At 73.1% G+C, this 111,435-nt stretch carries 111 protein-coding genes, 2 pseudogenes and 1 riboswitch (1 of these 114 only partly in view); of the genes and pseudogenes, 48 read left to right on the top strand and 65 right to left on the bottom strand.

All coding sequences use genetic code 11. The annotated features are described in order from the left end of the window. Positions 1-117: 117 nt before the first annotated feature. From araA to AB0B76_RS07810, 7 genes are all read right to left on the bottom strand, one after another. The gene (araA, locus tag AB0B76_RS07840) at positions 118-1,602 is read right to left on the bottom strand and encodes an L-arabinose isomerase (protein WP_360371113.1); all 1,485 of its coding nucleotides are present in this window, start codon (positions 1,600-1,602) and stop codon (positions 118-120) included. After that, the gene (locus tag AB0B76_RS07835) at positions 1,599-2,258 is read right to left on the bottom strand and encodes an L-ribulose-5-phosphate 4-epimerase (protein ID WP_360371110.1); all 660 of its coding nucleotides are present in this window, start codon (positions 2,256-2,258) and stop codon (positions 1,599-1,601) included. The genes araA and AB0B76_RS07835 overlap by 4 nt, the downstream gene beginning before the upstream one ends. Beyond that, positions 2,255-3,868 carry a ribulokinase gene (araB, locus tag AB0B76_RS07830; protein WP_360371107.1) on the bottom strand — a complete coding sequence of 538 codons (1,614 nt, stop codon included), beginning with the start codon at positions 3,866-3,868 and terminating at the stop codon, positions 2,255-2,257. Before araB ends, AB0B76_RS07835 begins: the two co-directional genes overlap by 4 nt. Further along, the gene (yjfF, locus tag AB0B76_RS07825) at positions 3,865-4,800 is read right to left on the bottom strand and encodes a galactofuranose ABC transporter, permease protein YjfF (protein ID WP_360371657.1); all 936 of its coding nucleotides are present in this window, start codon (positions 4,798-4,800) and stop codon (positions 3,865-3,867) included. The genes araB and yjfF overlap by 4 nt, the downstream gene beginning before the upstream one ends. Before the next feature lie 68 nt (positions 4,801-4,868). Beyond that, on the bottom strand, positions 4,869-5,894 hold the full coding sequence (locus AB0B76_RS07820) for an ABC transporter permease (protein WP_360371104.1): 1,026 nt from the start codon (positions 5,892-5,894) through the stop codon (positions 4,869-4,871). After that, complete coding sequence (locus AB0B76_RS07815; RefSeq protein ID WP_360371101.1) at positions 5,891-7,393, bottom strand: sugar ABC transporter ATP-binding protein; 1,503 nt, start codon at positions 7,391-7,393, stop codon at positions 5,891-5,893. Before AB0B76_RS07815 ends, AB0B76_RS07820 begins: the two co-directional genes overlap by 4 nt. 16 nt (positions 7,394-7,409) lie before the next feature. Next, positions 7,410-8,405 (bottom strand): ABC transporter substrate-binding protein, encoded by a 996-nt coding sequence (locus AB0B76_RS07810; RefSeq protein ID WP_360371098.1) that lies wholly within the window; start codon positions 8,403-8,405, stop codon positions 7,410-7,412. 198 nt (positions 8,406-8,603) lie between these two features. Between AB0B76_RS07810 and AB0B76_RS07805 the strand changes: the two genes are divergently transcribed. Next, positions 8,604-9,698: a LacI family DNA-binding transcriptional regulator gene (locus tag AB0B76_RS07805; protein WP_360371095.1), complete on the top strand. Its 1,095-nt coding sequence runs from the start codon at positions 8,604-8,606 to the stop codon at positions 9,696-9,698. A gap of 183 nt (positions 9,699-9,881) precedes the next feature. Then, positions 9,882-10,013, top strand: coding sequence for a hypothetical protein (locus tag AB0B76_RS07800; RefSeq protein ID WP_360371092.1), 132 nt, complete (start codon positions 9,882-9,884; stop codon positions 10,011-10,013). A 980-nt stretch (positions 10,014-10,993) separates the two neighbouring features. Here the strand turns inward: AB0B76_RS07800 and AB0B76_RS07795 are convergent. After that, positions 10,994-11,995 carry a LacI family DNA-binding transcriptional regulator gene (locus AB0B76_RS07795; RefSeq protein WP_360371654.1) on the bottom strand — a complete coding sequence of 334 codons (1,002 nt, stop codon included), beginning with the start codon at positions 11,993-11,995 and terminating at the stop codon, positions 10,994-10,996. Between the two features lie 337 nt (positions 11,996-12,332). On the opposite strand from AB0B76_RS07795, the gene AB0B76_RS07790 reads away from it, so the two are divergent. Continuing rightward, entirely contained in the window at positions 12,333-13,616 is a 1,284-nt protein-coding gene (locus tag AB0B76_RS07790) for a hypothetical protein (protein WP_360371089.1), read from the top strand. Positions 13,617-13,637: 21 nt separating this feature from the next. Here AB0B76_RS07790 and AB0B76_RS07785 read toward each other — a convergent pair whose 3' ends face one another. The 10 genes from AB0B76_RS07785 to AB0B76_RS07740 form a co-directional block, all read right to left on the bottom strand. Next, the gene (locus tag AB0B76_RS07785) at positions 13,638-14,228 is read right to left on the bottom strand and encodes a hypothetical protein (protein WP_360371086.1); all 591 of its coding nucleotides are present in this window, start codon (positions 14,226-14,228) and stop codon (positions 13,638-13,640) included. 8 nt (positions 14,229-14,236) lie between these two features. Beyond that, a complete protein-coding gene (locus AB0B76_RS07780) occupies positions 14,237-15,142 on the bottom strand; it encodes a formylglycine-generating enzyme family protein (protein WP_360371084.1) in 906 nt (301 codons plus the stop codon). 2 nt (positions 15,143-15,144) lie between these two features. Beyond that, a complete protein-coding gene (locus tag AB0B76_RS07775; RefSeq protein ID WP_360371080.1) occupies positions 15,145-16,551 on the bottom strand; it encodes a sulfatase in 1,407 nt (468 codons plus the stop codon). Further along, on the bottom strand, positions 16,535-18,025 hold the full coding sequence (locus AB0B76_RS07770; protein WP_360371077.1) for a sulfatase-like hydrolase/transferase: 1,491 nt from the start codon (positions 18,023-18,025) through the stop codon (positions 16,535-16,537). Before AB0B76_RS07770 ends, AB0B76_RS07775 begins: the two co-directional genes overlap by 17 nt. Then, a complete protein-coding gene (locus AB0B76_RS07765) occupies positions 18,022-19,008 on the bottom strand; it encodes an aliphatic sulfonate ABC transporter substrate-binding protein (RefSeq protein WP_360371075.1) in 987 nt (328 codons plus the stop codon). The genes AB0B76_RS07770 and AB0B76_RS07765 overlap by 4 nt, the downstream gene beginning before the upstream one ends. Further along, positions 19,005-19,778, bottom strand: a complete 774-nt coding sequence (locus AB0B76_RS07760) for an ABC transporter ATP-binding protein (RefSeq protein ID WP_360371072.1) — start codon at positions 19,776-19,778, stop codon at positions 19,005-19,007. Before AB0B76_RS07760 ends, AB0B76_RS07765 begins: the two co-directional genes overlap by 4 nt. Then, entirely contained in the window at positions 19,775-20,491 is a 717-nt protein-coding gene (locus tag AB0B76_RS07755) for an ABC transporter permease (RefSeq protein ID WP_360371069.1), read from the bottom strand. Before AB0B76_RS07755 ends, AB0B76_RS07760 begins: the two co-directional genes overlap by 4 nt. A 205-nt stretch (positions 20,492-20,696) precedes the next feature. Next, a complete protein-coding gene (locus tag AB0B76_RS07750) occupies positions 20,697-21,836 on the bottom strand; it encodes an ROK family transcriptional regulator (protein WP_360371066.1) in 1,140 nt (379 codons plus the stop codon). Between the two features lie 125 nt (positions 21,837-21,961). After that, positions 21,962-23,128, bottom strand: coding sequence for an LCP family protein (locus AB0B76_RS07745; RefSeq protein ID WP_360371063.1), 1,167 nt, complete (start codon positions 23,126-23,128; stop codon positions 21,962-21,964). 119 nt (positions 23,129-23,247) lie between these two features. After that, a complete protein-coding gene (locus tag AB0B76_RS07740; RefSeq protein ID WP_360371060.1) occupies positions 23,248-24,291 on the bottom strand; it encodes an ArsR family transcriptional regulator in 1,044 nt (347 codons plus the stop codon). 88 nt (positions 24,292-24,379) lie between these two features. Here AB0B76_RS07740 and AB0B76_RS07735 point away from each other — a divergent pair, with 88 nt between their 5' ends. Together AB0B76_RS07735 and AB0B76_RS07730 are read left to right on the top strand one after the other, a co-directional pair. Continuing rightward, on the top strand, positions 24,380-25,849 hold the full coding sequence (locus AB0B76_RS07735) for an MFS transporter (RefSeq protein ID WP_360371057.1): 1,470 nt from the start codon (positions 24,380-24,382) through the stop codon (positions 25,847-25,849). Between the two features lie 513 nt (positions 25,850-26,362). Further along, positions 26,363-27,052 carry a DUF3662 and FHA domain-containing protein gene (locus tag AB0B76_RS07730; protein ID WP_360371054.1) on the top strand — a complete coding sequence of 230 codons (690 nt, stop codon included), beginning with the start codon at positions 26,363-26,365 and terminating at the stop codon, positions 27,050-27,052. Between the two features lie 113 nt (positions 27,053-27,165). On the opposite strand, the gene AB0B76_RS07725 is transcribed toward AB0B76_RS07730, so the two are convergent. Beyond that, positions 27,166-28,455, bottom strand: coding sequence for a M20/M25/M40 family metallo-hydrolase (locus AB0B76_RS07725; RefSeq protein ID WP_360371051.1), 1,290 nt, complete (start codon positions 28,453-28,455; stop codon positions 27,166-27,168). A 111-nt stretch (positions 28,456-28,566) separates the two neighbouring features. On the opposite strand from AB0B76_RS07725, the gene AB0B76_RS07720 reads away from it, so the two are divergent. Continuing rightward, a complete protein-coding gene (locus AB0B76_RS07720; protein ID WP_360371048.1) occupies positions 28,567-29,673 on the top strand; it encodes a hypothetical protein in 1,107 nt (368 codons plus the stop codon). 76 nt (positions 29,674-29,749) lie between these two features. On the opposite strand, the gene AB0B76_RS07715 is transcribed toward AB0B76_RS07720, so the two are convergent. After that, positions 29,750-30,568: an EcsC family protein gene (locus AB0B76_RS07715; protein WP_360371045.1), complete on the bottom strand. Its 819-nt coding sequence runs from the start codon at positions 30,566-30,568 to the stop codon at positions 29,750-29,752. A 94-nt stretch (positions 30,569-30,662) separates the two neighbouring features. Between AB0B76_RS07715 and AB0B76_RS07710 the strand changes: the two genes are divergently transcribed. From AB0B76_RS07710 to AB0B76_RS07700, 3 genes are all read left to right on the top strand, one after another. After that, positions 30,663-31,469 (top strand): SAM-dependent methyltransferase, encoded by an 807-nt coding sequence (locus AB0B76_RS07710; RefSeq protein WP_360371042.1) that lies wholly within the window; start codon positions 30,663-30,665, stop codon positions 31,467-31,469. A 61-nt stretch (positions 31,470-31,530) separates the two neighbouring features. Continuing rightward, the gene (locus AB0B76_RS07705; RefSeq protein ID WP_360371039.1) at positions 31,531-31,971 is read left to right on the top strand and encodes a MarR family winged helix-turn-helix transcriptional regulator; all 441 of its coding nucleotides are present in this window, start codon (positions 31,531-31,533) and stop codon (positions 31,969-31,971) included. A 94-nt stretch (positions 31,972-32,065) separates the two neighbouring features. Next, positions 32,066-33,508: an MATE family efflux transporter gene (locus AB0B76_RS07700; RefSeq protein WP_360371036.1), complete on the top strand. Its 1,443-nt coding sequence runs from the start codon at positions 32,066-32,068 to the stop codon at positions 33,506-33,508. Positions 33,509-33,528: 20 nt separating this feature from the next. Here AB0B76_RS07700 and AB0B76_RS07695 read toward each other — a convergent pair whose 3' ends face one another. After that, positions 33,529-35,061: a PQQ-binding-like beta-propeller repeat protein gene (locus AB0B76_RS07695; RefSeq protein ID WP_360371033.1), complete on the bottom strand. Its 1,533-nt coding sequence runs from the start codon at positions 35,059-35,061 to the stop codon at positions 33,529-33,531. 44 nt (positions 35,062-35,105) lie between these two features. On the opposite strand from AB0B76_RS07695, the gene AB0B76_RS07690 reads away from it, so the two are divergent. Beyond that, positions 35,106-35,867: an NAD(P)H-binding protein gene (locus AB0B76_RS07690; RefSeq protein WP_360371031.1), complete on the top strand. Its 762-nt coding sequence runs from the start codon at positions 35,106-35,108 to the stop codon at positions 35,865-35,867. On the opposite strand, the gene AB0B76_RS07685 is transcribed toward AB0B76_RS07690, so the two are convergent. Further along, positions 35,848-36,612, bottom strand: coding sequence for a class I SAM-dependent methyltransferase (locus AB0B76_RS07685; protein ID WP_360371028.1), 765 nt, complete (start codon positions 36,610-36,612; stop codon positions 35,848-35,850). The two genes, AB0B76_RS07690 and AB0B76_RS07685, sit on opposite strands and share 20 nt — an antisense overlap. Then, positions 36,609-37,136, bottom strand: a complete 528-nt coding sequence (locus AB0B76_RS07680; protein WP_360371025.1) for an N-acetyltransferase — start codon at positions 37,134-37,136, stop codon at positions 36,609-36,611. The genes AB0B76_RS07685 and AB0B76_RS07680 overlap by 4 nt, the downstream gene beginning before the upstream one ends. A 105-nt stretch (positions 37,137-37,241) precedes the next feature. Between AB0B76_RS07680 and AB0B76_RS07675 the strand changes: the two genes are divergently transcribed. Further along, entirely contained in the window at positions 37,242-38,279 is a 1,038-nt protein-coding gene (locus AB0B76_RS07675) for a serine hydrolase domain-containing protein (protein ID WP_360371023.1), read from the top strand. A 28-nt stretch (positions 38,280-38,307) separates the two neighbouring features. Here the strand turns inward: AB0B76_RS07675 and AB0B76_RS07670 are convergent, their stop codons facing one another. Then, on the bottom strand, positions 38,308-39,165 hold the full coding sequence (locus AB0B76_RS07670) for a hypothetical protein (protein ID WP_360371020.1): 858 nt from the start codon (positions 39,163-39,165) through the stop codon (positions 38,308-38,310). Between the two features lie 65 nt (positions 39,166-39,230). Between AB0B76_RS07670 and AB0B76_RS07665 the strand changes: the two genes are divergently transcribed. Further along, complete coding sequence (locus AB0B76_RS07665; RefSeq protein WP_360371017.1) at positions 39,231-40,172, top strand: WYL domain-containing protein; 942 nt, start codon at positions 39,231-39,233, stop codon at positions 40,170-40,172. On the opposite strand, the gene AB0B76_RS07660 is transcribed toward AB0B76_RS07665, so the two are convergent. Together AB0B76_RS07660 and AB0B76_RS07655 are read right to left on the bottom strand one after the other, a co-directional pair. Next, positions 40,145-41,062 carry a biopolymer transporter Tol gene (locus AB0B76_RS07660; protein WP_360371014.1) on the bottom strand — a complete coding sequence of 306 codons (918 nt, stop codon included), beginning with the start codon at positions 41,060-41,062 and terminating at the stop codon, positions 40,145-40,147. The genes AB0B76_RS07665 and AB0B76_RS07660 overlap by 28 nt on opposite strands. Then, positions 41,059-41,952, bottom strand: a complete 894-nt coding sequence (locus AB0B76_RS07655; RefSeq protein ID WP_360371011.1) for a Gfo/Idh/MocA family oxidoreductase — start codon at positions 41,950-41,952, stop codon at positions 41,059-41,061. The genes AB0B76_RS07660 and AB0B76_RS07655 overlap by 4 nt, the downstream gene beginning before the upstream one ends. A gap of 84 nt (positions 41,953-42,036) precedes the next feature. On the opposite strand from AB0B76_RS07655, the gene AB0B76_RS07650 reads away from it, so the two are divergent. Next, positions 42,037-42,219, top strand: coding sequence for a hypothetical protein (locus AB0B76_RS07650; RefSeq protein WP_360371008.1), 183 nt, complete (start codon positions 42,037-42,039; stop codon positions 42,217-42,219). On the opposite strand, the gene AB0B76_RS07645 is transcribed toward AB0B76_RS07650, so the two are convergent. After that, a complete protein-coding gene (locus AB0B76_RS07645; RefSeq protein ID WP_360371006.1) occupies positions 42,216-42,578 on the bottom strand; it encodes a cytoplasmic protein in 363 nt (120 codons plus the stop codon). The genes AB0B76_RS07650 and AB0B76_RS07645 overlap by 4 nt on opposite strands. Positions 42,579-42,601: 23 nt before the next feature. Here AB0B76_RS07645 and AB0B76_RS07640 point away from each other — a divergent pair, with 23 nt between their 5' ends. Next, entirely contained in the window at positions 42,602-43,207 is a 606-nt protein-coding gene (locus tag AB0B76_RS07640; protein WP_360371003.1) for a TetR/AcrR family transcriptional regulator, read from the top strand. Between the two features lie 15 nt (positions 43,208-43,222). Here AB0B76_RS07640 and AB0B76_RS07635 read toward each other — a convergent pair whose 3' ends face one another. The 4 genes from AB0B76_RS07635 to AB0B76_RS07620 form a co-directional block, all read right to left on the bottom strand. Continuing rightward, a complete protein-coding gene (locus AB0B76_RS07635) occupies positions 43,223-44,206 on the bottom strand; it encodes a Gfo/Idh/MocA family oxidoreductase (RefSeq protein WP_360371000.1) in 984 nt (327 codons plus the stop codon). Continuing rightward, complete coding sequence (locus AB0B76_RS07630; RefSeq protein WP_360370997.1) at positions 44,203-44,571, bottom strand: VOC family protein; 369 nt, start codon at positions 44,569-44,571, stop codon at positions 44,203-44,205. The genes AB0B76_RS07635 and AB0B76_RS07630 overlap by 4 nt, the downstream gene beginning before the upstream one ends. Beyond that, positions 44,568-44,768, bottom strand: a complete 201-nt coding sequence (locus AB0B76_RS07625) for a hypothetical protein (RefSeq protein WP_360370994.1) — start codon at positions 44,766-44,768, stop codon at positions 44,568-44,570. The genes AB0B76_RS07630 and AB0B76_RS07625 overlap by 4 nt, the downstream gene beginning before the upstream one ends. A 207-nt stretch (positions 44,769-44,975) precedes the next feature. After that, positions 44,976-45,554, bottom strand: coding sequence for an adenylate kinase (locus AB0B76_RS07620; RefSeq protein WP_360370991.1), 579 nt, complete (start codon positions 45,552-45,554; stop codon positions 44,976-44,978). A 138-nt stretch (positions 45,555-45,692) separates the two neighbouring features. Between AB0B76_RS07620 and AB0B76_RS07615 the strand changes: the two genes are divergently transcribed. The 3 genes from AB0B76_RS07615 to AB0B76_RS07605 all read left to right on the top strand — a co-directional run bounded on the left by AB0B76_RS07615 (position 45,693) and on the right by AB0B76_RS07605 (position 50,390). Next, positions 45,693-46,268, top strand: coding sequence for a peroxidase-related enzyme (locus tag AB0B76_RS07615; protein WP_360370988.1), 576 nt, complete (start codon positions 45,693-45,695; stop codon positions 46,266-46,268). Positions 46,269-46,272: 4 nt separating this feature from the next. Then, complete coding sequence (locus tag AB0B76_RS07610; RefSeq protein WP_360370985.1) at positions 46,273-48,876, top strand: AAA family ATPase; 2,604 nt, start codon at positions 46,273-46,275, stop codon at positions 48,874-48,876. A gap of 176 nt (positions 48,877-49,052) precedes the next feature. Next, positions 49,053-50,390 carry a carbohydrate-binding protein gene (locus tag AB0B76_RS07605; RefSeq protein ID WP_360370982.1) on the top strand — a complete coding sequence of 446 codons (1,338 nt, stop codon included), beginning with the start codon at positions 49,053-49,055 and terminating at the stop codon, positions 50,388-50,390. A 127-nt stretch (positions 50,391-50,517) separates the two neighbouring features. On the opposite strand, the gene AB0B76_RS07600 is transcribed toward AB0B76_RS07605, so the two are convergent. Genes AB0B76_RS07600 through aceA form a run of 3 tightly spaced genes read right to left on the bottom strand, consistent with a single transcriptional unit; the run spans position 50,518 to position 54,318 of the window. Further along, positions 50,518-51,447 carry an NAD(P)H-binding protein gene (locus AB0B76_RS07600; protein ID WP_360370979.1) on the bottom strand — a complete coding sequence of 310 codons (930 nt, stop codon included), beginning with the start codon at positions 51,445-51,447 and terminating at the stop codon, positions 50,518-50,520. A gap of 19 nt (positions 51,448-51,466) precedes the next feature. Next, a complete protein-coding gene (gene aceB / locus AB0B76_RS07595; protein ID WP_360370976.1) occupies positions 51,467-53,053 on the bottom strand; it encodes a malate synthase A in 1,587 nt (528 codons plus the stop codon). Beyond that, a complete protein-coding gene (aceA, locus tag AB0B76_RS07590) occupies positions 53,050-54,318 on the bottom strand; it encodes an isocitrate lyase (RefSeq protein ID WP_360370973.1) in 1,269 nt (422 codons plus the stop codon). Before aceA ends, aceB begins: the two co-directional genes overlap by 4 nt. 153 nt (positions 54,319-54,471) lie before the next feature. On the opposite strand from aceA, the gene AB0B76_RS07585 reads away from it, so the two are divergent. The 6 genes from AB0B76_RS07585 (at position 54,472) to AB0B76_RS07560 (ending at position 61,873) form a co-directional block, all read left to right on the top strand. Beyond that, a complete protein-coding gene (locus AB0B76_RS07585; protein ID WP_360370970.1) occupies positions 54,472-55,854 on the top strand; it encodes a short-chain fatty acyl-CoA regulator family protein in 1,383 nt (460 codons plus the stop codon). Between the two features lie 154 nt (positions 55,855-56,008). Beyond that, positions 56,009-56,692, top strand: a complete 684-nt coding sequence (locus tag AB0B76_RS07580; RefSeq protein ID WP_360370967.1) for a hypothetical protein — start codon at positions 56,009-56,011, stop codon at positions 56,690-56,692. Continuing rightward, the gene (locus AB0B76_RS07575) at positions 56,677-57,135 is read left to right on the top strand and encodes a hypothetical protein (RefSeq protein WP_360370964.1); all 459 of its coding nucleotides are present in this window, start codon (positions 56,677-56,679) and stop codon (positions 57,133-57,135) included. The genes AB0B76_RS07580 and AB0B76_RS07575 overlap by 16 nt, the downstream gene beginning before the upstream one ends. Then, positions 57,122-57,928 carry a hypothetical protein gene (locus AB0B76_RS07570; RefSeq protein WP_360370961.1) on the top strand — a complete coding sequence of 269 codons (807 nt, stop codon included), beginning with the start codon at positions 57,122-57,124 and terminating at the stop codon, positions 57,926-57,928. The genes AB0B76_RS07575 and AB0B76_RS07570 overlap by 14 nt, the downstream gene beginning before the upstream one ends. 9 nt (positions 57,929-57,937) lie before the next feature. Continuing rightward, entirely contained in the window at positions 57,938-58,633 is a 696-nt protein-coding gene (locus AB0B76_RS07565; RefSeq protein ID WP_360370958.1) for a hypothetical protein, read from the top strand. Positions 58,634-58,669: 36 nt separating this feature from the next. Beyond that, positions 58,670-61,873: a S8 family serine peptidase gene (locus AB0B76_RS07560; RefSeq protein WP_360370955.1), complete on the top strand. Its 3,204-nt coding sequence runs from the start codon at positions 58,670-58,672 to the stop codon at positions 61,871-61,873. A 6-nt stretch (positions 61,874-61,879) separates the two neighbouring features. Here AB0B76_RS07560 and AB0B76_RS07555 read toward each other — a convergent pair whose 3' ends face one another. Continuing rightward, a complete protein-coding gene (locus AB0B76_RS07555; protein ID WP_360370953.1) occupies positions 61,880-62,584 on the bottom strand; it encodes a hypothetical protein in 705 nt (234 codons plus the stop codon). Between the two features lie 123 nt (positions 62,585-62,707). Here AB0B76_RS07555 and AB0B76_RS07550 point away from each other — a divergent pair, with 123 nt between their 5' ends. Together AB0B76_RS07550 and AB0B76_RS07545 are read left to right on the top strand one after the other, a co-directional pair. After that, complete coding sequence (locus tag AB0B76_RS07550) at positions 62,708-63,127, top strand: MarR family transcriptional regulator (RefSeq protein ID WP_360370950.1); 420 nt, start codon at positions 62,708-62,710, stop codon at positions 63,125-63,127. Then, positions 63,124-63,513 (top strand): hypothetical protein, encoded by a 390-nt coding sequence (locus AB0B76_RS07545; RefSeq protein WP_360370947.1) that lies wholly within the window; start codon positions 63,124-63,126, stop codon positions 63,511-63,513. Before AB0B76_RS07550 ends, AB0B76_RS07545 begins: the two co-directional genes overlap by 4 nt. A 92-nt stretch (positions 63,514-63,605) precedes the next feature. Here AB0B76_RS07545 and AB0B76_RS07540 read toward each other — a convergent pair whose 3' ends face one another. Genes AB0B76_RS07540 through AB0B76_RS07525 form a run of 4 tightly spaced genes read right to left on the bottom strand, consistent with a single transcriptional unit; the run spans position 63,606 to position 67,109 of the window. Next, the gene (locus AB0B76_RS07540) at positions 63,606-65,009 is read right to left on the bottom strand and encodes a M36 family metallopeptidase (RefSeq protein WP_360370944.1); all 1,404 of its coding nucleotides are present in this window, start codon (positions 65,007-65,009) and stop codon (positions 63,606-63,608) included. Positions 65,010-65,068: 59 nt separating this feature from the next. Then, the gene (locus AB0B76_RS07535) at positions 65,069-65,356 is read right to left on the bottom strand and encodes a CATRA system-associated protein (protein WP_360370942.1); all 288 of its coding nucleotides are present in this window, start codon (positions 65,354-65,356) and stop codon (positions 65,069-65,071) included. Next, on the bottom strand, positions 65,346-66,452 hold the full coding sequence (locus tag AB0B76_RS07530) for a HAMP domain-containing sensor histidine kinase (protein ID WP_360370939.1): 1,107 nt from the start codon (positions 66,450-66,452) through the stop codon (positions 65,346-65,348). Before AB0B76_RS07530 ends, AB0B76_RS07535 begins: the two co-directional genes overlap by 11 nt. Positions 66,453-66,455: 3 nt before the next feature. Then, a complete protein-coding gene (locus AB0B76_RS07525) occupies positions 66,456-67,109 on the bottom strand; it encodes a response regulator transcription factor (RefSeq protein WP_360370936.1) in 654 nt (217 codons plus the stop codon). Positions 67,110-67,196: 87 nt separating this feature from the next. On the opposite strand from AB0B76_RS07525, the gene AB0B76_RS07520 reads away from it, so the two are divergent. Continuing rightward, on the top strand, positions 67,197-68,030 hold the full coding sequence (locus AB0B76_RS07520) for an ABC transporter ATP-binding protein (RefSeq protein WP_360370933.1): 834 nt from the start codon (positions 67,197-67,199) through the stop codon (positions 68,028-68,030). After that, a complete protein-coding gene (locus AB0B76_RS07515) occupies positions 68,027-69,019 on the top strand; it encodes a transmembrane transport protein (RefSeq protein ID WP_360370930.1) in 993 nt (330 codons plus the stop codon). The genes AB0B76_RS07520 and AB0B76_RS07515 overlap by 4 nt, the downstream gene beginning before the upstream one ends. A gap of 716 nt (positions 69,020-69,735) precedes the next feature. On the opposite strand, the gene AB0B76_RS07510 is transcribed toward AB0B76_RS07515, so the two are convergent. Together AB0B76_RS07510 and AB0B76_RS07505 are read right to left on the bottom strand one after the other, a co-directional pair. Further along, complete coding sequence (locus AB0B76_RS07510) at positions 69,736-70,452, bottom strand: response regulator transcription factor (protein WP_360370928.1); 717 nt, start codon at positions 70,450-70,452, stop codon at positions 69,736-69,738. 526 nt (positions 70,453-70,978) lie between these two features. Then, positions 70,979-72,181 (bottom strand): ATP-binding protein, encoded by a 1,203-nt coding sequence (locus AB0B76_RS07505; RefSeq protein WP_360370925.1) that lies wholly within the window; start codon positions 72,179-72,181, stop codon positions 70,979-70,981. A gap of 134 nt (positions 72,182-72,315) precedes the next feature. Between AB0B76_RS07505 and AB0B76_RS07500 the strand changes: the two genes are divergently transcribed. Further along, positions 72,316-72,972, top strand: coding sequence for a DUF4386 domain-containing protein (locus AB0B76_RS07500; protein WP_360370922.1), 657 nt, complete (start codon positions 72,316-72,318; stop codon positions 72,970-72,972). Between the two features lie 309 nt (positions 72,973-73,281). Here AB0B76_RS07500 and AB0B76_RS07495 read toward each other — a convergent pair whose 3' ends face one another. The 5 genes from AB0B76_RS07495 to AB0B76_RS07475 all read right to left on the bottom strand — a co-directional run bounded on the left by AB0B76_RS07495 (position 73,282) and on the right by AB0B76_RS07475 (position 77,035). After that, positions 73,282-73,899 (bottom strand): YdeI/OmpD-associated family protein, encoded by a 618-nt coding sequence (locus AB0B76_RS07495; protein WP_360370919.1) that lies wholly within the window; start codon positions 73,897-73,899, stop codon positions 73,282-73,284. 505 nt (positions 73,900-74,404) lie between these two features. Continuing rightward, positions 74,405-74,815 carry a VOC family protein gene (locus tag AB0B76_RS07490; protein ID WP_360370916.1) on the bottom strand — a complete coding sequence of 137 codons (411 nt, stop codon included), beginning with the start codon at positions 74,813-74,815 and terminating at the stop codon, positions 74,405-74,407. A 19-nt stretch (positions 74,816-74,834) separates the two neighbouring features. Further along, the gene (locus tag AB0B76_RS07485; RefSeq protein ID WP_360371651.1) at positions 74,835-75,392 is read right to left on the bottom strand and encodes an EAL domain-containing protein; all 558 of its coding nucleotides are present in this window, start codon (positions 75,390-75,392) and stop codon (positions 74,835-74,837) included. 22 nt (positions 75,393-75,414) lie between these two features. Continuing rightward, complete coding sequence (locus AB0B76_RS07480; RefSeq protein WP_360370913.1) at positions 75,415-75,522, bottom strand: EAL domain-containing protein; 108 nt, start codon at positions 75,520-75,522, stop codon at positions 75,415-75,417. A gap of 118 nt (positions 75,523-75,640) precedes the next feature. Further along, positions 75,641-77,035, bottom strand: coding sequence for a cation:dicarboxylase symporter family transporter (locus AB0B76_RS07475; protein ID WP_360370910.1), 1,395 nt, complete (start codon positions 77,033-77,035; stop codon positions 75,641-75,643). Positions 77,036-77,089: 54 nt separating this feature from the next. On the opposite strand from AB0B76_RS07475, the gene AB0B76_RS07470 reads away from it, so the two are divergent. Genes AB0B76_RS07470 through AB0B76_RS07460 form a run of 3 tightly spaced genes read left to right on the top strand, consistent with a single transcriptional unit; the run spans position 77,090 to position 79,684 of the window. Continuing rightward, complete coding sequence (locus AB0B76_RS07470) at positions 77,090-78,673, top strand: sensor histidine kinase (RefSeq protein ID WP_360370907.1); 1,584 nt, start codon at positions 77,090-77,092, stop codon at positions 78,671-78,673. Next, positions 78,670-79,347, top strand: coding sequence for a response regulator (locus AB0B76_RS07465; protein ID WP_360370904.1), 678 nt, complete (start codon positions 78,670-78,672; stop codon positions 79,345-79,347). The genes AB0B76_RS07470 and AB0B76_RS07465 overlap by 4 nt, the downstream gene beginning before the upstream one ends. Before the next feature lie 10 nt (positions 79,348-79,357). Next, on the top strand, positions 79,358-79,684 hold the full coding sequence (locus tag AB0B76_RS07460) for a TraR/DksA C4-type zinc finger protein (RefSeq protein ID WP_360370901.1): 327 nt from the start codon (positions 79,358-79,360) through the stop codon (positions 79,682-79,684). A gap of 58 nt (positions 79,685-79,742) precedes the next feature. On the opposite strand, the gene AB0B76_RS07455 is transcribed toward AB0B76_RS07460, so the two are convergent. From AB0B76_RS07455 to AB0B76_RS07435, 5 genes are all read right to left on the bottom strand, one after another. After that, positions 79,743-80,123, bottom strand: coding sequence for a hypothetical protein (locus AB0B76_RS07455; RefSeq protein ID WP_360370898.1), 381 nt, complete (start codon positions 80,121-80,123; stop codon positions 79,743-79,745). 110 nt (positions 80,124-80,233) lie between these two features. Next, positions 80,234-81,226, bottom strand: coding sequence for a transporter substrate-binding domain-containing protein (locus AB0B76_RS07450; RefSeq protein ID WP_360370895.1), 993 nt, complete (start codon positions 81,224-81,226; stop codon positions 80,234-80,236). 14 nt (positions 81,227-81,240) lie between these two features. Beyond that, entirely contained in the window at positions 81,241-82,005 is a 765-nt protein-coding gene (locus AB0B76_RS07445; RefSeq protein ID WP_360370892.1) for an amino acid ABC transporter ATP-binding protein, read from the bottom strand. Beyond that, positions 82,005-82,955: an amino acid ABC transporter permease gene (locus AB0B76_RS07440; RefSeq protein WP_360370889.1), complete on the bottom strand. Its 951-nt coding sequence runs from the start codon at positions 82,953-82,955 to the stop codon at positions 82,005-82,007. The genes AB0B76_RS07445 and AB0B76_RS07440 overlap by 1 nt, the downstream gene beginning before the upstream one ends. Before the next feature lie 111 nt (positions 82,956-83,066). After that, positions 83,067-84,260, bottom strand: coding sequence for a hypothetical protein (locus AB0B76_RS07435; protein WP_360370886.1), 1,194 nt, complete (start codon positions 84,258-84,260; stop codon positions 83,067-83,069). Positions 84,261-84,562: 302 nt separating this feature from the next. On the opposite strand from AB0B76_RS07435, the pseudogene AB0B76_RS07430 reads away from it, so the two are divergent. The 4 genes and pseudogenes from AB0B76_RS07430 to AB0B76_RS07415 form a co-directional block, all read left to right on the top strand. After that, positions 84,563-84,682 (top strand): annotated as a pseudogene (locus AB0B76_RS07430) (TauD/TfdA family dioxygenase); the annotation flags it as partial. Between the two features lie 45 nt (positions 84,683-84,727). After that, entirely contained in the window at positions 84,728-85,663 is a 936-nt protein-coding gene (locus AB0B76_RS07425; protein WP_360371648.1) for a sulfotransferase, read from the top strand. Positions 85,664-85,680: 17 nt separating this feature from the next. Beyond that, entirely contained in the window at positions 85,681-86,556 is an 876-nt protein-coding gene (locus tag AB0B76_RS07420; RefSeq protein WP_360371645.1) for a hypothetical protein, read from the top strand. A 99-nt stretch (positions 86,557-86,655) separates the two neighbouring features. Further along, positions 86,656-87,255 (top strand): DUF3455 domain-containing protein, encoded by a 600-nt coding sequence (locus AB0B76_RS07415; RefSeq protein WP_360370884.1) that lies wholly within the window; start codon positions 86,656-86,658, stop codon positions 87,253-87,255. Between the two features lie 57 nt (positions 87,256-87,312). Here AB0B76_RS07415 and AB0B76_RS07410 read toward each other — a convergent pair whose 3' ends face one another. From AB0B76_RS07410 to AB0B76_RS07380, 7 genes are read right to left on the bottom strand one after another with little or no spacing between them, the layout of a single operon-like run. Then, entirely contained in the window at positions 87,313-87,756 is a 444-nt protein-coding gene (locus tag AB0B76_RS07410) for a PaaI family thioesterase (protein WP_360370881.1), read from the bottom strand. Between the two features lie 13 nt (positions 87,757-87,769). After that, a complete protein-coding gene (locus AB0B76_RS07405) occupies positions 87,770-89,236 on the bottom strand; it encodes a tetratricopeptide repeat protein (protein WP_360370879.1) in 1,467 nt (488 codons plus the stop codon). A gap of 33 nt (positions 89,237-89,269) precedes the next feature. Further along, positions 89,270-90,364 carry an LLM class flavin-dependent oxidoreductase gene (locus AB0B76_RS07400; protein ID WP_360370876.1) on the bottom strand — a complete coding sequence of 365 codons (1,095 nt, stop codon included), beginning with the start codon at positions 90,362-90,364 and terminating at the stop codon, positions 89,270-89,272. Next, positions 90,361-91,386: an LLM class flavin-dependent oxidoreductase gene (locus AB0B76_RS07395; RefSeq protein ID WP_360370874.1), complete on the bottom strand. Its 1,026-nt coding sequence runs from the start codon at positions 91,384-91,386 to the stop codon at positions 90,361-90,363. The genes AB0B76_RS07400 and AB0B76_RS07395 overlap by 4 nt, the downstream gene beginning before the upstream one ends. Beyond that, positions 91,383-92,708: an NtaA/DmoA family FMN-dependent monooxygenase gene (locus AB0B76_RS07390; protein ID WP_360370871.1), complete on the bottom strand. Its 1,326-nt coding sequence runs from the start codon at positions 92,706-92,708 to the stop codon at positions 91,383-91,385. Before AB0B76_RS07390 ends, AB0B76_RS07395 begins: the two co-directional genes overlap by 4 nt. Continuing rightward, complete coding sequence (locus AB0B76_RS07385; protein ID WP_360370868.1) at positions 92,705-93,805, bottom strand: LLM class flavin-dependent oxidoreductase; 1,101 nt, start codon at positions 93,803-93,805, stop codon at positions 92,705-92,707. Before AB0B76_RS07385 ends, AB0B76_RS07390 begins: the two co-directional genes overlap by 4 nt. Beyond that, positions 93,802-94,572, bottom strand: coding sequence for a glutathione S-transferase C-terminal domain-containing protein (locus AB0B76_RS07380; RefSeq protein WP_360370865.1), 771 nt, complete (start codon positions 94,570-94,572; stop codon positions 93,802-93,804). The genes AB0B76_RS07385 and AB0B76_RS07380 overlap by 4 nt, the downstream gene beginning before the upstream one ends. 200 nt (positions 94,573-94,772) lie before the next feature. On the opposite strand from AB0B76_RS07380, the gene AB0B76_RS07375 reads away from it, so the two are divergent. The 8 genes from AB0B76_RS07375 (at position 94,773) to AB0B76_RS07340 (ending at position 103,185) form a co-directional block, all read left to right on the top strand. Next, positions 94,773-96,395, top strand: coding sequence for an ABC transporter substrate-binding protein (locus tag AB0B76_RS07375; protein ID WP_360370862.1), 1,623 nt, complete (start codon positions 94,773-94,775; stop codon positions 96,393-96,395). A 9-nt stretch (positions 96,396-96,404) separates the two neighbouring features. Then, on the top strand, positions 96,405-97,325 hold the full coding sequence (locus AB0B76_RS07370; protein ID WP_360370859.1) for an ABC transporter permease: 921 nt from the start codon (positions 96,405-96,407) through the stop codon (positions 97,323-97,325). A 2-nt stretch (positions 97,326-97,327) separates the two neighbouring features. Then, a complete protein-coding gene (locus AB0B76_RS07365) occupies positions 97,328-98,164 on the top strand; it encodes an ABC transporter permease (RefSeq protein WP_360370856.1) in 837 nt (278 codons plus the stop codon). Continuing rightward, a complete protein-coding gene (locus AB0B76_RS07360) occupies positions 98,164-99,759 on the top strand; it encodes an ABC transporter ATP-binding protein (protein WP_360370853.1) in 1,596 nt (531 codons plus the stop codon). The genes AB0B76_RS07365 and AB0B76_RS07360 overlap by 1 nt, the downstream gene beginning before the upstream one ends. Before the next feature lie 2 nt (positions 99,760-99,761). Next, complete coding sequence (locus AB0B76_RS07355) at positions 99,762-100,454, top strand: GNAT family N-acetyltransferase (protein ID WP_360370850.1); 693 nt, start codon at positions 99,762-99,764, stop codon at positions 100,452-100,454. Beyond that, a complete protein-coding gene (locus AB0B76_RS07350) occupies positions 100,454-101,281 on the top strand; it encodes an LLM class flavin-dependent oxidoreductase (RefSeq protein ID WP_360370847.1) in 828 nt (275 codons plus the stop codon). The genes AB0B76_RS07355 and AB0B76_RS07350 overlap by 1 nt, the downstream gene beginning before the upstream one ends. An 85-nt stretch (positions 101,282-101,366) precedes the next feature. Next, entirely contained in the window at positions 101,367-102,638 is a 1,272-nt protein-coding gene (locus AB0B76_RS07345) for an LLM class flavin-dependent oxidoreductase (RefSeq protein WP_360370844.1), read from the top strand. 58 nt (positions 102,639-102,696) lie between these two features. Continuing rightward, on the top strand, positions 102,697-103,185 hold the full coding sequence (locus AB0B76_RS07340; protein WP_360370841.1) for a flavin reductase family protein: 489 nt from the start codon (positions 102,697-102,699) through the stop codon (positions 103,183-103,185). 87 nt (positions 103,186-103,272) lie between these two features. Here the strand turns inward: AB0B76_RS07340 and AB0B76_RS07335 are convergent. Further along, positions 103,273-103,704, bottom strand: a pseudogene (locus tag AB0B76_RS07335) (catalase-related domain-containing protein); the annotation flags it as partial. 176 nt (positions 103,705-103,880) lie between these two features. Then, a riboswitch (cobalamin riboswitch) is annotated at positions 103,881-103,945 on the top strand. A 58-nt stretch (positions 103,946-104,003) separates the two neighbouring features. On the opposite strand from AB0B76_RS07335, the gene AB0B76_RS07330 reads away from it, so the two are divergent. Together AB0B76_RS07330 and AB0B76_RS07325 are read left to right on the top strand one after the other, a co-directional pair. Continuing rightward, positions 104,004-104,222, top strand: a complete 219-nt coding sequence (locus AB0B76_RS07330) for a CbtB-domain containing protein (protein WP_360370838.1) — start codon at positions 104,004-104,006, stop codon at positions 104,220-104,222. A 10-nt stretch (positions 104,223-104,232) separates the two neighbouring features. Then, positions 104,233-105,099 carry a CbtA family protein gene (locus AB0B76_RS07325; RefSeq protein ID WP_360370835.1) on the top strand — a complete coding sequence of 289 codons (867 nt, stop codon included), beginning with the start codon at positions 104,233-104,235 and terminating at the stop codon, positions 105,097-105,099. Positions 105,100-105,268: 169 nt separating this feature from the next. On the opposite strand, the gene AB0B76_RS07320 is transcribed toward AB0B76_RS07325, so the two are convergent. The 4 genes from AB0B76_RS07320 to AB0B76_RS07305 form a co-directional block, all read right to left on the bottom strand. Beyond that, positions 105,269-105,520, bottom strand: a complete 252-nt coding sequence (locus AB0B76_RS07320; RefSeq protein WP_360371642.1) for an LLM class flavin-dependent oxidoreductase — start codon at positions 105,518-105,520, stop codon at positions 105,269-105,271. Positions 105,521-105,655: 135 nt separating this feature from the next. Beyond that, positions 105,656-106,195, bottom strand: coding sequence for a hypothetical protein (locus tag AB0B76_RS07315; RefSeq protein WP_360370832.1), 540 nt, complete (start codon positions 106,193-106,195; stop codon positions 105,656-105,658). Positions 106,196-106,204: 9 nt separating this feature from the next. Continuing rightward, positions 106,205-106,831 (bottom strand): NAD(P)-binding domain-containing protein, encoded by a 627-nt coding sequence (locus AB0B76_RS07310; RefSeq protein WP_360370829.1) that lies wholly within the window; start codon positions 106,829-106,831, stop codon positions 106,205-106,207. 2 nt (positions 106,832-106,833) lie between these two features. Continuing rightward, positions 106,834-107,865, bottom strand: a complete 1,032-nt coding sequence (locus AB0B76_RS07305; RefSeq protein WP_360370826.1) for an LLM class flavin-dependent oxidoreductase — start codon at positions 107,863-107,865, stop codon at positions 106,834-106,836. 82 nt (positions 107,866-107,947) lie between these two features. Here AB0B76_RS07305 and AB0B76_RS07300 point away from each other — a divergent pair, with 82 nt between their 5' ends. After that, positions 107,948-108,403, top strand: a complete 456-nt coding sequence (locus AB0B76_RS07300; RefSeq protein WP_360370823.1) for a MarR family transcriptional regulator — start codon at positions 107,948-107,950, stop codon at positions 108,401-108,403. Continuing rightward, the gene (locus tag AB0B76_RS07295; RefSeq protein WP_360370820.1) at positions 108,403-109,590 is read left to right on the top strand and encodes a M48 family metallopeptidase; all 1,188 of its coding nucleotides are present in this window, start codon (positions 108,403-108,405) and stop codon (positions 109,588-109,590) included. The genes AB0B76_RS07300 and AB0B76_RS07295 overlap by 1 nt, the downstream gene beginning before the upstream one ends. Here the strand turns inward: AB0B76_RS07295 and AB0B76_RS07290 are convergent. Further along, positions 109,581-110,123, bottom strand: coding sequence for a dihydrofolate reductase family protein (locus AB0B76_RS07290; RefSeq protein WP_360370817.1), 543 nt, complete (start codon positions 110,121-110,123; stop codon positions 109,581-109,583). The two genes, AB0B76_RS07295 and AB0B76_RS07290, sit on opposite strands and share 10 nt — an antisense overlap. 81 nt (positions 110,124-110,204) lie before the next feature. On the opposite strand from AB0B76_RS07290, the gene AB0B76_RS07285 reads away from it, so the two are divergent. After that, complete coding sequence (locus AB0B76_RS07285; RefSeq protein WP_360370814.1) at positions 110,205-111,155, top strand: RNA polymerase subunit sigma-70; 951 nt, start codon at positions 110,205-110,207, stop codon at positions 111,153-111,155. Here the strand turns inward: AB0B76_RS07285 and AB0B76_RS07280 are convergent. Next, positions 111,150-111,435 carry the final stretch of an EAL domain-containing protein gene (locus AB0B76_RS07280; protein WP_360370811.1) on the bottom strand. Its footprint extends 368 nt past the window's final position, so the window shows 286 of its 654 coding nt (coding positions 369-654); the start codon falls outside the window, past its right edge; its stop codon occupies positions 111,150-111,152. The two genes, AB0B76_RS07285 and AB0B76_RS07280, sit on opposite strands and share 6 nt — an antisense overlap.

Below are 111,435 nucleotides of genomic sequence, written 5' to 3'. Positions count from 1 at the left end.
ACGCCGCCGGCCCGCTACCGCGCTTCGCGCGAGACGGGCAGGCACGACCGTGTACGCAGAAAGCAAAGCGGCCGGCGTCCGATAACGGGACGCCGGCCGCGCAACGAGCAGCAGGGCTCAGAAGCCGCGCGCCAGCCGGTAGTAGGCCGCGTTCCAGCGGACCTCCTTGGCGAACTGCCGCGCCGTGGTGTCCTGGTCGATGACCAGCAGCTCCGTGCCCACCATCTCCGCGAGGTCGTGCAGCTCCTCCACCCCGACCGCCTGCGACAGCACCGTGTGGTGCGGGCCCCCGGCGGTCAGCCAGGACTCGGCCGAGGTCGCGAGGTCCGGGGCCGGCTTCCACACCGCGCGGGCCACCGGCAGCTTCGGCAGCGGGGCCGACGGCGGGACGACCTCGATCTCGTTCGCCACGAGGCGGAACCGCTCCCCCAGGTCGGCCAGGCCGAGCACGACCGCCGGGCCGGGCGCGGCGTCGAAGACCAGGCGGACCGGGTCCTCGCGGCCGCCGATGCCGAGCGGGTGGATCTCGCACGACGGGGTGCCGGCCGCGATCGACGGGCAGACCTCGAGCATGTGGGCGCCGAGGATGACCTCCTGGCCGGGCGTGAGGTCGTACGTGTAGTCCTCCATGAACGACGTCCCGCCCCCCGGGGCCATCGCCTTGAGGGTGCGCACGAGCACGGAGGTCTTCCAGTCGCCCTCGCCGCCGAAGCCGTAGCCGTCGGCCATGAGCCGCTGCACGGCCAGGCCCGGCAGCTGCCGCAGGCCGCCGAGGTCCTCGAAGTTCGTCGTGAACGCCTTGTACCCGCCGGCCTCGAGGAACGAGCGCAGGCCCAGCTCGATGCGGGCGGCGTACCGCAGCGCGTCGGCCCGCTCCCCCAGCAGGGCCGAAGCCACGCGGTAGGTGTCGGCGTACTCCTTCACGAGCCGGTCGACGTCGGCGTCCAGCGACGCGTCGACGGCCTCCACGAGGTCGTTGACGCCGTAGGTGTTCACCGAGACACCGAAGCGCAGCTGGGCCTCGACCTTGTCGCCCTCGGTCACGGCCACGTCGCGCATGTTGTCGCCGAAGCGGACGAGCTTGAGCGAGCGCATCTCGGCGTAGCCGGCCGCGGCCCGGGCCCAGGCGCCGATGCGCTGGGCCACGCGCGGGTCGGACACGTGCCCGGCCACCGTCTTGCGGGGGACGCCGAGGCGGGACTGGATGTACCCGAACTCGCGGTCGCCGTGCGCGGCCTGGTTGAGGTTCATGAAGTCCATGTCGATGTCGGACCACGGCAGCTCGACGTTGGCCTGCGTGTGCAGGTGCAGCAGCGGGGTGCGCAGCGCGTCGAGGCCGGCGATCCACATCTTGGCCGGGGAGAACGTGTGCATCCAGGCGACGACGCCGACCACGTTCGGGTCGGCGCCGGCCTCGAGGCACACCCGCAGGATGTCGCCGGCCGAGGTGAGCACCGGCTTCCACACCACGCGCGGGCCCACGGCCGGCGACTCGTCGAGGGTCGCGGCGATCTGGCGCGACTGCGACGCCACCTGCTCCAGGGTCTCCGGTCCGTAGAGCCCCTGGCTACCGGTGAGGAACCAAATTTCGTGCGTCGTCATCGTGCGCCCTTCTGGCCGTAAACGTTCTGGTATCGGTCGAACAGGGAGTCGACGGCCTCGGCGGGCAGCCGCTCCACGGGACCGAGCTGACGGGCGAGGTGCATGGTGCGGGCCACGTCCTCGCACATGACGGCCGCCTTGACGGCGGCCTTGGCGGTCTTGCCGATGGTGAACGGCCCGTGCTGGCGCATCAGGACCGCGGGCGAGCGGTGCCCCCGGAGGGTCTCGACGATGCCCCGGCCGATCGCGTCGGAGCCGATGAGCGCGAACGGCCCGATCGGGATGTCCCCGCCGAACTCGTCGCCCATCGCCGTGATCGAGCACGGGATCGGCTCGCCGCGGGCGGCCCAGGCGGTCGCGTACGGGCTGTGCGTGTGCACGACCCCGCCGACCTCGGGCATGTGGGCGTAGACGTACCCGTGCGCCTCCGTGTCCGACGACGGCGCGTGGCGCCCGTCGACGAGCTTGCCCGAAAAGTCGGCGACGACCATGTCGTCCGGGGTCAGCTCGTCGTAGGAGACGCCGGAGGGCTTGATGACGAGCAGCTCCTCGCCCGGCACCCGGGCCGAGACGTTCCCCGCGGTCCACGTCACCAGGCCCCAGCGGGTGAGCTCGGCGTGCAGGGCGCACACCTCATCACGAAGACGCCGGATCACCGGGCGACCTCTTCCCGCAGCGTCCGCAGCCGGTGCAGCACGTCGTTGGTACCCCTTCCAAAGTAGTCGTGCAGAGTCACGTACTCGGCGTAGAGCCGGTCGTAGACGTCCGCCGCCGCGGAGTCCGGAACATAGACCGCGCGCGAGACCTTGCCCATCGCCTCGGCCGCGGCCCGGATGTCGGGGTAGACGCCCGCGGCGACCGCGGCGTGCATCGCCGAACCGAGCGCGGGGCCCTGCTCCGAGCCGATGATCGAGATCGGCCGGCGCAGGACGTCGGCGTAGATCTGCATCAGGAAACGGTTGCGCAGCAGGCCGCCCGCGGCGATGAACTCGACGACCGGAACGCCCGAGGACTCGAGCGTCTCGACGATGGTCCGGGTGCCGAAGGCGGTCGCCTCGACGAGGGCGCGGTACACGTCCTCCGGCCGGGTGTGCAGCGTCTGGCCCACGATGACGCCGGACAGGCCGTGGTCGACGAGGACCGACCGGTTGCCGTTGTGCCAGTCCAGCGCGACGAGGCCGTGCTCGCCGGGCTTCTGGGCCGCGGCGCGCTCGGTGAGCTCGTCGTGGGACAGGCCGCCCGAGAGCAGCGTCTCGACGTACCAGCCGAAAATGTCGCCGACGCCGGACTGGCCGGCCTCGAAGCCCCACAGGCCCGGGATGATGCCGTCCTGCACGACGCCGCACATGCCCGGCACCTCGCGCAGCTCGGCGCCGCTCATCACGTGGCAGGTCGAGGTGCCCATGATGGCCACGAGCTGCCCCGGCTCGACCGCCTTGGCGGCCGGCGCGGTCACGTGCGCGTCGACGTTGCCCACCGCGACGGCGATCCCGGCCGGCAGCCCGGTCCAGGCCGCCGCCTGCTCGGTGAGCCCGCCGGCCCGCCCGCCGAGCGGGGCGAGCGGTCCGTCCACCTTGGACACCCAGTCGCCGAAGCCCGGGTCGAGCGCCTCCAGGAACGCCTTCGACGGGTAGGAGCCGTCCTGGTAGACGCCCTTGTACCCGGCCAGGCCGACCATACGCGTCTCCACGCCGGCCAGCTGCCAGACGATCCAGTCGGCCGCCTCGATGAAGCGCTCGGCCCGTGCGTAGACGTCCGGCGCCTCCTCCAGCACCTGCAACGCCTTGGCCAGCTGCCACTCCGAGGAGAGCTTCCCGCCGTACCGCGAAATCCAGGGCTCCTGCCGGGAATGGGCGAGCTCGTTGATCCGGTCGGCCTGACCCTGTGCGGCGTGGTGCTTCCACAGCTTCGGATAGGCGTGCCGGTCCGCCGGCAGCACCTCGCACAGCGGGGTGCCGTCGGCGAGCACGGGCAGGAACGTGCACGCGGTGAAGTCGGTCGCGATGCCGACGACGTCGCCCGGGTCGATGCCGGCCGCGGCCACCGCCTGCGGTACCGCGGTGCGCAGCACGTCGATCCAGTCCGACGGTATCTGCAGTGCCCAATGTGGAGGGAGGGGGTCCCCGGTCGCCGGTAGGGTGCGCTCGACGGCGCCGTGCCGGTACTCGTGGACGGCCGTGGCGACCTCGGCCCCGTCATCCGTCCGGACGACGAGGGCGCGCCCGGACAGGGTGCCGAAGTCGACGCCGACTACGTACTGGGTCATCTGCTACTCCGTGCGGTCTGTTTCCTGGTCACCGTCCGCTGCAGCACGATGAAGACGAACAGCAGCGCACCGATGAAAATCTTGGTCCACCACGAGCTGAGGGTGCCCTGGAACGTGATGATGCTCTGGATGAGCCCGAGGACGCCGATGCCCAGGACGGTGCCGAGCACGTAGCCGGACCCGCCGGTGAGCACCGTGCCCCCGATGACGACGGCCGCGATCGCGTCGAGTTCCATGCCCAGCGCGTTGAGGCCGTAGCCCGATGGCGTGTAGAACGTCAGCAGTACGCCGCCGAGCGCGGAGCACAACCCGCTGATGGTGTAGACGCCGATCCGGGTACGCCCGACGGGAAGACCCATCAGCAGCGCCGACTGCTGGTTGCCGCCCAGGGCGTACACGTTACGGCCGAAGCGCGTGTACGCCAGGACGTAGGCGGCCACCACGACGACCAGCAAGGCGATGACGACGCTCCAGGAGACGTGGAAGCCGCCGAAGCGCACCTTGTCGGAGGCGATCTCGTTCCAGAACTCGTTCGTGATCGGGATCGAGTCCGTGCTGATGACGTAGCAGGTCCCGCGGGCCAGGAACATGCCGGCGAGGGTCGCGATGAACGGCTGGATGTCGAAGAAGTGGATGATCGCGCCCATGCCGAGGCCGATGAGGCCGCCGACCGCGAGCACCACGACGAACACGACGCCCGGGTTGACGCCCTTCTCCAGCAGCGACGCGGCGATCATCGTGGTGAGCGCGACGACCGCGCCGACGGACAGGTCGATGCCGCCGGTGAGGATCACGAACGTCATGCCGACCGCGACCACGAGCAGGAACGCGTTGTCGATGAAGACGTTCAGCACGATCTGCGTGTCGTCGAAGCCTTCGTAGCGCACGACGCCCGCGCCGTACATGACGCACAGCAGGATGCCGGTCGCCATCGCGGGCTTGCGCAGCCACGCGGCCACGACCTGCTGCCAGTCGCGGCCCTTCACACTGTCCACTGTGCTCATGCCCCGACCTGCACCTTCTCGTCGGTCCGCACCGTCAGCGGGGCGGGGCGCCGGCGCTGGAACTTGGCGCGGAACTTCGGCGACTGCGCCAGGCACAGGACGATGACGACGATCGCCTTGAACAGCAGCGTCACCTCTGGCGGTACACCCACCGTATAGATGGTGATGTCGAGGGTCTTGATGATGACCGCGCCGAGCACGGTGCCCGCGATCGAGAACCGGCCGCCGGACAGCGAGGTGCCGCCGATGACCACGGCGAGGATCGCGTCGAGCTCGATGAGCAGGCCGGCGTTGTTGCCGTCGGCGCTGGAGACGTTCGAGCTGATCATCAGCCCGGCGACGGCGGCGCAGACCGCGGCGAAGACGTACACACTGAGGATCAGCCACCGCGACTTGATGCCCGCCAGCCGGGACGCCTCGGCGTTGCCGCCGACCGCCTCCAGCAGCATGCCGAGCGCCGAGCGGCGCACGAACACGGCGGCCAGCGCGATGACCGCGGCGGCGATGAGCACGCACACCGGCAGGGACAGCCAGTAGCCGGCCCCGATCATCTTGTACGGCCCGCTGTTGACCGTGATGATCTGCCCGTCGGTGATGAGCTGGGCGAGGCCGCGCCCGGCGACCATGAGGATCAGCGTGGCGATGATCGGTTGAATACCGATCGTGGCCACGAGGAACCCGTTCCACGCCCCGAGCACCAGCGCGAGGACGATGGCGACGGCGACCGCCCCGAGTACCCCCGCGACGCTGCCCTGGTCGCCGAGGTCGCTGATGCGCAGGCACGCGATGGCGCCCGCGATGGCGACGACGGCGCCGACGGACAGGTCGATGCCGCCGGTGGCGATGACGAGCGTCATGCCGAGCGCGACCAGCGCGAGCGGCGCGGAGTTGCGCAGGATGTCGATGAGGCTGCCGTAGAGGTGCCCGCCGCGCAGCTCGACCTTGAAGAACGTGTGCGAGAAGAAGACGTTCGTCACGAGCAGGATGACGAGCACGGCGATCGGCCAGATGAAGCGCTTCATGCGGTACCGCCTCCCTCGGCGATTGCGGCCATGAGCCGGTCCGTGTCGACGTCGTCGGTGTTCGCCAGCTCGGCCACGATCCGCCGGTCGCGCAGGATCGCGATCTTGTGGCTGAGCCGGAGCACCTCCTCGAGCTCGGCGGAGATGAACAGCACCGCCATGCCCCCGTCGGAGAGCTCGGTGACCAGCCGCTGGATCTCGGCCTTGGCCCCGACGTCGATGCCCCGGGTGGGCTCGTCGAGGATCAGCAGCCGCGGCTCGGTGATGAGCCAGCGCGCCAGCAGCACCTTCTGCTGGTTGCCGCCGCTGAGGTTCCGCACGGGCAGGTCGGGGTTGGCCGGGCGGATGTCGAGGGCCTTGACGTACTTGTCGACGAGCTCGTCCTTGCGCTGCCGGGACAGCGGCCGGGACCAGCCCCGCGCCGCCTGCATGGCCAGGACGATGTTCTCGCGCACCGACAGCTCCTCGACGAGGCCCTCGGTGCGGCGGTTCTCGGAGCAGAACGCGATGTCGTGCTCCATCGCGGTGCGCGGACCGTGCATGGCGACCGGTTTGCCGTCGATGCTGAGCGAGCCGCTGTCGGCCTTGTCAGCGCCGAAGAACAAGCGGGCGGCTTCGGTACGTCCTGAGCCGAGCAGTCCCGCCAGCCCGACGACCTCACCCTTGTGGATCGTCAGGCTGAACGGTGCGATCGAGCCGCTCCGGCCGAGCCCCTCGGCCTCGACCACCGCCTCGGCGTTGTCGAGGCGCCGCTTGGGCTGGTCCTCGAGGCGCTCGAGGATGGCCAGCTCCTTGCCGATCATGAGGCTGACCAGCTCCAGCTGCGGCAGGTCGGCGACGACGTGCTCACCGACCAGCCGGCCGTTGCGCAGGATCGTCATCCGGTCGCAGATCTCGTAGACCTGGTCGAGGAAGTGCGAGACGAACAGGATCGCCATGCCCTCGTCCTTGAGCTGCCGCATGATGCGGAACAGCTGCTTGACCTCGCCGGCGTCGAGACTGGAGGTCGGCTCGTCCAGGACGAGGACCTTGGCCTCGACGTCGATGGCGCGGGCGATGGCGACCATCTGCTGCACCGCGATCGAGTACTGCGACAGCGGCGCCGAGACGTCGATGTCGAGCTCGAGGCGGTGCAGCAGCTCGGCCGCCCGCTTGCGCATGGTGCCCCAGCGGATGTGGCCGAAGGTGCGGGGTTCCCGGCCGATGAAGACGTTCTCGGCGACCGAGAGGTTCGGGCAGAGGTTGACCTCCTGGTAGACCGTGCTGATGCCGGCCTGGGTGGCCTGCAGCGGCCCGGTAAAGCTCACCGGGGTGCCGTCGAGGACGATCTCGCCCGCGTCGTTGCTGTAGACCCCCGTGAGCACCTTGATCAGGGTGGACTTCCCGGCGCCGTTCTCGCCCATGAGGGCGTGGACCTCGCCTGGCAACAGGCGGAAGTCCACGTCCTGCAGGGCCATGACACCCGGGAACTGCTTGGTGATGCCGGTCATGGTCAGCATGGTTCAGTCAGACTCTTTAGTACTTGCGGTCCGGGAGGGCGGCCTTGGCCTGCTCGGGCGTGAACTCGCTCTCCACGGTCAGGATGCGGGGCTCGACCGACTGGCCCGCGACGACCTTCTTGGCGAGGTCCATGAGCTGAGGGCCAAGCAGCGGGCTGCACTCGACGATGTGGTTGATCTTGCCGGCGGCCAGGGCGGTCATGCCGTCCTTGACCGCGTCGACCGAGATGATCTTGATGTCGGTGCCGGGCTTCTTGCCGGCCGCCTCGATCGCCTCGATGGCGCCCAGGGCCATGTCGTCGTTGTGCGCGTACAGCACGTCGATCTTCGGGTTGGCCTTCAGGAAGGCCTCCATGACCTCTTTGCCCTTGGCCCGCGTGAAGTCACCGGTCTGCGACGCGATGATCTTCAGGTTGGGGCTGCCCTTGATCGCGTCGGCGAAGCCCGACTTGCGGTCGTTGGCCGGGGCCGAGCCCGTCGTGCCCTGCAGCTCGACGATGTTCACCGGGTCGGTCTTGCCCTTGTACTCGTTGACCAGCCAGTCGCCGGCCTTCTTGCCCTCGACGACGAAGTCGGAGCCGAGGAACGTCTTGTACAGCGTGGTGTCCTTGGAGTCCACCGCGCGGTCGGTCAGGATGACCGGGATCTTCGCGTCCTTGGCCTCCTTGAGCACCGTGTCCCAGCCGGACTCGACGACCGGCGAGAACGCGATGACGTCGACCTTCTGCGCAATGTAGTTGCGGATGGCCTTGATCTGGTTCTCCTGCTTCTGCTGCGCGTCGGAGAACTTCAGGTCGATGCCCGCGGCGGCCGCGGCATCCTGGATCGACTTGGTGTTCGCCGTGCGCCAGCCACTCTCGGCGCCGACCTGCGCGAAGCCCAGGACGATCTTCTTGTCACCCTTGGGAGCGGTGCCGCTACCGGCATCATCGCTCTTCTCCCCGCCGCACGCGCCGAGCGCGCCGAGCAGGAGTACGCCGCCGACTACGGCAGCGGACCATCTCTTCAGCACTGCGTCTGTCCCTTCGGAGATAGCGTTAACGTTCACATCTACAGGCAGATGGCCACACGCCAGGGGTGTTCGGCGGTGACCCGGTGCCGCGTGTGGCCTGAATGCATTGGCCATCGCGGTTGTATTTCGAGAGTGTTAGCGTTCTCATCCCGGGCGTCAAGTAGCGGCGACCGAGATGTTGCCGGAAGGAGACACTCCGTGGCTGCAGCTGTCATCGGGCCGGACCGCGGCCGGCCTGGTCGCGTCGCGCACAGCGGCACCGGTCCCGACCTGGACGCCGTCGACCCGCCGCTGCGCAAGGTGGGCATGCGCGACGTGGCCCGGCTGGCCGGCGTCTCGCACCAGACGGTGTCGCGGGTCCTCAACGACCTGCCGAACGTCAGCGCGGCGACGCGGGAACGGGTGCTCGACGCCGTGCGGGTGCTCAACTACCGCCGCAACCTGGCCGCGCGCACGCTTGTCACGTCCCGCTCGCGCACCATCGGCCTGATCGGCTTCGAGACCACCCTGGCCGGCCCGGCGTCGATGATCTACGGCATCGAGAAGGCGGCGCGCGAGGCCGGCTACTACGTCAGCATCGCGACGGTACGCTCGCTGGAGCGCCACGCCGTGCTGGACGCGGTCGAGCAGCTGTGCGCGCAGGCCGTCGAGGGCATCATCGCGATCGCGCCGAAGAACTCGGTGGCCGACGCGCTGACCCAGGTACCGCTGGGCACGCCGGCGGTCGGCGTGGGCGGCGCCGACGACGGGTACGTGCCGATGCTGCGCGTGGACAACGTGCGCGGCGCCTGCATGGCGACGAGCCACCTCCTCGACCTCGGCCACGAGACCGTCCACCACGTGCCGGGCCCGGCCGACTGGCCCGAGGCGCGCGACCGCATCGACGGTTGGCGCCAGACCCTGCACGCGGCGGGCGCGCCGGTGCCGCCGATCGAGCCGGGCGACTGGAGCGCGCGGTCGGGGTACCTGCGCGGCCAGCACCTGGCCGCCGACACGCGCGTGACGGCGGTCTTCTGCGGCAACGACCACATCGCCCTGGGCGTGCTGCGCGCGTTCCACGAGGCGGGCCGCGCGGTGCCGGCGCGGGTGAGCGTGGTGGGCTTCGACGACACCCCGGAGTCGGGCTTCTTCCTGCCGCCGCTGACGACCATCCACCAGGACTTCGCCGAGCTGGGCCGGCGCAGCGTGGAACTGCTTGTCGCACAGCTGACGGGCGCGCAATCACCGGACCCGGGTCCCGTACACCTGTCGCCGCACCTGGTCGTCCGCGCTTCGGCCAACGCCGCCCCGTGATTCGTAGGGCCCCGGCCCGGTCTGGCTGCTGGAACGCCTCCGCCCCTGGTTAACACCGCTTCGGCACCGACATCGCCGCGGCAGTTTTCGTGACAAACCCGTTCCGCGCCTTCGCCGCCGAGTGGCCCTGACTGCCGACGCCGTTCCGCGCGCGGCGCTGACCGCCCACGCCGTTCCGCGCGCGTGACCCTGATCGCGCGCGCCGTTTCGCGCGGCGTGACCCTGATCGCGCGCGCCGTTCCGCGCGGCGTGACCTTGATCGCGCGCCGTTTCGCGCGGCGTGACCTTGATCGCGCGCCGTTTCGCGCGGCGTGACCCTGATCGCGCGCGCCGTTCCGCGCGGCGTGACCCTGATCGCGCGCCGTTTCGCGCGGCGGGGCTCTGACCGCGCGCGCCGTTCACGCGGCGGGCCCCTGGCCGTCCACGCCGTTCAACGCGTGGCTCTGACTGTCCCAGGCCGATCAACGCGGCGGGGCCGTGACCGCCGCGGGGGTTCGCCGCACCGCGACCGTCCAGTCCGTTCGCCACAGCGTGAGCGTCGCCGGCGGTCGGCGCCGCGTGAGCGTCGCGGGCGGTCGGCGCGTCACGGCGATGCTCGTCCTGGCGCTTTCGTCGTGGCCGGGCCTATCATCCCGCGCGTCCGCCCATCGGAGACGCAACCGTCCAGCCGCCCACGCCCCGCCCGGCACCGGGTGGCGCAGGCGCAGGCGCAGGCGCGATCGCCGAGGCGGAGGCGCGGCTGGCTGTCCGGCGCGTGCGCCGCAGAGTGGCCGTGGCCCCTGGCCACGATCTTCCCAGCACATTCGCGACGGCGTGCCGCGACCGTGACCGGCCCGCGCGCGTTCGCTGCGGCGTGGTTGCAGCCCCTATCGACCGTCGGACGCGTTCGACGCGGCGTGGCTTGAGCCCCGATCGACCATCGGACGCGTTCGACGCGGCGTGGCTTCAGGCCCGGCCGACCATCGGACGCGTTCGACGCCGCGTGGCTTGAGGCCCGGCCGACCGTCGCGCGCGTTCGTCGTGGCGTGGCCGTTGACCGTGCCGCGTGTGAGTCGACGTGCAAGTTTCACGTCGACTCAGGCCGGGACTCGCGCGTCGTTCGCGCTCGTCGATACGTCGTGGCTGTCGGCGCCGGCTTGGTGATGTGGCGGCCGTCCCGGGAAAGTTACGACCCCGGGGCCGGTGGCGTTCCGCTCTATTCACCGTACACCCCGCAACCTAACCGATCATGCCCCCCGACACGAGCGGCAAAGGCCCCGATGCGCGCAGTGACCAAGAGCCAAGACAGCGTCATTCTACGCGCGCGGCGCTGCTGTGCTTGCGCGCACGATCATGGTCGGGGCTACCCGCGGGTCCGGGGACGGGCGGTCCGGGCCCTCCGGCAGGTCGGCCTCGATCACGCGCAAGAGGGCCGCGATGCATCGCCGGCCCACCTCGTCGAAGTCCTGGCGGATCGTGGTCAGCGGCGGTGACAGGAACTCGGCCTCGGGGATGTCGTCGAAGCCGACGATGCTCACGTCGTCGGGCACGCGTATGCCGCGTTCGTGGAACGCGCGCATCAAGCCCAGGGCCATCTGGTCGTTGCCCGCGAAGACCGCTGTCACGTCGTCGCGCGTTGCCAGTTCCAGGCCTGCCTTGTAGCCGGACCGCGCGCTCCAGTCGCCCGTCATGAGCGTCGGCGCGGGCAGGCCCGCCTCCTCCAGCGTGATGCGCCAGCCCTCGATGCGGCCGTGGGTCTCGAGCCAGTCGCGCGGGCCCGAGAGGTGCCAGACCTTCTCGTGGCCGAGCTCGATGAGGTGGCGTACCGCCATGCGCGCGCCCGTCACCTGGTCGACCGAGATCGCCGGGACCTCGCCGCCCACGGCGGACTCGACGGCCACCGCGGCCATGCCCAGTGGCATGTTGTGCAGGGCCGCGGCCGCGGCGGTCTGGGGTGCGATGACCACGACGCCGGCTACGGACTGGTCGGCCAGGGCGTTGAGCGCCGAGACCATGCCCGCGTGGTCCACGCGCTCGAGGGTCACGATGCTCACGCCGTAGCCGGCGGCCCGCGCGGCGCGTTCGATGCCCAGCAGGGTCGAGGCCGGGCCGTAGAGGATGGTGTCGAACGAGACGACGCCGACGACCCGGGACCGGCGGCCGGCGAGGCCGCGGGCCATGGCGTTGGGGCGGTAGTTCAGCTGCCGGACGGCCTCGAGGACCCGCTCGCGGGTGGCGGGGCTGACGCTGGGGTGGTCGTTGAGGACGCGCGACACCGTCTGATGTGAAACGCCCGCGAGCCGCGCTACGTCGTTCATCACGGCGGCCCGGTTATGGCTGGTTGCGCGCATGTCCCTCCCCCGATGTTGATGTTAGCGCTGCCACGATATGCCCGTGTGGCACCAATGGCGTGGTGCCGGTCACTGGTTTGCCCGTTCGGCTGATCCACTGTGCCGCCTTCCCACACCACCCAACGAAATGCCCCGCAAAACGACAGGATTACCCGGCAAAGCCGGGCGCTCCGAAATGTTTTCGTCGATGTAATGTTCATCAACCAAGAGCACCGAACACTGACCTGCGTACATAGAAGGTTGACAATCGCGGTAGGCCCTGCCAGCGTCCCGAAAAGGTTTTCGTGACTAGGAAGGAGAAGCCATGCGACTACGCAGCCTCGCCGTCGTCGCCGGGGCCCTCGCGGTGCTGGTCGGGACTCCCGTCGTCGCGCACGCGGCGCCCGGGCAGGGCGACAACCTCGCCCGGTCGGCGACCGCCACCGCGTCGTACACCTCCCCCTGGGAGAGCGTCGCCGCGGTCAACGACGGCATCGACCCGGGCTCGTCCAACGACACCGTGAACCGCCGCTGGGGCACCTGGCCCAACACCGGCGAGCAGTGGGTGCTGCTCACCTGGGGCAGCGCCCAGACCCTGCGCTCCGCCGACGTGTACTTCTTCGACGACAACGGCGGCGTGCGCGTCCCGGCGTCGTGGCGGCTGCAGTACTGGACCGGCTCCGCCTACGCCGACGTCGCCGGCGCGAGCGGCTACCCGGTCGCGGCGAACAAGTACAACGCCGTGAACTTCAACCAGGTCAGCACCAGCCGGCTGCGGGTGGTGCTGCAGAGCGGGGCGGCCTCGGTCGGCCTGCTCGAGGTGCGCGCCTACGCCTCGGCGATCGGCACCACCGACCCCGGCAACCCGTCGGGCTGGAACCCGCCGGCGAACCTGGTCCAGCCGCTGAGCGAGGTGTGGACGCACGAGGAGACGACCTACAACGACCTCTACGGCTTCCGCAACTACGCCTGGGACCAGATCTTCGCCAACCGCGGCAGCATCAACTACTGCGTGCGGTGGGACTCCAGCGCCTCCGTGAGCGCCGCGCTGCGCGACCGGATCCAGGCGACGCTGCAGCGGCAGTTCAAGAAGTGGATCGACGTCATGGCGGGCCACAACGGCTGGCCGTACCAGCAGGTGCCGGTCAAGGTCGTCGGCTGGGCGGTGCGCGACCGCGCGCAGCTGCAGTGGACGGACAGCTCGGTCGACGTGTACGTCAACAACATCCGCGAGAACGCGCCCCAGTGCGGCGAGCCGTGCGGGCGCTTCTTCAACCAGAGCGGCAACTACCCGAACTGCCCGGGCGGGGCGTCGCACCACTACGACATGTCGCTGTGGCTCACGTCGGGCTTCGGCGGCGGCGCGGGCGGCGACTGGGGCCAGCGCATCGGCAGCGAGTACTACGTCGGCGCCCTCGACGCCGACAACGTCCACATCCTGCTCCACGAGATGGGGCACAGCTTCGGCCTCGACGACTTCTACGACTGGACGCCGACGGGCCAGTGCTGCTTCCTCATGAACGCGGGCTCGGCCACGCAGATCACCGACTTCGACGCGTGGATGCTGCGTGACTGGTGGCGGCACCTGAAGAACCGCTGGGGCTACTGACCCCGGAAGGGGGCGCGGCCGTCAGTGCGCCGTGCCCCCGTCGGCCGCCAGCAGCGTTGCCAGCTCCCGCAGCACCGAACGCCACTGTGCTTCCGGCTGCTTGGGCAGCACGTCGTCCCACATCACCAGGCAGGATCCCCGCAGCTGAGTCAGCCCCGAAGGCCGCGCCACGAACCACCAGTGCAGGTGCCGGGCCCCGTCACCGACCTTCGAGATGTGCACCCGGGCGATCCCGCCCAGGGCGAGGATGGCCCGCTCGATGCGCTGCTGCAGCGGTACGAGCTCGGCCGCGAGGTCCGCGGGCAGCTCGGTGAAGTCGACGTGGGCCCGCGGCCAGAGCAGCACGACGACCGGGATCGCGCTCGGCTCGCCGGCGTGGCGCAGCACCCACCGTTCGTCCGACCAGATCGCGTGACCGAGCGGGTCGCGGCAGACGTTGCAGTCGTCCGGGCCCGACTCCCCGGACCGCGCCGGCTCGGGTACGACCGGCGGCTCCAGGGTCTTGACCCTCAGGTCGCCCTCGAAGGGGAAGATCTCCCAGCCGGGGATGCCGCCTTCGAACGGCACGGGCGGTTCGCCGATGGGCAGGTGGGCGAGGAAGCGATCGGTCATGCCGAGGATCATGCCACCGTGCGGAACCCGGCGTTGCCCATGGACGAGTCTGGGGTGTTCGAGGAGCGGGCGGCGTTGCGGTACCGGTTGCAGTACGACTCGTGGCACAGGTACGACCCGCCGCGCAGCACCCGGGCCGAGCCGGACGCCGGGCCGGCCGGGTTCTCCAGCGGCGACCGGGCGTAGTAGCCGGCGTCGAACCAGTCGGCGCACCACTCCCACACGTTGCCGACCGGCTGCCACAGCCCGTACGCGTTCGGCTCGTAGCTGCGCACCGGCGCCGTCGCCCGGAAGCCGTCCTCGAACGTGTTGTGCACCGGGAACGTCCCCTGCCAGATGTTGCAGCGCACCCCGTCCAGCTCGTCGCCCCAGGGGTAGCGCAGGCCGGCGAGGCCGCCGCGCGCGGCGCACTCCCACTCGGCCTCGGTCGGCAGCCGTCGCCCGGCCCACGCGCAGTAGGCCTGCGCGTCGTGCCACGACACGTGCACCGCGGGGTGGTCCGGTGCAGCGGTGGAGCCGGGGCCGGACGGGTGCGCCCAGTCGGCCCCGCGCACGCCGAGCCACCACGGCGTCTGCGGCGGGCGGCCCAGGACGTCGTCGGGCGAGCCGGTGAAGAACAGATGGAACACGGCCGAGTACCCGAACGCCTCCGCCTCCGTGCGGTACCCGGTCGCCGCCACGAACCGCGCGAAGTCGGCCACGGTCACCGGGGTGGCGTCGATGCTGAAGGCTTCGAGGTGTACCGCGTGGACCGGCGTCTCCCCGTCGGGCCGCGCGCCGTCGCCGTGGGCGTCGCCCATCGCGAACGTCTGGGCCGGGATGAGCGCCTGTTCCAGGAGGTGCACCCCGCCGCCGGGCACAGCGGACGGTACCGGCTCGCGCGCCGGGCCGGGCGGCTGGCAGCAGGCGGACATCGTCACACCCCCGCCGGCCGGGGCTGCGAGGGGTGCGGCGCGTCGCCGAGCCGGGCCTGCTCGCGCCACATGGCCGCGGTCAGCTCGGCGCGCACGGCCCGGTAGGCGGGGTCGTGGTAGACGTTGTTCGTCTCCGAAGGGTCGGCGGCGAGGTCGTACAGCTCCCACTCCGGCGGATAGGTGAACGCCCCGGTGCCGGGCAGCCCGAGCCCGTCGTTGTAGAAGTAGATGAGCTTGTGCGTCGCGGTGCGGTACCCGTAGTGCGCCGGCGCCTTGTGGAACACGTCGTCGTGCTCCCAGTACCGGTAGTACATGCCGCTGCTGGGCGGCGGCCCCGGCGCGCCGAGCAGGTCCGGCCAGAAGCTGCGGCCCTGCATCCGCGGGTGGTGCCCGACCCCGGCCGCGTCCAGGATCGTCTGGGCCCAGTCCACATTTGTCACGATCTCGCCGAACACCCGGCCGGCCGCGAGCCTGCGCGGGTACGACAGCACCAGCGGCATCCGCAGGGACTCCTCGTACATGAACCGCTTGTCGAACCAGCCGTGCTCGCCCAGGAAGAATCCCTGGTCGGAGGCGTACATGAGCAGCGTGTCGGCGAACCGGCCGCGGGCGCGCAGCCAGTCGACGACCCGGCCGACGTTCGCGTCGACGGACGCGACGCAGGCGAGGTAGTCGGCCATGAACCGCTGGTACTTCCACAGCGCCTCGTCCTCGTAGGACAGTCCCGGCGGCGGGTCGGCCTTGAGGTCCTCGCGGCTGAGGTGCTCGGCGATGCGCATCGCGGCGCGGCGGGCCGAGGAGGAGCGGGTCGCGTAGTCGTCGAAGAACGTCGCCGGTACCGCCACCGGGTCCGCGGCGACCGCGCCGGGCGGCTCCCAGGGCCGGTGCGGGGCCTTGTGGTAGATGAGGACGCAGACCGGCGCGTCGTCCACCGTGGACATCCAGTCCAGGGCGAGGTCGGTGACGATGTCGGTGGCGTAGCCGGGCACCGTGCGCAGGCCGTTGCGGGACAGCAGGCGCGGGTTGTGGTACTCGCCCTGCTCGATGAACACGTCCCAGTAGTCGAAGTGCTGGGGGTCGTGGCCCGGCCCGTCGCCCATGTGCCACTTGCCGACCATGGCGGTGCGGTACCCGGCCGCCTTGAGCTGCGACACGAACGTCGGCTGGCTCGCGTCGATCGGGGTCACCAGGGTGGTGACGCCGTTGACGTGGCTGTAGGTGCCGGTCAGGATCGACGCCCGGCTCGGCGAGCACAGCGCGTTGGTGGCGAAGCAGTGCTCGAAGCGCCAGCCGAGCCGGGCGATCTCGTCGATGCGCGGGGTGGCGTTGACGACCGAGCCGTACGCGCCGATCGCGTGGGCGGCGTGGTCGTCGGTCAGGATCATGACGATGTCAGGCGTTGCCGGCATAGCTCGACTCGTCCAGGCCGCTCAGCGTCGGGTCGTGGTCCAGCTCGCCGACGTCGTACATCGAGGCCATCCAGTGGTGGAAGTTGTCGCCCCGGTCGCGCAGGAGCGTGTACAGCCGCCGCAGCAGGGCCGAGCGCACCGGGTCGAGCTCGGGCAGCGTGTACAGGTTGAGCAGCTCGTCCGGGTCGAGCTCCAGGTCGTAGAGCTCGTTTGTCGAGTCCGGGTTCACGACCAGCTTGTAGCGGTCGGTGCGCAGCATCCGCTGCGGGTACGGGAAGTGGTGGCCGTGGAACTCGGCGACGACGTCCGGCGGCCACTCCGGCGTCTCGCCCTGCACGAGGGGCACCAGCGAGCGGGAGTCGACGGGCTCGCCGGCCGGGATGCCGGCCAGTTCCATGATTGTCGCGGTGCAGTCGGTGAGGCTGACGAACTCGCGGCGCACCTGGCCGGCCGGGGCGCCCGGCACCCGGATGAGCCCGGGGGTGTGGTAGATGTCCTCGTACATCGCCGGGCCCTTGTCGTGCAGCCGGTGGGCGCCGGTGAACTCGCCGTGGTCGCAGGTGAAGAAGACCGACGTGTCGTCGGCGAGCCCGAGCTCGGCCAGCGCCGCGAGGACCCGGCCGAGCTGCTCGTCGATGAGCGTCACGTAGCCCTGGTAGACGGCGATGAGCTTGCGCGTCACCTCGATCGGCATGGTGTCGAACGTCCAGTGGGCGCTGTAGTTGCGCTGCACCGGCGGCTTGCCCTGGAACGTCTCGGCGACCGAGCGCGGCAGCTGCACTGTGGACGGGTCGACGAGGTCGAAGTACGCGTCGGGGACGATGTAGGGCAGGTGCGGCCCGAAGAAGTGCAGCGCCAGGAAGAACGGAGCACTTTTCACGGAGTACCGCCGCAGCATTTCGATTGTTCTGGTGGCCAGGTAGTGCTCGAAGGTGGCCTCGACGGGCTGGTGCAGGCGGGCCGCGAGCAGGTTCCCGGGCTGGCCGTTGGGCAGGGTGCCGCGGATGCGGTCGCTTATCGCGTACGGCGGCAGGCCCCGCTCGGCCAGGTAGCCGAGGTAGTCCGGGTGGTCGACGGGGTTGTGCCAGCCCGGCAGGTGCACGCCGTCCAGGCCGTAGTCGGCCGGGGTCTTCTCGGTGCCGGCGTGCCATTTGCCGACCAGACCGCAGTTGTACCCGTGCGAGCGCAGCGCCTGCGGGAACGTCCACGTGCCGTCGGGCAGGTCCTCGCTGTAGCCGACGTTGCGCTCCTGGTTCGCCAGGAGCTTGTGGCGGAACGGGGCCTGCCCGGTCAGCAGGCTGGCCCGGGCCGGGGTGCAGATGGCGGTCGGGGTGTACCACCGGTCGAAGCGGGTCCCGGTGCGGGCGAGCTCGTCCAGCACCGGGGTCCGCGCGAGCGGGTTGCCGTAGGCGCCGAGCGTGTCCACCCGGTGCTGGTCGGTCATGAGGAACAGGATGTTGCGGGGGGAACTCACTTGGCGGCCGTCCACTGCTCGCCCAGGTAGTAGGTCTTCGGGTCGGCCTTCTCCTTGAGCTTGCCGGCGCTGACGAAGAAGTCGCCCATGGCCGTGAGCCACTTGCCGACGGTGCCGTCGGCGGTCTGCTGGTCAAGCTCCTGGCTGGTCATCGCCTTGTTGAGGTCGGCGTCGGCCTTCACCGCGTCGGCGGGCTGCTTGGTGAGCTCGGCGACGGCGGCGATGACCTCGTCGCGGTGGGCGGCGCGGTAGTCGGTGGCCTCGCGCAGCACCTGGACGACCTTCTTCACGACGGCGGGCCGGTCGGCGACGGCCTTGTTCCCGGCCACGTACGCGTTGGGGAACTGCACCTTGTCCTTGAACGTGTCGTCGTCGGCGATCTCGACGAGGTTCGGCACGGACTTCTTGATGGTGGCGATCGCCGGGTACCAGAAGCCGGCGCCGTCGATCTGCTTCGACGAGAACGCCGAGGCGAGGGTGGCGGCGTCCATCGGTACACGCTGAATGTCCTTGTTCGTCAGCCCCGCGGCCTGCAGGGCCAGGGTGAGGATCATGTCGCCGGAGGTGCCCTCGGGCACGCCGACCTTCTTGCCGCGCAGCTGCTCGATCGAGGCGATCCCGGGCTGGGCGATGACCCGGTCGGCGCCGCCCAGGGTGTTTATCGCGATGATCTTCGCCTGGCCCGAGGCCGGTAGCCAGAAGGCGCCGGGGCCGATGTAGCCGAAGTCGAGGTCGCCGGTCTGCATGGCCTGGATCTGCACCGGGCCGGTGGTGAAGACCTTCAGCGTCGCCTCGAGCCCGTGCTTCTGCCAGAGCTTGAGCTTGTTGGCGATGGCGGGCAGGCTGCTGCCGTTGTAGTCGCCGATGTACCCGAAGGTGACCTTGTCGTTTTTGGTTTCGTTCTTGGGATCGTCACCACAGCCGGCGAGGACGGCGGCGGCCGAGCCGGCGAGCAGGCCCAGGAGTGCGCGGCGAGACGTCATGACGGAGTTCCTTCCTGATGGTGGACCGCGCTCCACACGCGGTTGCGCAGGGCCGCGAACTCCGGGCCGAGCCGGACATCCTCGGTGCGCGGGTACGGCAGGCCGACGTCGACGATCTCGACGATGCGGCCCGGGTTGGCGGCCATGACCACGACCCGGCCGGCGAGGAACACGGCCTCGTCGACGTCGTGGGTGACGAACATGACGGTGCGCTGGTCCCGGCTCCACGTCTGCAGCAGCTGCTCCTGCAGGCGGACCCGGGTGAGGGAGTCCAGGGCGCCGAACGGCTCGTCCATGAGCAGGATCTGCGGGTCGACGGCGTAGGCGCGGGCGATGGCGCAGCGCTGCTTCATGCCGCCGGACAGCGTCTTGGGCAGCGCGTCGGCGAACCGGGTCAGGCCGACGAGGTCGATGAAGTGCTCGGCCCGGGCTCGCCGCTGGGCCCGCGGCACGCCGGCGGTGCGCAGCCCGAACTCGACGTTCTTGCGCACGGTGAGCCAGGGGAACAGCGCGAACTGCTGGAAGATGACCCCGCGGTCGGGGCCGGGGCCCGTGACCGGTTCGCCGCCGACCCGGGCCTCGCCGCCGCTCGGCTGCTCCAGCCCGGCGACGATGTTGAGCAGCGTGCTCTTGCCGCAGCCGGACGGCCCGACGATCGCCACGAACTCGCTCCTCGCGATCTCGAGCGTGATCTCGTCGAGGGCCACGAACTGCCGCCCGTCGAGCGGGAAGACCTTCGCGACCGCGCGGATCGAAATGTCGGTGCTCATCGGCGCTCCTGCCAGGACGTGGCCCGCCGCTCCACGAGCAGCAGCACCCGGTCCATGAGCAGGCCGAGGACGCCGATGCAGATGAGCGCGGCGAAGATGGTGGGCCGGTCGACGTAGATCTGGGCGTTCTGCATGCGGTACCCGAGGCCCTCCTGCGCGGCGACCAGCTCCGCGGCGACGAGGGTGCCCCACGCCGAGCCGAGCCCGACGCGCATGCCGACGAGGATGTACGGCATCGACGCCGGCACGACCACCCGCGCGAAGATGGTCCGGGTCGGCGCGCCGAGCACCCGCGCCGCGTTGATCAGCGTCCGGTCGACGTCGACGACACCCTGGAAGGTGGCGATGACGCAGGACAGGAACGCGGCCACGTAGATGACGAAGATCTTCGGCTCCTCGCCGATGCCGAGCAGCACCACCACGAGCGGGATGAGCGCCAGCGGCGGTACCGTGCGGAAGAACTGCACCCACGGCTCGAACACGGCCCGGGCGACGGCGTACCAGCCCATGAGGAAGCCGACCGGGACGGCCACGGCGCAGCCGAGCGCGAAGCCGATGAGCACGCGGCGGAGGCTGGCGAGGATGTCGGCCTCGAGGGTGCCGTCGGCGAAGAGCTCGCCCATGCGCCGGGCCACCTCGACCGGGGTCGGGACGTTCTCGGCGGTGGCCGACCAGAGCCACCACACGCCGAGGCCCGCCACGGCCGAGGCCACGTTCAGCGCGAGCAGCGTGGGTTTCCGCTTGTTCGGCGCGGCTTCTCGCCCTTTGGACGCGGGCTCGCGCTCTTCGGGCTTGGGTTCTTGCTCTATCGGCGCGGGTTCTCGGTTTTTCGGCGCGGGTTCTCGGTTTTTCGGCGCGGGTTCTCGGTTTTTCGGCGCGCTCATGTAGCTCCTTGCCGGGGCGGGGTGGTGGAAGGCCTCAGCGGACGGGCTCGGGGTAGCCGTCCAGCAGCGGGGACTGGCGGAACAGCGCGGCGATGGCGCCGAGCGCGCCGTCGTCGTCGCCGAGGCGGGCGGCCCGGACCGCGGGGCGGGCGCCGCCGACCGGACACAGCTCACCGGCGAGGATCTCCTCGACGCGGCGGACGAACGCGGGCGCGCGGCGCGGCAGGCGCCCGCCGATGACGACCTGGGCCGGGTCGAGCACGAGGGCGGCGGTGGCCACGACCCGCCCGACGGCCGCCGCGGCCTCGTCGAGCACGGCGTGGGCGACGGGCTCGCCGCGGCCGAGGGCCGCCTCGAACTCGTCGATGGTGCGCACGGGCACGCCCCGGCTCGTGCAGCTGCGCAGCACCGCCGGGATCGACGCGACCGTCTCCAGGCAGCCCCGCTTGCCGCAGCGGCAGGGTTCGCCGCCGGGCCGGGCGGTGACGTGCCCGAACTCGCCGGCCACCCCGCCCGCGCCGGCGACGAGCCGCCCGCCGACGACGAGGCCGCCGCCGATGCCGTCGGAGAGGCGGATGTAGAGCACGTCGTGCACGTCCGGCCCGTCGGTCATCGCCTCGGCCAGCCCGGCGAAGCGCGTGTTGTTGTCCACCACGACCGGCGCGGCGAACCGCTCGCCGAAGGGCGCCGCGAGCTCGGGCGCGGCGGGCCGCGGGCCGGCCACCCCGACGCCGACGCCCTGCAGCGCCCGGAAGCTCACGCCGGTACGGGCGGCGACGCGGTCGATGAGCGCGAACGCGGCGGCGAGGCGCTCGTCCCACGTCGACTCGGCCGGGTAGGCGGCGTGCCCGGCCGCGATGATGTCGTGGGCGGCGTCGGCGATGCGGACCCGGGTGTGGCCGAGGTCGACGCCGAGGAACTGCCCGGAGCTGGGGTCGAGGGTGAGCAGCTCGGCGGGGCGGCCGCTGCCGGCGCGCTTGGCCGCGTCGGTGTCGACGACGACCACGGCGCCGCGGGACAGCAGGTCGCCGGTGATCTCCGACAGCGTGGTGCGGGACAGCCCGACCTTTGTCGCGATCTGCCCGCGGCTCAGGGCGCCGTGCTCACGCAGCACGCGCAGGACGCGCGCCTCATGCGTGCGCCTGACCAGCGCGTGGACTCCCTGAACGGACACGCCGACACGGTAGGCTCACGCGAATTTTTCCGTCAACACTCCGACAGAATTATTCCCTTCTAATGTGATCGGTTATACATGATTTGGGGCCAAAAAAGGGCCCCGCCCGAAGGCGGGGCTCTTCCCTAGTTGCCCTGGGACGGCGCCGTTGCGGGGGTGGCCGCGTCGTTGGCGACCATCTCCGGGTGGCCGGCGACGAACTGGGCCACGTTGTCGCTGCTGTACGCCTTGAGCAGGTCCATCGCCGACTGGTCCAGGACCTCGAACGACTGGCCGTTGATGATCTCGGTCTTGAACTGCCCGTTGTTGGTGCGCAGGGTCATCATGCTGTCGGGGTTGACGCCCTTGAGCGTGAAGATCCAGTCGGCCAGGGAGACGTTGTTGTTGTAGAACGACACCGCCTTGCCGACCGAGCCCAGCACCTCGTTGACCTTGATCGGGTTGGCGAGCACGCCGGCGCTCATCGCCTTCTTCGCCATGGCCTTGATGAACTGCTGCTGATGGCGCTGGCGGCCGTAGTCGCCGTCGTTGTTGGCGAGCTTGTCGCGCTGGCGCACGTAGTCCAGGGCCTCCCACGCCGCGAAGTCACGGCAGCCGACCTCGTACACCATCGGGCGCATGCCGGGCTTGAGGCTGGTCGGGATGCCGTCGGCGTTGAAGTTGTACGGCACGCCCTCGGCCCCGGTCTTGGTGTTCCAGCCGGTGTGGATCGAGGTGGTCTTCTCGTCGACGCACATGTAGACGCCGTCGAGCGCCTTCACCAGCCCGGAGAAGCCGTCGAAGTTGACGATCGCGGCGCCGTTGAACTTGAGGTTGCCCCCGGCCAGGGCGCTGACCGTCTCGGCCAGCAGCGCGAGGCCCCCGTCGCGGCCGCCGCCGTTCTGGTACCCGAACTGGAAGGCGGCGTTGATCTTGTCGGTGCCACCGTTGTACTTGGTCTTCTTGTTCGCCGGGATCCCGACCTTGGTGTCCCGGGGGATCGACATCAGGTAGAGCGCGTCGTGCGAGGCCGGCACGTGGGCGACGATGATCGAGTCGGCCCGCGCCCCCATCTCCTCCTTCTGCACGCGCTCGTCGATGCCGACCAGGAGCAGGTTGATCGGCCCGTCGATGGTCGCGCCGGCCGCCGCCGCATCGCCGAGGCCGCCCTCATGGGTGATCTGGTCGCTGTAATGATTCAGCAACAGATTGCCACCGACGAGCGAGCCCCCGCTGAGCAGCAGCAGAAATGCCCCTCCGATCAGGGACAATCGCGCCCACAACGGGTCTTTCTTCCCACGCTTCTTCGCCATACCACTCCCCGCCACCAACTGTCCCTCGGCGGGCCACAATATCCCCCCGAAGTGTGCGTCCGCGTTTCGTACCTGAAGACGGATTCAGGACAGTGGTTGGTTGCAGTTTCAGCCGATTCTCAGAAATTGCCGTCCAGCAGGGCCACGCCGAGGTCTGTGCACAGGTAGTACACGGAGCGTCCCTGGCGGTTGCGCTCGATCAGCCGGGCCGCGTGGAGCAGGCCCAGCTGCTGGCTGACCGCGCCGATGGACAGGCCGGTGCGGTGCGCGAGGTCCGAAGTGGTGCCGGGGGCGCGGAGCAGGTCGAGGAGGCGGGCGCGGGCCGGGCCGAGGACTCCTCCCAGCGCCGCGGCCTGTGCCCCGGCTCCCTGCGCCGCGCCGCGGGCCCCCGTCGCCGTGCGCCGCTCCCCCGCCATCGGCCGGCCCATCCCCTCCCAGAGCGTGCCGATCGCACGGGCCGGGTACACGGCGCCGGGCGCCGACTCGTCCGAGCACGAGATCAGCGGCCCCTTGTCGGCGAAGACCGACGGCATGAGCGGAAAGCCACGCCCGCTCACCGAAAGTGACTGCGTCCACCGGTCGGCGATGACGAGCCGGTCGCCGTCCCAGCGCGCCGTCGGGTGGAGCGTGTCGAACAGCAGCCGGGCGCCACCGGTGGCGAGCTGGCGCGCACGGTACGCGATGTCGGACTCCAGCAGCGCCCGCATCCGCGGCCAGTGCGGCCCGATCGCCGCGTCGTGCCAGGCCCGGGCCGCGTCGACGAGCCGCGGGAGCATGACCCCGGGCTCGTCGGCCAGCCGCTGCGCGAGCGGGTCGAGCGGGCGCGACTCGGCGGTGACGAGCACGTCGCGGCGCACCTCGGCGGCCGGCGTGGCGCGCACGGCCTCGAGCTCCTCACCGATCCCGACGAGCGGCGAGCCCGGCGGCGGGGTCAGGAAGTCCGGCAGCCATGAACGCGGCCGCGCGAACGCGCAGAGCAACTGAACGTGCACCGCGAGCTCCCGCCGCCGGGCGAGACCACGGGCCACCTTGATCCACGGCAGGTGCAGCGCGTGCCGCCCGGGCTGCGCCAGGGCCCACAGACTGGCGACGGTCTCCCACAGCGGCGACACGCAGAACCGGATCTCCGCCACATCGGCGACCTCGAACCGCACCTCCGACACGCGTGTCCCCCCGTCCGTCCACATGCGACCTTTCGGCCGTGCCGAAAACCTTCGCAGTTGTACCGCGGGAGCCGCTGAACTGTCACCCATGAACTTCCTGCCGCCCCGGGGCGTCGCCCGGTCACTCTGCGTGCAGTCGCTCGTCTGGGCCACGGGCAACGGCGTCTTCGCTACGGGCAGTGCCGTGTTCTTCCTCAACGTGACCGGCCTGTCGCCCGTGCAGGTGGGCATCGGCCTGTCGGTGGCCGGAGCCCTGGCCCTGGCGGGGGCGGTGCCGCTGGGGCGCGTGGCGGACCGGATCGGGGGGCGGCGGGCCTGGCTGTGGGGGGTGCTCGGGGAGGCGGCGGCCCTGGCGCTGTACCCGGCGATCCACGGCTTCGCGGCGTTTCTGGCGCTGGTGGCGTTGCCGGCGCTGGCGGAGGCCCTGGCGGCGGCGGGCCGGCTGGTGTACCAGACCGCGGTCCTTCCGCGCTCGGAGCGCTTGCGGACGCTGGCGTTCGTGCGCTCGGCGATGAACGTGGGCTTCTTCGCGGGCGGCGGCCTGGCGGCGGTGCCGTTGGCGATCGGGACGCACTGGGCGTACCGGTGCATGGTCCTGGCCGCCGCCCTAGGCCTGCTGGTCAATGCCCTGTTGATCGCCCGCTTGCCCGCGCCCCCTTCTCCGCCCGCGCCGTCCTCTCCGCCCACACCGTCCTCTCCGCCCTCGCCCTCCTCTCCGCTCACGCCTTTTTCTGCGCCCGAGCCCATCTCTTCAACTGCACCTTCGCCTCCAACCGCACCGCTCTCTCCGCCCGCCGCTCCTTCTCCGCCCACCCCTTCCCCGTCTGCAGCTTCTGCTTCGACCTCAGCTTTTTCTTCGCCAGCTTCCCCGGCCGGGTCTCCGGCTGTTTCTCCAAGCCGGGCCGGGGTGTGGCGGGACCGACCGTTCCTGGCGCTGGTTGCGCTGTGCAGCCTCCTGGCCTCACATGCGTCACTGACCACCGAAGTGATCCCGCTGTGGCTGACGGCCCGCACCGACGCACCGAGGGTGATGCTGGCCGTACTCTTCGCGGTCAACACCGCGATGTGCGTGGCACTGCAGGTAGTGGCCAGCCGAGGCGCCGACACGCCGGCCGGCATCGTGCGCGCTCTGCGCCGCGGCGGTCTGGTGTGCGCCCTGGCCTGCCTCCCCCTGGCCTTGGCCGGCGCCGCGACGGGCGGTATGACGATCGCCCTGCTCCTGACCGGCTCCGCCCTGGTCACACTGGGTGAGCTGTGGCAGTCGGCCGGTTACTGGGGCCTGACCACGGAACTCCCGCCGCCGGCCGCGCGCGGCGAGTACGTCGGCGCCGCGCGCATGTCGTTCGGCCTGCAGAGCATGCTGGGCCCGGCATCGCTGACCTTCCTGGCGATGCACGGGGACGGGCCCGGCTGGGCCGCAATCGCGGCCGCGTTCGTCGCCGGGGCGGTCCTGACCGCCCCGGTGATGCGCTGGGTGACGTCAACGCCACGCTCCGTGGCCATGACGCCGACTCCAGCACTCGCCGACGCCGGCACACGCTCCGTCGCCGCGCGATGACACCAATCCCAGCCACCGCCATGACCCGCACACGGGCGGTCCACGGCTGACACGACTCCCGCACACGGTCCACGGCCAGCCACGACCCACGCACACGGTCCACGGCCGACCATGACTCCCACACGGTTCACCGCCGACCACGACCCACGCACACGGTTCACGGCCGACCACGACTCACGCACACGGTTCATGGCCAGACACGACCCCACATACCGTTCACGGTCGGCCACGACCCCCGGCGCGCGACCCCTGCGCGCCACGACCCCTGCGCCCGAGTCCCAGGCGGGCCCGGCCCTCGCCCCGACGGTTTCGGCCTTGGGTGCCCCGCCGGGATGACATCAGGCCAGGGTGCGGCGCCCTCGCGACGACGGGTCCGCCGAGGCGTCCGCAGGGCGCCGCGGCACCTCGCGCCCCCGGCTCCCGTGCCGCGATGACATCGATCACGGGCGCGGCACGCGTCGCGCTCACGACTGCGGGTGTACAACCGGCGTGATACACAGTTTGTACCGGATCATGTTGGAGGGGGACGAGTTGGGCGCGCTGCAGCGGTTCGAGAAGCGGCTGGAAGGCATGGTGGAGGGCACCTTCGCCAAGGTCTTCAAGGGCGTGGTGCACCCGGTCGAGATCCTCAACGCGATGCAGGGCGAGGCCAACGCCAACCAGTCGCAGATGACCGGGGGGCGGATCCTGGTCCCGAACCGGTACATCATCGCCCTCGCCCCGGCCGACCACACCCGCCTGGCGCCGTTCGCCGCCGCGCTGGCGCAGGAGCTCGCGCAGTCCCAGGCCGAGTACGTCGGCGAGCAGGGCTGGGCCGTGTACGGCGACATCGTGGTGGAAATCACGCGCGGTGACGATCTCGACACCGGGCTGTTCCGCGTCGCCGCCCAGGTGTACACGGGCGGGCAGGTCACGCCCGGTGAGGGCTTCGGCGTACGCCTGGTGACGGAGGACGGCCAGAACTACCCGCTCACCGAGGGCGCCATCATCATCGGCCGCGGCGAGCAGGCATCGCTGCGCCTGGCCGACGTGGGCGCGTCGCGGCAGCACGCCCGCGTCGAGTACGACGGCAACCGCGCCGTCTTCACGGACCTGGGCTCGGCCAACGGCTCGGTGGTCAACGGCCGCCGCGTCGACACCGTGATCCTGCACCCGGGCGACGAGATCGTCATCGGCACGACGCGCCTGTCGTTCCGCGTCTGACCCGGGGCGGCACGCTACGCCGCTCCCGGGCTGTCGCTCCGCACGCCTGACGGGCCGGCGCGCTTCCCGGACGCCACCAACGCCGTCGCCGGTTCCTCAACGACGACTGACGGTCAGCAGGTTCGCAGGAGGCGGTCCAGGACCCGTTCGCCGAACTCCAGGCCGTCCAGCGGTACCCGCTCGTCGATGCCGTGGAACAGCGCGGTGAAGTTCAGGTCCGGCGGCAGGCGCAGCGGGGCGAAGCCGAAATGGCGGATCCCCAGGCGCTGGAAGGACTTGGCGTCGGTACCGGCCGAGAGCATGTACGGCAGGAGGCGCGCGCCCGGGTCCTCGGCGTCGATCGCCGCCGCCATCGCGTCGACCAGGCGGCCGTCGAAGGTGGTCTCCACCGGGGGCAGCATGTCCCAGTCCATCTCGACGTCCGGGCCGAGCACCTCGGCCAGTTCGCGCTCGAAGGCGCGCTCGCGGCCCGGCAGCATCCGGCCGTCCACGGTCGCCTCGGCCACGGACGGTACGACGTTCGCCTTGTACCCGGCCTTGAGCATCGTCGTGTTGGCGGTGTCACGCAGCGTGGCGCCGATCATGCGGGACAGTGAGCCGAGGCGCGCGACCGCCGCCTGGGGGTCGTCGGGGTCGAAGGCGACGCCGGTCAGGTCGCTCACGCCGGCCAGGAAGTCGCGTACGGCCGGGTGCAGGACCTGCGGGAACTCGTGGGACTCGAGGCGGGCCAGGGCCTTGGTCAGCTTGGCCACGGGGTTGTCGGTGTGCAGCATCGAGCCGTGGCCCGGCGTGCCGCGCACCTTCAGCCGCAGCCACATGACGCCCTTCTCCGCGGTCTCGACGAGGTACGCGCGCACGTCGTCACGCACCGTGTACGAGAAGCCACCGACCTCGCTGATCGCCTCGGTGACGCCGTCGAACAGGCCGCGGTGCTGCTCGACGAGCCAGCCGGCGCCCTGCCGCCCGCCCGCCTCCTCGTCGGCGACGAACGCGAACACCAGGTCGCGCGGCGGGACGATGTTGTCGCGCTTGAACCGGCGCGCGACGGCCAGGGCCATGGCGACCATGTGCTTCATGTCGATGGCGCCGCGGCCCCACAGGTACCCGTCGCGGATCTCGCCCGCGAAGGGCGGGACGGACCATTCGGACGCGTCGGCCGGTACCACGTCGAGGTGGCCGTGCACGAGCAGCGCGCCCCGGCTCGGGTCGGCCCCGGGCAGGCGCACGACGACGTTGCCGCGCTTGGGGGCCGACTCGAGGTACACCGGCTGGAATCCCGCATCGGCGAGGCGCTCGGCGACGAACTCCGCCGCGGGCCGCTCGTTGCCGGTCGCTCCGTCGTCGCTGGTGTTCGTGGTGTCGTACCGCACCAGTGCCCGCGCGAGATCGACGACTTCGCTCATCCGGTAACCGTATTGGCATTCACAGGCAGTTGGCAGGTCTACGTGATTGCGCGCACAGCCCCGCGGTGCACGGTCGTCGGGACAGGTCCGACTTCCTCAGGAGTACGCGCGATGAGCTCAGCCCACGACGACCCGGCCGCCACGCCGGAATCCTCGCCCGCTGCGGGTCCGGCGTCTCCGTCCGACGCCACCGCACCCACGGCCCCGTCGGCGACGCCGACCGGAGCGACCGCCGCGCCCGCAACGGCTTCAATGTGGGCCGGCCCGCCGAAGACCCAACCGGCATTCGAGGAGCCCGCACAGCCCGCGGTCGCCGCGCAGCCCGCGGTCGCCGCGCAGCCCGCGGTCGCCGCGCAGGCCGACCGGACGGCGGCGCTCAACGCTCCGCCAGTCCCGTCCGCCGAGGCTCCGGCCTGGGCCGATGCGACGGCCGGGCAGCCGATCCCACCCGCCTCGACCCCCGCTTGGGCCGATGCGACGGCGGGACAGCCGATCTCCGGCCCGCCCGGTGCGGACACCGCGCCGGCCTGGGCCTCGACGGCTCCGGCCGCCGAGGGCGGTACCCCGGCCCCCCAGCGCTCCTCCCGGCTCAAGCTCGGCATCGTCGCGGCCGTGTCCGCGGTCATCGTCATCGGCGGCGGCGTCGCGGTGGCGCAGGCGGCGAGCGACAGCAACAACACGCAGAACGGCCCCGCGGCGGGCCGCGCACCCGGCGGTGGCCCGGGCTTCCCCGGCGGCCAGGGCAACCAAGGCCAGGGCAACCAGGGCCAGGGCAACCAGGGCCAGGGATTCCCGAACAACCAGGGCCAGAACGGCGGCGGCGCAGCCCAAGGCTTTCCCGGCGGCGGCTTCGGCCGCGGCGGGATCAGCTCGCTCGGCGGCGCCCTGCACGGGGACTTCGTGGTGAAGGACGGCAATGGCCAGTACGTGACGCAGCGCCTCCAGACGGGCACGGTCACCGCGGTCAGCGCCACCTCGATCACGGCGAAGAGCGAGGACGGGCACGCCACCACGTACGTGGTCGGGGACGGCACGAAGGTCGACAACGGCGCCGCGAAGATCGCCGACGTGAAGAGCGGCGACACCGTCACCGTCATCGGCACCGTCTCCGGCGACACCGCGACGGCGTCCGAGATCACCGACACGGCCCTGATGCGTCGGGGTAATGGCGGTAACGGTCAGCGCCCCGCGAGCCCCCGGCCGACCAAGACCACCTGATTACCGATTACTGGATTACCGGTAATCGTAATGCCGGTAATCCGGCGGCGGTTACGAAAAGAGTGCGGCGCGGAGGTTACCGGCCCGGCGGAAGCTGCCGAGGCGGGTGGAAGGCCAGCGGCGCGTGGGCGGGCATCGGCGCCTGGGTGGGCATCGGCGGGCGGCGGTACAGGCCGATCGCCCGCCCGCCCAGGGACCGCGTCGCGGTGCCGTTCGTGACCCCGCCCAGGATGATCGCCAGGCCGGGGATGACCTTGGCGGCCATCTTCTTCACCGCGCGCACGCCGGCCATCTGGGCGAGCTTGAGGCCCAGGCGCATGAGGACCTTGCGCATCTCCGGGCGGTCCGCCGGCAGCAGGGCGCCGACGCTCTCGCGGCCCCGGGCGACGGCCAGCGCGGTGCGGGCGGTCTGGGTGTACTTGTGGATGCCCTGCAACACCAGCAGGTCCACGGCCCGGTCGGGGTGCGCCGGGTCGAGGCCGTAGTTGGCCGCGAGCATCAGCACCATCCGCGCCTGCGTCCAGGCCAGCACGCCGACGTCGAGGAGGGCGCCCGCGACCGGGACCGCACCGCCGACGGCGCCGGAGAGGCGGGACTGGTTGACGTACCGGTAGACGATCATGTCGGCGAGCGCGTCGGCCGGGGCGCCCGGGTTCTGGCCCTTGAGTTTCTGCAGCTCGGCGGCCATTCGCGGGCCCAGCCGGGTGACCGCCTCGAGGGCGAGGTGCTCGGGGGCGAACTCCGGGTCGGCCTTCATCTTCGCCCACAGCCTCGGCGGGGGCCCCTCGACCCGCGGCGCACCCGGGTCCGTCAGGTCCTCGCCCGGATCGACCGGCGGGGCGGCCGGGGCAGGCGCGGCAAAGGAGGGTTCGGTGGAGGCGGGCTCGGTCGTCACGCGTCAACGGTAAAGACAACGTGCCACGTCATGGAGTCCGGAAGCCGTTCGCCATCAGATCGTCATATTTACACCGCCGGGTACGCTCGATCATGTGAGCCTGCCGGAGTGGGCGCCCGACGGCGTCGATGTGACCGTTCCCAACGCGGCCCGGGTGTACGACTACGGCCTGGGCGGGTATCACAACTTCGCGGTCGACCGCGAGTTCGCCGAGCAGCTCATCTCCGCCTGGCCCGGCATCCTGCAGGTCGCGCACACCAACCGGGCGTTCCTCGGCCGCGTCGTGCGCTGGCTGGCGGCGCAGGGCGTGCGGCAGTACCTCGACATCGGCTCCGGCATCCCCACGCGCGGCAACGTCCACGAGGTCGTGCAGGCGATCGATCCGCAGGCGACGGTGGTGTATGTCGACATCGACGACGTCGCCGTCTCCCACGGCCAGGCGATCCTCGCCGGCAACGCGCGCGCCGTGGCCATCGGCGGCGACCTGCGCCACCCGGCGCGCATTCTCGGCCACGAGCGGGTGCGCGCCCTGATCGACCTGGAGCGCCCGGTCGCGGTGCTGCTCGTCGCGGTCCTGCATTTCCTGGGCGACGAGGACGAGCCGCCGCGGCTGGTGCGCGAGCTCGCCGCCGCGCTCGCCCCGGGCAGCTACGTCGCCGTCTCGCACTTCACCGCGGTCGATGACCTCGGGCTGGAGCACGAGCGGATCACGAAGTTGTACGACCGGACGCCCACCTCGGTCCGCACCCGCACCCCGCAGCAGGTGGCGGAGATCCTCGGCGACCTCGAGCTGGTCGAGCCGGGCATAGTGCCGGTCACGAGCTGGCACCCGGACCCCGGCGAGCCGGTCGAGGACGAGCAGCGCTCGGTCCTCGGCGCCGTGGCGCGCAAACCGGTGTGATCCCGGTTGCGGGACAGTTCGACCTTTGACAGTTAGAACTCTAACCTTTAGAGTTCTAAGCATGGACGCACCCGAGTTCACCACCCCCGTCGACCTGATCCGCTGGATCGGGTGGGCGCTGCAGAAGGCCGGCGAGGACTGGATCCGTTCGCGCGAGCTCAGCTTCGCGCAGGCCTTCGCGCTCGGGTACCTGGTCAAGACCCCCGGCGCGATCCAGCGCGACATCGCCGACATCACCCGCACCAGCGCCGCGAGCGTCTCCAGCCTCCTGCAGGGGCTCGAGCGCCGCGGGCTCGTCGAGCGCCGCGCCGAGAGCGGCAACGAGCGCAGCAAGCAGGTCTACGCGACCGCGGCCGGCGAGGAGCTCATCGCCGGGTTCGACACCGCGATGGCCGAGGCGCAGGAGACGATCCTGGCCCCGCTGGACGAGGCCGAGCGCGCGTCCCTGCACGCCCTCCTGACGAAGATCACCGCGGAGCTGCCGCGCCCGACGCGGTCATAACCGCCAAATCCTGACAGAAGCCCCACCACGCGTCGGCAACCGCCGCCGCGCGATCAAGCCTGCCCGAAATCAACTGCCCCGGAGAGGAGCAGCCATGAGCACCGCCACCCTCGAGCACCCGGTGGCCGACGCCGCCGGCACCAACCGCTGGTACCTGTCCGCGGCCCCGATCGCCCGCGCCCTCGTCCACCTCTGCGTCCCGATGGCCGCCGCGATGATCGTCGGCGCCGTCTACAACGTCATGAACGCCGGCTTCATCGGCTCGCTGCACAACACGGCCCTGCTCGCCGCCATCACGTTCGGCACCCCCCTGCTCGGCCTGGTCATGGCCGTCGGCAGCGTGTTCGGCGTCGGCGGCAGCGCGCTCATCTCCCGGCTGCTCGGCGCGTCGGAGCACGACCCCGCCAAGGCCGGCGAGATCAAGCGCGTCTCGTCGTTCGCCCTCTGGGGCGCGGTCGGCGCCGGGGCGTTCTTCGGCGGCCTCGGCCTGCTCCTCCTGCACCCGCTGGTGGCCCTGCTGGGAGCCGACGAGGCGGCGGTACCGGCGACGAACGACTACGTCATCGTCATGCTCGCCTTCGTGCCGGTACTGGCCGCGGCGTTCTGTCTCGAGCAGCTCGTGCGGGCCGAGGGCGCCGCCCGCCAGGCCATGATCGGGCTCATCGCCTCCACGGTCGCCAACCTCGTCTTCGACGTGCTGTTCATCCTGGTACTGCCCTGGGGCGTGGCCGGCGCGGCGCTGTCGGTCGGCCTCGCGAACCTCGTCAGCGTCGCGTACTTCGCCTTCTGGCTGCAGCGGCACAGCGAGCACGTGAACCTCGCGCCGCGCTGGTTCACGCTGTCCCCCGCCGTGCTCAAGCCGGTCTTCGGCGTCGGCGTCGGCGAGCTGCTGCAGGCCGCCTTCCTCATCGTCACCAGCCTGGTGCTCAACCGTCTCGCGGTCGCGTACGGCGACGGCCCGCTCGCCGCCATGGGCGTCGCGGTGCGCATCGCCCAGGTGCCGGAGTTCCTGGTCATGGGGGTCACGATCGGCGTGCTGCCGTTGCTGGCGTACTCGTACGGCAAGGGCGACCGCACCCGTCTCACGGCCGCCCTGCGCGGCTCGGCGCTCACGGTCGGCGCCATCGTGCTGGTCTTCTCCACGGCGGTGTTCGTCTTCCGCGAGCAGGTGCTCACCGCGTTCCTGGCCGACCGCTCGGCGCTCGGCATCGGCGTCACGATCCTCCTGGCCCAGCTCGTGGCCATGGTCGTGAACGGCTTCCGGGGCCTGATCACCTCGCTGTTCCAGGCGACCGGCCGTGCGGTACCGGCGATCGTGATGTCCACCGCCCAGGGCGTGCTGTTCATCCCGATCGTGCTGCTGGGCGACGTCTGGTTCGGCCTGCCCGGCATCGTCTGGGCCCTGACCGTCACCGAGGGCATCGTCTTCCTGGTCGGCGCCGTCATGTGGCTCGCGTCCCGCCGCGCGATCGACCGCGGCCTGGCCGAGGGCAGCCCGGAGCGCGCCGAGGCGGTGCTGGAGCAGGCCGAGGCCTGATCAGAAGAGGCCTGAACCGGTCACCCGATCGCGATCGTGCCACGGGCCGGACGGCGGGCGGCGACGAGCAGCAGGCCGCCCGCGAACTTCGGCGGCTCGCCGAGGTCAGGAGCGCCTTCTCCGGCCGGGGCGAGGGTGTCGACCGGCAGCGGGGCGCCGTCGCGCAGGGCGAAGCGGGCGGCCGCACGGCCCTCGCGCGGGCGGGTGCCGGCCGGGTCGTGCAGGACCGTCACGGCGCCCGCGTAGGCGAACACGGACCGGAGCAGCGTCAGCTCCCCGGACTGCTCCGGGTCGAACGCGGTCTCGCGGGTCCAGGTGGCGGAGCCGTCGGCGAGGGCGTGCGCCTCCAGCGTGAAGGGCCGCGTCCGCGAGCCCCACACGACCGTCCCGCCGGAGAGGCCCGCGAACTCGTACGCGCCGTGGTGCTCGTCGCGCCACCGCTCGGCGCCGGAGTCGAGGTCGAGCACGGTCACGCCGGCGTCGCGGAACACCAGCACCGCGCCGTCGGCGACCGCGCCGGGCAGGAGCCGGAAGCCGCCCGTGGCCGGCCACGTCCAGCGGACCGCGCCGGTCGCGTCCACCCGCTGCAGGCCGCCGTCGACGACACCGAGCAGGCCCGGGCCGTACCGCAGCAGGCCCCGGCAGCCGGCGGCCGTCGGCACCCGCCACGCCCGCCGGCCGGTCCGCAGGTCGAGCGCCTCCAGGGCGGCCGTCCCGCCGGACGGGCAGAGCCCCCGGACCAGCAGGCCCGGCAGGGTCGCCGCGGCCTGCTGGCCCTCGTCGTCGGCGACGTCGAGCAGGAGCCGGCCGGTGCGTGCGTCGAGCACGGCGGTGTGCGGCCGGGGCCTCCCGGTGCTGCGGCTGCCGTCGCGGGCCCAGCGCACGACGACCTCGTCGCCGCTCGCGACGGGCGCGCGCAGCTCGGAGGTGTGGCGGAACTCGGCCCGCCACCGCGGCTGCCCCGTCGCCGGGTCGAGGCCGGTGAGGGTGCGCTCGTGGGTGAACACGGGCACCGCGGCCCCGGCTACGAGCCCCTCGAAGTCCCGGTCCGGGGCGGCCCACCGCACGGCGAGGCTCCCGCCGGGCGACCAGGGGGTCAGGGCGGCCGATGCGGACACCGCGATGTCGTCGCCGCGCTGGACGGGCAGGATGACCGCGACCGCCGCGACCGGCAGCGCGAGCGCCAGGGCCGCACCGCCGGCGGCGGTCCGCCGCGAGGCCGGCGCAACCGGGCCGGCCGGCGCCGCGAGCCCGAGCGCGACGAGGAGCAGCCCGGTCACCACGGCCGGCCAGAACGGCCCGGCGGCCGGGTCCGCCGCGACGAGCCAGCCCAGCACCGCCGCGACGACCGCGGCCACGGCCACGGCCCGCGCCAGGCGCACCGACCGGTTACCCTGCGCGTCGCGCCAGACCACGATCAGGACCACCGCGCCGGCCGCGACGGGCCACAGCGGCCCGGACGGGGCCCGATCGCCGATGTCCGCCGTCAACCAGACGGTCGCGACCAGCAGGAACGCTCCCCCGACCGCGACGGACCGCCCAAGTACCGTCACGGCGCCCAGGGTAAACGCGTTGACAAGCATGTGAATCTTGGCGCGTGACGACGGACATCATCGCGGTCACCGGCGCGACAGGCGCCCTGGGCCGGCTCGTGCTCGACCGGCTCCGGGAACGCGTCCCGCCCGAACGGATCGTCGCCGTCGTGCGCGACCCGGGCCGCATCGACGGCGTCGAGGCGCGCCGCGGCGACTACGACGAACCGGAGAGCCTCGCCGCCGCGTTCGCCGGCGTCGACCGGCTGCTGCTCATCTCCTCGCCGGAGCTGGACCCGGCGCGCCGGGTGGCCCAGCACCGCAACGCGATCGCCGCGGCCGGCCACGTGAAGCTGCTCGCGTACACGAGCCTGCTCGGGGCCGAGCGGGCCGGGCCGGGCGTGGCCGAGGCCCACCACGCGACGGAGGCGCTGATCCGCGCGGCCGGGGTGCCGTACGCGATGCTGCGCAACCCGTTCTACACCGAGGCGTTCGCGCATCCCGGGCTGCGGGACCTCGACGAGCTGACCAGCGGTACCGGCGGCCGCGGCCTCAACACCGCGACCCGGGCCGACCTCGCGGAGGCGGCGGCCGCGGTCCTCACCGGCGACGGGCCCGGCGGCCGCGCCCATGACCTCACGGGTCCACTGTGGACGTACCCGGAACTGGCCGAGCTGCTCGGCATCCCGTACCGCGAGGAGCCGCCCGCGGGCCCGATGGGCTACCTGCACGGCCTGGCGAAGGCGGGCCTCCTGGAGCGGCAGACCGACGATCTGCGGGCGCTGCTCGGCCGCGCGCCGACCGGGATCACGGCCGCCATACGATGAGGTCGGGCGGGCCCATGCGCTCGGCGAACCGGCCCGCCGGCGAGGCCTCGGCCAGCCGGCCGCGCAGGTCCGACTCGAAGGCCGCCCGGCGCTCGCCGAAGCGGGGCGGGGTCGAGCTCGACAGGGAGTACACCGCGGAGACCAGCTCGTCGGCGGAGCGCTCCACGACCTCGCCCGGCCACGGGGTGAGCCGGACCGGGCCCCGGTAGCCGGCCGCGCGCATCACATCCTCCTCGCCGGCGCGGGTGGCGCCGCGCGGGCCCAGGTAGCTGCGCACCAGGTCGTCGATCGCGTCCCACGGCGGGCGCGGCCACGGCAGCTCGTCGTCGCCGGCGACGCCGCGGTGGGTGTTGCCGCCGACGTGCACCCAGGCGCCGCCGGGCTCGAGCATGCCGCGCACCCGCGCGGCGACCAGGGGCTGGTCCATCCAGTGGAACGACTGCGCGAACGTGACCACGCGGAAGGTGCCGAGGCCCGCGGGCAGGTCCTCGCCGCGCAGGACGTGCCACTCGATCTCCGGGGCGCGGCGGGCCGCCTCGGCGATCATGCCGGCGTCGGGGTCGACCCCGACGGCCGCCGCGAACAGCGGGGCGAGCAGCGTGGTGAGCGAGCCGGGGCCGCAGCCGACGTCGAGCAGCCGGCCGGTGCCGTCCAGGCCCAGCTCGTCCCGCAGCGCCGCGGCGAACTCGTTCGGGTACGGCCGCCGCCCGATCGGGTAATGCGGCGCCGCGCCTTCGAAGTTCACGCGTTCTCCACCTTCTTGACGAGCGTCTCGAAGGCGAGGTCCGGGCGGCGGGGCACGCCGAAGCGCTCGTCGCCGTACGGGAACGGGCTGATCTCGCCGGTGCGCGCGTACCCGTGCCGCTCGTACCAGGCGATGAGGTCCTCGCGCTGCACGATGACGGTCATGCGCACCTCGGCCGCGTCCCACTCTTCGCGGGCGAAGCGCTCGGCCTCGCCCAGCAGCCGCGCCCCGAACCCGCCGCGCTGGCGGCCCGGGTCGACGGCGAACATGCCGAAGTAGGCGTACCCGTCCCGCTGCTCCAGCTGCGCGGAGGCCACGATCGCGCCGGCGTCGTCGAGCGCGAGGAGCACCGTGCTGCCCGGCTCGGTGATCGCCGCGGCGACCATCGCGGGGTCGGTACGCTGCCCGTCGAGCAGGTCGGCCTCGGTGGTCCACCCGGCCCGGCTGCTGTCACCGCGGTAGGCGGACTGGACGAGGTCGACGATCGCGGGCACGTCGGCGGCGTCGGCGGCACGAAAGGTCACACCCCATCATGAAGGGTCGGCCGGAAGTCACTACCGCTGGCCCTACCTTTCGGCGGCAAGCTGGCGGGATCGATTCGGGGCCCGGTCCGGAGCAGGCTGGTGAGCATGCGGGAGACCATCGCCGTCGCCGAACGGCACGACCTCGAAGCGGTGCTGCGGACGGCCCTCGACGAACTGTGCCGGCTCGGCGTCACGGGGGCGCAGGGGCAGGTGCACGCCGGCGGGCGGGACGTCGTCGCGTGGGCCGGGGCGGGGATGCCGGCCGCGGGGCGCTTCCGGATCGGCGGCGCGACGGCGGCCTTCACGGCGGCGGTGGTACTCCAGCTCGCCGCCGAGGGCAGCCTGTCGCTCGACGACGAGGTCGCGGCGCTGCTGCCCGGGGTGCTGACGGACCCGCGCATCACGGTGCGGCACCTGCTGCAGCACACCAGCGGGCTGCCCGACTACATCGGGGCGCTCGCGGGCGGCTCGCGGCTCGCCCACCACGACCCGGAGGCGCTCGTCGCGCTGCGCAGCGGGCCGGCCGCGGTACCGGGGACACAGTGGACCTACTCGCACACCGACTACGTGCTCGCGGGCCTCGTGGTGCGCGCGGTCACCGGCCGGTCCTGGGCCGAGCAGGTGCGCAACCGGATCGCCCGGCCGCTCGGGCTGCGCGACACCTACTTCCCGTACGACCACCCGTCGCTGCCGCGCTCCTCGGCCCGCGCCTACCAGCAGCTGGTGCCGGGCGGACCGCTGCTGGACGTCACCGAGCTCAACCCGACGGCGCTGGACGCGGCCGGCGGCCTGGTGAGCACGACCGCCGACCTGACCCGGTTCTGGTGCGCGCTGCGCCGCGGGGAGCTGCTCGGCCCGGACGCGCTCGCGGAGCTGGACCGGACCGTGCCCGCCGGGCCGTACCAGGACGTGCGCGCCGGCCTCGGGTTCGGGCTGGGCGCGTTCCGGGTGCCGAGCGCCGGCGGCGGGTTCTGGTCGCACCCGGGCGACGTGCCGGGCACCGCCACCTGTAACGGGGTGAGCGACGACGGGTCGCGCTCGGTGGTGCTGTACCGCACGACGACCCCGGCCGATCCGGTGCTGCGCGCGGACCTGGACGCGCGGGCGCTGCGCCTCGTCGAGGACCTCCTGACGCTGGACTAGCGCGGGTCCTGTCATCCGCCGTTGCTGTTCAGGTTGTACTTTTCTGAGCCTGCCGTTCGCTCGCGTGCACGAGCACCGAGCACCACATGCGGAAGGGCCGCCACGGTTCGGCGATCCGCAGCATCTCGGCGTCGGTGGGGTCCTGACTCATGCGGTACAACCGGCGGATCCCGGATCGGGTGAACCCTTCGGCGGGGACGGCGTCGGCCCGGCCGGCCCCGCGCAGCACGATCCCGGTGGCGAAGAAGTCGCCGATCCCCCGCAGCCGCTTCACGTCGGCGTAGGCCTCGGCGAGCGGCAGCGCCCGCAGCCGGGCACGGTCGAGGCGCCCGTCGAGCGCGGCGTCGGCGATCCCGTGCAGCCGCGCCACCTTCTCCGCGTCGACGCCCGGCAGCTCGGTCCGGCCGCGCAGCACCTGCGGCGCCGGGAACGCGTGCACCACCCGCCCGCCGGCCTCGATCGCCGCCCCGAACTCCCGCGCGATGCGGGCGCGGATGGCCCGCTGCTGCGTGATGCGCATGCGATGACCGATGACGAACGCGCAGGCCGCCTCGTACGGCGAGTGGAACAGCACCGGCCGCAGGTACGCGTGCTCGCGCTGCAGCTCCCCGATGACCGGGTCGCGCTCGCCGACCGCGGCCCAGCCGGTGCCGTCCTCGTCCAGCGACAGCGTGGCGAGCGCCTGCTCCCAGGCCGCGGCCGGCCCGGTGACCGTGCCGGTGACCGCGTCGCCGTCCTGGCGGAGCGCAACCGCGGCGGAGTGCTCCCAGCCCTCGACCGGGAACGCCATGAGGATCGAGCTCGGGTCGTCGGCGGGCTGCACCCAGCCGCCGAAGAACTCCTGCTGCCGGGCCATGTCGTAGGGCCCCGTGATGCGTGTGTGCATGTGGCAGATCCTGCCGGGCAAAACACGACACGTGTTGTCATGTTTTCCGCGGTACCTTCGGAGGCATGCGCGGCGACCGCCTCCTCTCCCTCGTCCTGCTCCTGCAGGCCCGCCCGGGCGCGGCCGCCCCGGAGCTGGCCGAGCGCCTGGGGGTGTCGGTCCGCACCGTGCTGCGCGACGTGGAGGCGCTGAGCGGGGCGGGCATTCCGGTGTACACCGAGCGGGGGCGCAACGGCGGGGTGCGGCTGCTGGACACGTACCGGGCGGGCCTGGCCCACCTGAGCCGGGCCGAGGGCGCGGGCCTGGCCGTCGGCCAGTCGCGCCTGGCCGGCGACCTGGGCCTGGGCGACGCCCTCGACACCGCGCTGGAGAAGCTGACCGGGGCCGGCGGCGGGGCCCTGCGCGGCGGCCTGGCCGACGGGCGCAGCCACGTGCTCGTGGACGTCGACCCGTGGATGCGCTCGGGCGAGCCGGTCCCCCACCTGCCCGCCATCCACGAGGCGCTGCTGCGGGGCCGGCGTCTCGACGTGGCGTACCGCGACAGCGAGGGCCGGGCCGGCCGCCGGACGGTCGACCCGGTGGGCCTCGTGGCCAAGGCCGGCGTCTGGTACCTGGTGACGGCCGAGCCGGCCCTGCTGCGCGTGGCCCGCGTCGACGCCTGCACCGCCCGCCCCGACGCGGCCGAACGCCCGCCCGGCTTCGACCTCGCCGCGACGTGGGCCGCCCTGCGCTCCGGCGTCGAGTCCCGCCCGCGCGACCTGGCGGTCGTCGCCGAGGTACACCCGTCGGCGGCCGCCCTCGCGCGCCGGCTGCTGGCCCGGCACCTGACCGGCGGCGCGGGCACCCGGCTGGAGCTGTCGTTCAACGGCACGGAGCACGCGGTGGGCAGCCTGCTCGGGCTGGGCGCCCGCGTGGAGGTGCTGTCGCCGGCCCCGGTCCGCGCGGCCCTGCGCGAGGCGGGGCTGGCGGTCGCGGCCCTCTACGCCGCCGACCGGGTCCCGGGGTAGGCGACGTAGGCGAACCGGGTGCTGTCGGGGGCCCAGCTGTTGACGTTGAGGCTGCCCTGGCCACCGAAGATGCGGGCGACCGGGGTGGCTCCCGGCCAGTCGTCGGTGCGCGCGGTCATGATGTCGACCCAGAGGTCGGCGGGGTGCCCCTCGGTGCCGGGCGGGAAGGCGACGAACGCGGCCCGGCGGCCGTCCGGGGACAGGTGCGGGAACCAGTCGACGGTGTCGGACCGGCGGAGCCGCTCGGGCGCACCGCCTTCGACGGGGACCCGGGCGAGCTGGGCGTGCCCGGTGAACTGTTCGGTGTTGAAGTAGAGCCACCGGCCGTCCGGGGAGTACTCGGACCCGTCGGCCGGGTGGTCGGTGTCGGTGATCCGGCGGTAGTCCCCGCCGCCGGCGGACATGGTGAAGACGTCGGCGCGCATCGCGGTACCGCCGGCGGCCGGTTCGAGGCCGATGAACGCCAGCCGCTCGCCGTCGGGACTGACACCGTGCAGGAAGTGCATGAGGCCGTCGGCGGTGGTGATCCGCCGGGTCGGGCCGCCGGCCAGGGACGCCTCGTAGATGTGCCAGTCCGTCGCGGAGACGAAGATGCGGGCGCCGTCGGGCGCGAGGACGTGGTCGTTGTTGAGCGGGGGAACGCCGTCGAGCGGGATCGGCGTCAGCGCCGGCGCGTCGAGGGGCACCGACCACAGTTGCCCGGCGCCGTTGACGATGAGCCGGGCGCCGTCGAGGGTCCAGTTGGGCGCCTCGAACAGCAGCTCGCCGGACTCCAGCAGCAGCTCGCTCCGGCCGGTCACGGCGTCGGCGATCCACAGCTGGGCTCGTTGCCCGGCGGCCAGCTCCCGATACCCCGGACCCCCTCCGGTCCGGTCCGGCCGGTCGGTCACGGGCGGACCGCCCCGCCGGTGCGGATCGCCGTGGCGGTGGCCGCGATCAGGCGCTGCAGGCGGACGCCGTGGTGGACGTCGAGGGGTTGCCGTTGCTCGCCGCGCACCGTGCGGACGAACTCCCCGACGATGGTGCGCTGGACGTCGCCCGGCTCGTAGGGCGTCGGGTCGGCGAGGTGCACCCGGCCGGCGGTCGTGACGGCCTCGGCCTCCAGGACCCCGCCGGGGCCCGGCGTGGTGCCGGAGATCGCGACGTGGCCGCGGGCGCCGCCCTCGTGCACGGTCGTCACGGTCACCACCTCGCCGGCCTCGGCCGCGCGGAGCTCGGCGACCGGGCCGGCCGTCGCCTCGAGCAGGTCGAGGGTGTGCGGCCCCAGGTCGGGCAGGACGGCCTGGGCCTCCCGCCGCCACGGCGTGGCGAACGGCGAGCCGTCGAGCGCGCCGCCGCCGAAGTACGCGACCCGCACATAGCCGGGCCGCGCGCCGGCGGCCTGGGCGAGGAACGTGCGCACCTGGTCGGTGTAGCGGTAGGTGAGCATCAGCTGGGTCGCGACGCCGGCGGCGTCGGCGGCCGCGGCGACCGCCTCCGCGGCGGCGACGGTGAACCCGACCGGCTTCTCCAGCAGCAGGTGCCGGCCGGCCCGGGCCGCGGCGACGGCGAGCTCGGCCTGCACGTCGGGCGGCACGGTGAACGCCACCGCGTCGCAGGCCGACAGCAGGTCCTCGAACGAGCCGGCCGCGGTGGCGCCGTGCCGGTCGGCCACCGCGACGGCGGCCTCGGCCCGGCGCGCCCAGACCACGTCGAGCGACACGTCGGGCGCCGCGGCCAGCATGGGCGCGGTGAACATGTTGGCCCAAGGCCCGGCGCCGACAAGACCGATCCGGATCATCGGCCCAACGGTATCAGCGCGCGGAATTCTTACCGAACGAGAACGAACGTTGTGCACGACCCGGCGGGGGTGCAGGCTGTGCGCATGCGTTGGGTGTTGCTCATTGTCGGCGCGCTCGCCCTCCTCGCCGGGATCGTGTGGACGTTGCAGGGGCTGGATGTGCTGGGCGGCAGCTCGATGAGCGGCTCGACCCAGTGGGCGATCATCGGCCCGATCGTCGCCGTCATCGGCCTGGTGCTGCTCCTGCGCGGCGCGCGCCGGAGCTAGCTCGGCCCCAGTGGCGCCGGGCCCGCCAGCCGATTCGGGGCGGGCTCCTTCAGCTCCACCAGCAGCGCGAACGAGTCGGTGGAGCCGATGTTCTCGCCGATGTGATCCTGCGCGCCCACCCACCGCGCCTGCCCGGCCTCCAGGGAGACCTCGGCGGTACGCCCGCCCGAGGAGACGCGGCGCTCGAACGCGCATACCGGCACGAGCACGCTGTCGGGGTGGTGGTGCTCATGGGTGCGGTCGCCCGGCTGGTCGCGGTACTCCAGCACGCGCACCCGCTCGTTCTCGAACACGACCCGGTAGAGGCCGGGATCCGTCACCACGGGGTCCGCGGTGGTTTCGTGGGACTTGAGTACCATGGGACCACGGTACCATCTTGGCGATGGCAGTTCCATATGAAGCGACAGGCCGCACGGGGCAGAAGTCGCGGACCCGACAGGCGCTCGTCGAGGCAACCCGTGAACTGCTCGGCGACGGGCTGAGCCCGCAGGTCGAGGACGCCGCCGCGCGGGCCGGGATCTCGCGCACGACCGCGTACCGGTACTTCCCGAACCAGCGCAGCCTGCTTCTCGCGGCGCATCCGCAGATCTCGCCGGACACGCTGCTCGGCGACGATGCTCCTGACGAGCCGTTCGCCCGGCTCGATGCGTGCCTGGCGGCCTTCACGGAGTACAACTTCGCCTGGGAACCCCAGCTGCGCACCTCACTGCGGCTCTCCCTCGAGCCCGGCGGCCGCGCCCCGGCCGAGCGCCTGGCGCTGCGCCAGGGCCGCGCGATCGGCTGGATCGAGGACGGGCTGCGCCCGGTGCGCGCGCGGCACCCGGGCGTCGACGTGCGCGCGCTCGCCGTCGCGATCCGCTCGGCGACGGGGATCGAGACGCTCGTCTGGCTCGTCGACATCGCCGGCCAGACCCGGGAGGAGGCGGCCCGGACGGTCCGGGGCACCGCGCGGGCGCTGCTCGAGGCCGCCCTCCGCGCCGCGACCTGACCGGGCGGGGCGCCGTCAGCCGGTGCCGCGGACCTTCAGGCCGGCGGCGCGGTACACGGCGTCGATCACCGTCATCGTGCGTACCGAGTCCTCCGGCGGGGTGAGGTTCGGGCCCTCGTCGAGCACCGCGGCGGCGAAGGCGCGCAGCTGGTGGACGTACGTCGCCTCGCCCGGCACCTTCTCGCGCGTCGTGCGGCCCGCGCGCGTGACCGTCAGGCGGTGGTACACGTTGGGCATCAGGTAGTTGAAGATCTTCAGGGAGCCCTCCGAGCCCGTGTAGCGCGCGGAGAGGTCCAGCACGCGGCGGGACCAGAGGCTGGCGGTGGTGCGGCCGGTGGCGCCGCCCGGGAAGCGGTACTCCGCGACCATGGCCCGGTCCACGTCCGGCTTCTGCAGCGTGGCCCGCGCCGCGACCACCTCGGGCTCGGCGCCGCCGAACGTCCGCAGCGCGTGCACCGTGTAGCTGCCCATGTCCATCATGGCGCCGCCGGCGAGGCTGAGGTCGTAGCGGATGTCGGAGAACCTCGGCATCGGCGCGCACAGGGCGGTCTCGATGTGCCGCGGCTCCCCCAGCGTCGGCAGCAGCTCCAGGACCCGTTGGATCAGGGGGTGGTACCGGTAGTGGAACGCCTCCATCACGACGAGCCCGGCCCGCTCGGCGGCCGCGGCGACCTCGCGCGCCTCGGCGGCGTTGGCGGTCAGCGGCTTCTCGCACAGCACGTGCTTGCCGGCGGCGAGCGCGGCGAGGGTCCACTCGTGGTGCAGGCCGTTGGGCAGCGGGTTGTACACGGCGTCGAGGTCCGGGTCGGCGACGAGCTCGGCGTAGCCGGCGTGCACGGCGCCGATGCGGTGCTTGGCCGCGAACGCCTCGGCGCGGGCCCGGTCGCGGGCGGCCACCGCGGCGACCTTGACCAGCGGCACGTCCCGGGCGGGGCGCACCAGCGCGGCGGGCGCGATCCGGGCCGCGCCGAGGATGCCGATCCGCAGGAGGTTGCTCATGCGGCCCGGTGCTCCACGAGCCCGACGAGGTTGCCCTCGCTGTCCTCCACGAACGCCTGCCACTCCGCGGCCCCGGCCGGCCCGAGGGTGTCGTCGGCGTGGGTGAAGATCACGTGGGGCTCGGAGCGGACCGCGGTGCCGGCCGCGCGCAGGCGCTCGACGGTGGCGTCGATGTCGTCGACGGCGAGGTAGAGCAGGGCCGCGGTGGCGTTGCGCTCCAGCAGCAGCCGCGTGCCGTCCAGGTCGAAGAAGACCAGGCCCGGCGGGTCGAAGGTGGCCGCCGGGGCGGTGCCGAGCAGGTCGGCGTACCAGCGGGCGGCCCGGCCGAGGTCCTCGGCGCGCTGAGCGATCTGCACCAGCCTCATGCGGGCAGTATCACACGCTTTTGAAGCGCCCCACGAGCTGCGGCAGCTCCGTCGTCGAGCTGGCCGGAGCTGCGGGCCACGAGGTCGGCGCTGCCGGCCAGGGCCGCGACCGTCTGCCGCACGCCGGCGGTGGCCCGGTCCACGGCGCCGGCCACGGTGCGCGACAGGTCGCCCTCGGCCATCGCGTCCATGGCCACGACGACGGGGTGCAGGCCGCGCTGGCGCCGTCCTTCGGCGGGATCAACGTCGACCGCATCGTTCTGCTCGGCGGCCGGCTTCTGCTCCGTTCCTCCTCGGCGAGCGCGGCGAGGAGCCGGGTGTGCTCGGCCGCGGCGCGATGCTCGGGATGGTCGCGGTAGTGCGGATCGCCTGCCCGGCCGGGATCTTCTGCCAGGGCGCGGACGTCAGCGCGCCGAGCGGGCTTCCAGTTCCGCGAGCACGTCGGCGCTGACCTCCTCGACCGGGCGCATCGCGTCGACGGTCAGCAGGATGCCGCGCCGGGCGTAGAAGGACAGGACCGGCTGGGTGACCTCGCGGTAGAGCTTGAGGCGCTGGCGGATCACGGGCTCGGTGTCGTCGGTGCGGTGCTCGATCTCGGCCCGCTTGAGCAGGCGGCGCAGCAGCTCGTCGTCGTCGGCCCGCAGGTGCAGGGCGACCTGGGCGGTCATGCCGAGGGCGTAGGCCACCCGGTACGCCGCCAGGGCCTGCGACATCGTGCGCGGGACGCCGTCCAGGACGTAGCCGCCGCCGTTCGCGCGCGCCTCGGTCAGGCCTTGGCGCAGCAGGTCGAGGACGACGTCGTCGGGGACCAGGTCGCCGCGGGCGAGCAGTGGCTGGACCCGGCGGCCGAGTTCGGTGCCCTCGGCCACGTTGCGCCGCAGCAGGTCGCCTATGGCCACGCGCGCGATGTCGAAGTGCTCGGCGATCACGGCACCCTGAGTGCCCTTGCCCGCGCCTGGTGGCGCCACCATCAACACCCGCACGCGCAGAACACTAACGCACTTCACTGCTCCGGCAAGCCGCGCCGTCGGCGCGCTACAGCCTCGGCGGCAGAACGTACGAATCCCAACATGGGTGACTTCGCCCATGCGGGGGCGCCGCCGCGAGCCTAACGTGCGGGCATGTCCTTCCTGTCCGACCCGCCCGAGACCGACCCCGGCGTCGAGAGCCTCTACGACGCCGACCGCGAACGGCTCGGCTACGTCGCCAACTACACCCGGGCCCTCGCCTGGCGCCCGGCGGCCGTTGCCGCGTGGGTGGCCCTCAACGGCGCCGTCAAGTCCACGATGGACCTGCGCCGATACGAGCTGGCCACCCTCGCGGCCGCGCGCCGCCTCGGCTCGCGGTACTGCAGCCTCGCCCACGGCGCCGTCCTGCGCGACCGCTTCTACGACGCGGAGACCGTGGCCCGCATCGCCACCGACCACGCCGATGCGGGCCTGTCGCCGGCCGACGCCGCGGTGATGGACTTCGCCGAGCGGGTCGCGGCCGACCCCAACGGCATCACCGCCGCGGAGGTCGACGTGCTGCGCGGGCACGGCCTGAGCGACGCGGAGATCCTCGACGTGGCCCTGACCGCGGCCGCGCGCTGCTTCTTCAGCACCGTGATCGCGGCGGTCGGGGCGCGCCCGGACGCGGCCTTCGAGACCGCGCTGGAGCCCGAGCTGCGGCGGGCGCTGACGGAGTCTTTAGATTGATGGGGTGCACATCATCGGGCGCGACTGCGAGCTGACCGTCCTGCACGAAGCCTGGCGGGCCGCCGCGGCCCGCCCGGGCGTGGTCCTCGTCGAGGGCGGCGCCGGCATCGGCAAGACCGCGCTCGTGACCGCGTTCGCCGCGACCGTCGACGCGGGTGTGCTGGTCGGGGAGGCGCCGTCGATCGGCGGTGACGCCCAGCCCTACGCGCCGTTCCTGGCCGCCCTCGGCGCCGCCGGCCCGGCGAAGGCCGAGCGCGCCACCGACCCGGCGAAGGCCGAGCGCGCCACCGACCCGGCGAAGGCCGAGCGCGCCACCGACCCGGCGAAGGCCGAGCGCGCCACCGGCCCGGCGAAGGCCGAGCTCGTCGCCGACACGGTGAAGGCCGAACTCGTGGCGCGGATCGAGGCGGCCGCGCCCGTGGTGCTCGTGCTCGAGGACCTGGACCGGGCCGACCAGGCCAGCCGCGAGCTCCTCGGCTGCCTCGCGGCGATGCTGAGCCGGCCGGGCGTGCTGGTCGTGGCCACGTACCGCGCCGAACGCGCAACGCCCGGCGCGCGGGCCGGCGACGTGCCCGGAGCCGAACGCGTCACGCTCGGCCCGCTCGCCGACGACGCCGCGGCCCAGCTGCTGGGGCGCGCGGACGCCGCCCTGATCCGGCAGGCCCAGGGCAACCCGCTGCTGCTCCTGGCGCTCGCGGCCCATCCGGACGCCGACCCGCTGCTGGCCCCGTTCCGCGCGCTGCCGCCCGGGAGCCGCGCCGCGGTAAGGGTCGCCGCCGTCCTCGGCCGCGACGTCGACCGGAGCGTGCTGCAGAAGATCACCGGGCCCCCGGACGAGCCCCTGGCCCCGGCCGTCGAGGCGGGCCTGCTGCTCGCGCGCGCGGGCGGGTACCGCTTCCGGCACGACCTGATCCGCGCCGCCGTCCTCGACGACCTGCGCCCCGCCGAGCGCGCCCGCCTGCACCGCCTCGCCGCCGGCGCGATCACGCTCGGGTTCCGCCCGGCCACCGCCGCGCTCGTCGAGCTGGCCGAGCACTGGCACGCGGCCGGCGACGCGGACCGTGCCTTCGACGCCGCCTGGCGCGCCGCCGCCGTGGCCCGCGCCGCCCACGGGGGCCGGCTGCGGATGCTCGAGCGGGTCGCGGCCACCTGGGAGCGCGTCTTCGACCCGGAGTTCCGCACCCGCACCGACCGGGTCGCGGTGCTCATGGCCGCCGCCGTCACCGCGTTGCATGCCGGGGCGCTGGAGCGCGGCCTGGCCCTGACCGCCGAGGCGCTGGCGAACACCCGCGACCCGGCCCGCACCGCGCTGCTGCTGGAGACCCGGGGCCTGCTGCGGTACCGCGGCGGCGACGACGGCATCGAAGACCTCCGCGCCGCCCTGGCCCTGCAGCCCCGCAACCACCGCATCCGGGCCACCCTGGCCAGCCGGCTCGAGGCGCTGTCGCGCTCCCCCGAGGCCTACGCCCTCGCCGAGGACGCGGCGGCCGACCGCGACCCGGCCGTGCGCGCCCTCGCCCTCGTCACCCTCGCGGCCGAGGCCGCCGACCCCGGCCCCGGCGCCGACCCGCAGACCAGCGGCTCGCGCATCGCCGTCGCCCGGGCCCGGGAGGCGGTGGCGCTCGCCCGCGAGGGCGGCGACGACGACACCGAGCTGCTCGCGCGGGTCATGGAGGCGAGCGCGCTCGAGGCCGCCGGCGAGTCCCGGGCCGCGGCCGAGGCGGCCGAGGCGGGGCTGGCGACCGCGCGGCGGGGCGGGCTCCGGCCGGTCCGGGGCCCCATGCTCGCGGCCGCGCTCACCGCGTCGCTCACCGCACTCGGCGAGTGGCCGCGGGCCCGCGCGGTCGCCGGGGAGGCGCTCGCGCTGGAGCCGCCGCCGTTGTACCGCGCGGTGCTCACCATCGCCGCCGGCCGCCTCGACGCGCTCACCGGCGACCGCGAGCGCGCCGCGGCCGCCGCGCGCACGGCCGAGACGCTGCTGGGCGAGCGCTACACCGGCCGGCGATTCCTGATTCCGCTGTGGGAGCTGCACACGCTGCTCGGCGAGGGCGCGCCGCTGGACGACCGGCAGCTGCCGTCCCACCCGGCCCTCGCCTGGTCGCTGCTGCTGGCCCAGCCCGAGCCCGACCGGCGCTTCGCCCAGCGGCTGCCGGTCAACGGCCCCGTCCAGCGGGCCGCGAGCCTCACCGTGGCCCGGCGCTGGGACGAGGCGATCGCCGCGTGGCGGGCGGCCGGCCACCCGTATCGCGTGGCCCAGACCCTGGTGCGGGCCGGGCGCGCGGCCCGCGACAAGTCCACGGCGGTGGCCTGGGCCCGCGAGGCCGGCGCGATCGCGCACCGGCTCGGCGCCCGGCCGCTGGCCGAGGAGGCGTCGGCGCTGCAGAAGAGCGGCCGCCTGGAGCCGGGCGCCGCGCGCCTCACCGACCGCGAGCAGGAGGTGCTGCGGCTCATGGCCGCGGGGCGCACCAACCGGCAGATCGCCGAGGGCCTGTCCATCGCCGTCAAGACGGCCGGCGTGCACGTCACGAACATCCTGGCCAAGCTCGGCGTGAACTCGCGCACCGACGCCGCCGCGGTCGCCCGCCGCCGGGGCCTGCTCGGCTCGTAGCCTTCTGCACACCCTCTTGCCGAAAACGTTTTCGGCGCTCACAGTGTACTCCAGCGCATAGACAGTCGGCGATCCCGCACTGTGCGTCCCGGGCCCCGCCATGCCCGTCACCACCCCTTGCCGGGCCGCTGGCGCGTGCGCCGGGACCGGCCGGGTGCGCACTGGAGGTACACGAAATGCATCGAAACTTTGCGGCGGCGCTGACCATCGCGACCACCCTCACCACCGCGCTGGTCGCAGTCCCGGCGGCGTCCGCCGCCGACTCCGGATCGCTGGCCCGGCCGGCGGCGGACGGCGGCGGCCTCGCCCCGATCCGCGGCACGGTCCCCGGCCTGACCGGCGCCGCGGCCCGCGCGGCCGGCGGCGCGGCCCTCGAACGCTTCGCGCAGGCCCGGCAGCCGGACCGGGCCCCGGCCCGGGCGGCGGTCCAGGCCGCGCAGCTGCACACCGACTGGGGCGTCAACCTGCCGAGCGCGACGACGCAGGGCATCCACGCCACGCAGAGCGTGCTGGACTCCGCGCCGGCCACGACGACCGGCGGCGACTACGTGTACGCGCCGACCGCCCTGCCCGGCGGCGGCGCGTGCATCGAGCTGACCACCGCGTACACGCCGAGCGGCCCGGACCTGTGGGCGTGGGACTGGTGCGGCGGCCGCGACGGCGTCGGCAAGCTCACGCCGATGGACGCGAACTTCCTGAACACGTACACGACCACGGTCAACGGCCGGCGCGCCTACAGCATGGACGAGCACAAGACGTCGACGACGAGCAATACGTGGACGGTGTACCTCTACAACTACGTCACCCACGCCTGGGACACGTACTTCACCAGCTCCGGCGTGTACGACCTGCCGCAGTTCAACTTCGGCTGGAACATGTTCGAGATCTACACCTCGGTCAACCCGGCCACCGGCGCCGGGTACTACTGCCAGACCTTCAACGGCCGCGGCTTCGAGAGCAGCGGCGTGCAGGTCTACGCGGGCGGCGCCTGGGTCGCGGCCACGGCGTCGAACACCTCGACCCCGCGCACCATCCCGCCCGGCAGCGCCTACGACTGCCCGGCCCTGACGTTCACGATGGTCAACGCCAACGACCACTGGCTCGCCCAGATCGGCGGCGGCACGCAACCGACGGGCGGCTCCTACGAGGCCGAGTCGTCCGCCAACACCCTCGCCGGCCAGGCGGCCGTGCGCTCGTCGACCGGGGCCTCCGGCGGCGCGGTCGTCGGCTACGTCGGCAACGGCACGGCGAACCTGCTGCGGTTCAACAACGTCACCGCGGCCGCGGCCGGCAGCCGGACCGTACGCCTCTACTACGCCTCGGGCGCGGCCCGCTCGGTGACGCTCACCGTCAACGGCGCCGCGGGCCCGACCGTGAGCACGCCCTCCACCGGCGGCTGGGACACGATCGGCTCGGTCACCGCGACCGTGAACCTGCAGGCGGGGGCCAACACCATCCAGCTCGGCAACGCCACCGGCTGGGCCCCCGACATCGACCGGATCGTCGTGTCCTGACCGGCCGGGCCGCGTCGGTGCCGGCGCGGCGGTACCGTGCCGCCATGTTCGTCCGCGAACGACCGACGACCCCGGCCGGCCCCGCCGCGCTGGCGCTGCTGATCCTGCGCTGATCTTTGACTGGCGGTCAGAGATCAGGTGTGACATTCCGTTCCATGAACGTCTCGCGGATCGCGGTGTCCAGTTCCCGACCGCTCGGCGGCTCGACGAACAGCTCGGCCAGCAGGAGACCGGCCGCGTACGACGCGTTGACGCCCGACTCCTTGCCGGTCAGGGACTGCAGCGCGCCGCCGAGCCGCGTGGCCGCGCGCAGGAGCCCGCCGGGCAGCCGCCGCACCGGTCGCGGGCGCCCGGCGGCCCCGGCGATGCGGGCGAGCATGTCCCGCCAGGCGAGGTTCTCGTCGGCCACCGGGAGGTCCTCGCCGGAGCCGCGCTCGAGGGCGTCGGCGGTGGTCTCGGCCACGCTGCGGACCGAGACGGCGGCCGTCCCGCCGGGCGGGGCCAGCATCGGCGCCCGGCCGCGGGCCCAGCGGGCCAGCGGCGGCGCCCAGTTCGGGAGCCGGTCGCCGGCGCGGCCGAAGACGAACGGCAGCTCGATGACGGCGACGGGCAGCGCGGGCCCGGCGGCGGCGCGCGCCTCGGCGGCCTGCTCCACCCGGCAGCGGATGTACACGTGCCGCTCCGGCAGCCGCCACTCGGGGTGGAGGCGGTGGAAGTGGGTGTAGTACGAGCCCATGACCACGCCGCGGGTCAGCCCCGCCGCCCGGGCCGCGGTGAAGAGGCGCACGATCGGCTCGACCATCTCGCCGCGCAGCGCCGGGTGGATCGGCCGGGGCCGCGAGCGCTCCTCCTCGCTGCGACCGGCGTGCACGACGCCGTCGTGGCCGTCCAGCAGCGCCCGCAGCTCGTCCGGCGTCGCCGCGCCCAGGTCGAGGGTGTGGTCGACGCCGGGCGCGGCGGTGCGCGCGAGCGAGGTCACGCCGTGCCCCCGCTCGCGCAGCACCTGCACAACATGAGCTCCGATGAGGCCGCTGCCGCCGATCACGAGAATTCGCACGCGGCCGATTCTCGGTGATCTATGCCGACGGTGCCAAGTGGGTGTACGCGTCCGTGGTGAAGAACGGCGGCAGGTACTCCCCGAGCGCGCCCCGCTCCACGATCCCGGCCGCGGCGACGGCCCGCTCGAGCCCGGTACCGGTGCGGCCGTCGGTCAGGGCGGCCAGCTCCTCGGCGAGCAGGGCGCGCACCGTCTCCTCGGTCACCGTGCCGCCGCCCGCGAGCGGCGTGTGGTGGTGCAGCCACTGCCACACCTGGCAGCGGGCGATCTCGGCGGTGGCCGCGTCCTCCATGAGGTTCGACAGCGCCACCGCGCCCGTGCCGCCGAGCCAGGCGTCGATGTACCGCAGCGCCACCGAGATGTTCGCGCGCAGCCCCTCGGCGGTCACCTGGCCCGGGGTCTTGTCGACCGCGAGCAGGTCCGTGGCGGTGACGTCGACGTCGTCGCGGAGCCGGTCGAGCTGGTTCGGCCGGTCGCCCAGGACGGGGTCGAACGCCGCGCGGCAGGTCTGCACCAGGCCCGGGTGCGCGACCCAGGAGCCGTCGAAGCCGTCGCCGGCCTCCCGCTGCTTGTCGGCGCGGACCTTGTCGAACGCGGTCGCGTTGGCGGCCGCGTCCCGGCTCGGGATGAACGCGGCCATGCCGCCGATCGCATGGGCGCCGCGTTTGTGACAGGTGCGCACGAGCAGCTCGGTGTAGGCCCGCATGAACGGCACCGTCATCGTGACCTCGGCGCGGTCGGGCAGGACGAAGTCCGACCACTGGCCGAAGTTCTTGATGATGCTGAAGATGTAGTCCCACCGGCCCGCGTTCAGCCCCGCCGAGTGCTCCCGCAGCTCGTAGAGGATCTCCTCCATCTCGAACGCGGCGGTGATGGTCTCGATGAGCGTCGTGGCCCGGATGGTGCCCGGCGGCAGGCCCAGGTACTCCTGCGCGAAGACGAACACGTCGTTCCAGAGCCGCGCCTCGCGATGGTCCTCGAGCTTGGGCAGGTAGAAGTACGGCCCGGAACCGGCGTCGAGCTGGCGCCAGGCGCAGTGGTACAGGTACAACCCGAAGTCGACGAGGCTGGCGGAGATCGGGCGGCCGTCCACCACGATCCACTTCTCGACCAGGTGCCAGCCGCGGGGCCGCACGACGATCGTGGCGATCTCGTCGCCGAGCGCGTACCGCTTGCCGCGCTCGTCGGTGAAGTCGAGGTTGCGGTCCAGCGCGTCGATGAGGTTGAGCTGCCCGCCGATGACGTTGTCCCACGTCGGCGCGGTCGCGTCCTCGAAGTCGGCCAGCCACACCTTGGCCCCGGAGTTGAGCGCGTTGACGGTCATCTTGCGCTCGGGCGGCCCGGTGATCTCCACCCGGCGGTCCTCCAGCCCGGGGGCCGGCGGGGCGACCCGCCACGACGGGTCGTCGCGGACCCCGGCGGTGTCGGGCCGGAACTCGGGCAGCTGGCCGGCGGCGAAGCGGGCCCGGCGGGCGCGGCGGGTGTCCAGCAGCGCGACGCGGCGGGCGGCGAAGCGGTCGTCGAGGGCGACGAGGAACTCCAGGGCACCGGGCGTGAGGACCTCGTCGTAGCGGGCCGCCAGCACGCCATTGATCTTGTACCTCACGCGAACTGCTCCTGTTCCGTCGAGCCGTGCAGCGCAGTGGTCTCGCCGGCCGGGTTGAGCACGGTGCTGATCAGGTCGAAGTAGCCGGTGCCGACCTCGCGCTGGTGCTTCACCGCGGTGTAGCCGTGCGCCTCGGCGGCGAACTCGCGCTCCTGCAGCGCCACGTAGGCGGTCATGCCCTCGCTGGCGTACCCGCGCGCCAGGTCGAACATCGAGTAGTTCAGCGCGTGGAAGCCGGCCAGGGTGATGAACTGGAACTTGTACCCCATGTGGCCGAGCTCGCGCTGGAACTTCGCGATCGTGGCGTCGTCGAGGTGCTTGCGCCAGTTGAACGACGGCGAGCAGTTGTAGGCCAGCATCTGGTCCGGGTACTCGCGCTTGACGGCCTCGGCGAAGCGCCGCGCGACCTCGAGGTCGGGCGTGCTGGTCTCCATCCACAGCAGGTCGCTGTACGGCGCGTAGGCGATCCCGCGGGCGATGCACGCGTCGACGCCGTTGCCGAAGCGGTAGAAGCCCTCGGCGGTGCGCTCGCCGGTGACGAACGGCGCGTCGCGCTCGTCGATGTCGGTGGTCAGCAGCGTCGCCGCCTGCGCGTCGGTGCGCGCCACGATCAGCGACGGCACGCCGGCGACGTCGGCGGCCAGGCGGGCGGCCTGCAGCGTGCGGATGTGCTGCCCGGTCGGGATGAGCACCTTGCCGCCGAGGTGGCCGCACTTCTTCTCGGACGCGAGCTGGTCCTCCCAGTGCACGCCGGCCGCGCCCGCGACGATCATGCCGGTCATCAGCTCGTACGCGTTGAGGACCCCGCCGAAGCCGGCCTCCGCGTCCGCGACGATCGGGGCGAGCCACTCGGTGCCGGTGTCGCCCTCGGCCGTGGTGATCTGGGCCGCGCGCAGCAGCGCGTTGTTGATCCGCCGCACGACCGCCGGCACCGAGTTCGCCGGGTAGAGGCTCTGGTCGGGGTACGTGTGGCCGGAGAGGTTGGCGTCCGCGGCGACCTGCCAGCCCGACAGGTAGATGGCCTTCAGGCCGGCCCGGACCATCTGCACGGCCTGGTTGCCGGTGAGCGCGCCGAGGGCGTGGACGTAGTCCTCGTCGTGCAGCAGCGACCACAGCCGCTCGGCGCCGCGCCGGGCGAGGGTGTGCTCCTCCTGGATCGCGCCGCGCAGCCGCACCACGTCCGCCGCGTCGTAGTCGCGCCGCACCCCCTGCCAGCGGGGGTCGGTGTCCCATTCCTGCCGCAACTGATCGATCGCGTCGCTCATCGTTCGCTCCCTTGTGTGCCGTGCCTCTCCGCTCACGGTCACACGGGGCAAACGGGCCGGTCGAGGGGCGGAAAAAGCCAAGTCTTGCCAATTTTCCGGGCGACTTTGCTAACTTGCGAAAACACAATTTGACATCGGTGCTATTTCTTGAGGATGGCAAAGGTGTTCGCGGGCGCCCGGCTCCGGCGGCTGCGCGAGGAGCACGGGCTCAGCCAGACCGACGTCGCCCGGCACCTGGCCATCTCGCCGAGCTACCTCAACCAGATCGAGCACGACGTGCGGCCGCTGACCGCGCCGGTGCTCATCCGCGCCACCGAGCTCTTCGGCGTCGACCCGGCCGTGTTCGTACCGCACGAGACCCCGCAGCTCGTCTCCGGGCTGCGCGAGGCGCTGGCCGGCACCGGGAGCATCGCCGACCTCAGCGAGCTCGCCACCCGGCTGCCGGAGCTGGCCGAGTCGATAATCGACCTGCATCGGCGGTACCGCCAGGTCTCCGACCAGCTCACCGAGCTCGTCGGCGACCGCGGCCAGCTCGGGCGCAGCCCGCACGACCAGGTGACCGAGTTCTTCTACCGCCGGCAGAACTACGTGCCCCAGCTCGACGAGGCGGCCGAGGCCCTGGCCGCGCGGATGGGCCTGCGCCGCGGCGAGGTGCGCCCGGCCCTGCGCGACCGGCTGGCCGAGCGGCACGGGGTGCGCATCATGCGCGACGACACGCTCGGCGGGGACCTGCACCGGTACCGGCCGCAGACCCAGACCCTGCACCTCGCGGCCGCGCTGCGGGCCGGGCAGGAGGCGATGCGCATGGCGGCACAGCTCGCGCTGATGGAGTACGCCGACGTCATCGACGAGATCGTCGAGGAGGAGCACTTCGAGGACGTCCAGACCCAGATCCTGACCCGGGTCGGGCTCGCCAACTACTTCGCGGCCGCGCTGATCCTGCCCTACGAGCAGTTCCTGAGCGCCGCCGAGCTGCGCCGCTACGACATCGACCTGCTCGCCGAGCACTTCGCGATGGGCTGGGAGACGGTCTGTCACCGCCTGAGCACCCTGCAGCGCCCGCGGTCCCGCGGCGTGCCGTTCTCCTTCGTGCGCGTCGACCGCGCCGGCAACATGTCCAAGCGCCAGTCCGCGACCGGCTTCCCGTTCTCCCGCACCGGCGGCACCTGTCCACTGTGGAACGTCTACGAGGCCTTCAGCTCCCCGGGCCGCCCGGTCATCCAGGTCGCGGCGATGCCGGACGGGCAGCGGTACCTGTGGATCGCCCGCACCATCACCCGCCACCACGGCGGCTACGGCCAGCCCGGGAAGGTGTACGCGATAGGCCTGGGCTGCGAGATCCGGCACGCCTCGCGCCTGGTGTACTCGACCGGCATGGACCTGACCGACGCCGCCGCCGCGATGCCGATCGGCCCGGGCTGCAAGACCTGCGAACGCGCGACGTGCCCGCAGCGCGCGGCCCCGCCGATCAGCCGCCAGCTGGACCTCGACGAGAACCGCAGCACCTTCGTGCCGTACCCGCTGAAGGGCCGCTGACCGGCTTTCGTGCCGGACCGGCCGGCCGCTGACCGGCTTTCGTGCCGCGCCGGCCGGCCGGTCCCCGCGCCGTACGCGCTGATCGGTCTTCGTGACGGCGCCGTGACGGGCGGCCCGGAGGATGGCGCCCGTTGGACGACGGCGGGAGGGCGGCATGGCCGGATATTCGAATGTCCCGGTCGAGCACGAGCTCGCGTGGGCCGTGGCACCCGAGGTGTATCTCGACGAGGCCTGGCTCGGCGCCGAGTCGCCCGAGGACGTGGCGCAGTGGCTCCGCAACATCGCCAGCGGCGCGGCGACCGGGGCGGCGACCGGGATGGCCGCCGGGCCCTGGGGCGCGCTGGTCGGCGGCCTCGTCGGCGGCGGTCTCGGTGCCCTGCAGACCGCGCTCGCGCCGCCCCCTCCGGCGCCCCCGCCCCGGCCGGGGCCCGCGGCACGGGTCGCCGGCCCCGTACCGGCCCCGGCGCGACCGCCGGACGCGCGCCTTCCGGCCCCCGTGGCGTCGTTCCCGGCTCCGGCCGTCGCCGCGGCCCCGGCTACGGCCACGCCCCCGGGTTCAGCCGTCCGCCCGGCCGCGGATGGCGCGGCCACCCAGCTCGCGAACTTGCTGCCCGTCGCCGTGCAAGCGCTGACGCAGCTCAGCCAGGTGCTCCAGGCCCAGGGCACGGCACCGCCGGCGCCCAGGGCACCGGGCGAGGCGGACGACGAGGCAGTCGCGGAAACGGACGACGAGGCCGGGACCGAGGCGGAACCCGAGCCGGGCGAAGAGACGCTCGAGAACGTCCTCGACGACGAGGCGTGGACCGACGGTGAGGACGAGCCGTGGACGACCAGCTGAAAGCGATGCTCGACGCCACGATGCAGCGGGCCGGCGACGATCCGCTCATGGCCATGCTCATGCAGCAGATGGCGGCATCGCAGACGACCACCGAGGTGGACGACGAGGTGCCACAGCTGCGGAAGCGACTGGCCCAGGCTCAGCGGCTCATCGCACGGCAGCGCGCCGCGGCCGACGCGGCCGACCAGATGGCCGCCTTCGTCGCGCGGGTGTTCGGGGCCTGTCCGGCCTGCTGGGGCCTCAACCGCTTCTGCTCGGTGTGCCTGGGCGACGGCGGCCCCGGGACCCGGGACCTCGACCCGCACGAACTGCTGGAGTGGGTGGGTCCGGCCCTGCGCCGGGCGGGCCTGACGACCACACCGATGATGTCCGAGGCCGCCGCGGAGCGCCCGGGCGAGACCGATCAGTACACACATCGAGGGGGAACCCGTGGCAAGGCTTGAAACGCTCGAAGACATCGACGAATGGCTCGAGAGCGACGACGAAAGCGACGACGAAGGTGACGACGAGGGCCTGCTCGACGTCGTCGGTGGCATTCTCGGCGGCCCCGCCGCCGCGATCGGCAATCTGGTCGGCGGCGTCCTCGGTGGCGGCCCGCCCCGCCCGCCGCTGCCCCGGATCCAGGCGCCGGCGACCGGCCCGGGCGTGTCGACGGCGACGCTCAACACGCCGCAGGGCAACGCGACGCTACGGCTGCCCGAGCCCGTTGTGACCCGAACCGAGTTCGAGACCGGCATCCGGCGGCTGCAGGACGGCATCAACACCGACTCGGCCCGGATCAACACGCTGTCGAACGACCTCAACGCGCTGCGCACGCGGGTCAGCGCGGTCGTCACCGAGAACCAGCGCGACATCCGCCGCGTCCGCACCGCACTCGGCCGTCAGCAGCGCGCCACCCGGGCGGCGCTGCGGCGCATGCAGCAGGAGCAGCGGCAGCAGAACATGATGAACATGGTCGTGTCGATGATGATGCAGAACCAGCTGCAGACGCAGTTCCAGAATCAGCTGGCGCAGCACACGCACGAGCTCGAGGGCAGCGGGCCCAACGCCGGCCCGACGCAGTGGCCGGCCGAGACCGATCCCCCCGTCGCGTCCGGCTCCGGCTCGGCCTCCGGCGGTATGTCGGCCATGCTGCCGATGGTCATGATGATGGGCCAGTCGGGATCCGACGGCCAGTCCGGCGACAGCATGATGCTGCCGATGGTCATGATGATGGCCATGAATACAGGAAGGTGACGAGCCGCCATGACCTACGAATGGATGCTGCCGGTCGTCGCCCTGAACGCCATGAGCCAGCAGGCGCGCCAGCGGGCGCTGAACCCGATGATGCTGACCATGATGCCCGTGGCCCCGGCCATGCGGGGGCCTGTGGCGGCGATCGCGCTCAGCCAGCAGGCCGAGGACTCGATACGCCAGGAGCGGCAGGTCTCCGAGCAGACAGTGCGGGCGGTCGAGATCGCGGCCCGCACGCCGGGCGGGGTCTCGCAACGACACCTCGACGGAGTTCCCGCGCTGGCAACCGTCGACCGCGCGGCGCTGAGCCGGCGCATCAACGCCACGGTGAACACCATCGTCGGCGCCACCGTGCAGCAGGTGGCCCACGAGGCGGTGGCGTTGGTGACGGCGGTCCAGCGGGACGGCGAGGGCGCCATCGACGACAAGGTCGCCGACAAGTACCCGGCGCTGGCCGCCCACTACGGCGGCAAGGAGGGCCTCCTCGACCTGCTCCACCAGATGCAGAACCAGGCCGTCGAAGGACGGCTCGCCGGGGCCGATCGTCCGGCGTCACCCCCCACGGGCGCGGCGCTCGCCGGCGAGGCGCCGGCCGTCGAGCCCGGGCCGGACGGCGGGGCCGGACCCGACGGCGGGGCCCCGTGGCCTCTACCGGCCAAGCAGGCCGCCCGGTCCCGAAGGACCAGGGCGGACTCCTCGGAGGGCTGACCGCGAGACCCGATCCGCGAAGGGAGGCGCAGGACGGTGCCCGGACCGGATGACGGCCTGCAGATCGACCCGGCGGTACGGCAGCTGCTGCTGCGGCGGACCGGCCGCCCGGAGCCGCCGATGCCGGACGAGGAAGGCGCGGACGACATCGTGCCCGTGCTCGCCCGGCTGACGTCGCCCGGCGCCGTCGTCCCCGGCCTGACCGTGCTCGCACGCTTCGGACCCGTGGTGACCGCGCGGGTGCGGCTGGCCGCGCTGTTCGCCGTCCGGGCCCACCCGGCGGTGATAAGTCTCAAGGCGAGCAGCCGCCTGACGGCCGCCCTCGACCGGTCGGTGCCCGAGGTCCGGGCCCGGCCCGCCGACCTGCCCGACATCGGCGGCGGGCCGCTCACGGGCCGGGGCGTCACCGTGGCGTTCCTCGACTGGTCGATCGACTTCGGGCACGCCAACCTGCGCGGTCCGGACGGCTCGTCGCGCATCCGCAAGCTCTGGGATCAGCGCGGCGGGCCCCAGCCGGGGTGCCCGGAGCCGTTCGGATACGGCCGGGTCTTCGACGCCGGCGAGCTGAACCGGGCGCTGGGCACCACGAACCCGTACGAGCACGGCTACGACCCGCTCAGCGGCGACATCCGCCGGGCGGGCACGCACGCGACCCACGTCGCCGACATCGCGGTCGGCAACGGCCGGGCGCCCGGCTCGGCCGCGGGGGTCGCCCCGGGCGCCGAGATCCTGTTCGTGCACCTCGCCCCGGACGACACCCGGCCGGAGGAGGACCTGGGCTCGTCCGTGCAGCTGCTCGAGGCGGTGCGCTGGGCCGTCGACGAGACGGCGGGGCGCCCGCTGGTCGTTCACATGAGCCTCGGGCGGACCGGCGGTCCCCATGACGCGTCGCCGCTGGTGATCCAGGCGCTCGACCATCTGCTCGGGGCCGAGCCGGGCATAGCCGCCGTGATGAGCACCGGCAACTACTTCACGGCCCGGCTGCACGCGCGGGTCCGCGTCCCCGCGGGCGGCGCCGCGTCGCTCGGCTGGAGCATTCCGCCGCCCGGAGACTCCCCGAGCGAGCTCGAGGTCTGGTACGACGGCAACGACCGGCTGCGGATCGTGCTGAGCGACCCGTCGGGCGCCGCCGTCGCCGAGCTGCCGCCCGGCGGTCAGGCGGTCGTGCGGGACGACACCGGGCAGGTCCGGGTGTCGGGCTTCCATCGCCTCGACGACCCGGGCAACGGCTCGAACCACATCGACCTGTTCGTCTGGGCGGGCGCGCCGTCCGGCGTGTGGACCGTCACGCTGCACGGCGAACGGATCGTCGGCGGAGTGGCCGACGCCTACATCGAACGCGGCGACCCGAGGCACCAGTCCCGGCTGACGGATGCGACCGGGCGCGGCACGACGAACTCGGTGTGCAACGGCCGCCTGCCGCTCGCCGTCGGCGCGTACGACCCCGGCTCGCCGACCCGGGAGCCGGCGTCCTTCTCGAGCTCCGGGCCGACGCGCGACGGCCGCGTCAAGCCCGACATCGCCGCGCCGGGCGTGCGGATCCGGGCGGCGCGCTCGGCGATTCCTGGGCCCGGCGGCACCTACCTGCCCAACGGCCTGACCCGCAAGAGCGGCACGAGCATGGCAGCGCCGTTCGTCTCGGGCGCCGTCGCGCTGATGTTCGAGGCGGCCGCGCCGCGGATGCTGCCCATGGCACTCACCCGGTGGGTGGTCATGGAGACCGCGACGCCCGCCGGTGACGAGGAACGCTCGGGCGCCGGGCGCCTGGACGCCGGGGCGGCGTGCCGGCTGGTCCGGGCGATCGCGACGGGCCCGGCGCGCGCACCCGCCCGGACCGAGTCGTCCGAACTGGATGCGACCGCCCCCGACCCGGTCGCCGGGAATGCGGCCGGCGTCGGCGCCGCGGCCACGGCGGCGACAATCGAGCTCGCGGACCGCACGATCCCCGTCGTGCCCTGGGAACCGTCCCAGCATGCGAACGACCTGGACGATGCGATCCGGGCCGCGCTGCTGCGCCCGGGGCATGCCGTCGTACGGACCGCGCCGGACGGCGCCGGGTACCACGTGCTCGCGTTCGGCCCGGACGGCGAGCTGCCCGACCCGGTCACCGCCGTCGTCACCGGTGATCCGGCGCTGCGGGCGATCCTGGTCAACGGCGGCGGGCGGGTCTACGTGCCGGCCGGCCCGCCACCGTCGACGCGCTGGGTCGACGTGCCCGGGCTGCGGTCGTTCTACGCGCTGCCGGCCGCCCGCCGCCGGCGGCTCCGCGCGGCGTGGTCGGGCGCGCTCCTGCGGGCCGTGCCCGCGATCGCGGCGGACACGCTGACCGGCCTGGCCGTGCCGACACTGCGCACCACGCTGGCCGCAGCGGCGCCCGACGCCCTGCCGGTTCGCCCGGTGCACCGCGGCACGCCCACACGCGACGTGGGGGGCGTCGTTCACGGCGTCACGGTGCCGGTGCCGAGCGCGCCGCCGGTCGAACCGCACTGCTACCTGCCGGTGATCGCGGCGGTCGAGGGCAGGCTGGAAAGCATCAACGCCTGGGACCTCGGGGCCGGCATCAGCCTCGGCCCGATCCAGTTCAACGCCGACCGGGCCGCACTGTTCCGGTTCCTGTGGCGGCTGCGGGGCGCCGACCGGGAGTTGTTCGAGACGCTGTTCACCCGGCGGCTGGGGTGGTCCATGACATGGGACGGCGACCACGCCGACCTGCTCGTGCCGGACGGCGCCGGCGCCGAGCGGCTGCACGGGCGGGTCGCCGACGACGACGTCCGGCGCGCGGTCACCTACCTGCAGTCGGGCTCCGTCCACCACGCGCACCGCGACGGACCATGGCGGCGGACGCTCGCGGAGGTGTTCCGCGATGCGGTCGCGTGGCCGCACGTCCAGAGCATGGTCACCGACGTCAGCGCCTGGTGGCTGGGCCGGGCGCTGCGGGCCGTGCATGCGGCCGGTATCGGCCCGCTCGACCCTGTCCGGCCCGACCGGGCCACGTTCGTGCTCACGGCGATCCTGCTGTCGGGGGCCGTGCGGTACTCCGGGTCACTGGCGCCGATGCTCAGCGAGTTGGGGCGCTGGCCCTCCGTCGAGGACCGGCTGGCCCACTGGCCCGACGCGCTCGCCGCGATCGGCGACCGGTTCGCGGAGCTACGGGAGCGGCTGCCACGCCAGGCGGGGACGGCCGACGCCGTGTACGACGAGCTGACCGCGATCCTCGGTGCGCCCCGCCCGGCCCGCTAGCGCAGGTCATCGCTGCGCAGGCGCGATCGTCAGGCCCGGACGGGCGATCCGCACCGTCCAGGCCACCTCGCCCGTCGTGGTGCGGGTGCTGGTGTCCTGGCGCCCACCGCCCCCACCGATCTCGACCGTGCCCAGGATCGTGAACTTGACGTTGCCCTGCAGCTCCAGCTGTTCCGCCACGGCCTGCTGCGAGCCGGCCCTGATCTCGATGTCCTGATGGTCCTGGATCGCGGTGAACGCCAGGTAGGCCGCGGCGATCCGGGAGGGCACGACGATCGAGCCCGCCAGCACGGGGCCGCCGGCCGCCGGCGAGTCGGCCTGCGGCACCGCCAGGAGCTGCAGCACTCCCTGCGGCTTCAGCCAGAAGTCGGCGTACGAGGCGGTGCCGCCGGCCAGCTCGGATCGGCCGGTGAACGTCTCGCCCCGCGGACCGGCGTACTGCAGGAAGCACACGTGCGCCCCGAGCGGCGTGTTGTCGAAGGCGCTGACCATGATCTGGACGTTGACGGGGAGCCAACCGGCGCCCCGCAGCAAGGCCCGCCGCCGCGCTGCGCTCACCGTGATGACGTCGGGTTCGAAGGTGATCTGGCGGGTCGGCGGGGGCCACTGCTCGGCCGGCCCGAGCAGCCAGTCCCGCACCTGTTCCGCCTGTTCGGACTGGTCATCTTCCATGTCGCCCGGATACCGCCAGAAGCCGAGGTTGACCGTCATGCCGCGATGGTGCCCGGCGAGCGTCACCGGGCAGTCACCACGCGGCGCCACTGCGGTCCGCCACGGCACGGCAACACCTTCGGCATATTGCTAAGACAGATTAGCTAAGCTATCTTAGCGAACGTGACACTGGCCCAGGACCTGCGGCTCGCGGTCGGACGCTTCGCGCGCCGGCTGCGACAGCTCTACGCCGACGGCGACGACAACCTCTCGTTCCTCGAGCTGGCCGTGCTCCAGCGCCTGGAGCGCCTCGGCCCGACCGGCCCCGGCGCCCTGGCCGGCCAGGAGCAGGTGACGTCGGCCGCGATCGCGCCGGTCCTGCGGCGCCTCGACGAGCAGGCGTACATCACCCGCGCCCCCGACCCGTCCGACGGCCGCCGCGCGGTCGTGACCATCAGCGCGACGGGCCGCTCGGCCCTGCTGACCCGCGAGGCCGCGAGCGTCACGCGCATCGACGCCGCCCTCGCCACCCTCACCGCCGACGAGCGCCGACGCCTCGCCGACGTGATCCCCCTCCTGGAGAAGGTGACCGCGCAGCTATGACCTGGACCCCGCTCGAGCCCGACGTGTCGGCGTTCCTCGACGCGTACGACACCGGCGACGCCCCGGCCCTGTTCGCCGACACGTTCCTGGCCCTCGACCCGGCCCGCGCGGTCGCGGTCACCCCGGCCCAGCTGACCGCCGCCCTGCCGGCGCGGCGCGCGATGTTCGACCGCGCGGGGGTGGGCGCCCTGAGCCGCACGGACGCGCGCCAGCAGCGCCTGGACGACCACTACCTCCTGGTGAACGCCGACTGGTCCGCCCCGCGCGCCGGCACCGACCCGCTGCACCTGACCTCGACGCTCCTGCTGCGCCGCGACAACGGCGGGTTCCAGATCCTGATGTACCTCAACCACACCGACCTCACCACCGCCCTCGCCGCCGGCTGAAGTCGCCCGACTCGGCCAGCACGTTCGCGAGGTTGCCACCCGGCCCGGCGACGCTGCCCTGAGGCTCCGCCGCCGGGTCCGGGCGACGGCCGTTACAGGATGCCGCGGGCGTGGAAGGCGGCCCGCACCTGGTTCGCCGCGGCCGGGCCGTACAGGGCCCGCGCCGTCTTCACCGTCTGGGTCGCGGCCGCCGGCATCGTGGTGTTCGGGTCGAAGCAGAAGTGGGCCTCGAGGATCACGCGGTTCGCGCGGGTGCGGCCCAGCGCGTTGTTGATGTCGAACAGGGCCCGCGACCAGATCTCGCCGTCCGCGTGCACCTCGCCGACCAGGTCGGCCGGGTACATCTTCGGGCCGTCCACACGGCGCAGGCAGTGCGGCAGGTCGTCGGTGTAGGAGGTCGAGTCCCAGTCGGCGATGCAGGCCAGCGGGGTGCGCCGGGTGTCCGCGCTGCTCGCCTGCGACATCGTGAATGCCCAGTAGTCGCCGAAGCCCTCGCCGATCGAGCCGGCCTCCAGCTCCTCGCCGAAGCCGGGGACCTGGTCGTCCTGGATGGCGTGGCCGTACTCGTGCCAGATGACCTCGTTGTCCTCGGCGTCGTCGACGCCGCCGGTGCCGAAGGTGATGCCGTCCGTGTCCGGGTCGTAGAACGAGTTGTCGTCGGTCAGGCCGGTCGTCGCGTAGTCCTGCGGCTCGTTGTTGACGTCGCGGAAGCCGAGCTGGTGGATGTACTCCTGGGCCGAGGTGATGCTGTAGTACGCCATCACCTGCTCGAACCCGGGCTGGGAGCGGTTGTACTGGTACACCCGCCGCTTCGACTGCACCGGGTTGTCGCTGATGTTGTCGGCGTAGTCGCCCTGCAGGGTGTCCGTCCGGGCGTTGAGATGCGTCAGCGGCACCGTCCGGTACGCGGCCCGCAGCGCCGGATAGTTGGCGTCGTCGTTGTCGGTGAGCGACTCGTTCTGCAGGCTCACCACCGGGTTCGGGTCGAAGACCGTGCCGGTGCCGGTGGCCTCCCGGGCCAGGTACTTCTCCTGCAGCGTGGCGCCGCTGCCGGCGTCGAGCACGGTGCGCACGGTGCCGTGCCCGGTGCGGGTCGCGACCAGCCAGGCGAGCTTGGCGGTGGCGCCCGGCACGACGACGAGCTCCGAGCGGGCGACCTGGCCGCCGGTGCGCCCGGCCACCGAGCTGCGCGCGCGGTCCGGGGCGACGCCGGGCACCTCGCTCGCCAGGCCCTTCACCTGGAGCCGGCCGTCCTGCACGGTGACCTCGCCGGTCGCGGCGTCGGAGTGGGTGGCGTACCAGCCGCCGAGGACGGGCAGGCCGTGGTACAGCTGCTGGTACCACGTGTGCGTGCCGAGCAGCGACTGGCGCACCTGCACCGGCCGCAGCCCGTCGGGCAGGGGCGGGGCCGCGTGCGCGGCGGTGCCGCCCGTCGTGATGAGGAGCGCCCCGCCGGCCACTGCCGCGAGCCATCGATTCACGCGTCGACGCATCATGACGCGACCCTAGAACACATCTGCATGTACTGATGTGATGCGAGGGGATGGACGAGGGGCTACGAAATCCCGGCGCGCACCCGGCGGATGAGCGTGTCGATCTTCTCCGCGAGGGCGGGCGGGCACATCGAGGTACCGTGGCCGCCGATCGAAGGCGTCGAGCCCGGGCGCAGCAGCTCCAGGCGCTGGTGAGCGTCCTTGAGGGCGGCCGGGTCGTCGGCGCGCAGGGCCCGGTCGATGCGGGCGGTCAGCCCGTCGAGCAGGATCCACGCCGCGGCCGGCAGCCGCCAGCGCTGGGCGTCGGCCAGGGTGTCCACGACGCCGCGCGGGGCCCGGTCAGCCGACAAGGCCCGCCGCCGGGAAGAACACCTCGACGCTCAGGCCGCCGCCGGGGCGCGGGCGGGCGTGGATGGTCGCGGCGTGGGCGGTCGCGATCGCACGGACGATGGACAGGCCCAGCCCGTGGTGGCCGTCGTCGGCGACGCGGCGCATGCGCTGGAACGGCTCGAACAGCCGCTCGACCTGGTCGGGCGGCACCACGGGGCCGGTGTTGGCGACGATCAGCCGAGCGTACCCGTCCATCCGCCGCACGCCCACCTCCACGACACCCCCGGGCGCGTTGTAGTGGATCGCGTTGTCGAGCAGGTTGGCCACCAGCCGCGCCACGAGGGTGGGGTCGCCGACGATGCGGGCCGGCCGGATCGTCGCGGCCACGGTCAGCTCGTGCGGGCCCAGCCCGGCCAGGGCCGCCTCCACCATCGCGTCGAGCTCGAACGGGACGCCGCCGTCGCGGGCCGACTCGCTACCGGTCAGCGTGAGCAGCGACTCGAGCAGGGCGCCCCGGTGCCGGTTGACCGCCAGCAGCTGCTCGAAGTTGGCGCGGTACGACTCCACGGTCGCCCCGTTGTCGATGAGCGGCTCCTCCAGCAGGGCGTGCTCGACGGTGAGCGGCGTGCGCAGCTCGTGCGCGGCGTTGGCGACGAACCGCTTGTGCCCGTCCAGCGCCAGCTCGAGCCGGCCGAGCAGCCCGTCGATGGTGTCGGCCAGGTCCCGGAACTCGTCGCGCGGGCCCTGCAGGGCGAGGCGCTCGTGCACGTTGCGGCCGGAGATGCGCTCCAGGCGCTCGTTCATGGTGCGCATCGGGCGCAGCATCCGCCCGGCCAGGACCCAACCGCCGCCGAGCGAGACCGGCACCATGATGAGCAGCGCAAGACCGGGCACGAGCAGAAGGTCGCGCTGGTACCCGTCGTTGTCGCTCGGCAGCCGCGAGGCCACACCGGCCGGGCCGGGCCGGGGCGCCTCGATCACGCGCGGCGCCGGCCCGTCCGTGGGCAGCGTGAGCGACACGAGGACGACGAGCACCAGCAGCACGATTCCGGAGACGAAGCTGGCGAGGCTGTACAGCAGCGTGAGCCGCCACCGCAGCCGGTTCGACGGGACCATGACCTAGATCCGGTACCCGGCGCGGGCGACGGTCTCGATGAGCGGCGGGTCGCCGAGCTTGACCCGCAGCCGGTTGATTGTCGCCTTGACGGTGGTCGTGAACGGGTCGGCGGCCTCGTCCCAGACCCGGTCCAGCAGCTCCTCGGCCGAGATCACCCGGCCCCGCCCGGCGAGCAGGTGCTCCAGCACGGCGAACTCCTTCGGGCTCAGCGGGAGCCGGGCCCCCGCGCGCGTGGCGACCCGCTGGGCCGGGTCGAGGCGCACGTCACCGTGGATCAGCACGGGCGGGGCGGGCGCCCGGTTGCGCCGGCCGACGGCCCGGATGCGCGCGACGAGCTCGGCGTACGAGAAGGGCTTCGGCAGGTAGTCGTCGGCGCCGAGCCCGAGGCCCTCGACCCGCTGGGCGACGGTGCCGGAGGCGGTGAGCATCAGCACGCGGCTGGGCGACTCGCGGGCGACGAGGGTGCGGCACACGTCGTCGCCGTGCACGCCGGGCAGGTCGCGGTCGAGGACCACCACGTCGTACTCGACGACGTCGGTGCGCTCGAGGGCGGCGGTGCCGTCGTAGGCCACGTCGACGGCCATGCCCTCGCGGCGCAGCACCCGCGCGACGGAGTCGGCGAGCTGCCGCTGATCCTCCACGACGAGCACTCTCACGGCCCGCAGCCTAGCCACAGCGCGGTCACAGACTGGTCACAGCCCTGCGGACGCTCCTGTGACCGCCCGATGACTACAAAGGCCCCCATGACAGCGGTCATCGAGACACAAGCACTCAGCAAACGGTACGGCCGGCGAACGGCCCTGACCGACTGCACCCTAACCGTGCCGGCGGGCCGGATCGTCGGCCTCGTCGGGCCCAACGGCGCCGGCAAGTCCACGCTGCTCTCGCTCACCTGCGGCCTGATCACGCCGTCGGAGGGCCGGATCACGGTGCTGGGCAACCGCCCCGCGGCGAACGCGGCCCAGCTGGCGAGGGTCGGGTTCGTGGCTCAGGACGCTCCGGTGTACTCCGGGCTGTCCGTCGCCGACCACCTGCGCCTCGGCGCCCGGCTCAACCCGGGGTGGGACGACGGCCTGGCGCGCCGGCGCATCGAGCGGCTCGGGCTCGACCCGGCGCAGAAGGCCGGGCGGCTCTCCGGCGGGCAGCGGGCCCAGCTGGCCCTGACGGTGGCCGCCGCCAAGCGCGCCGAGCTGCTCATCCTCGACGAGCCGGTGGCCGCGCTGGACCCGATCGCCCGCCGGGCGTTCCTGCATGACCTGCTCGACTTCGTCGGCGAACTCGGCGTGAGCGTCGTGCTCTCCTCCCACCTGCTCGGCGACCTCACCCAGGTCTGCGACCACCTCATCGTGCTGGCCGGCGGCCGCGTCCAGGTCGCCGGCGACGTCGCCGACCTCATCGCCCTGCACCACCGCGTTCCCGCCGGCGCGGGCGCGCTGCCCTCCGGCGCACGCGTCGTGCACACCGATCGCGGCGGCCCCGCGGTGGTGTACTCCGCCGACCCCATCGCCGGCGCCGAGCGCACCGACCTCGAGGACGTCGGCATGGCGTACATGATGGCCGCGGAGGTGACCCGATGATCTGGCTCACCTGGAGGCAGTTCCGCACGCAGGCGATCGTGGCCGCGATCGCGCTGGCCGCGCTCGCCGCCTTCCTGCTGTACCTCGGCTTCGAGATCCGCCACGACTACACCTCGGACGTCGTCAACTGTGCCCCGGACGACTGCACCATCTCCCGCCGGCTGTTCGCCGACCGGTACCAGGCGCCGACCGAGATCATCAGCCTGCTGCTCATCGCCGTGCCGGGCCTGATCGGCGTCTTCTGGGGCGCCCCGCTGGTCGCCCGCGAGCTGGAGACCCGCACCGACCGCCTCGTGTGGAACCAGAGCGTGACCCGCCGGCGCTGGCTGGGCGTGAAGCTCGGGCTGCTGGGCGCCGCGGCGGTGGCCGTCACGGGCGGGTACAGCCTCCTGCTCACCTGGAGCGCCAGCCGCTACGACCAGTGGGTCGGCGAACGGTTCGCCGCGCCGAACTTCGGCGCCCGCGGCGTCGTGCCGCTCGGCTACACCGCGTTCGCCTTCGTCCTGGGCGTGGTCGTGGGCCTGCTCGTGCGCCGCACGGTGGCCAGCATGGCGATCGTGGTCGCCCTCTACACCATCCTCCAGATCGTGGTCCCGACCGCGGTCCGCGCCCACCTCATGGCGCCGGTCACGGCGACGGTGGCCGTGAACAAGGAATCACTGGACCGCGCCCACGGCCTGGGCATGAACCAGACGAGCGCGCGCATCATGGGCTACACGATGCCGAACGCCTGGTCGACGGACTCGGTGCAGGAGATCTACAACGCGGACGGCACCCCGTACACGGCCGCCCAGAACAAAACCTGCATGACGGGCGACATGGCCGGCGACTTCGACTGCCTGGCCACGAGGAACCTGCACTTCCAGTACACGTACCAGCCCGGCAGCCGCTACTGGCCGTTCCAGTGGATCGAACTGTCGGGGTACCTGGTCCTGACCGCCCTGCTGACGGGCTTCAGCTTCTGGTGGGTACGCCGCCGAGTCAGCTGACACGTTTCCGGCCGCCCCGGCCGCCTTTCCGCCGCCGGGGCCCCCGGTGTTCGTTCCCGGACCGCGACGACCCGCTGAGCGACCGAACCACGGCGCACCCGACACCGTCCTCACGGCGCCACCGCCCCACGCCGCCACGGCGCCACGGCGCCACCGCACCACGGCGCCACGCCCAACCGCCCCACGCCCCACCGCTCCACGGCGCCATCGCCTCACGGCGCCACGGCACCACGGCCTCACGGCGCCACGGCACCACGGCCTCACGGCGCCACGGCACCACGGCCTCACGGCGCCACCGCCCCCATGGCGCCACGCCCCACCGCCCCACGGCGCCATCGCCTCACGGCGCCACGGCCTCACGGCTGAACGACTTCGGCTTCTAGTGGAGACATCGCCGCGCCGCCTAAACGGCCTCGCCGCCAGCCCGACAGCTTGGGCCGACTGCCGCATCTACCGCTGCGCCAGCGAAACGGACGGTCCGCAGCCCCGGCGGCATGGTCCTTCTGGCCGACTCGCCGACCCGGTAGCTGAACGTCCTCACCCAGCAACCCAACGACCCAGCAGCTCCAGTCGCCAGGGCCGCCAATACTGTGGGGCACCTTCATCACCGCGGCGCCGGCGTGCGGGCGGCTGGCGGACCGCCCCACACATCCGGACATTCACCATCGAAGATCCCCGTTCGCGACATGTCAACCGCCGCCGGAAGAAATAAGGATCTATAAACCCTCCCCTGAGCCGGCCCTAGGCCTGATCCTCCCCGTCTCGTACGCCCACATCGCAATCTCGACCCGATTCTTGGCCCCGAGCTTGGCCATCAGACTCGCCAGGTGCGTCTTGACCGTGCTGAGCGTGATGAACAACGCCTGCGCGATATCGTGGTTGGACAGCCCCCGAGCCACCGCGAGCAGCACTTCCTCCTCCCGCGGCGTGAGCGCGTCAACCGGCTGCACCGGCACCCGCCCGACCGCCGCCCCGGCAAACGCCTCAATCAACCGCACAGTGACACTGGGCGCGATGAGCGCCTGCCCATCCGCGGCGGCCCGCACCGCCTGCACGAGCAACTCCGGCCCGGCGTCCTTGAGCAGAAACCCGCGAGCCCCGGCACGCAGCGCCCCGTACACGTACTCATCGAGATCAAAGACGGTAATCACCACCACGACCATCGGATCGACAACCCCGGGCCCGGCGAGGATTCGAGTGGCCTCCAGCCCATCGGGCTCCGGCATCCGAATATCGAACAGGCACACATCGGGCCGCAGCTCCCGCGCGAGCCGAACCGCCTCGGCCCCGTCCCCAGCCTCACCGACAACTTCGATATCGGGCTGCGCATCGAGCATGATCCGCAACCCGGTACGGATGATCGCCTGATCATCAGCGATCAGCACCCGAATCGTCGCCCGCCCCGCGACCGAGCTCGTGTGAGCCGCCGTCATCCCGACCACCGCGCCAACTCGATCTCGATCAGCAGCTCACCGATCTCGCCGCCGGCCAGGTCCACGGGGAGCTCGACGGTCAGCGGGCCATCCCCCGGACACGGCCCAGCACTCAGACGCCCACCCAACACCGAAGCCCGTTCCCAAAGCCCGGGCAGCCCACGCCCATCTCTCCCCCGCCAGCGCCCCCGCCGCACCGCCGCGCCATCGCCCCCGCCCGCCACCGGCCGCCGAGGAAGTCGAACTGCTTCGTGCGGACGTAGTCCTACTACCGGCCCGGAAACGCGGCCGGGAACAGCAACGCCTCCAGCGGCCGCCCTCCTCCGGGCCGCGCTCAGCCCCGCCCACCCCGGCACCTCGGCCTCAACAGGCTCGCGGGCGCCGCCGGGAACAGCAACACCTCCCACGACCACCCTCCTCCGGGCGGCGGGCAACCCTGCCCACCGTGGCACCTCGGCCTCAACAGGCTCACGGGCGCCGCCGGGAACAGCAACACCTCCCACGGCCGCCCTCCTCCGGGGCGCCCTCATCCTGACCGCCGCGGCAACTCGGCCTCGACCAGCCAGCCATGCCCCGGACACGGCCCGGCGCTCAGGCTCCCACCCAGCAGCGAGGCCCGCTCCCGGAGCCCGGTCAGCCCGTACCCGTCTCTCCCCCGCCCACGCCCCCGCCGCACCGCTGCGCCGTCATCGCGGACCGTCACCCGCACCCGGTCCGGTGGCGTCGACGCGACCCGGATCTCGACCGTCGTAGCGTCGACGGCGTGCCGGACCGCGTTGGTCAGCGACTCCTGCACGATCCGGTACACGGCCGCGTCCACCGCCACCGGCAGGCGCTCCGCCGATGCGTCGATCCACAGGTCAATCGCCAGGCGTCCGGCCGGGTCGCGCGCGAGTCGCTGCAGGTCGGCGACGCCCGCCGGCGGTGTCATCTCGGCGCCCGTGTCGCCGTCGCGCAGCGCCTGGACCATGGCCCGCATCGCCTCCAGCGTCCTTGCCCCCTCCTCCTCCACGCCCTCGAGGGTCTCCTTCATCGCCGCACGCAGCTCGCCGGCCCCCTGCTCGTCCCTGGGATCGTCCGCGGTGGCGTTGGCCGCCGCGATCACCCGCCCGGCCTGAGCCCGTACGACCATGGCGGCGACGTGGTGGGCCACGGTGTCGTGCAGTTCCCGGGCGAGCGCCTCGCGTTCGCGGGACCGCATGCGCTCGAGCTCCCGGCCCTTGGAAGTCGCCCAAAGCCGCACCGACACCCCGGCGATGGCCGGCAGCGCCAGGAACACCAGGCTGCCGATCGCGTCGGCGGCGGTGATGTCGTCGACGGCCGTCGACAGCCCGAACGACACGAGCGTCACGGCCAGCCCGAGCACGATGTCGCGCCCGGATCCCCACCGCGTCAGGGTGTACACGAGGATGAGCACGATCATGCCGGTGTACAACCCGAGCGGACGAGCGTGGCCCGTCACGGTGTCAATGACAGTGAGCACGATGCCGGTGCCGAACGCGAGCGTGACCATCGCCAGCGGGCGGGTGCGCCGCCACAACGTCGCGAGGCACAGCATCGCGGTCACGAGCAGCGAAACCGGCCACCACACGACGTCGCCGCGCAGTGCCGTCTCCAGCCCCGCCCCCGCCAGCCCGGCGGCGAGCAGCGCCCAGTCCCGCCACACCCTGACGGGTGCGCCGGATACACGCGGCTCGATCCACAGCCGCCGGAGGTCGTCTTGGAACACGGGTCAAGCCTCGGGTACTGCGGGGGCGGCGTCATCGGCCGAAAGAACGAGCGTCTCACCGGTCCACGGGCCTACGACAATCACATTCCCCGGGCCGATGCCCGAATCCCACCCACCGACGAAGCTCGACAACCATGCGAACCCCCACCCCACCGGCCCGCACGGCCGGCATCCTGTTCCTCGTGGCCTCGGCCACCGCCATCGCCGGCGGCTCGCTGCTGCTGCCGGTCACCGAGCCGCAGTTCCTCACCACCGGCGGCGCACAACCCCGGCTCGCCACCGGAGCCCTGCTGGAGATCGTGCTCGCCCTGAGCGTCGCCGCCATCGCCGCCATGCTGTGGCCGGTCCTGCGGCGCGTCAGCCAACCGGTCGCCGCGCTCTACCTGGTGACCCGCACGCTGGAGGGCGCCCTGATCGCCGCCGGAACCCTGGCCGCCCTGGTCATGACGTCCCTGGCCGCCTCCCACGCCCCGCCGACCACCGGCGACGCGCTCCTCGACGGCCGCGAGTGGGCGATCCGCATCGGCACGCTCGTGGTCTTCGGCGCGAGCGCGATCATGCTCAACGCACTGCTGCTGCGCGGCCGCCTGGTCCCGGGATGGCTCGCGTGGTGGGGCCTCATCGGCGGCGTCCTGCTCGCGCTGCGCGGGGCGCTGGAAACCTATGGCGTGGATCTGCCCGCCGCGGCGCAGGCCGTGCTGGCGGCTCCGATCGGGATCGAGGAGATGGTGTTCGCGGTTTGGCTGCTCGTCAAGGGCCTGCCCGCGCCGGTGCGATCAGAAGCCACATAGGCAGGTCGTCACGCGCCAAGCCGGCGTCGACCGGACCTTTACGGCGTCGACTCCCGCAGGTTCGCTGGCCCGGCCTTCTGCGGATCAGCCGTCTCGTTGCGGGTCAGTGGCGCCCCAGGCGTTTACGGCATCGACTCGGGCGGGGTCGCCATCGACGCCGAGCATCGAGGGGCGCGCCCGCCGCCTTGCCCTCTGCGGATAGAGCGTCTCGTGGTGGCCAGTGTCGCCCGGACGTCTATCGAGGGGCGCGCCCGCCGCCTTGCCCTCTGCGGATAGAGCGTCTCGTGGTGGCCAGTGTCGCCCGGACGTCTATGGTGTCGACTCCGGCTGGTTCGCGGGCTTCGCCTTCTGCGGATTGAATGTCTCGTGGCGGGCCAGCATCGCTACGAACTCGGTGATCTTTCGCTCGCGCGTCTCGGGCCGTTTCACGGCGTTGATCCGGTAGATCAGAGCGAAGCGGTTGGTCTTGGTGAGTACGTCGAACATGGCCTGGGCGGCCGGGTTGGCGGCGATCGCGATGCTCAGGTCGGCCGGGACCTCGGCTTCCGAGGGGGGAGCGTAGGCGACCGCCCAGCGCCCGTCCGCCTTCGCGGCTTCCACCGCGGCGCGGCCCGCGGGCAGCATGAGGCCCTGCTCCTCCAGCCGGGCCACGTGAGAGACGTTGCGCTGGGACCAGGAACTGCGGGGGGTGCGCGGGGTGAATCGGATCCAGGAGTACTCGTGATCGCCCTTGCGGGCCTGGCCGTCGATCCAGCCGAAGCACAGGGCCTCGTCGACCGCCTGCTGCCAGGTCAGCGTGGTGACCGTGCCGCCCTTTCTGGTCAGGGCCAGCCAGACGCCCGTCGAGGTGGTGTGGTTGCTCGACAACCACGCCCTCAGTGCCTCGGCGTTCGCGACTATCAACTCGTCCAGTTCGGCTCTCACCACACCAGCAGGCTAACCGCCGCCGCGGCTCAGCGGGGCTACCGGGGGCCGGGGCGGCAAGCGAGCCAGGGGCCGCCCGCGGGGCAGGGGCTGCCGGCGAACCAGAGGGTTGGCCTGTGAACCCGGGCCGCCCGCGAGGCAGGCGCTGCCAGCGGACCAGGGCGCCACCTGCGAACCAGAAGCCGGCCGCGAACCAAAGGCTGCCGGGGAGCCCGGGGCTCCGCGCGAGGCAAGCGCCGCCGCGAGGCGGGAGCCGCCGGGAGCTAGAGGCCGCACGCGAGGCAGGCGCTGCCAGCGGACCAGAGGGCTGGCCGCGAGGCAGGCGCTGCCAGCGGATCAGGGCGCCACCCGCGAACCAGAAGCCGGCCGCGAACCAGAGGCTGCCTGGGAGCCCGGGGCTGCGCGCGAGGCAAGCGCCGTCGCGAGGGCGGGAGCTGCCGGGAGCTGGAGGCTGTACGCGAGCCTGGGCTGCCAGCCAGGCCGGCGGGCGGCGCGCCGGTGGGCCTTGTCAGTCGGTCTCGTCGCCCTCGAAACCTACCAGCCAGTGCAGGCCGTAGCGGTCGATGACCTGGCCGTCCGAGGCTCCCCACGGGCGCCGCTGCAAGTCGTCCACCACCCGGCCGCCTTCCGCAAGGGCGGCGAACCACTTGCGCAGGACTGAGGGGGCGGCGGCACCCAGCAGGGACAGCATGAGGCCCTCGGCCCGGAACGGAAGCTTGTCACCCGACGCGTCGGCGGCGATGAGGGCGACCGGGCCGCCCGTGAGGTAGCCGTGGGCGATGGCGTCGGCCGGGCCGTCAGTTCGGTTGAACTCGGCCAGGGTGTGCAGCTGCGCGGCGCCGCCGAAGACGTCGGCGTAGAACGTCAGGGCTTCGCGGGCGTTTCCGGAAAAGTACAGGTAGGGGGTGGGGGCAGTCATGTGATGATCTTACGCACGTCTACGAAAGGGCCGCTGCCGCGCGGCTGGTGCCCAGCCAGTTGACCACGTCGTCGGCGGGCATGGGGCGGCCCAGGTAGTAGCCCTGGATCTCGTCGCAGCCCAAGGCGTTCAGCTCGTCCCAGGTGGCCGCGTCCTCCACGCCCTCGGCTACCACGTGCATGCCCGGATTGTCGCCCAGGTCCACGGTGGAGCGCACGATCGCCAGCTCGCTGCTTCGCTCGCGCATGTGGGTGACGAAGGAGCGGTCCACCTTCAGCTCCTGCACGGGCAGGTTCTTCAGGTAGGCCAGGGACGGGTAGCCGGTGCCGAAGTCGTCGATCGACAGGCGGACACCTAAAGCGTGCAGGCGGTTGAGCACCTCGAGGGCGCGCTCCGGGTCCGACATGATGACGCTCTCGGTGATCTCGACGACCAGGCGGTCGGCCGGGACGCCGTGCTCGGCGGTGAGGCGCTCGATTTCCGGCGGCAGTTCGAGGTCGAGCAGGCAGCGGGCCGAGACGTTCACGGCCACCGAGACGTCGTGGCCGGCCTCCCGCCAGGAGCGGCAGTCGCGCAGGCGGTGTCGAGGACGTACGACGTCAGCTGCCGATCAGGCCCGTCGTCTCGGCCAGCGGGATGAACTCGTTCGGGCCGAGCAGGCCGTGCTCGGGGTGCTGCCAGCGGACCAGGGCCTCGGCGCCGATCACGCGCCCGGTGCCGGCGTCGGCCTTGGGCTGGTAGACGTACCCCGCCGCCTGAACCCCGGCGCCGGGCCTGCACCCGAACTGCTCCCCAGGGGCCGGGAGGCCCCTGGGGAGCCTGAGGTCAGGACGCCTCGGAGGGCTCTCGAGGCGCCGGCGCGACCGCCGGGGAGTCAGCCGGCGGGGCCGGCTCGTCGCGCGCGGTGTGCTCGTCGAGCATTGTGTGCTCGTCGAACGGGGCCCGGCCGGCCAGGACCTCGTCGCAGCGCTCGCGGTCGAACTCGCCCGTCCACTTGCCCACCAGGATCGTGGCCACCGCGTTGCCCGCGAAGTTGGTCAGGGCCCGCGCCTCGGACATGAAGCGGTCGATGCCCACGATCAGGCCGACGCCGTCGACCAGTTCCGGGCGGTGCGCCTGCAGCCCACCGGCCAGTGTGGACAGTCCGGCGCCGGTGACGCCCGCGGCGCCCTTGGATGCGATGATCATGAAGGCCAGGAGGGAGACCTGCTGGCCGATGTTCAACGGGCGGCCCAGCGCGTCGGCGATGAACAGCGAGGCCATGGTCAGGTAGATCGCGGTGCCGTCGAGGTTGAAGGAGTACCCGGTCGGCACGGTCAGGCCGACGACCGTGCGGGAGACCCCGGCGTGCTCCATCTTCGCGATGAGCCGCGGCAAAGCCGACTCCGACGACGACGTGCCCAGGATGAGCAGGAACTCCCGCGCGAGGTACCGCAGCAGCAGCAGGATGTTGATCCCGGCCACGGTGCGCAGCAGCACACCGAGCACCAGGAACACGAAGATGGCGCAGGTGAGGTAGAAGCCGGCCATGATCTGCAGCAGGCTCTCGATCGCACTCCAGCCGCCGGCCCCGACGACCGCGGCGATGGCGCCGAACGCGCCGATCGGGGCTAGCCACATGATCATGGCGAGGATGCGGAAGACGAGCTTCTGCAGGTGACCGACGCCGGCCAGGACCTTCTGCCCCGACTCGCCGATCGCGTGCAGCGCGAAGCCGACCAGCAGCGCGATCAGCAGCGTCTGCAGCACCTTGCCGGCCGTCAGCGCCGAGAAGAAGCTCGTCGGGATGATGTCGAGCAGGAAGTCCGTGGTGGAGCCGGAGCCGCTGGCCGCCTGCTTCTCCGCGGCCGCCTTGGCCGCGGCGGTCAGGTGCAGGTTCGCCCCGGGCTGCAGGATGTTGCCCACGACGAGGCCGACGGCGAGGGCGACCGTGGACATGACGAGGAAGTAGCCGAGCGCCAGCCCGCCGACCCGGCCGACCCGGGCCACCTTGCGCACCGAGCCGATGCCCAGCACGATCGTGCAGAAGATGATCGGGCTGATCATCATCTTGATGAGGTTGACGAAGCCGGTCCCCAGCGGCTTGGCCTCCAGCGCCGCCTTCGGAGCGAGCAGGCCGAACACGGCACCGGCGATGACCGCCACGATCACGGCCAGATACAGGAAGTGCGTGCGGTCGCGCCGCCCGGCGGGGGCGGGCGCGGTCTCCGGGGGTGTCATGCCCAGAGCATGCAAGGCGCGGTGACCTGCGTCACCGTTCTGTACATTGCGTTCGTGGCAGTCGTGTCCCCCCGGCGCTGGAGCCTGGCCCGTCAGCTCTTCGGCCTGCAGCTGACGGTCATCACCGTGCTCGTCGCCGGCACGCTCGTCGGCGCGTACGTGCAGGCCGACCGGGCCAGTCTCGACGCCGCCCGGCAGAAGGTGCTCGGGATCGCCTGGACCGTCGCCGACTCGCCCGCGGTGCGCGACGGGCTCGCGGCGCCCGACCCGACCGCCGTCCTGCAGCCGCTCGCCGACCGGCTCAACCGCGACGCCGAGACCGACTTCGTCGTCATCATGACGACGGGCGGCATCCGGTACACCCATCCGGACCCTCGCCAGATCGGCGGGCACTTCCTGGGCACAATCGATCCCGCCGTGCACGGCCGGCCGCTGACCGAGACCTACACCGGCACGCTCGGCGCGTCGATGCGGGCGGTCGTACCCGTCCTGGCCGGGGACCGGGTCGTCGGGCTGGTCTCCGTCGGCATCCGGCTCACGTCGGTCGCCCGGCAGGTCCGCGGCCGGATCCCGGCGTTGCTCGTCACCGCCGCCCTCGCGATGCTGGCCGCGGCGGCCGGCTCCTGGCAGGTGAGCCGCTGGCTGCGCCGCCGCACCCACGATCTCGGGCCGGCCGAGCTGGCGCGGATGTACGAGTTCTACGACGCGGTCCTGCACGCGGTCCGCGAGGGCCTGCTCCTGCTCGACCGGCACGGCCGCCTGCTGCTGGCCAACGACGAGGCCCGGCGCCTGCTCGCGCTCGGCGAGGACGCGCTGGGCCGGCCGATCGGGGCCGCCGGGCTGCCCGCCGCGCTCGGCGCTGCCCTGGCCGAGGGCCGCTCCCGCACCGACGAGATCCACCTGGCCGGCGACCGGATCCTCGTCATCAACCAGGCGCCCGCGGCGGCCGGCGGCGACGGCGTGCTGGGCACCGTCGTGACCCTGCGTGACCACACCGACCTGCAGGCGCTCACCGGCGAGCTCGACTCGGTGCGCGGCTTCGCCGAGGCCCTGCGCGCCCAGGCCCACGAGGCCGCGAACCGCCTGCACACCGTGCTGTCCCTGATCGAGCTGGACCGCACCGAGGAGGCGATCGAGTTCGCCGCCAACGAGCTCGCGGTCGCCCAGCGGCTCACCGACCGCGTGGTCGGAGCCGTGCGGGAGCCGGTGCTGGCGGCGCTGCTGCTCGCCAAGGCCGCGCAGGCCGCCGAGCGCGGCGTGGAGCTCGAGGTCGCTCCGGATGCGGAGGTACCGGAGGCAATGCTCCCGCCCGGGGACCTCGTCACGATCGTGGGCAACCTGCTCGACAACGCCATCGACGCCGCCGTGGCCGCCCCGCCCCCGCGCCGGGTCGAGTTCGCGGCGCTGCGGCGCGGTCGTGAGCTCGTGCTGCGCGTGGCCGACAGCGGACCCGGCCTCGACCCCGCCGACGTCACGCACGCCTTCGAGCGCGGCTGGTCGACCAAGCCCGCCGCGGCGGCGCCCATGGGCCGCGGGCTGGGCCTGGCGCTCGTGGGCCAGGTGGTGCACCGCCACGGCGGCGCCATCGACGTCGACGGCGCCGCGTTCACGGTGCGGGTCCTGGTCGGTGCCCCGTGATCCGGGTGCTCGTGGTCGAGGACGAGCCCATCGCCGCCGACGCGCACGTGATGTACGTCGAGCGCGTCCCCGGCTTCGCGGTGGCGGCCAGGGCGGCGACGGCCGCGGAGGCGCTGCGCGTGCTGGAGCGCGAGCGCGTGGATCTGGTGCTGCTGGACATGAACCTGCCCGACATGCACGGCATGGACCTGGTGCGCGCGATGCGGGCGGCCGGCCACCCGGCCGACGTGATGGCGGTGACCTCGGCCCGCGACCTCGACGTCGTGCGCGCCGCCGTGTCGCAGGGCATCGTGCACTACCTGCTCAAGCCGTTCGCGTTCGCGGCGCTGCGCGAGAAGCTGGAGCGCTACGGGCAGTACCGCACCCGGCTGGCGCGCTCGGCGGCCGTCGCCGACCAGGGCGAGGTCGACGGGCTGCTGGCGATCCTGCGCGGCCGCTCCCCGACCCACCTGCCGAAGGGCATGAGCCCCGAGTCCCTGGCGGCGGTCTCCGACCTGATCCGGGCGGCGTCCGGCGGCCTGTCCGCGGCCGAGGTCGCCCAGTCGCTGCAGGCGTCCCGGGTCACCGCCCGCCGCTACCTGGAGTACCTCGCCGAGCGCGGCGCCGCGGCCCGCCATCTGCGCTACGGCAGCGGCGCGGGCCGGCCGGAGGTGGAGTACCGCTGGGTCCCGTAGGGTCGCAGGCGTGGACCGGGACCGGCTGCAGCGCCGCCGCGACGAGGCGGCGGCCGAGGTGCGGGCGCTGGAGTCCGACCTGCGCTCGGTCTTCGAGGCGTCCCGCGAGTCCAACGCCGACGACGAGCACGACCCGGAGGGCAGCACCATCGCCTACGAGCGGGCCCAGCTGACCGCGGTCCTGGAGGCCACCCGCCGCCGCCTGACCGACCTGGACGACGCGCTGGCCCGCCTGGACGCGGGCACCTACGGCGTCTGCGAGCGCTGCGGCCGCCCGATCCCGCCCGAACGCCTGCTGGCCCGTCCGGCCGCCCGCACCTGTGTCGCCTGCGCCTGAAAAAGCAGCGCGGCCGGTCACCCCTCCACAGGAGACCGGCCGTGCTGCAGTCCTCGGGTCAGTTGGCGGCGACACCCGTGGCGCTGAAGACGGTGCCCTGGGCGAACGCGCTGCCGAAGCGCTCCTGCAGGGCGTCGAGCTCGGAGAACTCGGCCTGGTGCGAGGACTCGGAGCCCTCGGCCGCGAACACGTGGTCGTCGACCGACGCGTCGTGGCTGTAGTTCGTGTAGTCGTCCGACTCGTAGTGCAGAACGCCCGGCTGGTCCAGCTCCTCGTGGTGGCCCGTCGAGTAGTCCGTGGACTCGGCCGCCGAGTGGTCCTGCTCGTACACCCCGAACTGGCTGCTGGCGTCCGCCTCGGCGCCCGAAGCCTGGTGCAGCTGGTCCAGCTCGCCGCTCTCCTGGCCCGCCTCGTACTGCCCGTAGTCGACGTCGCTCATGTCTCTATCTCCCTGAAGTAAATGTCCTGCGAAGTGATGCCATGAACATTAGGGAGACGCGGGGCCGGACAAATCCCGGAAACGTGCCACGAGCCAGGGCCTGCGGCGCGCTACTTGTTCGACTTCGGCAGGCCCGGCGGGTTCACCTGGGAGGTCGCCACGGCCTCGGTGTCGAGGTTGTAGGCGGCCAGCCACTGCTTGTACTGGCCGCTCTGGATCAGGTAGTTGATGGCGTCGGCCACCGCCTTGATCAGCCCGTTGTCCTTCTTGGTGGTCGCGGCGATCAGGCCCTGCAGCGACTCGCCCGCGCCGGAGTAGACCCCGGCGTTGCGCACGACGTCCGCGGTGCCCTGGGTCTTGCTGATCTGGTACGCGATGCCGGGGTTCGGCCCGAAGTACGCGTCGATCTGGCCGGACACGAGCGCCTTGAACGTGCTCGGGGTGTCGGCGAAGTACTTGATGTCGAGCGCCTTGCCCTCGCTCTTGAGCTTGTCCTGCCAGGCGACGAGGATCTTCTCCTGGTTGGTGCCCGCGCCGACCGCGACCTTGAGCCCGGCGAGCTTGGTGTAGTCCTTGTCGAAGTTCCAGGTGTTGCTGCCCTTCACCGCGAAGCCGAGGTTGTCCTGGCGGTAGGAGGCGAAGTCGTACTTCTCCTTGCGCTGCTCGGTGTCGGTGATGTTCGAGAAGCCGAGCTCGTTCTTGCCCGAGTCGATGCCGACGAACAGGTTGTCCCACGTGTCGTTGTTGAACTCGGGCTTCAGGCCGAGCACGGCGGCGACGAGGCGGCCGAGGTCGGGCTCCGCGCCGGTGAAGGTCTTGTCGTCGTCGCCGACGAAGGCCAGCGGCGGGAAGCCGGTGGGCAGGGCGCCCAGGCCGATCGTGAGCTTGCCGTCGGACTTGACGGCGTCCGGTACCTCGTCGGCGATGCTCTGTTGCTTGTCCACCTTGAGCTCGGCCGGCTTGGCGATGCCGTTGGCCTGGGCGCCGATGCTCACGGTGCCGGCGGCCGCGCCGGTGCCCGCCTCCGCCTCGTCGCCGTTGCCGCAGCCGGCGAGGCCCGCGACAAGGACGATGGCGAGCGTCAAGGCCGCTGCTGGTTTCACGGTTCTCCTCAGGGTTACAGCACCTTCGCGAGGAACTCGCGGGTGCGGGACTGTTGCGGGTTGGTGAGCACGTCGGCCGGCGGCCCCTGCTCGACGATCACGCCCTCGTCGATGAAGACGACGGTGTCGGCGACCTCGCGGGCGAAGCCGATCTCGTGGGTGACGATGACGAGCGTCGTGCCGAGCTCGGCGAGCCGGCGGATGACCGACAGCACCTCGCCGACGAGCTCGGGGTCGAGCGCGGACGTCGGCTCGTCGAACAGCAGCAGGCTCGGCTCCAGCGCCAGGGCGCGGGCGATCGCGACGCGCTGCTGCTGGCCGCCGGAAAGGTGGCGGGGGTACGCATCGCCGCGGTCGCCCAGCCCGACCCGGGCCAGCAGCTCGAGTGCCCGCTGGTGCGCCTTGGGCCGGGCGAGGCGCTTGTGCGCGATGAGGGGCTCGGCGACGTTGCCGGCCGCGGTCAGGTTCGGGAACAGGTTGAAACTCTGGGCCACGAAGCCGATCCGGGTCCGCTGCCCGCGGACCGTGCGCTCCGGCAGCTCGTGCAGGTGCGTGCCGCGCACCTCGACGCCGATCAGCTCGCCGTGCACGGCGACGTAGCCGAGGTCGGGCTGCTCGAGGTGGTTGATGGTGCGCAGCAGCGTCGACTTGCCCGAGCCCGAGGGGCCGAGGACGGCCACCGTCTCGCCCGGCCGGACGGTCAGGTCGACGCCCTTGAGCACCTCCCGGAGGCCGAAGGCCTTGTGCACGTTGCGGATCTCCAGCGCGGTGGCCGCCATCAGAAGCCCCTCCGGGTCAGGCGGACACCGACGAGCCGCCGCAGCCGCTGGATCGGCGTGGGCGGCAGCGCGCGGGCGGTACCGCGGGCGTAGTACCGCTCGACGTAGAACTGCACGACCGAGAGCACGGCGGTCATCACCAGGTACCAGGCGGCGCCGACGATGAGGATCGGCACCAGCGACTCGGGGTGGCGCGACTCCAGCACGAACACCGCGCCGAACACGTCCAGCAGCGACACGTAGTACACCAGCGAGCTCGCCTTGATCAGGCCGATGAGCTGGTTGCCGTACGCCGGCACGATCGAGCGCAGCGCCTGCGGCAGCACGATCCGGCGCAGCTGCCGCGCCTTGGACAGCCCCAGCGCGGTCGCGGCCTCGATCTGGCCGTGCTCGACCGACAGGATGCCGCCGCGGATCACCTCGGCCGCGTAGGCCGCCTCGTTCAGGCTCAGCGCGATGACCCCGATGGCCAGGGGCGTCAGCGCGCTCGTCCGCACCTCGGCGAAGACGGGACCCCAGGGCACGCCGATGCCCAGGCGCGGGTAGAAGTACGAGAAGTTGAACGTGATGATCAGCAGCAGCGGCAGCGGCAGGGCCCGGAAGAACCATACGTAGGCCCAGGCCAGGCCGCCGAGCAGCGGGTTGCTCGACAGCCGGCCGAGCGCGACGACCACGCCGAGTACGAGGCCGAAGACGGCGCTGAGCCCGACCACCTCCAGCGTGACCACGACACCGTCGAGGATCGACTGGCGGGTGAAGAAGGCCCAGAACTTGTACCACTCGTAGTGGCTGTTGGTGAAGACGCCCACGACGAACTGGGTGAGCACCACCAGCACGACGGCGCTGACGACCCAGCGCCACGGCCGCAGGCGCGGCGTCACCCGGCGCTGGGCGATCTGCGGGTCGAACCGGTCGACGGGGGGCGACGGCAGGGTTGCGGTGTCGGTCACGGCGGTGCTCCATCCGGACGGCCAGGTATGGAGCACCGTAGAAACGCCGCGCCTTTGTTGTCAATCCCTATCGGAAAACTAGTATTTAGCCTTACCCTGGATCGGTTGGCGTCAGCAGGCCGGGGCGGTGCCGCCGGTGGTCTTCGACACGTACGAGTGGCTGATGTACTGACCGGTGCCGATCCGGTCCCAGCGCGTCGTGGTGCCGTAGGGGCCGGCCACCGACTGGCCGGTGACCCAGCACTCGATCGGCACCTGCGCGTAGGTGGCGGCGTAGCCCTTGCTCGCGAAGGTCGTTCCGGCGCCGGCCCGGATGTTCAGGGGCCCGCTGCCGATGACGCCGCGCACGCCGCTGCCCGTCCAGAGGTACGCGACGTCGACCCACGAGTTGTCGGTGAGCTGCAGGCCGTCCCAGAACACGCCGTCGCCCAGGTCGATGCCGGCGGGGTTGGCGACGGTACGGCCGAACTGGTCCTTGCCGCCGTTGTAGCCGCTCTGGTACGCCGCCTGGGCCTCGGGGCGACCCTGCGGCAGGTCCGTCCACGACTGGCGGGTGGAGGCCGGGTTCCAGTAGTCGTCGGTGGTGTTCCACGGCCCGACGTCCCACACCGGCGCGAACTCGCACCGCGCGCCACTGGTGGTGCAGACCCGCACCGTGTAGTCGCCGGTGCCCTTGGGGGCCAGGCCGCGGCGCGACGGCAGGGCCACGAAATGGTCGCGGCTGACGATGACGTGGCCGTTGGCGGTGGTACCGCCGACAAGCCCCTCGCGCGTCGCGTAGACCCGGTACACGTTGCCGGCCGCCGCGAGCCCGGCGGGCGCAGTCCGGTGCGAGGCCACCAGCGCCACCGCGCTCACGGCCGCGCCCGCTCCGGTCAGCACGACCCGCACCTGGACGGTCGCCACGTCCTGGGCGAGCGGGGTGCCGGCCGGCGTCCACTCCGACCAGGTCTCGTCGGCGCTCTCGCCGCGGTACTCCACGTCGACGCCGGTCGTCGCCGTCGTCGTGAACGCCCGCACCAGGTTGGCCGGGGTCGTCAGCGCGTGCGGCGCGAGTACGAGCATGCCGGACACGACCGGCGCGCGCTGGCCGTCGGGCACCTGGGTCGGGTCGGCGATGTGCAGCGCGCCGTTCCAGGCGACGTTGACGTCGTCGTCGCCGATCGACGCCAGCGTCGCGCCCCACGTGTTGGCGGGCGTGTCGTCGGTGACCGGCGGCCCGGGGTTGGCGCCGGCCGGTCCGGCCGCGAGCCCGATGAGCAGCGCGGCGAGGACGGGGGTGAGAAGTTTTCGGGGGGTCACCATGTCCCGTGACATAATCACCATTATCGATGTCCGTCAAGATGTTCCGGTGCCAGGATTCGTCGGCGTCAATTGAATATCTACCCGGTAGGTATTGACGGGAAGCGTCCCCATTGTCTACCGTGACGGCATGAATTCGCTCCGGTTGACCTGTCGGCGGCACGTCGACTGCGGCCGGACCTGCGCGTGCCCGTGTCCGGCCCACGCCGTCTGACCGCCCCGCCCCGCCCCGCCCCGCCGCGCCGCATCCTCATCGGCTCGGCCGTCGGCGTCGCCGGCGGGCTGCCGGCCGGGGTCTCGCCGACGTGTGGCACACCGACGTGACATTCATGCCGCGCCCGCCGCTCGGCTCGATCCTGCGCGCGGTGACGCTGCCGCCGGCGGGCGGGGACACGAACTGGGCCGACTGCCAGCTGGCTGACCGCGGTGCACCGGATCACCCTGTGCGGCGACGTCCCGAGAGGGGTCTCATGAGCCTTCCCGACTTCCTGATCGCCGGGGTGCCCAAGGCCGGCACCTCGGCGCTGCACGCGGCGCTCGCCCCGCACCCGGGCCTGTTCCTGTCCGCCGTGAAGGAGCCCAAGTTCTTCCTGTCCGACGGCCCGCCGCCCCGGCACGGCGGCCCGGGCGACGTGCAGACCTACCAGGAGCACGTCTGGCGGCGGGAGGACTACGAAGCCCTCTTCAGTGCGGCCCGGCCGGGCGCCCGGCGCGGCGAGTCGACCCCGTTCTACCTGCACGACCTGGACTCGCACGCCCGCATCGCCAAGCTGCTGCCCGACGTGAAGATCATCCTGGTGCTGCGCGACCCGGTCGACCGCGCCCACTCCAACTGGGCGCACCTGTTCGGCGCCGGCCTGGAGTCCGAGGCCGACTTCCTGCGCGCCGTGGAGCTGGAGCCGCGGCGCAGGGCCGCCGGCTGGGCCGCGTTCTGGCACTACACCGGCCTCGGGCAGTACGGCTCCCAGCTCGAGCACCTGCTCACCCACGTCGACCGCCCCCGCGTGCTGCTGCTGCGCTACCGCGACCTGCGCGACCGCCCGGCCGGGACGCTCGACCGGGTGTGCACGTTCCTCGGCGTCGAGACCGGCCTGCTGGCCGAGGCCCCGCCGGAGAACGTGCGCCGGTTCGTCGACGACACGCCCGCGAACGCCGTCATCCGGCTCGCGTTGCGCACCGGCGGGCGCATCGGGCACCATTTCCCCCTGCCCGTGCGCAAGGCCGTCCGCACGCCGCTGCTCGGCCTGCTGCACCGCCGGCACGGGTCACGGCCGCGGGTGACCCCCGCGCAACGGGCGACCCTGCTGCCTCGTTTCGCCGATGAGATCCGCAAGCTGGAGGACGTGAGCGGGGAGTCGTACGCCGACTGGCTCAGCCTCGAGCACGCCAGCCGCTACCAGCCGTGAAGGGACGTACCTTGCCTGTGCCACCACTGCCCCGCCTGCACGACTCCGCCGTGGCGGTCGCCCCGCCCGACGGGGGCACCGGCACCTGGGCGGGCGCGCCGAGCGCGTGGCGGGACGGGGACGACATCTACCTCGCGTACCGCCTGCGCCGCCCCATCGGCGAGGGCCGCGGCTACGCCAACGTCGTGGCCCGCTCCACCGACGGCGTCCGGTTCACCCCGATCGCCGAGGTGCACAAGGACCGCTTCGGCGGCGCCTCCCTCGAGCGCCCGGCGCTCGTGCGCACGCCCGGAGGACCGTGGCGGCTGTACGTCAGCGTGGCGACCCCCGGCACCAAGCACTGGCGCATCGACGTCCTCGAGGCGGCGACGCCGGACGAGCTCACCGACGCCCCGGCGAAGACCGTCCTGCCCGGCGACCGGACGATCGGCGTCAAGGACCCGGTGGTGTACTTCGACGGCGCCGCCTGGCACCTGTGGGCGTCCTGCCACCCGCTCGAGTCCGACGAGCACGCCGACCGCATGTCCACCTGGTACGCGACAAGCCCCGACGGCCTCGCCTGGCAGTGGCACGGCGTCGCGCTGAGCGGCCGCCCGGGCGCGTGGGACGCCCGCGGGGTGCGGGTCTCGTCGGTCCTGCCCACAGTGGACGGTGTGGTCGCGACCTACGACGGCCGCGCGACGGCGGAGGAGAACTGGGAGGAGCGCACGGGCGTGGCCACGGGCACGTTCGACGCCCTGACCGCGACGGACCGCGAGCCGCTGACGTCGCCGCACGCGCCGGGCGGCCTGCGCTACCTGAGCGTGGTCGCCCTCCCGGACGGCCGCCACCGCGTCTACTACGAGATGACCCGCGAGGACGGCGCCCACGAGCTGCGCACCGAGCTCGTCTGATACAGCCGCGCTTACGGAACCCGGCGGCCGCGGGATCAACCCAACCGCTGTAGGATATTCGTCAGCAACGATCGATGGGCCGTCGCTTAGGCTGCGCTCATGCGTACATCAGTCACCCGGCGGCCCGGCCGGCGCGGCGCGGCCGCGATCGTGCTCGCCGCCACCGCGGTCCTGACCGCCGCCGGCACCGGCTCGGCGTCCGCCGGCACCGACGCGATCGCGGGCGGGCGGTTCCGGCTGCCGGCCGGCGCGCCGACGCCCGGACGCGACTTCCGCATCGGCTCGGCCTACCGCGTCACGGCCGGCACGCAGACCTACGCCTGCACCGCCAACCCCGACGGGACCGGCACCTGGGCGGCGAAGTCCACGCCCGAGGCGAGCCTGCTGCGGTACGGCCGGCCGGCGACCACGATCCACCACTACGCCGGGCCGCGCTGGCAGTCCGACGTCGACCACTCGACAATCCTCGGCGCGGTCGACCAGACGGTGCCGAAGGACGGCACCATCGCCTGGCTGCTGCTGCACGTGGCGGCCCACGAGAACACCACGCCGGGCGAGCTCGACCCGGTGCGGTTCATCAGCCGCGTCAACACCACCGGCGGCGTCGGGCCCGTCGGCCCCTGCACGCCCGGCTCCGACGCGCCCCGGTCGGTGGCCTACACCGCCGACTACGTCTTCTGGGTGCCGTGCCGGCTGTAGCGCCGAGTGGACATGCACGAGAGGTAGTGCCGACCGTCGCCCGCCGCGACCCCGTCGCTACGCTTCGCCCGCGAGCTGGATGAGGGTCTGCTGCCCGGCCGCGACGAGCTTGCGCTCCCCGCCCTGCACCGCGAACACGTCGACCCGGCACACGGTGAGCGTCCGCCCGGCGCGCAGCACGGTCCCGACGGCCTCGATCCGCTCCCCCGCCGCCGGGGCCAGGAGGTTGAGCTTGTACTCGACCGTCAGCACCTCGCTGCCCGCGGGAAACACGGACAGCGCCGCGTAGCCGCCGGCGGTGTCGGCGATCGCGCTGGTGGCCCCGGCGTGGATGTACCCGTGCTGCTGGGTGACCTCGGGCCGCGCGTCGAGCGCGATGTGCACGCGGCCGACCCCGACGTGCGTGAGCCGCGCCCCGAGATGGCGCATGAGCCCTTGCCGCGCGAAGCTCTCCTCGACGCGCCGCCGCACCTCGTCGCCGGCCTGTTCCTGCTGCTCCATGGGGGGCACTGTCTCAGGCGACGAGGCGGCGGCGGAACTCGGCGTACGCGGCGCTCACCACGCGGTTCAGGTGGTCCAGCTCCTGCGGGGCCGGCTCGCGGTTCAGCTCGACGTCGATCTTGAAGTCGCCGTCGGCCACCCGCACGCGCAGGTCGGCCAGCAGGTCCGGGGGCAGCTTGCTCAGCACGAACTCGCGGAACGCGTCCGCGAGGGTGGCCCGCATGTCGCCGCAGCCGCATGTGCGGCCCTCCAGCACCGCGCCGAGGTGGCTGCGGCCGATCATCGCGTCCGGGTGCACCGGGTCGAGCACGGCCAGGCCCTCCTCGATGACCGTCCGGGCCTCGGGCAGGCGGTTCTGGTGCTGCAGGAACAGGCCGAGCGCGATCCGGCCGCGGCCCAGCAGCTCGTAGTCGGCGCCCGTCGTGGCGATACGCACCGCGTCGCGCAGGCACGGCTCGGCCTCGTGCGGGCGGTCGGCCTCCTGCAGGGCGAGGCCCCAGTTGCGCAGCACCTGGCTCACCGGCTCCGGGCGGCCGAGGCGCACGGCGCGCTCGTGCGCGGACGCGTACGCGCGCAGGCCCGCCTCCGTGTCGCCGGCCTCGCCGTGCGCGAGGGCCAGGCCCATCGCGGCCATGAGCGCGTCCTCCGGGCGGCCCAGCCGGTCGTAGGCGGCCTGCACCCGCTGGATGGCCTCGACCCGCCCGGCCTGGTCGCCGGTGTCGCGGCCGAGGTTGGCCAGGCTCGACAGGGCGCCCAGGGTGGCCGGGTGGTCGGGGCCGAGCTGCGCTTCCAGGAGCCGCACCAGGTCGCGCACCAGCCCCTGGTACACCCGCGGCTCCCCGTCCGCGATGCGCCGGCGCACGGCGTTGGCCAGCTGCTCGAGCACGGGGCCGGGGAGCCGGTCGGCGTCGGTGAACGCCTCCGCCCGCGGGTCCCCGGCGCGCGCGATCTCGGCCCGCAGCGCGAGCGCGACCGCCACCCGCTCGTGCCCGTTGTCCCAGAGGTTCGTGACCATCTCCTCGGCCACCGGCCGGGCGCCGGCGACGTCGCCCCGGCTGAGCAGCAGCTCGGCGAGCGGCTCGAGGCCGAAGGCGTAGCCGGCGTGCTCGCGGCCGTAGAACGCCTCGCGGGCGGCCAGGCCCGCGCGCAGCTCCGCCTCGGCCTCGTCGAGCCGGCCCGCCAGGCGCAGGGCGAGGCCGAGGTTGCTGCGGTACGTCAGGTGGTCCTTGTGCAGGTCCGGGTGGTCCCGGGGCGACACCGACACCGCGGCGCGGTAGCAGTCGACGGCCCGGCCGAGCTGGTCGGCGTTGAGCAGCACGTTGCCGAGGTCGCACTGGGCCGACGCCCACGCGGGGGTGCCGGCACCGTGGCGGGCGGTGACGGCGTCGAGCTCGCGCACCATGATGGCCTCGGCCTCGACCAGGCGGCCGTCCTGCACCAGGGCCACTGCGGCGTCGAACGGAGTAGGGGTGATGGTCACCGCCGGGAGTCTAGGCCAGGGGTTGCGGAGGGGTTAAAGCCAGGCGTCCGCCAGGAGCTCGAAGGAGCGCACCCGGTCGGCGGGATCGTGCGTGATCGTGGTGACCAGCAGCTCGTCCGCGCCCGTGACCCGGCGCAGGGTCTGCAGCCGGGCCGCGACCTGGCCGGGCGTGCCGACGAACCGGGTGTCGAGGCGGTCCCGGACCAGGGCCTGGTCCTCGTCGCTCCACGGCAGCGCGGCGGCCTCGGCCGGGGTCGGGTACGGGATCGCGCCGTTGCCCGTGCGGATGCTGCGGACCCAGTGGCGGTACGGCGTGGACAGGTGCCGCGCCCGCTCCTCGGTCCCGGCCACCACGACGTCGGCGGAGACGAGCACGTAGGGGCGGTCGAGCACGGCCGAGGGCCGGAACGCCGACCGGTACGCCTCCACCGCCTCGAGCACACTGGACGGCGACACGTGGTAGTTGGCCGCGAAGGGCAGGCCCCGCTCCCCCGCCACCCGGGCGCTCTCCCCGCCGCTGGAGCCGAGGACCCACAGCTCGGCCTTGGCCCCCTCGCCGGGCGTCGCGTGCACGTCGAGGCCGTCGCGCTCGAAGGTGCCCGCGATCAGGGCCTGGATGGTGTCGACGGTCTCGGCGAACGGCGGCGGCGTCGCGCCCGGCTGGCGCAGCAGGCCCGCGTACAGGGCGAAGCGCGGCGAGCCGGCCATCCGCGCGAAGTCGAACGGCGCCGGGATGAGCAGGCCGTCCACCTCCCGGTCGGGCGACAGGGTGACCGGGCCCGGCTTGCCGCCCGAACGGCCCAGGCCCAGGTCCAGCCGGCCCGGGTACACGGCGTCGACGAGCCCGAACTGCTCCACCACCTGCACCGCGGTGGAGTAGCCGACCTGGACGGCGCCGGAGCCGACCCGGATGCGGTCGGTCGCGGCGGCGATGAGGCCGATGAGCACGGCCGGGGCGGCGCTGGCCACTCCCGCGGCGAAGTGGTGCTCGGCGACCCAGTACCGGTGGTAGCCCAGCGCGTCGGCGCGCCGGGCCACGTCGATGGTGGTGCGCAGCGCCGCCCCGGCGTCCGAGCCGGAGCTGATCGGGGCCAGGTCGAGGATGGACAGCGGAACGTTGCTCGTCATGCGCTCACCACCGGGGCCGGGAACGGGCGGCTGGGAATCTCGCGGCGCAGCACCGGGGCGACCTCGGACTGGAACAGCTCCAGGGAGGCGCGGTGCTGCTTGTCGGTGAGGCCGTCCGCGTCGGCCTGCACGTGCATCACCTCGTGGCCGAGGCGCGCGTGGTAGCGGTGGACCTTGTCGATGATCTGCTGCGGGCTGCCCACCAGCGTCGAACCGCGCTCGATCGCGTCCTCGAGGGACGAGAAGACCCCCGGGCCGTAGGCACGCCGCGCCTCGAAGATCGGGCGGTACCGCTCGATCGCGACCTGGGACTCCTCGTGCACGTAGAACCCGGCCGAGCCGGCGCCGACGAGCGCGGTGGCGGGGTCGTGGCCGTGGAAGGCCAGCCGCTCCCGGTAGTGCTTGACGAGCTCCTCGTAGGGCTCGACCGGGTTTGTGACGTTGGCCGAGAACAGCGGGTCGCCGTGCTGCGCGGCCAGCTCCACCGACGCCTTGCTCGTGGCGCTGCCGTGCCAGATGCGGATCGGCTGCTGCAGCGGCCGGGGCAGCGCCTCGGCGTCGGTGAGCGACGGGCGGAACCGGCCCGACCAGGTGACCTTGTCCTCCCGCCACAGCTTCGTGAACAGCTCGTAGCCCTCGCGGTTGCGGTCCCACTGGTCCTCGGCGGTCACGTGGAACAGCTGGGCCTGCGCCGCGCCGTTGCCCTTGCCGACGATGAGCTCGAGCCGGCCGTCGGAGAGGTTGTCGAGGGTCGCGTAGTCCTCGAAGGCGCGGACCGGGTCGAGCAGGCTCAGCGTGGTGACGGCGGTGAAGAGCCGGATGGTGCGGGTGCGGGCCGCGATGTTGCTGAGCACGACCGGCGGCGAGGAGGAGATGAACGGCCGCTCGTGGCGCTCGCCGACGCCGAAGCCGTCGAAGCCGAGCTCCTCGGCGAAGACGGCGTTGTCGACGACCTCGCGCAGCCGTTCCCGGGGCGACTTCGCGCCGTTGTGGACGATGAGGGTGATGGCCAGGAATTTCATAGCGCCAGTCCGAGGTGTTCGCGCAGGGTCGTGGTGGTGTAGTCGGTACGGAAGACGCCGCGCTCCTGCAGCAGGGGCACGACGGTGTCGACAAACTCGTCCAGGCCGCCGGGGATGATGTGCGGGACGAGGATGAAGCCGTCCGCGGCGTCCTGCTGCACGAAGTCGTTGATCGTGGCGGCGATGGTGGCGGCGGTACCGATGAAGGTCTGCCGTCCCGTCAGCTCGATGACGAGATCGCGGATGCCCAGCTGCTTCTCCTGCGCGATGGCGCGCCACTGCCGGGCCGTCGCGACCGGGTCGTCGAACATCCGCGCCCGGCCCTTGATGATCGAGTCCTGCTCGGGCACCGGGTCGAACGACGGCAGCGGCCCGTCGGGGTCGTGGTCGCTCAGGTCCTTGTTCCACAACTGCTCCAGCAGCAGGATCGCGGTCTGCGGGCTGACCTGCTGGCGGCGCACGTGGTGGGCCCGCTCGTGCGCGTCGGCGTCCGAGGAGCCGAGCACGAAGGTGCTCGCGGGCAGGATCTTCAGCTGCTCCGGGCGCCGGCCGTGCCGGGCCATGCGGCCCTTGACGTCGGCGTAGAAGGCCTTGCCCTCCTCGAGGGTGCCGTGCCGGGAGAAGATGGCGTCGGCGTCGCGGGCGGCGAACTCCCGGCCGGCGTCGGAGTCGCCGGCCTGGATGATCAGCGGCCGGCCCTGCGGGCTGCGCGGCACCGCGAAGTTGCCCCGGATGTCGACATGCGGCCCGGTGTGTGTGTAGGCGCCCGGCTCGGCGTGGCGGGACCAGACGCCGGCGGCCCGGTCGGCGACGATCTCGTCGGCGGCCCAGGTGTCCAGCAGCTCCCGTACCGTCTGCAGGACCTCGGCGGCGCGGCTGTACCGGTCGCCGCGGTCGAGGTAGCCGCCCCGGCGGAAGTTCTCGCCGGTGAACGCGTCCCACGAGGTGACCACGTTCCAGCCGGCCCGGCCGCCGGAGAGATGGTCGAGCGAGGCGAGCTTGCGGGCCAGCTCGAGGGGCTCGTTGAACGTCGAGTTGACGGTGGCGGTCAGCCCGAGGTGGGTGGTGACCGCGGCCAACCCGGCCAGCACGGTGACATTGTCGGGGCGGCCCACGACGTCGAGGTCGTGGATGCGGCCGCGCTGCTCGCGCAGGCGCAGGCCCTCGGCGAGGAAGAAGAAGTCGAACTTGCCGCGCTCGGCGGTCCGGGCCAGGCGCCGGAACGACTCGAACTCGATCTGGCTGCCGGCCTGCGGATCGCTCCACACCGTGGTGTTGTTGACGCCGGGGAAGTGCGCGGCGAGGATCACCTGCTTGGTCACGCCGGAACTCCCTGCGGTGCGTAGCGGTTGGCGGCCTCGGGGAGGCCGAGGTGCCCGCGCAGCGTGGTGGACGTGTACGCGGTGCGGAAGGCGCCCCGTTCGCGCAGGATCGGCACGAGGCCGTCGACGATCGCGTCGAGGTCGGCCGGCAGGACGCCCGGCCGCAGGCGGAAGCCGTCGAGCCCGGCCGCGCGCCACTGCAGGAGCAGGTCGGCCAGTCCGGCCGGGTCGCCGGTGTAGACCGCCGCATCGCTGGTGAACGGCTGCAGCGCGTCGAGGCGCTCCTTGCGCGCCGGGTCGAGGAACACGTTGAGGTCGGCGAAGACCAGCAGCGGCCGGTCGGTGAGCGCGCGGACCTCCTCGACAATCGCCCGGGCGTGCCCGGCGTCGGCCGGCGTCACGTAGACGACGTCGGCGGCGGCCGCGGCGAACTCGTACGGCACCCGCGCGTGGGCGAGCGCGGTCACGACCGGCTGTCCCTGCGGCGGCCGCGGCGTGATGGACGGGCCCTTGACGCTGAAGTGCCGGCCCTCGAAGTCGATGTAGTGCAGCTTGTCCCGGTCGACGAACCGGCCGGACGCGGCGTCGCGGATGACGGCGTCGTCCTCCCAGCTGTCCCAGAGCCGCCGGACCACCTCGACGTGGTCGGCGGCGTCCTCGAAGAGTGCGGCGACGCGGGCCGGGTCGGCGGCGATCTCGGCGATCCGGGCGGGGTCGACGGCGACCCGGGGCCGCCAACCGGCCCGTCCGGTGCTGAGGTAGTCCAGCGTGGCCACCTGGGTCGAGACGTGGAACGGCTCGGTGGTCGTGGTGAGCACCGTCGGTACCAGGCCGATGTGGGTGGTCAGCGGGGCCACGCGGGCGGCGATGAGCAGCGCGTCGAGGTGGCCGCGGACGTGCCCGGCATCGCCGGGGGCCAGGCCGGGCGAGTCCTCGATGGTGACGAAGTCGAGGGCGCCGGACTCGGCCCGGCGGACCAGGCGCAGCCAGTACTCCGGCGTGAACAGCTCCTCGGTCGCGGCCGACTCGTCGCGCCAGGCGGCCGGGTGCCAGCCGGCGCCGTCCAGCGCGACGGCGAGGTGCAGGGGTTTGCTCATGCGAGGGACCAATCCGGCGTCGGGTACGTGGTGAAGTCGGTCGTGTCACGAAACGCCGGGATCCGGTACAGGTCGCGGGCGTAGCGGTACAGGTTCGGGTACTCGGTGATGCGCGGCCCGAGGCGCGCCAGGTGCACCCAGACCCGGATGTCGGCCTCGGTGAGCACGCCGCCGACGAGGTACTCCCGGTCGGCGAGGCGCTCGTCGAGCGCGGCCAGCCGGGCGCCGGAGTCGACCCTGACGTCGGTGTCCTCGATCTCCGCGCGGAGGTGCTCGGGGTACGTGTCCACGACCGGGGTGGCGACCTTGCGGAACCGGGTGGCCAGGTCGATGCCGATGCCCTTGAAGTCGTTGCTGACCACCCGGGCGAGGTGGCGGTCCCACAGCGCCGGCACGCTCACGTGCCCGTCGAAGCCCTCCTCGGTGGCCTCGTAGGCGTGGCGCAGCAGGGTGAAGCCGTTGACCGGGTCGGGGCCGTAGCGCTCCCGGAACGCCCAGCCGCGCCCGTCGCGCCGGTTGTCCACGAAGGACACCGTGACGACGTCCTGGAGCCCGGCGAGCGCATGGGCGATGGTGACTCGCTGTGACCACGGGCAGAACCAGCCCGCGTAGAGGTGGTAACGGCCGGGTTCGGGATCGGGACCTACCTGATCGGCGAACCGGTACAGCGGCCGGGGGTCGTCGGGGCGCTGGGTTATGCGGTACTCGCCGTGGACCGCGGTGTCAACCGGGCTGGCCAGACGGCTGGAGCGGGGCAGTTTGGACATGGGGACCTCCGTCACGCCGGAAGCAATAGCCGACTAATCCTACATGCATGATAGGTATTTGACGAGACCCGCGTGACATGCCCGACAGGAATGCCCATCGACCGTTGACAGTCACGCAGGGTCGCTGTTGCACTTGCCGACACCACCCGAGCGACCCTCGTCCGCGCCGGGTCTTCGCCGTCCGAAATCGAGGCATCCTCATGCGTAAATACCTATCGACGCTGGCCGCGGTCGCCCTCCTGGCCGCCGGCTGCGGTGGCGCCGCGGCCGGCGACCCCGGTGCCGGCGCCGGCGCTCCGGTGTCCGGCGGCAGCCTCACATGGGCCGTGGAGACCGAGCCCGTGACCTTCAACCCGCACCTCTACGCCCAGGCCAAGGCCCGCCTGCTGGTCTGGAACAGCTTCGAGGCGCTGCTGACGCACGACGACAAGGGCGGGTACGTGCCCTGGCTCGCGAAGTCCTACGACGTGTCGGCCGACGGCCGGACGTACACCTTCAAGCTCCGCGACGACGTGACCTTCCAGGACGGCGACAAGTTCAACGCCGCAGCGGTCAAGGCCAACCTCGACCAGCTCCTCGTGCCGGGCTACGCGCCGGGCGTCACCTCGACCCAGCTGAAGAACTACGCGGGCGCGAAGGTCGTCGACGACTACACCGTCGAGGTCGACCTCAAGCAGCCCGACGTGCTCATCCTCGACTTCTTCGCCTCGCCGCAGGGCGCCCAGGTCTCGCCGAAGTCGCTCAAGAGCCCGAACCTCAAGGCCGGCGGCCCGGACGTGGTCGGCACCGGCCCGTTCATCCTCGACCGCTACAGCAAGGGCCAGGAGGTCCACTACAAGAAGAACCCAGGCTACAACTGGGCCCCGGCCAACGCCGGGCACCAGGGCGCGGCCTACCTCGACGAGATCACCTACCGCTTCCTGAAGGAGTCCTCGGTGCGCGTCGGCGCGCTCACCTCCGGCCAGGTCGACGTGATCGAGGGCGTGCCCGCCACCGAGCAGGGCCTGGTCAAGGCCGACCCGAACCTGCAGTTCGCCCAGCACCTCAACAGCGGCACGGCGTACAACTACTACTTCAACCAGACCCGGGCGCCCTTCGACGACATCAAGGTGCGCAAGGCCTTCCGCGACGCGGTCGACGTCGACGGCGTGCTGCAGGGCGTGTACCGCGGCACCGCGACCCGGGCCTGGAGCGTGCTGAGCCCGTCCGGGCCGTACTACGACGCCTCGCTGGAGAAGACCTACGGCAACAACCCGGCCGAGGCCAACAGCCTGCTCGACCAGGCCGGCTGGCAGGCCAAGGACGCCGAGGGCTTCCGGACCAAGGACGGCAAGCGGCTCACGGTGCGCATCGTGCTCTCCGCCCCGTTCGTGCGCGACAAGCGCGACATCCTCGCCCAGGCCGTCCAGGCCGCGGTCAAGCAGAGCGCCGGCATCGACCTGCAGGTGAAGGTGGTCGACCAGGGCACCGCCACCGACGCGACAAACAAGAACGAGTTCGAGGTCTTCGACAACTCCCGCGCCGACACCGACGCCGGCGCCGCGCTGACCCTGATCGTGCCGAAGGGCGCGCCCATCAACCGGCACGGCTTCACCAGCCCGGAGCTCGACGCCCAGGTGGCGGCCGGCTCGGCCACGACGGACCCGGCCAAGCGCAAGGAGCTCTACACCGGCATCCAGCGCACCCTCACGGACAACGCGACGCTGCTGCCGCTCTACGCCCCGGCCGACCAGATCGCCGCGCAGAAGAAGATCGGCGGCGTCGGCTTCGAGCCCACCGCGGGCGTACCGGCGAGCGCGTACAACCTCTGGATCGGGAAGTAGGTAACCGGCATGTGGCGTCCCGTCCTGCGGCGCCTCGGCAGCGGGGCGGTGGTCCTCTGGGCCGCCGCCACCGCCGCCTACCTGGCGCTGCACCTGGCCCCGGGCGACACCGTCGACACCCTCGTCGGCGACGGGCCCGACACCCCGCAGATCCGCGCGCAGATCGCGGCCGACCTGGGCCTCGACCGCCCGGCCGCGATCCAGTACGTCACGTACCTGTGGCGGCTGCTGCACGGCGACTTCGGCCGCTCCTACGTGCTGCAGCGCCCGGTCGTGGACATCATCGGCAGCCAGGTCTGGCCGACGGTGAAGCTGACCCTGGTCGCCTGCCTGTTCAGCGCCGTCATCGCGGTGGCGCTGGCCCTGGTGAGCACCGGCCGGGCCCGCTGGATCCGCGGCCTGGTCTCGACCCTGGAGCTCTCGGTGGTCTCCGCGCCCGGGTTCCTCATCGGCATCCTGCTGCTGAGCGTCTTCTCGTTCCGGCTCGGCTGGTTCCCGGTCTCCGGCGACCGCGACCTGTCCGCGATCGTGCTGCCCGCCCTGTCGCTCGCCCTGCCGATCGGCGGGCTGCTCAGCCAGGTGCTGCGCGAGGGCCTCGAACGGGCGCTGGACGAGCCGTTCGCGGTGACCGCCCGCTCCCGGGGGCTGACCCGGTCGGCGCTGCTGTGGCGGCACGCGCTGCGCCACGCCCTGCTGCCGGCCGTCACCCTGGCCGGGACGCTGATCGGCTTCCTGCTCAGCGCCGCCGTCGTCGTGGAGCGGGTGTTCGGCCGGCCCGGCCTGGGCCAGGTCGCCACCGACGCGGTCGGCACCAAGGACATCCCGGTGGTGCTCGCCGTGGTGATGCTCTCGGCCGCCATCTACGTGGGCCTGAGCACCCTCGCCGACCTCACGTACCTGCTCGTCGACCCGCGGCTGCGGAAAGGCTGACCATGTCCATCGCCCTGCCCGTCCCGGCCGCGACGCCCCGCCTGCTGCGGTGGTGGTGGGTCCCGGCGCTGGCCCTCGCCGTCGTCGTGCTCGCCGCGCTCGCTCCCCGGCTCCTCGCCGGCGCCGACCCGCTCGCCGCCGACCCGCTCGCGGCCCTGCAGGCGCCGAGCGCCGAGCACTGGTTCGGCACCGACCAGCTCGGCCGGGACGTGTTCACCCGCACCGTGTACGGCGCCCGCTACTCCCTGGCCATCGGGGCCGCGTCCACCCTGCTGTCGCTTGTCGCGGGCGGGCTCGTGGGCCTGCTCGCCGGGCTCGCGCCGCGCTGGGCCGACGAGGTGCTCAGCCGGGCCCTCGACGTGCTGTCGGCCTTTCCCGAGGTACTGCTGGCGCTGTTGTTCATCGCCTTCACCGACCCCGGCACGCCCAGCCTGATCCTTGCCATCGCCCTGGCGTTCGCGCCCCGCTACGGCCGGATCGTGCGGGCCGAGACGCTGCTCGTACGCCGCTCCGGCTACGTCGAGCAGGCGGTCACCTTCGGCCTGTCCCGGGCCCGGCTCGCCTGGCGGCACATCCTGCCCAACGTGCTGGGCCCGCTGCCGATCCTGGCCACCATCGGCCTCGGCACCGCGATCGTCAACGCCTCGGCGCTGTCGTTCCTCGGTATGGGCCCGCAGCCGCCGTCGCCGGAGTGGGGCGCGATGCTCTCGGAGAGCCGCAACTACCTGCGCGTGGCGTGGTGGTCGGCGATCCTGCCCGGCGCGGCCCTCACCGTCACCGTCATCTCGCTGACCGCCGTCGGCCGGCGGCTCCAGCGCCGCTTCGAAGGCAGGCACTGATGGCACCGCTGGTCGAAGTGGAGAACCTCCGGGTCACGTTCCCGGGCCCGGTCCACGCCGTGCGCGGCATCAGCTTCACCGTCGAGCCGGGCGAGTGCGTGGCGATCGTCGGCGAGAGCGGCTCGGGCAAGAGCGTCACCGCGCGCAGCCTCGTCGGCCTGGCCGGCCCCACCGCGGACGTGCACGCCGACACGCTGCGCCTCGACGGGCGCGACACCGCCGGCTTCACCGACCGGGAGTGGCGGCGGCTCCGCGGCCGGGTCGCCGGGCTCGTGCTGCAGGACGCGCTCGTCTCCCTCGACCCGCTCAACCGGGTCGGCCGGGAGATCGGCGAGGTGCTGCGGGTGCACGGCACCGTCGCGCCGGGCGAGCGCGAGGCCCGGGTCGCCGCCCTGCTGGAGGCCGTGCACGTGCCCGAGCCGGCCGAGCGGGCGCGGCAGTACCCGCACCAGCTCTCCGGCGGCCTGCGCCAGCGCGCGCTCATCGCCTCGGCCATCGCCGCCGACCCGCCGCTGCTCATCGCCGACGAGCCGACCACCGCGCTGGACGTCACCGTGCAGGCCCAGCTGCTGCGGCTGCTGGCCGAGCGCCGGGCCGCCGGGTCGGCGCTGCTGCTCGTCAGCCACGACCTGGCCGTCGTGGCCGGCCTCGCCGACCGGGTGCTGGTCATGCACGACGGCATCGTCGTCGAGCAGGGTCCGACCGCGCAGGTGCTCACCGAGCCGCGGCACGACTACACCCGCCTCCTGCTGGCCGCCGTGCCCACCGCCGCCTCGAAGGGGCTGCGGCTGAGCAGCACCGCGCGGCAGCCGCTGCCGCCGCGCGCCGTGCAGCCGGACCGGATCGTGCTGCGGGCCGAGGGCCTGCACCACCACTACGGCGACCGGCACGTCGTCGACGACGTCGGCTTCACCCTCGCCCGCGGCGAGACCCTCGGCGTGGTCGGGGAGTCCGGGTCCGGCAAGACCACCCTCGCCCGGATCGCGCTGGGCCTGCTCGAGCCGGAGGCGGGCGCCGTCCACCTCGGCGCGGTCCCGTGGAGCGGGGTGCCGGAGCGGCGGCGGCGGGCGCTGCGGCGTCGGGTCCAGGTCATCGCCCAGGACCCGCGCTCGTCGTTCGACCCGCGGTACACCGTGGAGAAGCTCGTCGCCGAGCCCCTCGAGCTGGGGGGCGGCGCCCGCCGGGACCGGGTCGTGGAGCTGCTCGAGCGGGTCGGGCTCGGCGCCGCGCATCTGGGCCGGCACCCGCGCGAGCTCTCCGGCGGGCAGCGGCAGCGGGTGGCGATCGCTCGCGCCGTCGGGCCGCGCCCGGACGTGCTGGTCTGCGACGAGCCGGTCTCCGCGCTCGACGTGTCCATCCAGGCCCAGGTGCTCGACCTGCTCGCCGACCTGCAGGCCGCCGACGGCACCGCCCTGCTGTTCATCTCCCACGACCTCGGCGTCGTGCACCACCTCGCCGACCGGGTGCTCGTCATGCACGAGGGCCGGGTCGTCGAGCAGGGGCCCGTCGGCGACGTCTTCGACCACCCGGCGCACGACTACACCCGGACCCTGCTCGCCGCCGTACCCACACTCGAACCAGAGGCCGCACGATGACCATGCACCCGTTGGACAACCCCGCCTGGCATGCCCTGCACGGGCCGCACGCGCGCTTCGCCGAGGCCGTCGGCGACGCCGTGCGGTACCAGCCCGACGTCGCGCCGTTCCTGACCGTCCACCCCGATGCCGGGCCGGAGGTGTGGCCGGACGTGGCCGCGCTCGCCGGGCCGGGCGCGACCATCGCCGTGACCGGCGACGGGCCCGCCCCGCCGGCCACGTGGGAGGTCGTCGAGGAGGCCGGCGGGGTGCAGATGCTCGACGTCGCCGTCGAGGCCCGGCCCGAGCCGGAGGCGGTCGTGCTGAGCGCGGCCGACGTGCCCGAGATCCTCGATCTCGTCGCGCGGACCAGGCCGGGGCCGTTCAAGGAGCGGACCATCGAGCTGGGCACGTACCTCGGCATCCGGCACGAGGGCCGGCTGGTCGCGCTCGCCGGGGAGCGGCTGCACCTGGACGGGTGGACCGAGATCTCGGCGGTCTGCACCGACCCGGCGTACCGCGGCCAGGGTCTCGCCACCCGTCTCGTCCGCGCGGTGGCGCACGGCATCCGGGCCCGGGGCGAGCGGCCGCTGCTGCACGCGGCGGCGGCCAACACCAACGCGATCCGGCTGTACGAGTCCATCGGCTTCGAGCTGCGGCGGCACACAGCCTTCCGGGTCGTGCGGGTGCCCGCGCTCGTGGGCGGGGCGGCCTGATGCTCTTCTCAGTCGAGGTCGACGCGCCCGACCTGGAGTCCCTCGAACGGCGCGTGCGGGCGGCCGAGGACGCCGGGTACGCCTTCGTGACCTTCCCCGACGACCCGTTGCGGGGCGGCGTGGAGGCCGGCGTCCGGGCCGCGTTCCTGGCCCGCCGGACGACCCGGATCGGCCTCGCGCCGACGCTGCACACGAGCACCACCGAGCCGTTCCACCTCGCCACCCAGCTGGCCAGCCTCGACCACGCGTCGCTGGGCCGGGCCGGCTGGGTGGTCGGGGCCACCGCGGAGCCGGCCGCCCTGGCCACCGTCGGGCGCACCGGCGTGGACCCGGCCGAGGTCGCCGACGTGGTCAAGGTCGCCCGCGGGCTGTGGGACTCGTGGGAGGACGACGCGGTCATCAAGGACGTGGCCACGGGCCGGTTCCTCGACCCGCGGCGCGTGCACCACGTGCACTTCGAGAGCGAGCGGTTCTCGGTGGCCGGCCCGCTCATCACGCCGCGGCCGCCCCAGGGCCAGGTGGTCGTGATCGGCTGGGACTCGCTCGGCGTCACCGACCGGCTCGACATCGCGCTCGTCGGGCCGTCGGCCTGGGAGCAGCGGGCCGAGCGGGCCCGGGCCGCCGGCGCCCCGCTGGTGTTCGCGTCGGTGCCGTGGTCGTTCGACATCGACCGGCTGCGCGGCTTCGTGGACGGGGTGCACTTCTGGCACGAGGACGTGCCGCTGCCCCCGGCACCCGACCGTCCCGCGGCCGGCCGCACCCTGCGGGAGGCGCTCGGCCTGCCGCGGCCCGAGAACCGCTACGCGCTCGCCCGGAGGACCGCATGACCGGTCCGGAGCGAAGCGTAGGGGCCGGTCATCGGCTGGCACAGTTCCTGGGGCATGGCCCCGACGAGCGAAGCGAGGAGGGGCGATGACCCGCCAGCTGCACCTCGGCGTCTTCTTCACCGGCGTCGGGCCCAACCTGCTGTGGGCCGAGCCCGACTTCGCCGACCACACCCACATCGACACGTTCGTCCACGTCGCCAAGACCCTGGAGCGCGGCCTGTTCGACGCGTTCTTCCTCGGCGAGGGGCTGCGCGTGCGGGAGAACCGCGGCAGCGTGCACGCCCTGGACGTGGCCGGGCGGCCCGACGCCATCACCCAGCTCGCCGCGCTGGCCGCCGAGACCACGCACATCGGGCTCGTCGCGACGCAGAACACCACGTACAACTACCCGGCCGACCTGGCCCGCCGCCTGGCGAGCCTCGACGCGGTCTCCGGCGGCCGGGCCGGCTGGAACATCGTCACCACCGACAACGCCTGGACCGGCGAGAACTTCCGCCGCGGCGGCTGGCTGCCGCACGAGCGGCGCTACGAGCGGGCCGGCGCGTTCGTGGAGACGGCGAAGGCGCTGTGGCGCGGCGAGCGGGTCGCGGCCGACCGGGACGTCCTCACGCTCGACGCCGTCGGCGCCGTGCCGCCGAGCCCGCAGGGCCGCCCGGTGCTGTTCCAGGCCGGCGACTCCCCCGGCGGCCGGGAGCTGGCCGCCCGCCATGCCGACGTGGTGTTCTCGGCGAACACGACCTACGAGAAGGCCGCCGCGTACGCGGCCGACCTGCGCCGCCGCCTCGCCGCCCACGGCCGGGCCCCGGACGCGGTGCGGATCCTGCCGGGCGCCTCGGTCGTGCTGGGCGACACCGCGGCCGAGGCGCAGGAGCGCGCCCGCTGGATCAAGCGGGAGCAGACCACCGGGCCCCGGGCGATCGCGTTCCTGGAGCAGTACTGGGGCAAGGACCTCTCCGGCTACGACCCGGACGGCCCGCTGCCCGACATCGACCCGACCGACGACGAGCTGGACCCGTCCCGCGGCACGATCCCGATCGAGCACCGCACCGGGAAGCTGGCCCGGATCGCGGGCTGGCGGGAGCTCGCGGCCGCGCGCAACCTGTCGATCCGGCAGCTCGTCATCGAGGTCACGCCCGGCCACGAGAGCTTCGTCGGCACGCCCGGGCAGGTCGCCGAGGAGTGGGGCCGGTACCTGCACGGCGGCGTCGTCGACGGGTTCAACCTGCTGCCCCAGCTGCTGCCGGGCACCGTCGAGGACGTCGTCGACCGGCTGGTGCCGGAGCTGCAGTCGCGCGGGCTGTTCCGGACCACGTACGCCGGGACGACCCTGCGATCACACCTATCCCTATCGTTTTAGTAGGACTTCGGCTAGACTCGACATGACAGGTACACCAGCGGAAAGCAGGGCCGAACCGATGACCGCTCCCGCATTGCTCTCCCCCGCCGACCTGCGCCGCGTCTTCGGCGCGTTCCCGACCGGCGTCACCGCCATCGCCGCCGTCGTCGACGGCATCCCGGTCGGGCTCGCCGCCAGCTCGTTCACGTCGGTGTCCCTCGACCCGCCGCTGGCCTCGGTGTGCATCGCCCGCACCTCCACCACGTGGCCGGTGCTGCGCCGGGCCGGGCGGCTCGGGGTCAGCGTGCTCGCCGCCGACCAGGAGCGCCTGGGCCGGCAGCTGTCACAGCGCGGCGGCGACCGCTTCGCCGGCGCGACGTGGCGGGAGAGCCGCGAAGGGGAGATCCTGCTCGACGGCGCGTGCGCGTGGCTGGACTGCAGCATCCACGAGGAGTACCCGGCCGGCGACCACGACATCGTGCTGCTGCGCATCCACGACCTCGACGCCGACCACGACGCCGCGCCGCTGGTCTTCCACCGCAGTGGGTTCGGTCGTTTGCGCAGCTGAGGCCCGAAGATGCTGGCGCTCAAGCCCGGCGCGCCGACCAAGCCGACGCAGCCCGCGGCGCTCAAGAAGGCGCTCGACGCAGTCCGCGGCGAAGGTGCGCTGCACGGCGACGTCGCCGATCATCCCGCCGTGCGGGGCGACGACCAGCGGTACCATGCCCGCGGCCAGCGCCGCCTGGCGCACCGCGTCGACCCCTTCGAGGCTCGCCGCGTCCGGGCCGACGACGATGCCGACGACCCGCCCGTCGGCCGGCCACGCCTCGCCGACCTGCGACAGCGCGGGGCTCGGCTCGGGCTCGGCCAGGGGCACCGTCTGGGCCGGCGCGGGCAGGCCCAGGCCGGCGGCGACCTCGGCGCACAGCACCGGGTCGATGTTGGCCAGGCTGAGCAGCTGCCGCTCGCGGATCTCCCGGTGGTAGCACCGGGAGAGCTCGAAGGTGTACGCGTTGATGATGTGCTCGCGCTCCACCGGCGACATGCTGAGCCAGAAGAGCCGCGCCTGGCTGTAGTGGTCGTCGAATTACGGGCGGTTCCCTTCGCGACGATCACGGCGTTTACCCGCTACCCACGCAAAGGGTGAGCAAACAACTACACTCCGTGCATCTCGGTCAAGATCGTGAACCGCGGCACTGGCGGGGACCCCGCGTTGACGCTGCCCCGACGCGGGCCGTAGCGTCGGCGGCATCGACGGTGACAGGAAGCCGGTGCAAGTCCGGCACGGTCGCGCCACTGTGAGCCGGGGTCTCCCCGGCGAGTCAGACCCGGTCCCCGTCCGCCGCCACTACAAGGGGGACGCCCGATCCCCGAAGGAGGCTCCACGTGAGCGCGTCGTCGTCAACTCCGGCCGTCGTCACCAAGCCGGTCGTCATCCCGCTGTCCCGGTCGTTCGTCTGGCTCGCCGGCACCGCCGCACTGGCCCTGCTGCTGTACTACTTCATCGGCGTCGACCAGGGCGCGGTGTCGATCTTCGGCAGCGACGCCCACGTGCACGAGTTCGTGCACGACGGCCGGCACTTCCTCGGCTTCCCCTGCCACTGAGCCGGCGGCCATGGAGAAGCGAATCATCGCCCGGGGGGCCCTGGCCGGGCTCCTCGCCGGGCTTGTCGCGTTCGTGTTCGCGCGCATCTTCGCCGAGCCGCTGATCCAGGACGCGGTCGACTACGAAAGCGGCCGCGACGAGGCCCAGGACGCCCTGGACCACGCGGCCGCCGGCGGAGCGGTGGCCGACCACGCGCACGGGGGCGGGGAGCTGTTCAGCCGCACCGTGCAGGGCAACATCGGCATCGGCGTGGGCATGGTCCTGTTCGGGCTCGCGATGGGCGCCCTGTTCGCGGTCGCCTACGCGATCTGCCTGGGCCGGGTGGGCAACCTGCGCCCGCGCAGCCTGGCCCTGCTGCTCGCCGGCGCCGGCTTCCTGACCATCTACTTCGTGCCGTTCGTCAAGTACCCGGCGAACCCGCCCGCGGTCGGGCACGAGGAGACGATCGGGCAGCGCAGCGCGTACTACCTCATCATGGTCCTGGCCTCGGTACTGTTCCTGATCCTCGCCGTGATCCTGGGCCAGCGCCTCAAGCCGCGCCTGGGCACCTGGAACGCGACCCTCGTCGCGGGCGCGGCGTTCGTCGTGGCCGCGGGCCTGCTGATCGCGCTGCTGCCGGACTTCGGCAAGCTGCCGACGAACGTCGCCGACTACGGCGGGCACGCCTCGGAGACCCCGCTGCCGCTGCGCAACGAGGCCGGCGACATCGTGTTCCCGGGCTTCGACGCGGACCTGCTGTACGAGTTCCGCGTGTACGCGGTGGCCGCGCAGGCGCTGCTGTGGGCCGTGATCGGCCTCGTGTTCGCACCACTGATCGAGCGGCTGCTGGGCAACCGCCCGATCCAGGTGGCGCCGGCCGAGACCGCGGCCGTGTAGGTACCCGCCAGGAGTGCTCCCGGGCTGGAACAAGCGCGGGAGCACTCCTCGCGGGTCAGCGCGCCGGGGCATCTCCGGACGTGCGGTGGCGGCGGTCAGGCGCCCGGCGGAGCGGGCGAGGTCGGCACCGCCGGTCGGCGCCGCAGCCGGCGGATAGACGGCACGGCCGTCACGCTGGGCATCTGCGTCGAGGCGCTCCAGCACCACCTTGCACACCGACGCCGGCTGGCCCATCCAGGCGCTCGCCGGCCGAGGGCCACCGCTCGCCGGTGACGTGCTCGTTGAGGGCCTCGCCGGTGCCGACACCGAGTACGCACCGGCCGTCGTGCAGCACGGCGCTCGTGGCGGCCGCGTGGGCCACGACGGCGGGGTGGATGCGCTGGATCGGGCACGTGACAGCGGTCGTGACCGGGATCGTCACGACCTGGCTGAGCGCCCCGATGACGGACCAGACGAACGGGCGATCAGCTGGGCCGGCGTGTACTCCTCGCACGACAGGAAATACCCGATACGCATGCGGCCCCGTTACCCACGGCCGCCGCGCCCGAACAACTGTCTACGGCGGGCACGCCGCGCCGAACGGGATGGCCAGCTTCAGCGGCGCCTGGTCGCCCACGGTGACCGTGACGCTGATGCCGGCCGCGCCCGGGTCGGTGGCGGCGAGGTCCAGCGCCGGCAGCACCGCCTCGAACCGGGCGTGGCCGGTGTCGTACCGCATCCGCACGTCGCCCTCGTACGGCCGGCGCGCCGGGGCCGAGTAGTGCACGACCGCCGTGAGCCGCGCGGCGTCGGGGCCGGGCGGGTCGACGGTCGCGAACACCGCCGGGGCCACGGTGGGCCCGCCACACGGCCGGTCCACCCGCTCGGGCACCGACCACGCCGAGCGCAGCAGCGGCGTCCGCGCCGCCGTGGTGGCGGCGATCGGAGAACCCACCGAACGCGAAGCCGGCGCGGAGGACGGCGCGGACCACGGGGCGGACGACGGGGCGGACGCCGACGGGGCCGGCAGGCGCTCGACCGGTTCCGGCGCGACCGGCGCCGAGCAGCCGGCCGCGAGCATTGACAGCCCGGCGACGCACCACTTCCACCGAAGCACGCGCCGAGACTAGGCCACCGGAAAGCGGTCGAGCATGGCGCGTACCGTCGCCGCGTCCTCGTTGGCGCCGAACAGGGCGGTGCCGGGCTCCATGCGCACGCCCTCGGCGAGCGGGCCGGCGACGACCGGGTCGAAGCCGAGCGCGTCGACGATCGCGGCCACGGCGGCGCGGTCGTCCGGGTCGTCGCCGGCGATGGCGATCGCGCGCCGCCCGGCCGCACCGGGCGGCCGGGCCCCGCTCTCCAGGTCGTGGTACCCCATGTGGTTGAACGCCTTCACCACGCGCGCGCCCGCCAGGTACGCCTGGACCAGCTCGCTCGAGTTGCCCAGGTCGGCGCGGACCCCGTCGACCTCCCACCAGTAGTTCATGGCGTCGATGACGAGCTTGCCGCGCAGCGCCTCGGCCGGGATCGTGCGGTGCCGGCCCAGCGGCAGGGCCAGGATGACGACGTCGGCGCGCCCGGCGGCTTCGGCGGCGGTGACCGTCGCCGCGCCGGGGGCGAGCACCTCGACGATGAGCGCGATCTTCGCCGGGTCGCCGGAGCCGGCGATGAGCACGTCGTAGCCGGCCGCGACGGCGAGGCGGGCCAGGACGGTGCCGACCTTGCCGGCGCCGAGGATGCCGATGGTGGTCATGCTCAGCCCGCCAGCAGGTCGCGGACCATCGGCGCCACCTTGGTCCCGAAGAGTTCGACCGAGCGCAGCCGGGCGCTCGCCGGCTGGGCGCCGGCGGTGTAGATGAGGTCGAAGCGGCCGACGCCGAGCGCCTGCACGGTGTGCGCGATCTTCCGGGCCACGGTCTCCGGGCCGCCGATGTACATCGAGCCCTGTGCCGCCTCCGCCTCGAACTCGGCCCGGCGCAGGGGCGGCCAGCCGCGCAGCGCGCCGATGCGGTCGCGGATCACCTTGTACGGCGCGTAGAAGAGCTCCTTGGCCTGCTCGTCGGTGTCGGCGACGAAGCCGGGCGAGTGCATGCCGACGGGGTGCGCGAGCGTGCCGAGCTGGTCGGCGGCGCGACGGTACAGATCGATGTAGGGCTTGAAGCGCTCCGGCGCACCGCCGATGATCGCGAGCATCAGCGGCAGCCCGTGGCGGGCCGTGCGCACCACCGACTGCGGCGAGCCGCCGACGCCGACCCAGGCCGCGAGCCGGCCCGACTCCGTCTTGGGGAAGACGTCGGCCTCGTGCAGGGGTGCCCGGACGGTACCGCTCCAGCTGACCGGCCGCTCGTCGAGCAGCTTCACGAACAGCTCGAGCTTCTCCTCGAACAGCACGTCGTAGTCGGCGAGGTCGTAGCCGAACAGCGGGAACGACTCGGTGAAGGAGCCGCGCCCGAGGATCACCTCGGCCCGCCCGCGGGAGAGCGCGTCGACGGTCGCGAAGCGCTGGAAGACGCGGACCGGGTCGTCGGAGCTGAGCACGGTGACGCCGGACGCGAGGCGGATCCGCTCGGTGCGCGCGGCGATCGCGGCGAGCACGGTCTCCGGGGTGGAGATGGAGTACTCGGGCCGGTGGTGCTCGCCGAGCGCGATCGCGTCCACGCCGAGCGAGTCGGCGAGCACCGCCTCGTCGACGACCTGCCGGATCGCCGCCGCGTAGGACAGGGTTGCCCCGGCGTCGTCGACGGGAACGTCGCCGAAGGTGTCGAGGCCGAGAATCAGGTCGCTCATGGTGCCGCCCTCCAGGTGATTGACGCGTCAATCATGACGCGGATACGATTGACGCGTCAACCACATGGAGGTGACGCCCGTCATGCCGCGAACACTGCCGCTCCGCGATGAGCTGGACACCTGGCGCGAGTTCGTCGAGACCGTCGAGGCCCTGCGCAACGCGCTCGCCGCCCGCCTGCAGGCCGACACCGGGCTGTCGCCGGCCGACTACGTCGTCCTGCTCGCGCTGAGCGAGGCCGACGGCACGCGCCTGCGCTCCTCCGAGCTCGCGACCCGCTGCGGCTGGGAGCGCAGCCGGCTGTCCCACCACCTCGCCCGGATGGAGCGCCGCGCCCTCATCCGGCGCGAGGAGTGCGCCACCGACAGCCGCGGCGCCGAGATCGTGCTGGAGCCCGCGGGCGCCCAGGCGTTCCGCGCCGCAACGGTGCCACACCTGCGCGCCGTGCGGGAGCTGTTCGTCGACGCCCTGACCCCCGCCCAGCTGACCGCGGCGGGCGAGATCGCCACCGCCTTGCGAGGTCGACTAGAGTCGATCTAATGGAAATGGTCACCGGTTGGGCCGCCGTCGATCGCCGGCTCGACCAACGGGCGCACGCGCGGGACGACCAGCTCGCCGCCGAGCTTGCCGGGCACGCCGCGGCGCCGCCCGGCTGGAGCCTCGCCCGGGTCGTCGTCACGCTGGCGGCCGCGCTGATCCAGCTGACCGCGCTCGCCGCGCTCGGGTTCGGCGCGTGGCTCTGCGTCCGGCACTTCCCGAGCGCCGGCCTGCTGCCCGGCGTGGTGCTGCTGGCCTTCGGCGCCGTCCTGCTGCCCCGCCCGGCCGGACTCTCCCGCTACGCCACGCGGCTGGACCGGGCCGCCGCGCCGCACCTCTTCGCGTTCGTCGACGGCATCGCGGCCGCGGTCGGCGTGTCGTCCCCGCGCCTCATCGTCCTGGACGACCGCTTCGACGCCGACGGCGGGACGACCGGGCTGCTGCGGCGGCGGTACCTCCGGCTGGGCGTCCCCCTCTTCGCCGTGCTGGACCCGGCCCAGCGCGCCGCGCTCGTGGCCCACCAGCTCGCCCACCTCACCGACGGCGACCCGCTGCGGACCGGCATCGCCGGCTCCGTCGACCGGAGCCTGACCGCCCTCGTCACGCTGTTCGAGCCGCGGCCCGAAACGGCGATCCGACCGATGCAGGACCCGGCGATCATCAAGGCGATCGCGAGCGCGGGGGGCGGCGCTCGCCTGAGCGCCGCCGCCGCCGACGTCTGGTACGCCGAGCTGCTCCTGCGCCCCGTGATCGCGGTCCTGCGCTGGATCTCGGCCGGCGGCCGGCTCCTGGTCGTGGGCCTGGCCCGGTCCGACGTGCACCGCGCCGAGTACTTCGCCGACGCCGAGGCGGCCCGGATCGCGGGCACGGCGGCCATGCGCGCGGTGCTCGACACGCTGGCCCAGCGCGAGGCCGTGCTGACCGTGCTGCGCCGGCACGTGCGGGCCGGCGACGACCAGCACCCGGACGTGGCCGCCTGGCCGGAGCTGGCCCGGCAGGTGCGGGCGCACGCGACCGGCGAGCGGCCGGACTCCACGTCCCCGCTCGCCGGCCATCCCCCGATCGTGCACCGCGTGCGGCTGCTGGAGTCCCGGCCGGAGGTCGCCGTCGCCGAAGCCGGCCAGGACGGGGTGGACGCCGATCTCGCGACCGAGTACCGGCGCCTGGCCCGCGACCTGCGCTACGGCTGATCCGCCCGCCGGAAGGTCAGGAAGGTGAGGCCCTCCCCGGCCCCGCGCGCCTCGGCGAGCAGCAGCGGCCGGGCCGCCGCCACCGCCCCGAACACCGGATGGACCGCCAGCCGGTACTCGTCGACCAGCTGCCGCTCCAGCAGCGCCCGCACCAGCTGCGCACTGGCGTAGACGACCAGGTCGCCCCGGATCCGGTCGCGCAGCCCGGCGACCTCGTCCAGCGTGACGACCGTGGTGTCGCCCCAGCCCTCGGGCCGGCTCGACGCCACCACGTACTTCGGCAGCGCCCGCAGCCGGTCCGCCCACGCCCCCGGGCGCTGCGCCCAGCGCTCGGCGAACCAGGCGTAGCTGCGCCGCCCGAGCAGCAGCGCCTCGGTGTTGTCGGCCTCCTTGGCCGCCGACTCGGCGAACGCGGCGCGGTCGGCCTCGCCGGCCCGCCCGAACCAGCCGCCGGCCGCGTGGCCCTCGTCGCCGGTCGGGTCCTGCTCGACGCCGTCGAGGGTGATGTTCTCGCTCACGATGATGTGTCCCATGCCGGTACCGATGCCGGGGCGTGACAGGATTGGGCGGCGCCGGAGCGCCCAGTTCGCGGGCCGCCCGGTGTCCATACCGCGATGACTGCAGAGTTGATCACTCGGGCCCGGGCGGGCGACGGCGCCGCCTTCCGGGCGCTGGTCGAGCCGCACCGCCGGGAACTGCTGGTGCACTGCTACCGGATGCTCGGCTCCTACCACGACGCCGAGGACGCGCTGCAGGATGCGCTGCTCGACGCCTGGCGCGGGTTCGGCGGCTACGCCCAGCGGGCGTCGCTGCGCACGTGGCTGTACCGCGTCGTCACCAACCGCTGCCTCAACGCGCGCCGGGCCGCGGGGCGCCGCCCGGCGCGGTGGGAGACGCCGTGGGACCGGGCGCCGGAGCCCACCGGGCTGGGCGAGGTCGTGTGGCTCGAACCACTGCCCGAGGGCCCCGAGGGCCACTACGAGCGGGCCGAGTCGATCTCGCTGGCGTTCGTCACCGCGCTGCAGACCCTGCCGCCGCGGCAGGTGGCCGTGCTCATCCTCCGCGACGTGCTCGACTTCCCCGCCGCCGACGTCGCCGGCATGCTCGACTGCACCGTCGAGTCGGTCACCAGCGCGCTGAAGCGGGCCCGGGCCACGCTGCAGCGCCGGCCGGGCACGGAGCCGCCGCCGCCCGCCCCCGGCTCGCCCGCCGAGGCGACGGTCGTGGCCGAGTTCGTGCGCGCGTACGAGAAGTCGGACATCGCCGCGCTGGTGGCCCTGCTCACCGACGACGTGTTCGTCTCGATGCCGCCGATGCCGTACGAGTACCGCGGCCGCGACGTCGTCGCCGCCCTGTACGCGGACATCTTCGCCACCGGGCCCCGCCACCTGGTGCCGGCCCGCGCCAACGGCCAGCCGGCGTTCGGCATCTACTCGCTCACCCCGGCCGGCGTGCGGCACGGCACCGGGCTGCTCGTCATCGCGCTGGCCGGCGACCGGATCAGCGCGATGACCCGCTTCGACAGCGGCCTGCTCCCGGCCTTCGGGCTGCCCCGGTCGCTATAGCGCGCTCGCCAGGTGCTGGGTGGCCAGCAGGCCGGTCATCGCCTCGGCCGGCATCGGGCGGGCCAGGTGGTAGCCCTGGCCCCGCGAGTACCGGAGCTCGAGGAGGCGGTCGGCCTGCGCCTGGTTCTCGATGCCCTCGGCGACCGTGTCCAGCCCGAGCGCCCGGGCGAGCGGCACGACCGCGCAGGCCACCGCCTGGCGGGCGTCGGCCTCGGGCGAGCCCGGCTCGTCGAGCTCGATGCCGTCGACGAACGACTTGTCCAGCTTGATGATCGCGGCC

Source organism: Dactylosporangium sp. NPDC049140 (assembly GCF_040648435.1).
This window is presented reverse-complemented; position numbering and strand designations above follow the sequence as displayed.

Excerpts from the sequence above, each read along its gene's own strand:
- AB0B76_RS07815 (WP_360371101.1), bottom strand. The coding sequence starts at position 7,393 with ATGCTGACCATGACCGGCATCACCAAGCAGTTCCCGGGTGTCATGGCC.
- AB0B76_RS07325 (WP_360370835.1), top strand. The coding sequence starts at position 104,233 with ATGGAGAAGCGAATCATCGCCCGGGGGGCCCTGGCCGGGCTCCTCGCC.
- AB0B76_RS07350 (WP_360370847.1), top strand. The coding sequence starts at position 100,454 with ATGCTCTTCTCAGTCGAGGTCGACGCGCCCGACCTGGAGTCCCTCGAA.
- AB0B76_RS07765 (WP_360371075.1), bottom strand. The coding sequence starts at position 19,008 with ATGACGTCTCGCCGCGCACTCCTGGGCCTGCTCGCCGGCTCGGCCGCC.
- AB0B76_RS07780 (WP_360371084.1), bottom strand. The coding sequence starts at position 15,142 with ATGTCCGCCTGCTGCCAGCCGCCCGGCCCGGCGCGCGAGCCGGTACCG.
- AB0B76_RS07295 (WP_360370820.1), top strand. The coding sequence starts at position 108,403 with ATGGAAATGGTCACCGGTTGGGCCGCCGTCGATCGCCGGCTCGACCAA.
- AB0B76_RS07380 (WP_360370865.1), bottom strand. The coding sequence starts at position 94,572 with ATGTCCAAACTGCCCCGCTCCAGCCGTCTGGCCAGCCCGGTTGACACC.
- AB0B76_RS07705 (WP_360371039.1), top strand. The coding sequence starts at position 31,531 with ATGGACGCACCCGAGTTCACCACCCCCGTCGACCTGATCCGCTGGATC.
- AB0B76_RS07545 (WP_360370947.1), top strand. The coding sequence starts at position 63,124 with ATGACCTGGACCCCGCTCGAGCCCGACGTGTCGGCGTTCCTCGACGCG.
- AB0B76_RS07310 (WP_360370829.1), bottom strand. The coding sequence starts at position 106,831 with ATGACCACCATCGGCATCCTCGGCGCCGGCAAGGTCGGCACCGTCCTG.
- AB0B76_RS07455 (WP_360370898.1), bottom strand. The coding sequence starts at position 80,123 with ATGAGCGACGTCGACTACGGGCAGTACGAGGCGGGCCAGGAGAGCGGC.
- AB0B76_RS07730 (WP_360371054.1), top strand. The coding sequence starts at position 26,363 with ATGTTGGAGGGGGACGAGTTGGGCGCGCTGCAGCGGTTCGAGAAGCGG.
- AB0B76_RS07365 (WP_360370856.1), top strand. The coding sequence starts at position 97,328 with ATGTCCATCGCCCTGCCCGTCCCGGCCGCGACGCCCCGCCTGCTGCGG.
- AB0B76_RS07820 (WP_360371104.1), bottom strand. The coding sequence starts at position 5,894 with ATGAAGCGCTTCATCTGGCCGATCGCCGTGCTCGTCATCCTGCTCGTG.
- AB0B76_RS07445 (WP_360370892.1), bottom strand. The coding sequence starts at position 82,005 with ATGGCGGCCACCGCGCTGGAGATCCGCAACGTGCACAAGGCCTTCGGC.
- aceA (WP_360370973.1), bottom strand. The coding sequence starts at position 54,318 with ATGAGCGACGCGATCGATCAGTTGCGGCAGGAATGGGACACCGACCCC.
- AB0B76_RS07360 (WP_360370853.1), top strand. The coding sequence starts at position 98,164 with ATGGCACCGCTGGTCGAAGTGGAGAACCTCCGGGTCACGTTCCCGGGC.
- AB0B76_RS07795 (WP_360371654.1), bottom strand. The coding sequence starts at position 11,995 with ATGAACGACGTAGCGCGGCTCGCGGGCGTTTCACATCAGACGGTGTCG.
- AB0B76_RS07490 (WP_360370916.1), bottom strand. The coding sequence starts at position 74,815 with ATGACTGCCCCCACCCCCTACCTGTACTTTTCCGGAAACGCCCGCGAA.
- AB0B76_RS07340 (WP_360370841.1), top strand. The coding sequence starts at position 102,697 with ATGACCGCTCCCGCATTGCTCTCCCCCGCCGACCTGCGCCGCGTCTTC.
- AB0B76_RS07370 (WP_360370859.1), top strand. The coding sequence starts at position 96,405 with ATGTGGCGTCCCGTCCTGCGGCGCCTCGGCAGCGGGGCGGTGGTCCTC.
- araB (WP_360371107.1), bottom strand. The coding sequence starts at position 3,868 with ATGACCCAGTACGTAGTCGGCGTCGACTTCGGCACCCTGTCCGGGCGC.
- yjfF (WP_360371657.1), bottom strand. The coding sequence starts at position 4,800 with ATGGCGACCGGCATCCTGCTGTGCGTCATGTACGGCGCGGGCGTCGTG.
- AB0B76_RS07580 (WP_360370967.1), top strand. The coding sequence starts at position 56,009 with ATGGCCGGATATTCGAATGTCCCGGTCGAGCACGAGCTCGCGTGGGCC.
- AB0B76_RS07515 (WP_360370930.1), top strand. The coding sequence starts at position 68,027 with ATGATCTGGCTCACCTGGAGGCAGTTCCGCACGCAGGCGATCGTGGCC.
- AB0B76_RS07410 (WP_360370881.1), bottom strand. The coding sequence starts at position 87,756 with ATGGAGCAGCAGGAACAGGCCGGCGACGAGGTGCGGCGGCGCGTCGAG.
- AB0B76_RS07425 (WP_360371648.1), top strand. The coding sequence starts at position 84,728 with ATGAGCCTTCCCGACTTCCTGATCGCCGGGGTGCCCAAGGCCGGCACC.
- AB0B76_RS07725 (WP_360371051.1), bottom strand. The coding sequence starts at position 28,455 with ATGAGCGAAGTCGTCGATCTCGCGCGGGCACTGGTGCGGTACGACACC.
- AB0B76_RS07655 (WP_360371011.1), bottom strand. The coding sequence starts at position 41,952 with ATGATCCGGATCGGTCTTGTCGGCGCCGGGCCTTGGGCCAACATGTTC.
- AB0B76_RS07555 (WP_360370953.1), bottom strand. The coding sequence starts at position 62,584 with ATGACGGTCAACCTCGGCTTCTGGCGGTATCCGGGCGACATGGAAGAT.
- AB0B76_RS07670 (WP_360371020.1), bottom strand. The coding sequence starts at position 39,165 with ATGCACACACGCATCACGGGGCCCTACGACATGGCCCGGCAGCAGGAG.
- AB0B76_RS07375 (WP_360370862.1), top strand. The coding sequence starts at position 94,773 with ATGCGTAAATACCTATCGACGCTGGCCGCGGTCGCCCTCCTGGCCGCC.
- AB0B76_RS07585 (WP_360370970.1), top strand. The coding sequence starts at position 54,472 with ATGGCAAAGGTGTTCGCGGGCGCCCGGCTCCGGCGGCTGCGCGAGGAG.
- AB0B76_RS07785 (WP_360371086.1), bottom strand. The coding sequence starts at position 14,228 with ATGACCGATCGCTTCCTCGCCCACCTGCCCATCGGCGAACCGCCCGTG.
- AB0B76_RS07615 (WP_360370988.1), top strand. The coding sequence starts at position 45,693 with ATGTCCTTCCTGTCCGACCCGCCCGAGACCGACCCCGGCGTCGAGAGC.
- AB0B76_RS07285 (WP_360370814.1), top strand. The coding sequence starts at position 110,205 with ATGACTGCAGAGTTGATCACTCGGGCCCGGGCGGGCGACGGCGCCGCC.
- AB0B76_RS07665 (WP_360371017.1), top strand. The coding sequence starts at position 39,231 with ATGCGCGGCGACCGCCTCCTCTCCCTCGTCCTGCTCCTGCAGGCCCGC.
- AB0B76_RS07530 (WP_360370939.1), bottom strand. The coding sequence starts at position 66,452 with ATGGTCCCGTCGAACCGGCTGCGGTGGCGGCTCACGCTGCTGTACAGC.
- AB0B76_RS07355 (WP_360370850.1), top strand. The coding sequence starts at position 99,762 with ATGCACCCGTTGGACAACCCCGCCTGGCATGCCCTGCACGGGCCGCAC.
- AB0B76_RS07400 (WP_360370876.1), bottom strand. The coding sequence starts at position 90,364 with ATGACGAGCAACGTTCCGCTGTCCATCCTCGACCTGGCCCCGATCAGC.
- AB0B76_RS07415 (WP_360370884.1), top strand. The coding sequence starts at position 86,656 with ATGCGTACATCAGTCACCCGGCGGCCCGGCCGGCGCGGCGCGGCCGCG.
- AB0B76_RS07650 (WP_360371008.1), top strand. The coding sequence starts at position 42,037 with ATGCGTTGGGTGTTGCTCATTGTCGGCGCGCTCGCCCTCCTCGCCGGG.
- AB0B76_RS07635 (WP_360371000.1), bottom strand. The coding sequence starts at position 44,206 with ATGAGCAACCTCCTGCGGATCGGCATCCTCGGCGCGGCCCGGATCGCG.
- AB0B76_RS07510 (WP_360370928.1), bottom strand. The coding sequence starts at position 70,452 with ATGACGGCGGCTCACACGAGCTCGGTCGCGGGGCGGGCGACGATTCGG.
- AB0B76_RS07305 (WP_360370826.1), bottom strand. The coding sequence starts at position 107,865 with ATGAGCGACCTGATTCTCGGCCTCGACACCTTCGGCGACGTTCCCGTC.
- AB0B76_RS07645 (WP_360371006.1), bottom strand. The coding sequence starts at position 42,578 with ATGGTACTCAAGTCCCACGAAACCACCGCGGACCCCGTGGTGACGGAT.
- AB0B76_RS07790 (WP_360371089.1), top strand. The coding sequence starts at position 12,333 with ATGCGACTACGCAGCCTCGCCGTCGTCGCCGGGGCCCTCGCGGTGCTG.
- AB0B76_RS07700 (WP_360371036.1), top strand. The coding sequence starts at position 32,066 with ATGAGCACCGCCACCCTCGAGCACCCGGTGGCCGACGCCGCCGGCACC.
- AB0B76_RS07300 (WP_360370823.1), top strand. The coding sequence starts at position 107,948 with ATGCCGCGAACACTGCCGCTCCGCGATGAGCTGGACACCTGGCGCGAG.
- AB0B76_RS07290 (WP_360370817.1), bottom strand. The coding sequence starts at position 110,123 with ATGGGACACATCATCGTGAGCGAGAACATCACCCTCGACGGCGTCGAG.
- AB0B76_RS07385 (WP_360370868.1), bottom strand. The coding sequence starts at position 93,805 with ATGAGCAAACCCCTGCACCTCGCCGTCGCGCTGGACGGCGCCGGCTGG.
- AB0B76_RS07760 (WP_360371072.1), bottom strand. The coding sequence starts at position 19,778 with ATGAGCACCGACATTTCGATCCGCGCGGTCGCGAAGGTCTTCCCGCTC.
- AB0B76_RS07435 (WP_360370886.1), bottom strand. The coding sequence starts at position 84,260 with ATGGTGACCCCCCGAAAACTTCTCACCCCCGTCCTCGCCGCGCTGCTC.
- araA (WP_360371113.1), bottom strand. The coding sequence starts at position 1,602 with ATGACGACGCACGAAATTTGGTTCCTCACCGGTAGCCAGGGGCTCTAC.
- AB0B76_RS07475 (WP_360370910.1), bottom strand. The coding sequence starts at position 77,035 with ATGACACCCCCGGAGACCGCGCCCGCCCCCGCCGGGCGGCGCGACCGC.
- AB0B76_RS07520 (WP_360370933.1), top strand. The coding sequence starts at position 67,197 with ATGACAGCGGTCATCGAGACACAAGCACTCAGCAAACGGTACGGCCGG.
- AB0B76_RS07345 (WP_360370844.1), top strand. The coding sequence starts at position 101,367 with ATGACCCGCCAGCTGCACCTCGGCGTCTTCTTCACCGGCGTCGGGCCC.
- AB0B76_RS07675 (WP_360371023.1), top strand. The coding sequence starts at position 37,242 with ATGCGGGAGACCATCGCCGTCGCCGAACGGCACGACCTCGAAGCGGTG.
- AB0B76_RS07630 (WP_360370997.1), bottom strand. The coding sequence starts at position 44,571 with ATGAGGCTGGTGCAGATCGCTCAGCGCGCCGAGGACCTCGGCCGGGCC.
- AB0B76_RS07500 (WP_360370922.1), top strand. The coding sequence starts at position 72,316 with ATGCGAACCCCCACCCCACCGGCCCGCACGGCCGGCATCCTGTTCCTC.
- AB0B76_RS07640 (WP_360371003.1), top strand. The coding sequence starts at position 42,602 with ATGGCAGTTCCATATGAAGCGACAGGCCGCACGGGGCAGAAGTCGCGG.
- AB0B76_RS07720 (WP_360371048.1), top strand. The coding sequence starts at position 28,567 with ATGAGCTCAGCCCACGACGACCCGGCCGCCACGCCGGAATCCTCGCCC.
- AB0B76_RS07565 (WP_360370958.1), top strand. The coding sequence starts at position 57,938 with ATGACCTACGAATGGATGCTGCCGGTCGTCGCCCTGAACGCCATGAGC.
- AB0B76_RS07745 (WP_360371063.1), bottom strand. The coding sequence starts at position 23,128 with ATGGCGAAGAAGCGTGGGAAGAAAGACCCGTTGTGGGCGCGATTGTCC.
- AB0B76_RS07605 (WP_360370982.1), top strand. The coding sequence starts at position 49,053 with ATGCATCGAAACTTTGCGGCGGCGCTGACCATCGCGACCACCCTCACC.
- AB0B76_RS07735 (WP_360371057.1), top strand. The coding sequence starts at position 24,380 with ATGAACTTCCTGCCGCCCCGGGGCGTCGCCCGGTCACTCTGCGTGCAG.
- AB0B76_RS07540 (WP_360370944.1), bottom strand. The coding sequence starts at position 65,009 with ATGATGCGTCGACGCGTGAATCGATGGCTCGCGGCAGTGGCCGGCGGG.
- AB0B76_RS07775 (WP_360371080.1), bottom strand. The coding sequence starts at position 16,551 with ATGCCGGCAACGCCTGACATCGTCATGATCCTGACCGACGACCACGCC.
- AB0B76_RS07395 (WP_360370874.1), bottom strand. The coding sequence starts at position 91,386 with ATGAAATTCCTGGCCATCACCCTCATCGTCCACAACGGCGCGAAGTCG.